Consider the following 115,343-nt stretch of genomic DNA (forward strand, 5'->3'; position numbering starts at 1 on the left):
GTGTCGCCTGAATCACTGGCGGCGGAAACTTCGATCCCTCCACCAGCTCGATTGGCAATGTTATTTTCAATCGTTGTGCCTTGCAGCAACACGTCCCCGCCCGCGGTCAGCAACCCGCCACCGGTACTATTGATGCCGCTAGCGTTGTTATTAGAAATCGCCCCGCCAATCACTGTCAGCATGGTGTTCTGGTTGTAAATGCCGGCTCCACCTTGCCCAATCGACTTACCACTGGCACGATTGCCTGTCACGTTGACGGCGCGCAAAACCACTTGCCCGCCTCCATCTAACAACAAGCCGCCACCGATGTCCGAACTGCCGCCGGTGACAGTAAGTGTACGCATCGCGACGTTTTCTGCGCCCGCACCGATGTTGAACACCCGGCTGGCTTGATCCCCGTCGATAGTGACTGAATTCGCACCGCCGCGTGAAATGGTTACCGAATCGTTGATCGGCAACTCGCCATTGCTAAGTACGATCACAGCATCGCCGAGCGAAGATGAAAATCGAATCGAATCGGTTGCGACGGTTCCTGCTTGACCGGCCGGAGCATCACCGACGGCCGAGTTGGAATTGGCTGCCATAATCGCTTCACGCAAACTGATGAAACCATCGCTTGCAATATCATCTGCTACGGTGTCTACCAGGTACGTGGTAAGTAACCGACGTGCTTCCATGGGTTCGCAGCGAAGCGAACGCCGCCGCGAGCGTCTTTGAACCGGTTTGCGATTCTTCTTAACGGTATCTCGATTGTTCGATTTTCGATCATCGTTGGTCGAAAGGAGGTCACTGGCTGGATGGACATGTTGAGAACGCGTGAAGATCATGGAAGCTCGCTTGTGGTTGCACAGACTCGTTTGCGCCCGTCCCGTGCATTTGCGTCGGGTAAAGAAGGGAATCAGCACAAGTACGCCCCGTCGCGAGCGGGCAGATTCAAGAAACTTGCGAAAGCATCAAAAAAGGAATAATTGATCGCAACGGACGAATGCAACGAACCCTAGTATTCCAGCGCAGCCCAGTTTTCGAGTGAGCCACTTTGGCGCTAGTCGTTAACGATTTCGCCCCGAAGCTGATGAAATGGAAGAAGGCGAGTCCGATAGCGATGGACCTAATTCATCGCTCACGATCCCAGTCTTACGCACAGACTCGAATCGCAATCGTGCACTCCAAACCGCGATGGCGATCATAGGTTTTACATAAGCTCAACTGGTCCTCTTTGCCGCTTCATCGCAGAAGAACTTTGTCGATTGCCGTTCACTGGGACGCTATCGGCTTTCATCATGCATCATGATTCGTCTTGCTTTGTCATCCTGACCTGACGGTAATATCGATGGACGAGCAGCATGGCAGTCGACGCAATAAACTGAAGCGAGAGACTGAATAGAGGATTGTCACCGAGGTGGATGGAACGCCTCGCAAGGTCAAGCTAGCTCCATTTCAGCGCAAAGCTGACGAGCGAATCGACTACAAGAGCAAGCTTGCTGAAAGTGTCGGAAAGATCGCTGAATCGTCTCCGTCCTAGAGTTTCATATGGATGAAACACAAACCAACAAGCCGTCTAGCGACTCGGAAGGCTCAGAAGGCTCGGGCGCACGCCGTGGCCAAATGATCCCCATGCTGGTGTAATTCGGTAACTGTTTGCGATGCTGGTCGATGGTCGATCGGACTGTGCCAATTGTTTCAGTCGTAACGACTGTTGAGTGAAGACAACATCTACCCAGTGGCGGCATAGGTTGGGCATTTAACGATCAGGCAACCTTTCCTGACGTGGTTTTTGAAACTCTTCGCCTCCTGCGCATTTTCTATGTCGTAGGCTCAAAGCGTAGGGCAAATCAGTGCGTCTATTTCCGCCTCGCTGGTTTGTGTGCCCATTCCTTTTAGCAACGTATCCCTCCAATCCGCCACAACATCATGTCGATGAGCCAAACGAACACCAAACGCCGACGCGCCCTCGTTGATCCCGAAGTCCAGGGCGACGTCCTCCGTAAGATCGCGATCCACTGGGTTGTGTTCTTCGTTTGCAATGCCTGCGCCCTGATGATTTGGATTCGATTGTTCGAACAACCCGATGTGAATTGGGGACAAACGTTTGGCGATACAGCCAAGCGGTTCTTGCCGTTCTTCATCATCACCTTGGCTTTGATCCCAGCGTTTGTGTGGGACACGTTGAAGCTGACCAATCGCTTTGCTGGGCCGATCCTGCGACTTCGCAGCACGCTGTCCGATGCTAGTCGCGGACTCAAAGTGGCACCGTTGCACTTCCGTACCAATGACTACTGGCAAGAGATCGCTGAAAACTTCAACACGGTGATGGCTGGTTCGATCGACAAAAACGCGTCTGGCGATGCCGACGCCGACGTTGGCAAACCAACCGACGAAAACCAAGTTGACGGCTAATCCGCGATCGCTCTTTATCTCACTCTTGTCTTTCCAGATTGTCATGCTCATTCGATCCCGAAGAAAACAAACGAACCGACGCGGAGTTGCTACCGTCGAACTGGCCGTTTGCTTGCCCGTGTTGGTGTTGTTGGTGTTTGGTGCCATTGAAGCCTCAAGCTTCATCTTCCTCAAACAATCACTCAATGTCGCTGCATATGAAGGCGTCCGCGAAGCCGTGCGAGTTGGTTCGTCCAACGGAAACGGCCAAAACCGAGCTGAAAACATTCTCAACGCTCGCAGCGTGAATGATTTCAACGTCGCGTTCCTCAACGGCGACGTATCCGCGATCGATCGAGGCGAAGACGTCGTCATCGAAGTAAGCGCTCCCACGAATTCCAACAGTCCTCTGGTCGGTCAATTCATTCCCAATCGAACGTTGACCGCTCGCGTCGTGATGGTGAAGGAATAATCGTCGCGATGCACCGCCAATCTTTTCAAACCGTTACCTCGCCAGGTTTCAACCAAATGACTTGTCTTTCAAAGCTAGAATCGTCGGGGGACGAATCGAACGCATCGCTCAAACTCAAGCGTGATCAACGCAAGGGAAACCGTCGCAAGGGTGCGATGTTGTACTTGATCCTGATCATGATGATCGGGTTCATGATCGCCGTAGCGTTCTCGGTTGATATCGCACATATGCATTTGGCCCGAACCGAATTGCGTAGCGCCACCGATGCAGCGGCGAAAGCTGCGGCAATCGAATTGTCCATCACCCTTGATCCTGACTTGGCTGTCACTCGCGGGCAAGAAATTGCCGCCGCGAACACGGTCAATGGCGAACCGCTGCAGGTCCGGGCGGACGAGTTCGTTTTCGGTCGTAGTCGTGAACTTAACTCGGGCAAGTTCGACTTCACCGTCGGCGGAGTGCCGAGCAATAGCGTGCAAGTCGATGGCAAGCGTACTTCGGGTTCGCTTTCCGGACCGGTGCCTTTGTTCTTTGGAAACATCTTTGGCGTGAACGCGTTTGAGCCTGAAACGACCGCAACGGCAACCTACATCGAACGCGATATCGTGTTGGTGGTCGACCGCAGTGGTTCGATGCAGGGCCAAAAATTCGCAGACCTGGTGACCGCGATCGACGTGTTCGTTGCCACCCTCGATGGAACTCCGGTGGAAGAACAAGTTGGTTTGGCCTCCTACAACGACTTTGCTACCGAAGACGTTGAACTAACCGGCGACCTGACGGAAATAACGGATGGCATGCGAGCGTTACCCGTGGGAGGATTCACCAGCATTTCTCGCGGGATGGCCGCCGGTGCCGCCATCATGGATCGCAGTCGCAATCCTGACTTCGTGGAACGAACCCTCATTGTCATGACGGATGGAAACCACAACCGAGGGCCGGAACCGTCAACGGTGGCCACAACTTTGGCGGCCGATGGGGTCGTGATTCATACGATCACGTTTGGACGCGATGCTGACAAACGTCGAATGAGAGACGTGGCCACGATCGGCGGGGGACGAACGTTCCATGCCGATGACGGAGCTGACCTGATCGAGATTTATCGCGAAATTGCGTTAACCCTTAGCACGATGATGACGCAGTAGATCTATAGCGAAACATGCGTCGCAAGCGAATCTTGACGGAAACCCTTGCGAGCGTGGCCGCTAAAAACGAACACTGAATTTGACCACTCAAACGGTCGCGAGTTCGCGATCGCGAGACACTGACCTCCTGCAACTTAACACTGACGACACCATCGATCATGCGTAAGCCTCATTCAACAACCGCCATCAAACGTGTCACCCGCCGCAATCGCCGCGGTGCGGCCGCGGTTGAATTTGCGCTAGTGGTCCCCGTCGTGTTCTTGTTGTTCTTTGCCGCATTGGAATTCACGCGAGTCGCTATGATTCGCCATACTGCCGACAACGCTGTCTATGAAGGTTGCCGAGTTGGAATCATTCCCGGTGCGACGAGCGATGAAGTACGGCAAACGGCGACGGATATCATGGCAACGCTCGGCGTCACGAACGTCACGGTCGACGTGCAACCTGGCAACATTGATCGAGACACGGACGAGGTGACCGTGTCGATCGACATTCCGCTGGACGCCAATGCCTATGTGCCCAATCAATTCGTCGCCGGCAAGACCGTCACTCGCAGGCTAACACTACGCCGCGAAGGCATACGCTAACCCGACCCAACAACGTCGCGGCCATTCGCGGCAAGGACTGCCTACCAAGTCTGAGTTGGGCAAGTAGCCGCCAAGCCGAACAACAACTAGGCCGGTCCGGTCAAAAATCCAGGGTCCCTTGCGAGCAAGCACGCAAACAGGAAGTTGTATCCGAGAGGCTCGAACCTCTGGCACTTGTGTCGAGCTTCTTTCTTCTTCGGACAAGAGTTCGGTCGGTGGCCGTTGCTAAACGCTGATAAAACGAGTGCACGCAACGGAGTCGGGCTTGCGAGTTCCTAGGAGCGGAACATCCATGGTCCCAACCCGATGATGGCGACAGTTATGCGACTTAGATATTCGATAAGGACGACGGACGCCTACTTGCCGTCTAGCCCGCCTTCGGTGGGAACGTGAGGTTCGATTGCAATGCAGATTTTGCTGCCCTTCCGCAAAATGTCTTCCTTCTCGTAGATTGCCGAAACCATTCTCTCCGCCTTTTCAACAGTCAGTCCGGCAACTGCAAGTCGGTTGATCAAAGGCGATCTCAATTCCCCGTCTGCGTTGACCTGAACGGAGTACGCGGGGACCTGCTCTCGACTTTCTAACTCAATCGACACCTGAAGCGTTTTCTCAGCCGCCTCGCCAGGCAAGACATTCTGAATGTGAATCGCTAACCTATCACCGTTGTTGATGACCGAACTTGCGTCTCGTCGTACAGCACTCTCATTCGCAACAACTGTCTGGTTCTGGGTGACTGCGAAAGACACGAGAAGGGATGCAGCGACCATCATGCGTGACAAAATCATTTCTCGACTCCTGTGGTACAATTGCGAACCACGGAAGTCATGGCTCTTCCCAACGCCAGTGATAGCCGAGTCAAGTCGTTACTGTCAAGTTTCTAACCGCCTGCATGAATTGCTTGCGTAAGTTGCAGCGGTGACACCGAGTTGCACCGGAGTGGAGCTGCGGCAGTTTCTCCGTTTGTGAGTCTCTTTTCTCGCCTGGTGAACCCGGACGATATTTGGCTGAAAAAGCTGATGCCGAAATTGAAGCTGCCCACCGTCGCGCTCGTCGCAATCGGGATTCTCTCCCTACCCTGCCTCTACGTCTTTTTCACGCTTCGAAGCTTGTCCTCCTTTCCTTATGCTTATGCATCGGATTGGACCGTCGTTTTCATAACTGACCATGTGCGGACATCAGGTAAATGGCCCACGGGTTGGGGCGATCTGGAGGATGAATACCACCGGATGGCTCCTGCGAGCCACTACGCTTTGACCTTTGATGAACTGAAAAAGCGTGTCTGGCTGGATTGGAATGTAGACCTTGATACCGTACGTGATGCGGACCCTCCGAAAAGGATCTTCCGTTTGACCAGTGGACGACGCGTTAGTTTCAATGGGGACCCAAATGAACTCATTCGAGATTTCCTCCGGACAGGCGAAGCTCCTTGGATGGAGAGTCTTCCGATTGGGGGAACCCGTGCAGGTAACCAACGTGTGCACCAGAGAATGCGGAGTGAGTGATCGGGCGCAAGAAACTTTGTCTCGCGTTCCTGGTGATGCACTATCATTACCCGATCGGAATTACAGTACCGTAACTGGCCCGCCACCGTTTTGTATCCCATGATCCGGAAGTAAAATGAACCGCAATCGAACTCTCTTGGCCGCATCGTTGAGCCTTGTGCTTTTGACCGTCGTATTTTCAGCTCGAGGCGAATCCGCTCCGCAGAACGCTGCTCCGATTCACCAAGAGCTTTTTGATGGGAAGATCGTAACCGTCTACATGAACGACCCTGTGAAAGGGTCGGGGCAAGTGATGCAGGAGGTGCGTCTGGAGAAAATAGGTGATCGTTGGATGTTGCTGGGAACTGCTGTCTCAACAGGACAAGAGGGTGAGTGGGACGACGGTTTAATTACCGGGTTTTCTTGGGAGGCAGTCACTGCTTTCTATGTTTTTACGCAGGAACAGTTCGATGAGAAAATGGAGGCCGCGCGTTCCTGAGAAATGTCGTGGAGAACCAGCGGGTGCAACGCAGTGGCGGCTGTTCCCGATTTGTCGGTTTGCAAGTCTATCGCGCATTGGCGTGCTGTCGCAGTTATCCGACTGGAATTGCACGCCCGGCAAATGACTTATCGAAACGACATCACGCTTCTTTTCTTTGGTCGCCCGTGCAGAGATCAGAAACAAGGCACCTTTCCGCTACCTAGATTGCTATAAGCCCAACCCAATAGTCCCAACCCAACAAGCCCAACCCAATAAACCCACTCGCAAAGAACATGAGCGAACGTTTTCCAGTACTCTTTTTCACCGGCAATCTCTGGCTGCTCGCGACTTTGTTGTTGCTGATTGGCAAACATCAGGAACGCGCTGACCCGTACCGATATTCATTTTTTGGTTTCGCCGGTTGGCACTCACCGGCTTCATACAACGCCTATGTTTTGGTCGCTGGTGTTGCGGGCGTCGTGTTGATCGCTTCTGCTCTGGCAACACTTCGCAAAAATGCGGGCGGGTGACCATGCCATACAGCGGAGCGATGGCGAAGCAACGCGGTCTCGCGAACTAGTGCTAGTTGGTGCGAGCTGGCGGGACAGCTTTTGGCGGATCCCCACCGATCGGCTCAGTTTTCGTTCGCACGGTCAGCACCGGATTCCCGCCAGGTTCGCGAACGTCAGCGCTTGACGAATCGGCAGAGATACCATCGCCTTCGTCGCGCTGGCAATGATCAGCCGGCAGGATGATTCAAACCCCTGGCAGTTTTATTGGCTGGCAACAATCGAGCACTTGCGCCGGAGGGACTCAAACCCCCGATGCGCAGATCATGATTCCAATTTTGCGGAATCGCAGACCCCAAAATACCCCGCAAATCACGTCTCGGTGGATTGCTGTTGTAAGAGCTGTAAGCGGGGCAAAGTTTGTAATTAAGAGATGCCTCTATTTTGCCTGTAACGGAGTCGGGAAAAAGTCACCCCAAGGCCGGCCAGACCATTTTCCGGAGCCCCGTTGACCCTGGCACCCCCCGCTGGTGACAATTGCGCTCATACGATGAGAATAAGTCTATTCTCTTGTTCACGCCCTCACCTACAGGTGAATCACAAGTTATCGCTCCTGAGTATCGACCTGCGAACGTTTCGCCAAAGGCGATGGCTCATCTGTTTGATGGTTGCTTTCACTTACGGGGCCGAAGGCTGTTTTGACTCAACCCTTTGATCATTCCTCTTGAACGTCGGTCGGGTATGGACGCTCGTTTGGTTGCACTTCGCCTTAGCAGTCTCCTCAATCACTCGGCCAATTCGGCTTCACCTCACAAACTTGACCTCGGTCCTGACGTTAGACTGTGTCGTAGTGCTACCTTTGCGAATGGCTCTGAAAAAAGCGATAACCATGGGTTGCACTCGGAGCGGGCGTGTGTCGATCGTTCGCTTTGCCAAACCTCTACCCGCCCGGTGAACCCGGGCGTTATCCGATCACGTTTCTTGAAATCTCCGTGACTGGACCACCATCATGAAATTCCAATGCAATACCGTGACTACATAAAATCCGGTGCCTGGAAGGCACGCAAGAACCGAAAGCTGCGCAATGCCACATGGGTCCGTCGCCGAATTGTCTGTCGCGGTTGTCATTGCCTCGTCTTGTTCTCCGTTGGCGACATTCACGTTCACCACCTGACCTACGAGCGGCTTGGTAACGAACTCGACTCGGATCTCGCGGTCCTCTGTTCTGGGTGCCACGCTTTTGTTCACGGCGAACGACCTCCGTTTTGGTGGTCCGAGGCTCGACGTCAAGGCATGCTTGGAGCCTACAGCCGCAAGGAGGCAAAGGCCCTGCTCGCCGAATTCATTGCTAACGGCATGGCCGCTAAGGAAGCGGCCGTGATGGTTGCAGGCGTACTGTGCCCACGAATTGGCCCGACAGAGCAAGAGTCCTACGAGTACCATAAGAAGCGGCGTCAGGGTGGACGCGGTGACGCTCTTGCGCTGACTCGGCCTTGGGACTAATCACCGCGTGCAAAAAAGGATAACCATGCCGTGCACCGGAGGACGGCGTCGGGCGTTTACAAATGGAAAATCCAATCGCCGTCCCCGGTGACGGCTGCCGTTCCCCGACCAAGATCATTTTGATGCGTTACCCTTGGCTCGTTCTGATCCCACTGATATTGACGCTTGGATGCGGGATGCAGCGCGGCGACTATGCTGTGAATTCAACGTCAACTGTCGCAGTATTGAATTCCGATGGTTACTTTACTGTGTTTTCCGGACATCCGATTGACAACTACAGTGAGCCATCTGCGCCACTTCTCTACTTAGTTGAATTGGTCGATCGCGTCGACACGTCTACTGTTACAACGAGTAGCAGCCATGGAACCTATCATTCGACGCTTGATCACACATGGACGACGGCCCACGGTGACATGCAAATCTCTCTGGACTGGAATCGTTCATCCGACGTCGTAACCATCGGGTCCGATTCATACGACCGATCCGTAGGAATGCTCTTTCTTGCCCGTGCAAATGCTGATGGTACAATCGCAACTCACCAAATCCGAACAGAGAAACCGTCACCAACGCAGGATGAAGTCCTCGCCACCATACGCCAACGGTTTACCGACGATGACGTACTCTCGAACTTGACGATTTGCGACAAACACTAGGTCTGCGGCGAACCATGCGATGCAACGGAGCCGGGCTTGCACGGTTTCACGATTGGAAAATCAACTCTCCCGGCCCGCTGATCGCGGCCGTTCCGCTCTACTCTCTCCTATGGATACGCACTGACGAATGGACGGTTTAACTTGGGGCGGTATTGTCAGCTCACTGGTCGCTGCAGCAATTATTGCGTTGGTCGGGTGGCTTGCACCCAAATTGTGGCTGCACTTTAGTACGCGTGTGCGCCCGTGGATCTGGGGCCTTGGGTTCGGTTTTGTGCGCCGATTCTACGCAAACTCGTTCGTCGATGGTGTAAAACGAAAATCTGAGATCCGATCCAGAATCCGCAGCTCAAAGGCAGGCATTTTTGTTGTCGTATCTTTGGTACTGCTTTTCGTCATGCTGTTTGTCTTGATCATCAATGCGGCCGTTTATTACGAAACTATTCTTGATGTTGCAATGTTGCTCGACTCATTGGCAATAAGCGATAAGGAGTTTGTTACGGAGGTGGATCGAATTTTTGAAAACGCCGAGGAACTGGAGCCTTTCATTGATTTAATAGACAGCCAATATACGTTTTACGGGATTTTGGGTGCCTTCTGTACTATGATTACCTTCGGGGCAATTTCGCATATTAGACAGGAATTTAATGCATCGTTAGAAGTGGAATTGAAACGCTTAAACGAATACATGAAAATTTTGGCCTCCAAACAGGAACTCAAAGATTTGGCGATTCTTGAATGCAACGTCCATGACTCGCCTACCGCTGGTGCCTATATTGCAAAGGTCAACAAAATCGCAAGACGCCATGGGATGGAGAGTTTTGACAACCTCTTTCCCATTGTTAGCTTTTTGCGACGATTGGACGACACTTCTGTTGGCAATAGTTCTAACCACACCGGTAACTCTACCGCGGAATAACAAACGGATGCACGCGAAGCCCGGCTTGCGAGCGTGTTTTGAAAAATTGATTATCGTCCGGGCTCGGTGATCCTAACCGTTATCGCACCTTAGTTTTGACCCCCGAAAGTTTCGCCAGCGGCGATGGCTCATCGTTTTGATCATTGCGATGATCACCTCGCGATCAATCGCATGCGTGCCGAAATTGAACGCCTCGAAGCTGAGAAGTCTCGCTTGATCAATGTGGGTGACTATCGATCGGCAGCGAGCGTGTACGACGCAGAATTTGCTGTTCGCGTTGAACTTGATACACTACTACTTCGCGGACGTGAGGACGACGAACCAGGCGATGCATGGGAGTCGCCGAGTTGAGTTTATTGAAGTGGTTACTCGTTCGCGGCAACCACGTGATCGTTACCGTTCGCCAACGATTGAGCATTGAATTGAATCGCAAACAATAGGAGAAGAACAACATGATTTGCGCTTCCAAACCTCTGATGCTGATTTTCGCATTTACCCTTGCGGCCGTCTCAAGAGCTGATTGTTGTGCGGCGATCGTCTCGTTTGACTTGCAAAACGCAAACCCATGATACCCCGCAAATCACATCGTTTACGTCTCGGTGGATTGTCGCTGTAAGGTCAGAGGTCAGGCATTATCATGGCGGATACCGTTGTCGTAAGTCGGAGCGATCGATAATATCGAAGACCGGAGCGGTAAGTATTCAATACGCGAATCGAGAGTCTATGTCGGCCGACTGCTTCACGCGCGTCGTCGGCACAATTGCGTAGTAGTAAACAACCATGAAAAAGCTGACTCTGATTCTTTCTGCTGTTTTATTCGTATTCGGCGCTCTGCTGGCCAGCGCGTTCGTAATGAACAATTTTGCTCCGAGCCCAGTGACGGCTGCAAAGGATCACTCTGTTGATCAAGGATGGGCTGAAAATGAACTTTCGCTTTTGAGTTTCGAAACATCATCCAAAATCGCTGGAAGCCAGGGCACGGTTCGCTTGAAAGGCAGCAAGCCGAACCGTCAGGAGACCATTCGCGTTGAGCTACGGAAATCGCTATTTGGACCAAAGTGGCAGGTCGTGGAATACAGTGCGTCGCTTGTTGAAGAAGATAGTCCCGAAGACGCGAGACCTTAAGCCTCCCGAATAAGATTCCGAGCGTCAATTGGAAGATCCGACGAACCATCGGATGCACGCGAGCGGCGGTGGCCACTGAAAGCCGGAAATCAACCTGAACTCCCGTCGCCTTGTGATGCGGCGTGTTCGCTGCTCAGATCAGTGTTCGATGATACATCTCACGTAATCGCCATGGATTTCCCAGGCAAAAAAAGACTGCACTCATGAAATATTCTCTTTGCATCATAGCATTCTATGCAATCTGGCTGCCGTCGGTTGGCAACGCGCAGGTCAGCCAACACGTTCTCGACTCCATTTCAACTCCGAACGAAGTTGATACCTCAATCGGCACGCTGAAGTTTCTCGACGGTGCGCCGCTCCATGAGACTGCGGAAAAGGTCTACGACTTCCTCGATACGTCTAGGGCAATGGATGCCTTCCTGAAGGGCCAGCCCGCCTGTTCGGTCAAAGGGCTCATAGACGGGGCTCGTTCCATCGGGGCCGTCGAGGCACACGAGGTCATGATTTTCGACAAGCTGATGAACTCGAAGTCGCTCTTTCTGACCGGAAACACATCCACTCTGTATGCTATCCCCGATCTCGACTTAAAGCGGGACGGCCCGACTGTGGTGGAAGTACCGGACAATCTCCTTGGCGCGGCAAACGATGCCTACTTCCGGTACATCAACGATCTTATGAAAGCGGGTAAGTACCTTTATCTTCCACCGGGCTATGAGGGTGAGATCCCCGAGGGCTACACAGTGGTTAGGCCTAGAAGCTACCGAGTTTGGGTTTTCTTGCGCGCCTCGATCGCGGACGGGCTCGGCACGGCCGGCGACTATGTGAAACAAAACCTCAAGGTCTATCCGCTCTCCAAGGCCAGCAACCCGCCTGAGATGAAATTTATCAGCGGCTCGGACAAGTCCTTCAATACCATTCATCCCAACAACGACGAGTTCTACCATCACCTCGATGACATTATCCAGTATGAGCCGTTGGGATGGCTCGACCCAGAGACTCGCGGACTTTTCGCGGCCATTGGCATCGAGAAAGGCAAGGCGTTCGCACCCGACGAGCGGATGAAGAAGATCCTCGCCGACGGAGTGGCGATCGGGAACGCCGCCTCGCGGTCAATCGTCTGGTACCCCCGTTACGACATGAACATGAAGGGCATTCGCATCTATCCCGACACGAACAGTTCGTGGATTATGGGCTTCCTGAACCGGAACGTCTTCTTCGACGGCCCGGACGGGAGAACTATGAATAGCGACGCTCGAGTGATGTTCTACTATTCCTACACCGCCGTGACTCCCGCCATGGCCAAGCCTCGGGAAGGCACCGGATCGGACTATGGCATATCTTACGTCGATGCCGACAAGCAACCCTTTGACGGCAGCAAAACCTACAAGTTGCGAATTCCCGCCGACCCGCCGGTAAACAATTTCTGGGCTGTCACGATCTACGATCCCCAGACCCGCTCGATGCTGCAAACCAGCCAGCCTTTCCCAACCGTCGGCAGCCAGACTAAGGGAATCAAGAAAAATGACGATGGATCGACCGACATCTACTTCGCTCCAACAGCCCCAGAAGGCTATGAGAACAACTGGCTTGAAACCATTCCCGGCAAGAGCTGGTTCGTCATTCTTCGTATGTATGGCCCCCTAAAACCGTGGCTTGATCAGACCTGGCGACCAAGCGAAGTTGAGTTGGTGAAATAGTCCCCACAACCAAAGGGTAAGCACGACGTTTCGGTGACGTATGAACCAGCGGATGCACCTGAGTATTGGTGCCTTGATTACGAAAGATCGCCGCACAGCGCCACGTTACAGTTTGTTGCTGTTCGTTTTGGCATGCACTCTCGTTTCAATGCTTGTCGCGTGGGTCGGAATTACCGGGAGCCCGACAAGAACCCCAGGGTTTCCATTATTCGAAGAACGGCCAATTGCATTCGTTGTACCAGGCCAACTCGTTCATGAGGTCACGCGTGACTTGTATCATGAGCCAACAGGTGTGGCAGCCACTGTGACTTTGCGAATCGAGTTGAGTCACGATCGCGTTCTTTCCTACTCAATCGAGCACTGTCTTGATGACACTGGATCGTATGGCTACCACCTTGCTGATGCCGTGCACCACAAAAATTCGGCATTGTTGTCAGACTACATTCGTTGGAAGATCGACTCCGTAAACGGTTCGGGTGTGACGAGAGACGTGTCCGTCACCCAAGTGGTACCGATCTATCCGTAGCTCCCGTGCCGAACGTTCGTCATTCACGACAATTCTAGCATCGACAAAGATGGAGCACGCAATTATGTCGCCAACACCCTGCCAAGTCGTAGTAGCGAGCGTGTTTCTCTGCTCCATTGCAAGCGGTAATGCGATGGTCGACGATGACAGTTTGATACTTCACTGATCTGGGATTATCTTGCCGTCGTCCCTAGCACGTTGGCTGCAGTGGCGTCGCCGGTCGGTCGCCGCCTTCAAACGGTCGGTCGGATCGGTCGACCCGCCAAAGATGCCACGCACCGCAATCGCAAAGGATGACGTCAGCGTTTCACTCGAACCGCCGCTGTCGTCGCTTGCATCGTTCCCCTTGGAAACCTAGTCATTCGCCAAAGCAAGCAGATTTTTGACGCTTGCCAGTGCACCGGAGATTGACTCGACAGCGTTGCTTTGTGCTGCCTCTTGAACCGCTTCCTGCCTTACGCTTCGTCGTAATGCGTTTTGGCTACGTTGGCTACGGCCATTCTCAGGGTTCCTCAAGCGATGAGGATGATCGGCCACTGGGGTGAATCAGACCCTGGCGGCCTCTTCGATTGGCATAAGTTGTGCACTTCGGTGTGCATTTTTCTGCCAAGCGTGCTATACCACCGCCGGCGCATAAAAAAACCCTGCGAATTGCAGGGTTTCTGAAGTAGCGGCAGAGGGACTCGAACCCCCGACACGCGGATTATGATTCCGCTGCTCTAACCAGCTGAGCTATGCCGCCTTTTGCGAGTCGCAGAGTTTAGCAACTCGGTTTGGACGCTCCAAGCCCACCGGCAGCCGGATTTACGTTCTGCCGAAGAACGATCGTTGGGTCGTGACGATCTTACGGGCGATTGGCGGCTCGATAGGTGTTGGCCTGGATGTCGAGCATGAGCTTGATGCCCTCGGAGGCCGCCAGCATGGTCACGCCCATGGTGGCTCCCATTCCAAATGTCCAGATCCCCGTAAAGATCGCTAACCAGATTGATTCGCCTTGCGAAAGAATGGCTCCCATCATGGCGATTCCCATTAGCAATGATGCCAACATCACCAAAATGGCCAGGCCCTTGTAGATGCGACGGATCAAGTTGAGCATGGGATACGAGTTGCCTTGGCCGCCGTCGTAAGCTTGGCCACCACTCGCGGAAACGGGATTGGCCGTGGCGGCGTAAGGATTATCCGCATCGACGGCACTCTCGGGTGCAGCCTCGGCCGTGCTCTCGCGTGCAGAGCTAGCGATTGAGGGGTTTGCGATTAAGGGGTTTGCACTCGCGGAGGTTGCGATTGGCTGAGGCATCGAAGGTTTCGGATTGGCGATCGTGAAGTCAACGACCTCATCGAGCTTTTCGGAGTCTGCGCCAGCAGCCTGGGATGGCTGGGGTGATTGGACAACTGGTTGCGAAACTGCGGCCGCCTGATTGGCAGCGATGGGATGGGATTGATCGACTGCAGCTTTGACCGCCGGTTGAACAGGCGCCTGGGGTGTTTTGGTCTTGGCCTTGGCTTTGCTTTTGGCCGTGGTTTTGGCCGTGGTTTTAGACTGGGACTTGGCCACTGGTTTCTTATCCGCCACGACAATCGGAGCGATCGACGTTGCCGCAGAGGCCGAGTCGACTGGTTTCAAGAATGCGAACGGGTCGCCCGGTGCGGAGCCGGTTTCGGCGGGATCGTCGGATGGTTTGACGCTCGATTGCGATTCGGGTCGATTGGTTGTCGATTGAGGTTGGGCGACCAGCACCGATTCTTTGCACTCGGGGCAGCGAACTTTCTTGCCCAACGCAGTCGACTTGACCTTCAACGTCTTACCGCACGCGCAGGAAAGCGAAATTACATCAGAAGCCATCAGGGGTCACCGGTTCGAAAGCCTAAAGAATTGCATGTGTCGGATCAGTTTAGATGCAATCACGCGGCGATGGGCAACTGCGTCCGCAAAATACGGCCCTCGCACGGGTCGACCTCGATCGTCTGGCGTTACGACCTCGATCGTCACTTCATCGACGGGCTACTCGCGACGACCAAAACGTGGCAAACTGCGGCCCTCGCGTCAGTTCTTTATCTTTAGCCCAAGCGACACCATGCCTCAAATTCTGCAAGCCCAGCCCCTGGGATTTCCTGACACCGACGACTTGCGTTTCTTGCCCGAAGGCCCCATTCCGCTGGGCGACGGACGGTTTTCATGGGTCGGAATTCAGCATGGATCAGAAGCGAAGACGGGCAGCTTGAACGTCTTTGATTTGGCGACGAAGAAGAACCAACGATACGATTTGCCAGGGCGTCCCGGGTTTGCATTTCCCATCGCTGGAACCACGAAGTTCATCGTCGGTTTAGAACGGTCGCTCGGTTACTTCAACACGGCCGATCAAAGTTGGGAAGTGATTGTCGACGGTATCGATCAAGACGTCACCAACACGATCATCAACGATGGAGTGATGATTGGCGACAACGTGGTGTTTGGTTGCAAGGACTTGGAGTTTGCGACCAAGAAGGCAGGCCTGTATTTTTTCCGCGGCCGTGATAAAGAACTAATCACGCTTCGCAACGATCAAATTTGCAGCAATGGCAAAGCTGTGATTCAGCGCGACGATGAACTCGTGCTCTTCGACATCGATTCACCCACTCGAACCATCGTGCAGTACACGTTGGACATTGACGCGGGAACGCTGAGTGAGCCGACGGTCGTACTTGACCTGACTGATGATCCAGCGGTTCCCGATGGCATGGTTCTGACGCCCGATCAGTCCGGTTTTATCGTTGCCATGTTCCATCCCGGCGACGTTCAGGACGGCGAAACGCGTTGGTACGATCGAGCCAGCGGTGAACTTCGTTGCGTTTGGCAAACCGCTAAGTCTCGGCAAAATACTTGTCCAGCGTTAGTGCCCGTCGGGGATCGGCTCAAACTGGTGATCACGACGGCCGTGGAAAACATGAGCGGCGCAGACGTCGAGAAATGCCCGAACGCCGGGCAGATCTTTGTTGGCGAAACCCAGTGGTAGCGTTTGAAAAGCGTGGGCTTGGTGATGGCGACGCGAGATGGTTTTTTAAACACAAATCGCTCGCCATGGGATGTTCGGCCAGCCCCACACTGCATCGACGATAAGAGATCGAAGCGTGCTGGCGAACGCCCGGTCTTTGCCGACTGTCCCTGTTGGCTATCCCTGTTGGCTACCCTTGCCGGCTACCCTTGCGATCGACGACGTCGTCGACCGCTCGGAGCAAACTTCTTTTTCAGACTCACGATCGCGTCGATTAAACGATCGGCTTCGTCGAGCGTGTTGTAAAAGTAAAAGCTCGCTCGCGTCGTTGAATTTAGGTTCAAGAAATGGTGCAGCGGCATTGTGCAGTGGTGACCGGCTCGCACCGCGATGCCATCGCGATCGAGTGTCTGCGAAACATCGTGAGCATGAATTCCGGGCAAGTGAAAGCTCACGATGCCACCCTTCTTATCCGGAGTCGGCCCAACGATTTGCACGCCATCGAGTGCCCGAAGCGCCGAGTCAGCTCGCTCGCACAATAGATGTTCATGCGCGGCAATGTTGTCCAAGCCAATCGCACGGACGTACTCGATCGCCGCTTCCAAACCGATGGCTTGCGCGATCGGCGGCGTGCCCGCTTCGAATTTGTCCGGCAATGCGGCGCACGTGAAGCCTGATGTGGTGACTTCATTGATCATCGCACCGCCACCGAGAAACGGTGGCATCGCCTCGAGCAATTTTTCCTTACCGTACAAGACACCGATGCCGGTCGGGCCACAGATTTTATGACCACTGAAGGCGACAAAATCAGCGTCCCAGTCCTGGACATCGAGCCGGCGATGCGGAGCACTTTGAGCAGCGTCGACCAGTACGTTTGCGCCACTTTCATGGGCGAGCTGTGTCCATTGGCGGACCGGAAACTCAGTGCCGAGTGTGTTGCTGGCGGCGACAAAGGCAAACAGTTTGGGTTGGTGTTTCGCCAATGCTGCTGCGACAACGTCGGTTTCGATGTTGTAGTTTTCGTCGACGGAAATGAACTCCACACGGCATCCGGTACGCTCGGCAAGTTGATGCCAAGGAACGATGTTGGCGTGATGTTCGGCGATCGTAAGCAGGATGACATCGCCCGACTTAAGGTTTGCGTCGCCCCAAGTTCGCGCGACTGTGTTGATCGACGCGGTAGTGCCAGCGGTGAAGATCACTTCATGCGTGTGAGCGGCATTCACAAACGTGGCGACGGTTTCGCGCGCCCTTTCGTAGCGCGAGGTTGATTCTTCGCTGAGCGTATGAATTCCACGATGCACGTTGGCGTAGTAACGCTCGTAGCAATCGCTGATCGCATCGATCACTTGCCGAGGTCGCTGAGTGCTGGCGGCGTTGTCGAGAAAGGCAAGTGGGGCGCCGCTTGCGACGGTTCGATCTAAAACGGGAAAGTCAGCGCGCAGGCGATCGACGTCTAACGGAGATTCAACGGCTGGCGATGGGATGGTCATGAAGCATTTTGGTTGATGTGATGTGGTGAGAAAGCAGGCATCTGCAACTGGTCACCCGAAGCTATGACTCATCGCCCAGCGTAGGGCCACCGAAGTGAGGTGCGCCGTCGTTGTCATCGTCGTCGTCATCACCCACCGGCGAGTGCACTGCCGATTGCAGGACACGCCATGAAAGCAGACAGCATTTCTGGCGATTGGGCGTTAACTTGGGGCCGAACAAATCGAGCATCTCTTGAGCCGTGAACGCTTGCGCTTCCTCAAGCGTCTTGCCTTCGATCTTCTCGATCAACATCGAAGCCGATGCTTGGCTTATCACGCAACCTTCACCATCAAACCAAGCTTCTTCGATCTTGCCGTCGTCGCTGAGTTTGAGGTCAACGTGGATCACGTCACCGCAAAGAGGGTTCTTGGCCTCATGAGCATGCGTGGCCGTCGCGAGGGCACCGCGATGGTAAGGATCCTCGTAGTGATCGAGGACGTGTTCTTCGTAAATGTCTTGTTCGCTACCGGACATGCTGGGAGGGGTAAAAGAAGGACGAGACGGAATGCTTAGGCATTTAAGTCTACGTAAGGTGTCAAAAATCGACGAGCCCCTGTTGGTGGCATTCCCGAGTTGGTGGCGCCGGTGCGATCTATGTGGAATCGGTGCGATCGCTGGGAAGGAGATCGCTGGTTGTTGGAGTTGAAGTTGGTGGAAGGTCGAGGTGACGTTGGGATCGCCCGAAAGATTGAAACGAAGAAGTTGAAACGGTTTAGGCGAAGCGGAATGTTGCGAAAGCTCCCGTGCCTGAAGGCTGTGGGATGAAGGCTGACGGACCAGCGGGAAACGGCTCAGTCACGCGTCGACGACGTGGGTGATCGGGCTAGTTGCATCTACCCACCATCATTAGGGGGCCAGCATTGGATCGTAAGTCCGTTTTGAGGTCCGGAAAAGTGCGTTCGCTTCAACGGTCTCGAACTGGTGGTGAGCCATGTCGCCGGAGGTGCGAGAATGTGACTGAGCCAGCCCATCGAGCCGTGATTGGCCGATCCAGAATTTTTTCCTTTCCAACAACTTTTCCACCGCCTCACGAAGTTTGCTAGCAAAATTTACTAACTCTTCACGTAGACTGGGTTTAGGTCGGATAGGTAGCGAATTGTGTCAACCTGTTCACTGTTGGCCTGTTCGGCGCAAGTCTCGTTGTGGTTAGTACTTAGGTGTGGTTTTGAAAATGAATTTGACGCACGTTTGGAAATCGCTACGATTCCCACATCACCCACATGTAGTGGCTTTCGATGTCGGAAAGCACTACCGGTAGTGCTTGCAATTCGTTTTGGGGAATCCTTAACGGTTTGACTTGTCACTGCGAGATGGGTTGCGTCGAAGGATTGATGCCTGCGACCAGCCTCCCCATTTCGCAGCCTCAAGGCGCTAGCTAGGATGGGTGACACCTGTTCACGTTCGCACTTATTTTTGGCTGGTTGCCGCCGTTTCGCACGGATTCTTTGCACTGGGGTTTGCACGTGAGCGGTCACGGCTTCGAGGTGCGCGGATTTGCGAGGTTTGGCGTCGGTTCCCGGTCCCACGGATGACACTTTTAGGAGTCTCAAAGTCATGGCCACCGCTTTCTCAACCGCTGACGTTTCCGCCACATCGGGCGACCCAGCCATTCAAAAGGTCAATTCAGAGCACGGCGTCGATTACGCTCGCGAGCGATTCGGCACTCGCCAGCGCCGCGGCAACGCTGGTTTGAAGATTGGCACCAAGTTCTGTCCCGACACTGATCAAACGCCGTTTGAGACGGTTCAGTGGGACCTTCGCAGCGCAGCGATCAAAGACGAGTCGGGCAAAGTTCTGTTCGAACAAACCAACTGCGAAGTTCCATCGTCTTGGAGCCAATTGGCAACCAACGTCGTGGTTTCGAAGTATTTCTACGGCGACCCGGGCAACAGCACCGAGCGCGAGCGTAGCGTTCGTCAATTGATCCACCGTGTCACTCGCACGATCACCGACTGGGGTTTGGCCGATGGATACTTCGACACGCCGGAAGATGGCGATCGTTTCTATCGCGACCTGACGTGGTTGTGCCTGCATCAACACGGTGCGTTCAACAGTCCCGTTTGGTTCAACGTGGGGCTCTTTGCTCAGTACGGTGTGACCGGCGACAAGTGCAATTGGCACTGGGACATGGAAACGCAAACGACCGCGCAACCGGACAACCCGTACGAGTTCCCGCAAGGCTCGGCATGTTTCATCCAGAGCGTGTCGGACAACATGGAAGACATCATGCGTCTGGCTTGCAGCGAGGCGATGTTGTTCAAGTTCGGCAGCGGCACTGGTACGGACTTGTCGACGATCCGCAGCCAACGTGAAAAACTGTCCGGTGGCGGCACCCCTTCGGGCCCACTTTCGTTCATGCGAGTTTACGACTCGATCGCTGGTGTGGTGAAGAGTGGTGGAAAGACTCGTCGCGCCGCCAAGATGCAATCGTTGAAGGTTTGGCACGCTGACATTCTTGAGTTCATCGAGTGCAAGTGGAACGAAGAGAAGAAGGCTCACGCGTTGATCCGCGAAGGCTACGAATCGAACTTCAACGGCGAAGCCTATAGCAGCGTATGTTTCCAAAACGCAAACCTTTCCGTTCGTTTGACTGACGATTACATGGAAGCCGTTCGTGATGGCAAGCAATGGCAAACCCGCTGGGTAACGGATAAGCCGACCGAAGATGCGCCAAGCTACGATGCTCGCGAATTGCTCAACAAAATGGCCGAATGTGCATGGCACTGTGGCGACCCCGGCGTTCAGTACGACACGACGATCAACAAGTGGCACACTTGCCCCAACAGCGGCGCGATCAACGCATCGAACCCTTGCAGCGAGTACATGTTCCTTGACGATACCGCATGCAACTTGGCTTCGATCAACTTGATGAAGTTCGTCGGTAACGATGGCAAGTTTGATTCCGAGCGTTTTTGTGCCGCATCACGTTTGTTCTTCATCGCTCAAGAAATTCTGGTTGATCACGCCAGCTATCCGACCGAGCCGATTGCTCGTAACAGTCATCGTTATCGTCCGCTTGGACTTGGCTATTCAAACTTGGGTAGCGTCTTGATGACAGCCGGAATGCCGTACGACTCGGACGCCGGTCGTGGTGTTTGCGGTTCGCTCACGGCGTTGCTGCATGGTGAAGCCAATCGCACCAGTGCGGAACTTGCCAGTGTTGTCGGTACGTTTGACGGATACTCCGACAACGAAAAACCAATGCTCAACGTCATGCGAATGCACCGTGAAGCATGCGACCAGATCAACGACGATGGTCCAGCCGAATTGAAGGAAGCTGCAACGAAGCTTTGGGACACGGTGTTAGAAGTCGGCGAGAAGTACGGTTTCCGCAACGCCCAGGCAACTGTTTTGGCTCCGACCGGAACGATCAGCTTCATGATGGATTGCGACACCACGGGCATCGAGCCTGACATCGCATTGGTGAAGTACAAGCAGCTTGCCGGTGGCGGGATGCTTAAGATCGTCAACCAAACCGTTCGCCGCGGTTTGCAAACGCTCGGTTACAACCAAGGTCAGATTGAAAACATCTTGGCCTACATCGACGCCAACGACACCATCGAAGGCGCGCCCGAGCTCGATGACGCTCACTTGCCAGTGTTTGATTGTGCATTCCAAGCAGCCAACGGTGTTCGTAGTATCAATTGGCGTGCTCACGTGACCATGATGGCCGCGGCTCAGCCGTTCCTTTCGGGAGCGATCAGCAAGACGGTCAACATGCCTAACGACGTGACGGCCGAAGACATCGCCAATGCTTACGCTTGGGGTTGGGAACTTGGGTTGAAAGCGATCGCGATCTACCGCGACGGCAGCAAGCAATCGCAACCGTTGAACACCAAGAGCGAAGAAGGCAAAGCGGAAGACGCAGCAGCGGCAGCGGCAGCCAAGGTGGTCGAGAAAGTGGTTTACAAGCCGCGTCGCGAACGATTGCCTGACACTCGCCAAAGCGTGACTCACAAGTTCACGATCGCTGGTCACGAGGGTTACCTTTGCGTGGGCCTTTATCCCGACGGACGTCCTGGTGAAATCTTCATCACGATGGCGAAAGAAGGGTCAACGATCGGCGGCATCATGGATAGCTTCGGTACCGCGCTTTCGATCGCACTGCAGTACGGTGTGCCACTGGAAGTATTGGTCAACAAGTTCAGCCACACTCGGTTCGAGCCGATGGGGCACACTTCCAACAAGGACATCCGAATCGCCAAGAGTGTTGTCGATTACATCGCACGTTGGTTGGGCCTAACCTTCATGAGCGGTCATGAGCACGGAGTTCCCACCGGTGACAAGACCAGCAATGGCAACGGTCCCGAGGGCAACGTCGTCGCAATCAACACGAGTTCGGTAATGGAAGGCTTGCGAGAAGATGCCGGTGCCGCAGTGGCGCTTGCCGAGCGAGCCACCTTCATGGCCGGCTTAACCGAGAAGGTGTCCAACAATGGTAATGGCAACGGTCATGCCAACGGTTCCAACGGCCACGCCGAAGCTGATTCCAGTGGCGGACAAGGCGATCAATTTGCTCGATTCCAAATTGATGCTCCAAGCTGTGATAACTGCGGCAGCATCACGGTTCGAAACGGGAACTGCTACCTTTGTCACAATTGTGGCAACAGCATGGGTTGCAGCTAGAGACTTCTTGGCGAACCCAAACGTGTGAACAGGGCCCCGGCGATCATGAAGATCGCCGGGGTTTTTTTATGGATTTGCGTTCCTGCAAATTTCGCCTGCCTAAGGTCGCAAGTTTTTGGGGTTCGCTCTTCGACGTGCCGGCTTGTCGACGTGTTATCCATAGTGATCGAACGTACCGTAGTGTTCTTTCGATTCACTTGGGAATCATCCAACGTGCGTTACCTCGATCGGGTAGCATCAATGATGGCGCTGAGCCGATTTACTGGCATGTTGAACATGAGGTGATTCCATGGCACGAGTTTTATTAGTTGAAGATAGTCCCACCCAAGCCATCGAGATGCGGATGCTTCTCGAAGCGGGATCGCACACGGTGCATCACGTGGGTAACGGCAAGGTGGCCTTGGAATACCTGGAATCCCATCCCATTGAATTGGTCGTCACGGATTTGGATATGCCCGAAATGAACGGGCTCGATCTGGTTCGAAACATGCAATTGAACTTCGAACACATTCCGGCGGTATTGGTCACGGCCAAAGGATCCGAGGAATTAGCGTCACGAGCGCTGCAGCAGGGCGCGGCGGGTTACGTTCCCAAGAATCACCTCAGCACGCTCTTGAATGACACGATCGTGGACGTTCTGGGAGTCTTCCGAACCGATACCAGCTTTTCGAAGCTAATATCAACGTTGACCGAGAACACGTTCAAGTTCGATATGCCCAACGATGCCTCGCTAATTTCACCCCTGATCGGATTGCTGATGCAGGTAGCTTCGGGAATGGAGGTCGCCAGCGGAACGGAGCTAGTGCGTTTAGGAACGGCCGTTGAGCACGCGATCGTGAATGCGATGTTCCGAGGTAACTTGGAACTTGGTCCATCGGTCACGCCGAGCCATCGGGCGATTGTGTACGACGACGCCACCAGCGACCTGATCGAACGACGTAAAGTGTCCGAGCCTTACGCGGGGCGGCGGGTGTATGTGGAAGCCACCGCTACAAAGACGCACATCCGCTTCCTGGTTCGCGACGACGGAAACGGCTTTGACATCGCAAAGGTTCCTCGCCGCGACGAATGCCAGAAGTTGGACACCGAAAGCGGGCGCGGTCTTGTTTTGATGCAATGCTTCACTGATGAACTCAACTTCAACATCACGGGTAACGAAGTCGAAATGATCAAGCGATTCGGTGCAGTGAAACCTCAAAACGGCAAGAGTTGAAGGCTTCAATGATTTTAAATCCAGCTCGTTGAAGCGTTTCACTGAATATCTGCGGCTTGCTGATCTGACGTCCGCTGCACTCAACGAGAAAGTTGCACGCACTGAGAAACTAGTTCGTACAGCTTGGTTGGATCGCTGACGAATTGCATGTCGATCTGCAGCGATGAAAGCGGTTTGCCGCCGATGCGATCGCACTTCAGCTTGACGAGGTCTTTGTGAGTGCAAAGAAATTGATCGAAGGTTGAACCTTGCGAGCGAGCGAAGTCTTGGATCTTTTGCACCGTTTCGCGGGCATAGTCGTGATGGTCGGGGAATCGCAACTGATCGGTCACCGTTGCACCGCATGCCCGAAGCGTGTCTTCGAAGGCCTTGGGATTTCCGATTGCGGAAAGGGCTACTACTCGCTTGTTGGCGATGGTTTCCAACGCGGTGATTTGATCAGGATAGGTCAACAAATGCGATGCGGCATGCTGGGTGCGAAGTACTGGAACCGATGCATTGGCATACGTCGCGATCGTCGATTCAATTCGTTGAAGGCTCGCTTCGTCCGCATGATCGGTGCGAGTGATGATGACCGCTGACGCTCGCGCCAGTCCGCTAATCGGTTCTCGCAACAATCCCCTTGGCAACAGCGATCCGTATCCAAACGGGCACATGGCGTCGATCACCACGATGTCCAAGTCGCGATGCAGGCGGCGATGTTGGAAGCCATCGTCCATAAGGATCACTTCGGTTTCCAATTCCTCGACTGCGATGCGAGCTGCTTCGACTCGGTCAACATTCTGCACATGCGGCACATCGGGTAGACGGTCAGCCAGTTCCATGGCTTCGTCGTTGGTTCCCGATTCATTGCTGCGGTAGCCTCGGCTAACAATCGAAACGCGAATATTTTTTTCACGAAGCCACTTGGCCAAGTGACAAACGATTGGCGTCTTTCCGGTTCCGCCGGTTGTTAGATTGCCGATGCAGATCACCGGTACACCGGCTTGAGCGACATCGCGGCTACCACGGTCATAGGAACGGTTGCGATGGCGGATAGCCAACCCGTAAGGCCACGACGCAATCGTTAGTCCGGCGCGAGCGATCGTCGCCGGCACGCCGCGGTCGGTTCCCGACTGAATGTCTTGGATCGTCATGAAGGATTGAACAGGTGGGCTCGGTGGTGTCCGCCGAAAGGATTATAGCGATGAACGCCGTGTGACTATCTTTGGTTCACTCACTTCGGATTTTGCTATCGAGATGTTACGATGTCCGCGTCCTCTATGTCACCTCAAGGGAACCGCATGTCCGCTCAAACGCCAAAGATTTTTTACACTCAAACTGACGAAGCCCCCGCCTTGGCAACTCAATCGTTGTTGCCGATTGTTCGCGCGTTTACTTCGGCGGCCGGGATCGAGATTGAACTCAAAGACATCTCACTCGCCGGACGAATCCTATCGGCATTCCCTGAGCGATTGTCGGAAACCCAGAAGGTCGAAGACGCCCTGGCCGAATTGGGGATGCTCGCGAAAACACCCGAAGCGAACATCATCAAGTTGCCAAACATCAGTGCATCGATTCCTCAGCTCGTGGCCGCGATTGAAGAATTGCAGTCGCACGGCTACGACGTTCCCGATTTTCCTGAGGAACCCGAAAGTGACGACGAAAAGTCGATCCGGGCGAAGTACTCGAAAATTCTCGGCAGTGCTGTGAACCCGGTCCTGCGCGAGGGTAACTCAGATCGCCGAGTTGCTGCACCCGTTAAAGAGTACGCCAAGAAGAATCCGCACTCGATGGGAGCTTGGTCTTCCGATTCTCGCACCCGAGTGGCTCACATGAGCCATGGCGACTTTTTCGGTAGCGAACTATCGCACGTCATGGAAACCGCAGGCAACGTCGACATTGAATTGATCACCGCGAGTGGCGAAACCGAAACGTTGAAAAAAGGGCTGCCGTTGCAGGCTGGCGAGATCATCGATGCATCGGTGATGAGCAAGAAAGCGTTACGCGAGTTCTTGGCAAAGACGATCGATGAGATCAAGGCCGACGATGTGTTAATGTCGTTGCACATGAAAGCGACGATGATGAAAGTTTCCGATCCCGTGATCTTCGGGCACTGCGTCAGCGTTTACTACGCTGATGTGTTCGCCAAGCACGCGGAGACCTTTGAAAAGCTGGGCGTCGAAACCAGCAACGGCATCGGTGACGTTTACGCGAAGATTCAAACACTGCCTCAAACCGAGCAAGACGAGATCAAGACTGACCTCGACGCCGTGTACGCCCAGCGACCTCGACTCGCGATGGTCGATTCCGATCGCGGCATCACAAACCTGCATGTGCCATCGGACATCATCATCGATGCATCAATGCCAGCGATGATTCGTGACTCGGGCAAGATGTGGGGCCCGGATGGCAAGCGATGCGACACCGTGGCGATCATTCCCGACCGTTGCTATGCGGGGATCTATCAGGCAACGATTGACTTCTGCAAGAAAAACGGTGCGTTCGATGTCACGACCATGGGCAACGTCGCCAATGTGGGTTTGATGGCTCAGAAGGCTGAAGAATACGGTTCGCACGACAAAACATTTGTGATCTCGCAGGACGGAAAGGTTCGCGTCGTTGATGACACGGGCGAGACGCTGATGGAACACGATGTCGAAGCGGGTGATATCTGGCGGATGTGTCAAACCAAGGACGCGCCGATTCGTGACTGGGTGCGTTTGGCCGTTAGTCGAGCTCGCGCAACCAGATCGCCCGCCATTTTCTGGCTCGATAAGGATCGGGCTCACGATGCCAATTTAATTGCGAAGGTGAACGAGTACCTGCCTGATCATGACACCAGCGGACTGACGATCGAGATCATGTCCCCGGTCGATGCGGCGACTCATGCGTGCCAGCGTTGCAAAGACGGCAAGGATACGATCTCGGTGACCGGAAACGTGCTGCGAGATTACTTGACTGACTTGTTTCCCATTTTGGAATTAGGCACTAGCGCCAAGATGCTTTCGATCGTGCCACTGCTCGCCGGCGGCGGTTTGTTCGAAACGGGGGCCGGTGGATCAGCACCCAAGCACGTTCAGCAATTCACCGAAGAAAATCACTTGCGATGGGATTCGCTAGGCGAATTCTTGGCGATCGCTGTTTCACTGGAAGACTTGGGAACCAAGTTGGACAACCAGGACATCCTGGTGCTAGCTGAAACACTCGATCAGGCGACGGGTAGGTTCTTGGACGAAAACAAATCACCGTCGCGAAAGACCGGCGAATTAGATAACCGAGGAAGCCATTTCTACTTAGCGATGTATTGGGCCAATGCTCTGGTTGCGCAAAACAAGAGTGCGAAACTGCAATCGCACTTCACAGCCATTGCAAACGCGCTTCAAGAGAACGAAACCAAGATCGTCAGTGAGTTGGCTGAAGTTCAAGGTTCTGCCGTTGATGTCGGTGGCTACTTTCAGCCGGACCCGACCAAGGTTGCCGCTGCGATGCGTCCGAGTGAGACATTCAACTCTGCTTTGGCATCGCATCTGAGTTAACAAACCACTTGGCACCTTCGACCAATTGAGATGGATACTCGTTAGGTAGGCGTGTGTCGGACCAGACCTTCGCCAAAGCATCTCGTTTATTTTCACCCGCGATTAGAAACCACTTTTCGCGGCCCGAATTAATCGCGGGGGCGGTCAGTGTGTAGCGGTACGCATCAAACTTCTTCACGAAGTTTTCCACGAACCAGCGATCGGTTTCTTCGATCGCCTGAGTTCCGGGGAAGAGCGATGCGGTGTGGGCATCGTCACCCATGCCCAGCAAAACCAAATCCCATTGCGGGGCCGCTTGACCGGCAAAATGTTCACGCAGCAAAGCTTCGTACTCTCGAGCCGCTGCCGCCGGATCGTCCACCTTGACGGGAACGGTGTGGATGTTGGTCTCGGGAACATCCGCGGGGGTCAGCAACGCACCGCGGACCATCTTGGCGTTGGATTCGTCGTGATCATGCGGCACGTTGCGTTCGTCGCCCCAGTAAAAATGGATTTGATCCCAGGGCAAATCGCGGTCAGCGAGGATCTCGTAAATGCGTTTGGGCGTAGAACCGCCCGACAACGAAACACGAAACGCGTCTTGTGAAGAAAGGGTCGCGTCGACAAGTTCGCAAAACGAATCTGCGACAGCGAGTTGCAATTGGGGCAATTCGGTAAAGGTTTCGATGTTCATCTAAGGCTGGGGTCTGACGTTATTTGATAAAGGTGAGTTGGTGTTGAACAGAGTTAAGCAGATTTCAGCAGCGTCGCGACTAATTAAATAGCGTCGCGACTACTTTAAACAGCTTCGCGACTAAAAGGACTCGTCTTCACTTGGGAAGCTGCCGTCGCTAATGGCGTCAGCATACGCTTTCGCCGCGTCCGCGATCGCGGTCCGCACATCGCCCAATTTGCGAACGAATTTGGGTGAGTAGCCGGAATGGAATCCGATCATGTCATTGGTCACAAGCACTTGGCCGGTCAAATGCGGGCCAGCGCCGATTCCAATGGTGGGGACGGAAACGGCGTCATTGATCTGTTTACCGATTTCAACGGGCACACATTCGACAAGCACCGCGAACGCACCTGCTTTCTCAGCCGCTTGAGCATCATTCACCAGTGATTGAGCATCGCGTTGCACCCGATAACCGCCATCGACATGGACGTTTTGAGGTCGCAGGCCCACATGAGCCATCACGGGAATACCAGCGGTGACGATGGCGGCAATCCGATCGGCCTGTTCAGCGCCTCCTTCGAGTTTGACGGCGTGAGCGTTGGTTTCTTGCAAAACGCGAGCGCTCGATTCGATGCTGCGAATGATCTCAAGTTGTCCTTCGGGAAAGGGCAAGTCGACCACGACCATCGCGCGTTTAGCGGCGCGAGCGACCATTTCGGCGTGATAGATCATTTGGTCCATCGTCACTTGCAGCGTGGTGTCACGACCTTGGACGACCATGCCCAGCGAATCGCCCACCAGCAGAACGTCGATCCCCGCTTCGTCGAGCACTTCGGCGGTCGGGAAATCGTACGCGGTCAGCATCGAAATCCGCTTCCCATCGTCTCGCATTTTTTGCAAGCGCCTCGTGGTAACACGGCTAGGCTTTGAAGATCCCGCGGATCGAGATTGAGACGACATGGAATGAACACAATGAAAGGAGAGCGGACCGGAATGGCATACAGTTTGATTATACGTGCCGGCTTGCCTACCCCGGCTTGCCAACGTCTTCTCGCCTGCATGGCTCACTTCCCTGCCTGACACGGCTCACCTTCTCACCTGCATGGCTCACCTTCTAGTTGGGCACGGCTCACTGGGCTCGCGATCTTCAATCTATCGATGCCATGCGGCAGTAAGGTAGTCAGACGGTGACAATCCTTGCGGGACCAACCAATCGGTCAATGAACAGCCATCCATTGAACGAAACCGATGCCAGTATGAGTTGTCGGCGGATGGGGGCAGGATGATCGTTTGCCGATCACGTTGCCAAGTCCGGGTTTTCACCGCGTTCAGGCCGTTTACCTTGGCAAAACGTCAACACCAGGGCGACAACGGAGGGCTGAAGATTTACAATGTCTGGGCTTGGCTCCCCAATCGGTAGAAAATCTTGGTGCCCCAACCCTTGGAAATCACTGTGAACCCAACCTGCACTGCTCGTCGTTGGTTCGTCCTCATCGCGATGGCGTTCATGTCGTTGATCGTGTGCCCCTCGATCGCATCGGCTCAGAAGCCTGATGCCCCGGGTGTCGGCAGCAACATGATCACCAACTTCAAAGGGAAGCTAGTTTCGTTCAAGCGGGGCATCCTGGTCGTCACCACTGACGAAGGAACTCAAATGAACGTCGCTCTTCCCGACGACATTGCCTCCTTTGTCTTTGTTGCCGAAGCGAAGCCCGCGTTTCTACAGCGAGGAATGTTTGTTCGCTTTAGCGGCAGCTTCAACCAAGCGGGAATGGCCCAGTCGCCAATCAGAAAAGTCGAGATCTTTCAGCCGGTCGCTGGAAAGCTTAACGGTCATCAGCGAGAAGCGTTCGTGCCAGGAATCTATCCGGTCAATCGCCCCAAAGCTGGCGAGCCTCCGCCGCAAGTCGCGGATGTCAAAGTGGTCGGCAACATCATGGGGATGGATGCTTCGGGGGTGATGGGGGTAATGATCGGCAAACAACCGTTGCAAGTGCCGTTGGCTCCGGACGTGCGACTTGAACTCCGGTTCAACAACATGTCGCTCGCCGAGGAAGGGGATTCGGTCAGTGTCGCGGGGTTCTACCAAGCGGGCGATGAAACCAACGTCAAAGCTAGCCGGATCACAATCACGACCAGCCGAGTCTATGGTGAGGCCACCGAAGGCAACAGTAAGTCGACTCGAAAACGAACCAGAAGCTCCCGTAAGAAGACGGACGATGCCGATACCGGCAACGGGGAAAACCCAGACACGGCACCTTAGGCAGCACGGATGCAAATCATTATCAAACGCGGTCGCGTCATCGATCCGTCAAGGAACTTTGACGCTGTCAGCGATCTTTTTGTAAGCGACGGCAAGATCGTTGAGTCGCTGACCAATCCGGCATCGGCGCACGTCGTCGATGCATCGGGCTGCGTCATCATGGCGGGCGGAATTGACCTGCACACGCACATTGGCGGTGGGAAGGTGTCGTTGGCTCGGATGTTGTTGTCGGATCAACTGCAATCACCCATCTCGACGCCCGGCCAGTTTGACCAAGGCGATTCATTTTTGCCGACGGCATCGCAGACCGCGTCTCGGTACCTCGACATGGGATACACGACCTGCTTTGAACCAGCGGTGATCCCCTGCAACGCTCGTTCGGCTCATGCGGAAATGGCAGATGTCGCTGGCATTGATACAGGCGGCTATTGTTTGCTCGGTAACGACGATGTGCTGTTGGCGTTGATTGCCGACAAGCAACCACAGGCTCTGATCAACGATTACGTTGCTTGGATGGTGCGAGCGACGCAGTGCATCGCGGTGAAGGTTGTAAATCCAGGCGGGATCAGTGCGTTCAAGTTCGGCGATCGGCATTTCGACGTCGATTCTGTCCATCCGAAGTACGGTGTCACACCGGCACAAGTGATCGAAACGCTTTGCCGAGCCGTTCACGAGATCGGACTTGCGCACCCGTTGCACGTTCATTGCAGCAACCTCGGTGTGCCCGGGAATATTGAATCCACGCTTGCGACCATACGAGCGGCGAACGGCTTACCAATCCACCTAACGCACGCTCAATTTCACAGTTACGGCAAAGACAAAGACGATCACGAATCGTCGATGGTTTCCGCTGCCGCCCAGTTGGTGGACGCGATGGCTAAGCATCCCAACGTCACGATCGATGTCGGTCAAATCATGTTTGGGCAAACAGTCACCATTAGTGCCGATGCGATGCACCAACACGACAACTTTCGGTTCGCCGATCCGCGCAAGTCCATCCTGGTCGATGTTGAATGCGAAGCCGGGTGCGGGGTTGTTCCGTTTCGGTACCGCCGCAAGCAGTTTGTGCATTCATTGCAGTGGGCGATCGGTCTGGAATTGTTTCTTATGATCGATGATCCATCGCGAGTATTTTTGACGACTGATCATCCCAATGGCGCCCCGTTCACGACCTACCCTCACCTGATTCGATTGTTGGCTGATAAGTCTTTTCGCGAAACGGCGCTTTCAGAGATTCATGCCGACGCCAAGAGCACCAGTGATTTAGCCGGTATCGATCGCGAATACACCCTCAGTGACATTGCCACCATGACTCGGTCCGCACCGGCGAAAATATTAGGCTTGTCGGATCGGGGGCACTTGTCCGTCGGCGCGGTGGCCGACGTCGTTGTCTATCGCGAAAATGATGACTTGGAAGTCATGTTCGCTTCGCCGGAAACTGTCATCCGGCGAGGCGTCATCGTTCGCGGTAAGAATGCGACTTCGGTGAGTGACCTTGCTTCGTGGACCCTTACCGCGGAAGTAAGCGTGGATTCGTCCTCGGTCGCAAAACTTGCCGATCGCTACGAGCAAAATTCCACATTCGCGATGCAACGTTTGCAAATCGACGACGAAGAAATGAGCGCCGTCATTGGCAGCCACCCCGTCGTCGCCAGCAAGGGGAAGGCCAAGTGAGCGAGTCAAAACGCAATCCGACGCTTCAAATCGCGGGCGTCGAAATCGAAGATGAGTTCGCAGAAGCCTTTGACATGAAGGCCACTCGAGTGATCATCACAGCCCATGACGAACGATGGGCTGCCGAGGCTGCTGCGGCGATGACTGGCTTTGGGACCAGCGTGATTGCCTGCGGAATCGAAACTGCCGTCGAAAAGACGCTCTCTCCGGACGAAACTCCCGATGGTCGCCCGGGCGTGTCCATTTTGGCGTTCGCAGTATCCGGATCAGAGTTGGAAAAGCAAATTCCTCGTCGGGTTGGGCAGTGCGTTTTGACCTGTCCAACGACTGCGATTTACGCGGGAATCGACGTACCCGATGGTGTCGCTGCCAAACGAGTGCCTATTGGAAAAATGGTCCGCTTCTTCGGTGACGGAAATCAAATCAGCAAGGTTGTAGGCACCGAGAAAGGCCCGCGACGGTTTTGGCGAGTTCCCGTGATGGATGGCGAATTCGTGTGCGAACACGATGTGGCGCGAGTGGATGGAATCGGTGGCGGAAACTTTTTGCTGCTTGGTCGCTCGCTTGACGCGATCACCATCGCATGTCGTGCCGCTTGCGATGCAATGAAAGGCGTCGACGGTGTGATCACTCCGTTCCCAGGTGGCGCTGCACGCAGCGGTTCGAAAGTGGGATCAAAGTACAGCAAGTTGTTCGCATCAACCAATGACGCATTTTGTCCAACGCTTCGCAAGGTCGGCCCCACGCTGTTGCGAGATGAAGAAGACGCTGCGTTAGAAATTGTGATTGACGGAATGTCGTTTGAAGCCATCGCAGAGTCGATGAAGGTGGGGATCACGGCGGCGTGTCGCGCGGGCGCCGATGCGGGCCTGCTACGAGTCACCGCTGGTAACTACGGCGGCAAGTTGGGCAAACATCACTTTCGATTGCATGAGGTGATGTCGTGAAAACAATCTTGCTGCGTCAAAAACAGATTCCAAACTTCCGCATCGATGCATCTTCACTGTCGCTTGCTAAGCTTTCGGCATTCAGCGACAAAGAGATCGCTTCGTTGCCAATGGGGCAAGATGGTCAGTGCATCGATGATTGGTTTGAAGTCCAATGCACTGATTCGGATCAATCGGTACTGCGAATGGAAGGTGACTTTGCAAACTTTGATCGCATCGGAGCCAGCCATGAACGCGGTTTGATCGTCGTGGTCGGCAGCGTCGGCAACGCCTTGGGTTGTAGCATGAGCGGCGGTGAAATTATCGTCGAAGGGAGTGCTGGAAACGCGGTCGCGGGAGCGGTCGATGGTCAACGCAAAGGAATGACCGGCGGACGAATTGAAATTGCTGGCGATGCGGGAAACCAAGTTGGCTATCGAATGCGGCGAGGTGAGGTATTCGTCGCTGGAAACGCGGGGCATTTCTTAGCCAGTCACATGCTCGCGGGGACGATTGTCGCAGTGGGGCAATTTGGCACAAACGTTGGCTATGGCATGCGACGCGGAACGGTGATTTTGTCCAAATCTCCCAATTTATCGTCGCCTCGTTTTTCTGAGCCGATCAAGTCGGAATTGACTTGGTTGTCGCTTGTGAAGAACCCTTCGCATCAAATGACACGCGAATTGATGCAAGATATTGCCGCGAATCGCGGGCAAGACGTAGTGTCTCGGCGAGGTGATGGTGCGGTAGGCGGTCAAGGCGAAATTATTTCGCGGTCGCTTTAGCTGCTAATATGCAGGCGGACGTTGCCCTCTTTCACGCATTTGTCCTTAGTCAACGATGCCGCTTGGTATTATCTTTGCTCGCCGAGTGGAATAGAATTCGGTCCTCACCTTTTCCCAGTCTCCCTGCCTTAAATTCGTCCAAGATCATGAAAAAACGATTGTCTCTCGCTGCTTTGATTGCCGCCGCTCTTTGTGTGGGAGGATTGCGGTCGTCTCAGGCAACAGCCGCTGGACCAACTTTGACGATTGGGTCTGAAGCGCCGGAGCTTGACATCGAAAATTGGATGCAGGATGGAAACGGTTTTTTCAAACCGGTGACGGAGTTCAAAAAAGACAATGTCTACGTCGTCGAGTTTTGGGCGACTTGGTGTGGCCCTTGCATTGGCAGCATGCCGCACTTGGCTGAGTTGCAAAACCAGTATCGCGGCCAAGGCGTTCAGATCATCAGCGTTACGAATGAGGACACCGAAACCGTCAACGGGCTGCTGAAGAAAGAGCATCCGCAGGAAGGTAAGACGTTCGAAGAGATCACATCGGCGTGGTGCCTGACTTCGGATCCTGATGAATCGGTTTCCGAAGACTACATGACCGCATCAGGTGCCAATGGAATTCCGACCGCGTTCGTAGTTGGCAAAACAGGGTTGATCGAGTGGATTGGTCATCCGGGATCGATGGACTTGCCGCTCGAAGCAATCGTTAATGACGCTTGGGACCGAGCTAAATTCAAGGTCCAGTACGAATACGAAAACAGGATGGAAGAAGCGATGCAGCGTCTCAATACGCTGGTCGGCACCGAGAAGGTTGATGAGGCGATGGACTTCGTCGCCGAGATGATCAAGGAAGCGCCTTCGCAAGAATACAAAGATCACTGGACCAACATGTTTCACAATGTGAAGTTGGTCACCGGACAACTCGACAAGGAAACGACGGAGTTCTATCAAGGGTTGTTGGCCCAGATGGAAGAGAACAAAGATCCGCAAGCCGCACTTGGTTTTGCCAACATGTTGTTTGGTGTTTCTCAACAGGGTGCTGATTTAGGGACACTTCCTACGGATACCTTGGCGACGGTCACGGCTCTTGAACCAACCATTCCGGAATCCTATAAGGTCTTGTATTACAACACGATCGCTTTGATGAACGAGCTCAACGAAGACTTCGTTAAGGCGGCCGAAGCTCAGGAGAAGGCTGTTGGTTTGGCCACTGCTCGCCAGGCGAAGCGAATGCAGCCTTACCTTGATGAACTTCGCAAGAAGGCCGGAATCGAAGAGGATGCAGACGAAGAAGACGCTGGCGAAGATAACGACAAAGATGCTGGCGAAAAGGCAGCGGACGACCAAGAGTAGTTTCGCTACTAGGCCTTTGGCCTAGCCAGTGTAGAGCCGGCGCTACCGATTGAGAGCGGTCTGAAACACGGCCGCGAGCGATGTGGCGTTCTGAGCATCCGGAGCGTTTAGGGCATCCGGAGCGTTCTGGGCATCCCGAGCGTTTAGGGCGTCCCGATCATCCCGAGCAAGGACGCTGCGTTGGTGGCCACATCCTAGGCTGCACGGTCGTTTCAACATGTGCGACGCACTTGCATCGTTTGAACGGCAAGTCGCGTAGGGGTACCTGAGTTACCATCCAATCAGGGTCGTTGGGATGATAAAGTCCGTTTGGCGTCGCTTAGCGTCGTTCGAGCACGCTGCGAATTCGGGCGACGATTTTGGGGTCGGACGAATGGCGAACCATCAACGTTCGCAGGAAGCCGGCTGATTCTTGATCGGGCATCGTACCGAGCACCGAGATTACTTCCGCGAGCACTTCGCGACTTTCGTCCTCGGTCATCAGCTTTAACCAGGGGCGTGGGTCAACGTCGGGGTGACGGATCACGCGATGAACGAAGTCCAGGCGAACGCTTACATCAGGATTGACGGCGCTCTTGGCCATTTCGATTTGTGATTCGCTGAGTCCGCGAGCGAGCAGTTCAAGGTGAGCTTGAGATCGCAATTGCTCATGTTCGGAAAGGAGCCACGTCATCACCGAGTGCGTGCTGGCCGATTCCATGGGGGTGTCGACAAGGTGAGTGACCGATTGCACGTCGTTGGAATCGTAAGCGTCATCAATCGACTTCAACACGATGGACTCTTCCGCTGGGACGGCGCGCAGGCTCGAACTGCTGGATCCCGAGCGGTAGATCGATGGTTCAGACGTAGCTTGTTCTGCTGCAATCGCTTCTGCGGCTGATCGTTCGTTGGATGCGATCTGCTGATCCATCGTCGCTTTGAGCATCGCTTCGGGTTCAGGCGGCCAGGTCGACCAAGTGCCCGTCTCTTCGAACTGTTCCACGGGGAGCGGTGTTGCACGCACGATTAAACGGCGGGGTTGGCCATCGTTGATGGGGCCTTCGTTCAGAATGCTCGGGCCGCTGCGGTTGGAAAGTGCAAGTTTTTTAAGGACGTCGTTGGCGCTGGCGTAAAGTGATCGCTTTTCATCGTCGGCTTGATCGACGGATTCCATCACCGATTGTTGAATCAGCGCGGTGCCCCATCCGGTTCGATCGTCCGGCATGTGTACGGCGACTCGATCGATTGCCTTGACCATGATCGCATGACGCTGCAGGGCCGAGCTTTGTCCCAAGGTGGGCCATCGAGTTTGGCTAGATTTGAGTAATTCGAAAGCAACACGAGCCGTTTCGTAATCCTTCGCGGCCAACGCATCGACTAAGTGTGGGATTCCAGTTTTGCCAAACGCTTGGATCTGGACCAACCGAGCCTGTTGCACGTGAGGCGGCTGGGTTTGGAAATCGTCGGTCAGTCGGCTCAGTAAGTAGTGGCCGCTGAGGTGGCGAACGGCCAACAACGCAGCGAAGCACATCGCCACGAGCACCAAATACTTCACCGCGTTTCGAAGCGCCGAGCGCGCAGGTTGCCGGCGACCCAGAATCTGGGACTCAGTTGCCGTGAAAGCAAAGGGGTTAGGAATATCTGAAAAGTCGGATGATAGCATCTGGTCCGCCTGCGGGGAGTTTCCCGGATTTTGCCGAGAATTTCCCGCTCAAAGCAAGGTCATTTTGGTCCGTATTCGGTTGAGCTTTCCCCTCACACCGGTACATTGCACGGCATGAGCGAAGCAACGACCATCTCGGGTGGACCGCGGACAATCCGCCAATTGCCCCCCAATCTTGTGAACCAAATTGCCGCTGGCGAAGTCATTGAACGGCCGGCGTCGGTGGTAAAAGAATTAGTGGAAAACAGTATCGATGCGGGATCGCACCGCATCGAAGTCGCGATCATGGGTGGCGGCACCGAATCAATTCGAATCAGCGATGATGGTTGCGGCATGACCGCCGAGCAGTTGCCGTTAGCGGTAGCCTCGCATGCGACCAGCAAACTGCCCGACGACGAGTCACTGTTTCACGTCAGCACACTCGGGTTCCGCGGCGAAGCGCTGGCGTCCATCGGAAGCGTTTCTCAGCTAACGATCCGTAGTCGAGCCGAAGGCGAAACGGTGGGAGCGGAAATTGTCGTTCGAGGCGGAGTGGTCGAACCGCCCGCACCCTGCGGATGCCCAACCGGCACCGTGATTGAAATAAAGAACTTGTTTTTTAACACACCGGTTCGACATCGCTTTTTAAAAACGAGTCAGACCGAACGCGGGCATATCGTCGAGGCGTTCACGCGACTGGCGCTTGCCAATCCGCAAATCCATTTCGTCCTGACCAATAACAACAAAGAAATCTACGATCTTCCCGTCACTCAGCAATGGAGCGAACGAATTCGCGCGTTCTTCGGCGGCGAGATTGGCGATTCGTTGATCAAGGTTGCCGATGGAAGTGATGACATTCGCATTAGCGGTTACGTCGCCGATCCCTCGGTCAGTCGTGGCAACAATCGGATGCAGTACTTGTTTCTGAACGGCCGCCACATTCGTGATCGGTCCTTACAGCATGCTTTGGGCGAAGCGTATCGAGGCTTGTTGATGGTGGGGCGTTTCCCGGTCTGTTTTTTGCGATTGGACATGCCAGCGGACTTGATCGACGTGAACGTTCACCCGACGAAGTTGGAAGTCCGGTTCACCGACGGCGGGCGAGTCTATGGTCGACTTTTGCAAACTCTTCGCCACCAATTTCTTAAGACCGATATGACCCAGCGAGTTGGACCGGCGCAGTCCGTCTCGCAAGAAGATCCGCACGTTCATCGCGAGGGTGTCGAAGCGTTGTCGACGCATCAGGTCCCCGTGCGTCAAAACGTTGCTGTGCCTGTTCGTCAAAACGACATCGAAGCCCAGCAACGCCAGTCGGTGATCGAGTGGGCGCGGACTGGCGAAACGACATCGTCGTTACCGCCGGTGGGCACGGCCGATTTCAAGCCGTTTCCCGATAGTGGTTCGATCTCGCCGCCGACCCCAAGAAATGTTGGCGACGTTGCGCCTTGGGATTCAGAGACCGCCGGGGTGGACGATCAACCATTCGGCGATCCAACCAAAGCTAGTCCGAGCGTTTGTTATCTTGGTTTCCAGGTTCACAATCGTTACCTCGTCACTCAGGACGAGAAGGGCATGGTCGTGATCGATCAACACGCGTTGCATGAGCGAGTGTTGTATGAGCGAGTGTGCGAAAAGGTGCTGGGAGAAAACTCGTCGTTGGAGTCGCAGCGTTTATTGGTTCCCGAGCCCGTGTCGCTCACTCCTGAAGAGCGCACCGCAGCGCTTGATGCCAAGGACATGATGGCCAAAATTGGCCTAGAGGTCGACGATTTCGGTGGCGATAGTGTGGTCATACAGGCGTACCCCGCGATGTTGCCGCACACTGCACCGGCGGACATGTTACGAACGGTACTCGAATCGTTGTTGTCGGCTGGGAAGAATCCGGACGCCAAGGACTTGCTCAACCACTTGCTCTCGACGATCGCGTGCAAGGCGGCGGTGAAAGCCGGTGATCCACTATCGCCCGAAGAGATTACAAGTCTGCTGGAGCAAAAGGATCTGTACCATGACACCCATCACTGTCCTCATGGTCGACCCACCGCACTGTTCTTCAGTCGCGACGAACTCGACCGGATGTTCGGCCGCCTAGGTCCCCGCGGCCGAGTTTAGGTAGTACCCGGAACATTGCTTTCGGTTCAATCGTGTCTTCTCTCCTCTCAGGTGGATCCAGTGGGCTGGAAGCGCTTTGGCAGCTTGGCGATAATTTTCATCTTGGTTCAAAACTGCGGGTGAGGATTCGGCTAAACTGGTTCGATAGGGCAGCTAGAGCCTTCTTTTGTTGCCGCTTTGCGCCGTCGATGCGGGTAACGTCCTGTTTTTCCTTTACTCGGTATGATTGAAATCCAAGCATGAGCACCACCGTCGAATCGATGCAGGCCGAAGCACAGCAGTTCGGTGATCGCTACAACGCTGTGCGCGAAATGATCGGCCGCGTCATTGTGGGGCACGATGATATTGTCCATGGCGTTTTGACGGCGGTCCTGTGCGGTGGTCACGTTCTGTTGGAAGGTGTGCCGGGTTTGGGAAAGACCATGTTGGTCAGGACGCTATCGGAAGTGCTGGACTTGGATTTCAACCGCGTTCAGTTCACGCCGGATTTGATGCCCGCGGATATTCTGGGCACGAACATGATTGTTGAGGACGATCAGGGTCATCGGCGGTTCGAATTCCAACGCGGTCCCGTGTTCACTCAGATTTTGTTGGCCGACGAAATCAACCGCGCCACGCCCAAAACGCAATCAGCGATGCTCGAAACGATGCAGGAAGGCACGGTCACTGCGGGGGGACATCGCTATGTGCTTGACAAGCCTTTCTTTGTTTTGGCGACTCAGAACCCCATTGAACAGGAAGGCACCTACCCGCTCCCTGAAGCTCAACTTGACCGTTTCCTGTTCAAGTTGGTTGTCGGTTACAGCAGTCGCGAAGACTTGAACTTGATTGTTGAACGCACCACGCGAGGCGAAAAGGTGACGTTGGAAAAGGTGATGGATGGATCGGAGTTAATGAAGTGGCAAGCGATGGTTCGCAACGTCATTTTGGCTCCGCACGTTCAGGATTACTTGGTGAGGTTGAACCTGGCCACGCACCCCGACGGTCCGCACAGCGTTGATGCGACGAATCAGTACGTCCGATGGGGTGCCAGTCCTCGAGGAGCTCAAACGCTGGCGCTGGCATCCAAAGTTCGGGCTCTGTTGGAGGGTCGCTTCAACGTGAGCTTCGAAGACGTTCGTCGAGTCTTTTTGCCGGCAATGAGGCACCGCGTCTTGCTGAACTTTGAAGCCCAGGCTGAAGGGATTCAACCAGACGAGGTGTTGCTCGATATCCTTCAAAAGGTGCCTGAGAAAGCGGATTGAGGTCACTTTCGGCCCGGTTCGCGGCACAGTGATTGGTCGGTTCCAGCGGGGACAGCGAGGTACAGCGAGAGACAACGAGGGAAACAAAAAGGTGCGTTTTATTGAGGTGCTTAAATTTCGGCACCCCAACGAATACTATAGTGGCACATCCCCGCCCTTTACCCACCTTGGATCAGGATTCGGAAACGACCTATGCGACGACCCTCCCGCCCCAAACTGACCCACCTTTCCCTGCTAAGCCGTACCCCAATACACGGCACTTCAAAACGCGGCACCCCAATGCAACGCACGCAAAACCGACTCACGGTGAACCGCATCGTGTTGTGCTGTTTGTTGGCGGTCGTATCGTCAAGCTGGGTCGCGGCGGAGGCTGCCGAATCGACCACCGGTACTGCGGCCACTGGTAGTGCGGCCGCTGATCACGCGATCGTTCAAGCGATGTTGAGGATCCCTGGTGCTAAGCTCGACCACTACCCCCAACGCAAAGAGGCCGTGCTACGCCACGTGCAACGCCTATCGGAATCTGACCCGGCGTCCTACCTTCGCATCGCCGGGCAACTAGGCGTGCCGACGGATGCAACTGCGTTAACTCGAATTATCAAAGATCCCAATGCCGGCCAAGCTTCGATTGAAGCTGCCAAGATGCTGGCTCAATCCGGTGGGATGGAACCCATCGCTGACCTGATTTCTAACAACGAAGGTGAAGCTAGGATTTCGTTGATCGAAACCATTGGTCACGTTGGAAACAAAGAGGTGGCTGAAGTCTTGATGCCCTACATGATGGATCAGTCGCAACCCACGTCTGTTCGTAGCGCTGCGGCTTCGGCGATTGGCAAGCACTGGCATGGGCAACAATTGTTGTTGGGACTGGCACGAGAAAACAAAGTACCTGAAGGCGTCAAGTTCGAAGTCAGCAACGCGTTGCTTGGTTCATGGACACCAGAAGTCGTCGATGCAGCCAAGAAGATTGAAAGTCTAAAGCCAGCGGTCACCAGCGCGGACCAAGTGATTCCGTCGATTCGCGAGTTATCGCAAATCAATGGCGACCCGGACTCGGGCAAAGCGGTTTTCAACAAAGAAGGCACCTGCATCAAGTGTCACAAGGTGGCCGGCGAAGGCAAGGAAGTTGGCCCAGACCTTTCCGAGATCGGCAGCAAGTTGTCCAAGGAAGACATGTTCGTCTCGATTCTAAATCCTAGTGCCGGGATCAGCCACAATTACGAAACTTACGCTTGCCTAACGGTAGATGGCAAGTTGATCACGGGCTTGTTGGTGGGCGAGACCGAGGAAGAGATCACGATCAAGACGGCGGACGCTGTGTTGACTAAAATCCCGGCCGATGATGTGGAGGACTTGCGCAAGCAAGAAGTTTCGCTGATGCCCGCCGATCTGCAGAAGGCGATGTCGGTCCAGCAATTGGTCGATTTGGTGGACTACCTGCGGTTGCTGAAGAAACCAGAAGAAGCCGCCTTCAACGCCGTTGTTTCAGCCGGTGGCCCGCCCAGTCGTGAAGCCAATGATGCGATCGCTGGCTTCGAGATTGCAGAGGGGTTGAAGGTGCAATTGGCGGCTGCCGAGCCCATGATGCTGAGTCCCACAAGCATCGATGTGGACCATCTTGGCCGAGTCTGGGTGTGCGAAGTGGTCAATTACCGTCACTTCCGTAATCCCAACAACGAAGTCCGCGAAAGTGGTGATCGAATTTTGGTGATGGAGGACACCGATCAGGATGGAGCCATGGACAAGACGACGGTCTTCTACCAAGGCACCGACGTTGATTCGCCACACGGAATTTGCGTCCTGGGCGATCGTGTGATCCTATCCGCCGGTGAAAACGTCATGGTGTTTCGCGACACCAACGGCGATTTGAAGGCGGACGAGAAAACGCTGATGTTCACCGGGATATCCGGCGAGCAACATGACCACGGTATTCACTCTTTCATGCCTGGGCCCGACGGAAAGCTTTACTTTAACTTTGGCAACGAGGGCAAGCAGCTCAAGGACGCGTTTGGGAAACCGATCGTGGACAAGGCTGGCAACGTCGTCAACGACACGCGTCAACCTTACCAACATGGGATGGTGTTCCGTTGTGACTTGGATGGGTCAAACGTCGAAACCCTGGGGTGGAACTTCCGCAACAACTGGGAAGTCGCCGTGGATTCGTTTGGCGCGATGTGGCAATCTGATAACGACGACGATGGCAACCGCGGCACACGAATCAACTTCGTGATGGAATTTGGAAACTATGGTTACCGCAACGAGAAGAGCGGTAATTATTGGCAGGCCGAGCGAATTGGAATGCGAGAAGACATTGGCGAACGCCATTGGCATCTCAACGACCCAGGTGTGGTTCCAAACTTATTGCAAACTGGCGCTGGTTCGCCGACCGGGATCATCGTTTACGAAGGCAACCTACTGCCCGAGAAATATCAGAATCAAATCATCCATACCGACCCAGGACCCAACGTGGTGCGTGCTTATCCCGTCCAGGACTCGGGTGCCGGCTACACCGCGACAATTGAAAACATGGTCAGGGGTGTTCAGGATCCTTGGTTCCGTCCGGTCGATGTTTGCACCGCTCCTGATGGATCGGTGATCGTTGCGGACTGGTACGATCCGGGCGTCGGTGGTCACCGAATGGGCGATACGAAGCAAGGTCGCTTGTTCCGCATCACGGTGCCGGGCCATGAGTCCTATGTGACATCGAAACCAGACTTCACGAGCCTAGAAGGTGCGTCCAAAGCATTGGCTTCACCCAACAATGAGACCCGATTCCTGGCGGGCCAGGCAATCAAGACGATGTGGTCGAAAAATGCTCCCAACATCGACGACTACCTCGATGCGGACAAAGTTACCGATGCTCGCCTGCGGGCTCGTTGGATGTGGTTGTTGGCGAAGACCGCATCCACCGAGAAGGCGGCAATCATGAAGGCACTGACGGATTCCGAAACCAACATTCGTTTGGCAGCGATTCGAGCCGCACGCCAATCCGCCCAAGTCGACGACTTGGCGGTTGCCGAAATGATGATGGATGATTCGTCACCTCAGGTGCATCGGGAATTGGCAGTCTTGTTGCGAGGTCACAATTCCGAGAAGGCGGTGGAGCTCTGGACGGCGTTGGCGTTGAAATACGATGGCAAAGACCGCTGGTACCTCGAGGCGTTGGGCTTGTCGGCGGAAGGCAAGTGGGATGCCTGCCTTGATCATTGGCTTGAAGCGGTGGGCGACGATTGGAACTCACCAGCCAGACGTGACATTGTTTGGCGAGCCCGTTCGAACAAAGCTGCCGAATTGATGGGGCAATTGATCCTGCAGTCAGAGACATCAAAGGACCAGGAACGCTACTTCCGAGCACTCGAGTTCTTTGACGACGATGTTCGCAAGAATGCGATGTCGCAAATCCTCGCTGGCGCCTGAAATTGCACTTGGGATGCCAAATTGCGAGTTTTGTGTTGATGGATTCGGGTCTGCCAATATCATTCGGTCGAGAAACATTCGGTCGAGGAACGTTCGGACGAATGGGCAGTGCCCCTGAATTTGCCACTCAATTGGTAGCGATCTGATCTATCGAGGTCTGATAGCGACCCTGTGAACATCGTTGGGTCGCTACTGGCTACTGGTTGTTGGCTATTGGTTGTTGGCTATTGGTTGTTGGCTATTGGTTGTTGGCTATTGGTTGTTGGCTATTGGCGAATTGCCCTTCGCTGCTGGTTCCTCGCCCGGTCGCGGTTAGCGATTTTGAAGGCGGGAGGGGCATGCGGTTCGAGGGCCTTTGCTTTGCTATCGAAATTCGATCGGGTCTGGTTGGATATTTCGCGAGAAAGGCGTGGCTGAAACTGCGTCAAACCCCGTGATTTGCTAACTTCCCTTTCGCCCCCCTTTCTCTATCCTTCCCGCGCCTCTAGCGTGTTAGGGAACGCTAAACGCGACGCAGCTCGTAAATTGACACGCTATTCGACAGGATTCGACAGCCTCTATGACGACGACGGAAATCACGGTCAAAGGAGCTCGCGAGCACAACCTTCAAAATGTCTCGATCACCTTGCCGCGAGGGCAGTTGATCTGCTTCTCGGGGGTTTCCGGTTCCGGCAAGTCGTCGCTCGCTTTTGACACGCTGTACGCCGAAGGTCAACGGCGATATGTCGAGAGCTTGTCGAACTACGCCCGTCAATTCATGGGGCAAATGCCCAAGCCCGACGTCGATCTCGTTTCGGGTCTGTCGCCGTCGATTTCGATCTCCCAGAAGTCCTCGGGCAATAATCCTCGCTCGACCGTCGGCACGATCACCGAGATCTATGATTTCTTGCGAGTCCTTTACGCGCGAGTGGGGACCGGTCATTGCCCGAACTGCAAGTGTGAGATCACGGCCCAGTCCAGCGACGCGATCACGACGCGAATGATGGACTTGCCAACCGAAGCTACGGTTTGGGTGCTCGCCCCTGTGGTTCGAGGGCAAAAGGGTGAGTTTCGAGATCTCTTTGAAGACCTCCGCAAGCAGGGATATTCGCGAGCTCGCGTTGACGGCGAAACGTATGTGTTGAGCGATCCGCCCACACTCGATCGATCAAAGCGGCACGATGTCGAAGTTGTCGTGGATCGCATCGAACCCGACTCGCGAGATCGCGGCAGGATCAACGAAGCGATCGACGTGGCGCTAAAGATCGGCGAGTCCACGATCATGGTATCGCTGTCCGAAGCCAACGACGCTCAGGCCGGTGCACCGAAGCAGGACATTCTCTATTCGTCCAAGTACGCGTGCGGCTCGTGCGGTCAAAGTTTCAAGCCGCCATCGCCACAATTGTTTTCGTTCAATTCGCCTCAGGGCATGTGCGAATCATGTGACGGACTCGGCCATCTCTACACGTTCGTTCCTGAACTACTGATTCCCGATGACGAGCTATCGATCCGCAAAGGCGCGATCGTGTTGCTCGGGCAATGGGGTGAAATGGGTCGCTACCGTCGGCACATCTACAAGGGTGTGGCCGAAGCGATGGACGAGCACTTTGAGCTTGAAAAAGGCACGATGCTCGAAGCAAAGTGGTGTGACCTGAGCGAAGAGCAGCGGCACATCTGGTTGTGGGGAACCGATGAGTCGATGGAGTTCACTTGGCAAGGTGGCAAGCGAGCAAAGAAGTACTCCGGATCGTTCGAGGGTTTCATTCCGGAATTGCTTGAGCGCTACAAAACGACTCGCAACAAGATGCAACTGCGGCAATTCGAGAAGTTCATGGCAACGATCGGTTGCCCGGATTGCAAGGGAAAGCGTCTGAATGCCCAAGCCAGCGCAGTGCTCATCACCAGCGGTGCAGATTTTGGAGACGAAGCGTCGGAAACCCATTCGCTAAGCTTGCCTGAGCTTTGCGAACTTTCGATTGATAACCTCGATAAGTTTTTTTCGGACATCCGGCTCGGCACGACCAGTCAACGCATCGCCGGAGAAGCGCTGAAGGAAATCAGTGCTCGGATTGGTTTCTTGCTCGGTGTCGGTCTCGAATACTTGACCCTCGGGCGAACCGCTCCCACGCTTTCGGGCGGCGAGTCGCAACGGATTCGGTTGGCGGGTCAAATCGGCAGCGGTCTTGTTGGAGTGCTTTACATCCTTGATGAGCCATCGATTGGATTGCACCCTCGTGACAACGATCGCTTGATCGAAACACTCGAGCGCCTTCGTGATGCGGGCAATACGTTGATTGTCGTTGAACACGACGAAGACACGATGCGGGCTAGCGACTTGATCGTCGATTTTGGTCCCGGCCCCGGCGTCAAAGGCGGTCACATTGTCGCCGCCGGCAGTGTTGATGCGGTCAAGAAATCCGCCAAGAGCGTGACGGGGCAATTCCTTTCGGGAACCCGTTCGATCGAGCCAGCCGAAACGCTGCGTCCGATTGACGAGAACACGCAAATCTCGATCAAAGGCGCACGTTTTCACAATCTGAAGAACATCGACGTATCGATTCCGCTCGGTGTGGTTTGCTGCGTGACGGGTGTGTCGGGTAGTGGCAAGAGTTCGCTGATCGGCGGAATCCTCGAACCGGCTTTGCGAAACGTTCTTAATGGCGCCGAGCAGGAAATTGGTGATCACGATTCGCTGACCGGGTTGGAACATCTCGACAAAACCATCGCGATCGATCAATCACCGATCGGACGAACGCCTCGCAGTAATCCGGCGACGTATGTGAAGGTTTTCGATGAGATTCGGAATCTGTACGCCAAGATGTCTGAAGCCAAAACGCGTGGCTACACATCGTCGCGATTTAGTTTCAATGTCGATGGTGGGCGTTGCGCTGCTTGCGATGGAAACGGTGCTACCAAGCTCGAAATGGACTTCCTGGCGGATATTTGGGTCACATGCCCGGTTTGCCAAGGCCGTCGTTACAACCGCGAAACGTTGTCGGTTCAGTTCAAAGGTCACTCCATCGCCGATGTCCTGGAAATGGACATCTCGCAAGCGCTCGAAGTTTTTGAAAACATTCCTAAGGTGGCCGACAAACTGCAAACGCTTGTGGATGTGGGGCTTGAATACCTCAAGCTTGGCCAACCTTCGCCGACGCTTTCCGGTGGTGAGGCCCAACGGATCAAGCTTTCACGCGAACTTTCCAAAACCGAAACCGGCAAGACGCTGTACGTGCTCGATGAGCCGACGACGGGTTTGCACTTTGCCGACATTCAGCTCTTGCTTGGCGTGATTCATCGCTTGGCTGATCGCGGTAACACGATTGTGATCGTCGAACACAACACCGACGTGATCAAGACTGCGGACTGGGTCATCGATCTGGGGCCCGAAGGCGGTGCCGGTGGAGGCACAATTGTTGCCCAAGGCCGACCCTCTGACGTTGCAAAGGTAGCGAATTCTTACACCGGAGCAGCCTTAGCCAAATCGCTCGGCATCGAACGATCTAAATCAATCCAGGTCTTGCCCCATCGACCGATGATTGCGGCATCCGAGAAATCACGCACTCATGTGGTCGTTGAACACGCGAGTGAACACAACTTGAAATCGGTCAGTGTCGACGTTCCTCGCGATGCGATGACGGTCTTCTGTGGTCCGTCGGGAAGTGGCAAAAGCTCGCTGGCAATGGACACGATCTATGCGGAAGGCCAACGTCGCTATGTCGAATCGCTTTCGTCTTATGCTCGCCAATTCATCGGCCAAGTCCAAAAGCCACACGTCGAAAAGATTGAAGGCCTGTCGCCCGCGGTTGCCTTGGAACAGAAAAACTTGGGACATTCGCCACGCAGTACTGTCGGGACGGTGACCGAGGTATTCGATTACCTGAGGATCTTGATGGCGCGGTTGGGTACGATGCATTGTCCGGATTGCCAGATTCCCGTCGGCACCCAAACGCCTGATCAAATCGTGGACAAGGTAATGCAGCATGACGAAGGCACCCGAGCCTTGTTGCTGGCACCAATCGAAGTCCAAGCGGGTGAAGCATCCAAAGACACTTGGGCTTCACTTCGCAGTACTGGTTATCAACGTGTTCGCATTGATGGGGTTACGGTAGGCCTTGACGAAGCTCCGCCTTTGGACCCGCGTAAGAAGCAAACGGTCCAGGTCGTCGTGGACCGAATTGCGATTCAAGAATCTGATCGCTCTCGAATCAGCGACTCGGTGGAACAGGCGTTGTCGCTGGGAATCGGCGTCTTGGAAATTGCGTTCGCGGACCCTGATCGCGAAGAACCCACCTGGAAAACCGAGACTCATTCGCAGCATCTCGTTTGCGGTTGTTGTGGGCGATCGTTCCCTGAACTCACACCGCATCACTTTTCGTTCAACTCGGCGATTGGTTGGTGTCCTTCATGCGAAGGCTTAGGCTCGCAAACCGGAACAAATCCGGCGGCGTTGATAGAGTCCGCCACCATGACGCTTGCCGAAGGTGCCTCGTTGCTTTGGCCGAGTGTCGAGCACTCCGTATCGCTTTGGATGCTGAAAGCTCTGTCACGTCATACCGGAATTCGCACCGATGTTCCGTTTGATGAATTGACCGTTTCGGAAAAACGAACTCTTTTTCGGGGAACCGGTCCAGCTTGGATCGAGGTCCAGGAACGTGATACGAAGGACAAGTCCGAAAGCAAACAAAGCGTGTTTCGGTTCCAGTTCAAAGGCTTTTACCCTGCACTCGAAGAAGCGTCGCGGTTGACGCCGGGACTGCGGGGCAAGCTTGAGCAGTTCACCGACGAGATCGACTGTGCCACCTGCGATGGTTCACGATTGCGAGAAGAGTCATCCGCGGTTCGTTTCCGAGGCAAAACGATTGCCGATTTGGTGTTGATGCCATTGGATCGTTTGGCCGGTGAAGTCAACGCATGGAAACTCGACAAGCGTGAAAAGAAGATTGCTGGTGAGTTGATTCGCGAGGTGACCTCGCGAGTTAGTTTCCTACTCGATGTGGGGCTGGATTACTTGACGTTGCATCGAGGAGCCGCGACGCTTTCGGGCGGTGAGGCGCAGCGAATTCGACTGGCGGGACAACTGGGATCGGGATTGTGCGGCGTCCTGTACGTGCTCGATGAACCCACGATTGGATTGCACCCACGCGACAACCGACGTTTGCTCGGCGCGTTGCACCGCCTGCGCGATCAAGGCAACACGCTGCTGGTGGTCGAACACGATCGAGATGTGATCGCGGGTAGTGATTACCTTTGTGACTTTGGCCCTCGCGCCGGGCGTCATGGCGGACGCATTGTTGCCCGCGGTGGTCCCGAAGCAATAGAGCCTGCGGAAACTTCGGTCACGCGAGGCTACATCGATGGCACCAAGTCCATTCCCGTGCCGAAGTCGCGGCGTCCTGTCATGAGCGAGTCCGGGAAGCCGTTGGTTAATTTCCTAAAGGTACTCGGCGCGAAAGAAAACAATCTGCAGGACGTTGACCTGGAATTGCCCCTGGGTGTGATGACGGCGATTACCGGGCCCAGCGGCAGCGGTAAGAGTTCGCTCATTGATGGAATCCTCTATCCGGTCCTCGCTCGTCGTTTGCACCGCGCCAAAGTTCGTCCCGGACGGCATGACAAACTCGAAGGTGTTCGCCACATCGATAAGGTCATTCGCGTTGACCAATCACCGCTTGGTAACACACCTAGCAGTAACCCGGCGACCTATACCGGCGCGTTCGATCATATTCGCAACTTGTTTGCCGAGATTCCCGAAGCCGCCGAGCGTAAGTTCACCGCTCGGACCTTTAGCTTTAACGTAGCCGGTGGTCGATGCGAAACGTGCGAAGGCAGTGGGCAGTTGCGAATCGAGATGCACTTCTTGCCCGATGTGTATGTGCCCTGCGACGAATGTGATTCGAAGCGTTACAAAGAGGAAGTGTTGCAGGTCAAGCTGCACGGAAAGTCGATCGCCGATGTGTTGGAGATGCCAATTGGCGAGGCCGTTGAATTGTTTTCGGCCTATCCCAAGATTCAAGGCATCTTGCAAACCATTTGCGACGTCGGTCTCGAATACGTCACGCTTGGTCAATCAGCACCGACACTTTCGGGCGGTGAAGCCCAGCGAGTGAAGTTGGCTGCCGAGTTGTCGCGTCCGGTTACGGGCAACACGCTGTACCTCCTCGATGAACCGACAACCGGTTTGCACTTTGATGATATCGACAAGCTGTTGGGCGTGACTCAGCGGTTAGTCGATTTGGGCAATACCGTTGTGATGATCGAGCACAATCTCGACGTGATCAAGTGCGCCGATTGGGTGATTGATTTGGGGCCTGGGGCCGGTGTGCATGGCGGTGAGATCGTGTTCACGGGAACGCCGGAAGATCTTGCGGCCACCGCTACGAAACGAAGGTCCAAAGCTAAGCGACATGAACCGAGTCCCGGTGTTAGTGTCACGGCATCGTACCTGCAGGAAGCCATCGAAGATTCCGCACTCGACGGATCTAAGACGTTCGATGCACCCAAGCGAAAGGCAAAGCCTAAACCTGCAACCGTCGAAGCGGCGGAGCCTATCCCACAATCGGCGTCAGAGTCCGCATCAAAGCCAAGCTCAAAACCCGTTTTGGAATCCAATGATTCTAAGGAGTCCGAATCCAACGGTTCGCTCGACCCTTGGAAAGTATTGGGCCGTCGCTGGCATTCGCTCGGGAAAGGGTTTCCAGATGGAACAAAACCTCAATGGCCACTCGAAATGGCGGACGCGGCGCTGGCATTGATCGAATCGGTAGCGGGGGATGATTCGCTAGCCTTTGACTCACCCGGCATCGTCACCGTCAAACCTAACGGATCGAAAAAGGCTTGGGCCGAGATTGAAACTAAGACGCCCGAATCCCTAAAGGTCACGCTTGCCGGACCGCCCGAAGCGATCGACGAAGACGGACTGCCCAGCTTGCGAATAGATCGCCCTACGTCTCGCGGCAATCAAACCAAGATTACGCTCAACTTGACCGATCCAAAGCACATCCGTAGTCGAAAGCTAAAGACGTTCTTGAAGACGCACTTTGCCGCGACTGTGAAGTAGTTGGCTGCGCCGTCGTTGCGCGTGAATCAATTGCCTGTTAAGTAGTCGACCGTGAAGTAATAGTCGGTGAAGTAATTGACGGTGAAGTAATTACCCGGCGTGTGAACGCATAGCAACGTTTACTCGTCCGAGTCGCTCGCTGCGTACGGGTTGGTCTGAGTTCGACCCACGCGCACAGGGCCCGTCGATTTGATCCAGCTTTGCAACTTGGAGTGCGATAGATAGCCAACGGTTTGATCGACAACTTGGTCACCGCTGATCAAGAACATGTGGGGGATCGACTGCACGCCAAACTTGGCCGAAAGTTCCGGAGCGTCATCGACGTCAATCTTGATCACGTGAACCTGTTGACCGTCGCTCTTTTCTAACTTGTCAAGTTCCGCGTCAACTTGGCGGCAAGGACCACACCAGGGAGCACCGAATTTTGCCAGAACTAAGCGGTCTTCACTAATCCCACCGGTCAGTTCTGAGATGTCCTCTGCGGTGACGGACGAACTGCCCGATCCCAAACGCGACGAAAACGAGCAACCGGTCGCGAGGCAAAGGGCTAAGCTGCCCATCAAGCACCAGGACAAAAATTCCACTCGGCTGGTTCGGTCTCGTTGGATGGTCACAGGATTCTCGTAGGATGCTTGCGGAAATTAGGATGCTTGAGGGGATTGAGTCGTTCAGCAACCCATGCACTGACCCGACTCTGATGTGCTATTTAGTAGTTTACCCTGGTAAGATCAAGTTCGGATACGTTTTGTCGGTTCGTTTGATTCGGTCGCTGCTTTTGCTGCTACGCGAAATTTCGGCGTGGGCTTCTGCGACGCTAGTTTCTCGCCAGCCAGCGGCATCTATAGTGTGACGAGAATCGACCAGCCATATCTCATAGACCACGCCCAATGCGCTTGATACTTGTTCACAGCACGAAACTGGTCGGTGCTGCAGTGCCTCAGGCCGATCGTTATGATGGGGCATGAACCGAGTCGAACGTCCCGATCCACGAAGAGCGCCCGCAGCATCGATCGAGAGCGAGTTGCCGAAGTGGCTGTGGCGTCAGGCTCGCTATCGGTTTAGGAATCTTTGGAACGCGATCCAGGGCCCGCCTTACAAACTGCTGGCACAATTCTGCCACGATTTTGGAATGTGTGTGCGGTCGGCGTCCGATATCACGCGAGCCTTGGAGTTGTGCCTCAAGCCGTTACGGCAATCCAAGTTGGGCAGACTTTGGATTGACGCCGCCGCGAAGGTTGCTCGCGGTTCGTCGATTGCGGATGCACTTGCCAGCGGCCAATCGAGGCTGCCACCGTTCTTCTTACCGGTCGTGCGAGCAGGAGAGCTCTCCGGGCGACTCGATGAAGCGTTTTCTTTCTTAGAAAGTCATTGCAAGTTGCTCGCGGGTACTGCCAGTGCTCTTCGCAAACTGTGGCTAATGCCGATCGCCATTATGCTTTTCGGATCCGTGATTAAGGTGTTGATGCATCTGGGAATGGGGTCGATCACGGGTGCCCTATCGTTGCTGTTGATGGAATTGCTCTCGTGGGGACAATTAGCGGCAATCGTGATCATCGTGATGATGACGCCCGTCCGGTCCTTCTTCGATCAAGCTCGATTGGCGATTCCTTTTTTGGGGGCGTTGGAACGGGAGATTGCTCTGCATCGTTTCTTTCGAGTGATGTCGCTGCTCTATGGCGTGGGCGGTCATCGTGTGGAAATGATGATTCGGATTGCTGCGGACACGGTCAGCAACGAAGCGGCTCGAAATGATTTGTCAGAAGCCGCAACGGCCATTGAAAGTGGAGCGACCATGGCGGAAGCCTTCCGACGAGTCAGCCTGCTTAGCGACGACGAGAAGGCCACGATTGAAGTCGGCGAAATGTCCGGGTCACTGGAACACGCCTTTGAACAGATTTCAGATCAAACCGGCAACAGCATGCTCGCCAAAATCAACTTCATCGAACCCATTCTTGTTCGAATCGTCACTGCGATCGTAACTCTCTCGATCATCAGCACAGCACTAGGGATCATAGTGAGCTAGGTACATGCGAGACTGCTCGAAGTCTCAGTATCATCGCCAGCATTTTCGCCGTGGCCGCGAATGACGGTTTGGGTGATTGTGGCAATCAAGTCATCCGAATTGTGGATCAACGCTGATTCCGCTCACTCTCACATAGCATCAAGTGCTGAATATCAGCGTGAATTTGACAGTTTTTGAGCCTGATCGGGAATAAATTGCCGCCTAGGACGTAGTACTGGTAATTGCCGTCCTTGTTAATTGAGTCCAAATGCCCATGAATACGATTGCATCGCTGAACGCCGATCAATTCGCAGCATTGGGCAATCGTGGATACTCGCTGGCGTTTCAAATATTGAAGCATCGCGACGACGCGGCTGATGCGGTTCAGGATGCCCTCAGGCAATTCATTGAGCATCAAAATCAATTTCAAAGCGCGAACGGAAGCATGCAAGCGTACTTCCTAAAAATCGTTCGCAACCGTTGTCTCGATCTGAAACGCAAACGCAGGCCATCCTGCGTGGGCGACCACTTCGACCCCGGCGGAAGCATGGGCGATGACCCGAGTTTCCAGGCTGCCGAGAACGAGCAGCAGCGACTCGTTCGTGATTGCTTAGACTCATTGGCCGACGATTCTCGCGAGATCATTTACTTGCGAGATTTTCATGGGCTCTCGTACGACGAGATCAGTGAGGTTCTCGGAATTGCCAAGGGAACCGTGATGAGTCGTTTGCATCGAGCACGTTTGCAACTTCGCGAGCGTTTTCTTTCTCCCTTGACCAAGAGTGAGTCATGTTGACTTGTGAAAGTATCGGTGAGGCATTGTCGGGATATCTCGACGACGAGCTCACACAACAAGAAAGCCAACGCGTGGAACTGCATTTGCGAGAGTGTGAGAAATGTCGATCTTTGCTCAACCAAATGCAAACTCTGCAACAAGCCGTTGGTAAAACACCAGCGATGTCGTTGGATCAGCAGCACTGGGATCGTGTGCACCAAGACCCAATCGCAACGGCAACGGAGACTGCGGGGTGGGTCTTGCTAGCCGTTTGTTTGTTGCCACCGCTGATCGTAGGAAGCGTCATGTTTCTTGCGGATACCGGCGTTAGTGTTCTCGCCAAACTAATCGCCATTGGCAGCGTTTCGGGTTTGGCTTTGTTGTTCTACACCGTTCTGCGTCAACGCATGCTCGTTTCCATAACAGATAAATATCGAAAGGTCAAAATTTGATGTTAGTGATCACCAATGAAGAAGTCGCGGGCCATACCATTACTCACACGCTCGGTTTGGTGCGGGGCAACACGATTCGAGCTCGTCATGTCGGAAACGACATCATGGCGGGATTGCGGACTCTCGTGGGTGGAGAAATCCACGAGTACGCAAAGCTTCTGGGCGAGGCTCGTGAACAGGCTATCGATCGAATGGTCGACGAAGCGAAACTGTTAGGCGCTGATGCTGTGGTTGGCGTTCGTTTTTCGACCTCCGTCATCATCAACAACGCCGCCGAAATGTTGGCCTATGGCACAGCGGTCAAGTTGTCCGCAAACGAAAGTGCGTAACTAAGTCGCCAGGTGTGGGAAAAGCTTGGCGCTGCAAGACGCGGTCTTGGTCTTGGTCTTGGTCTTGGTCTTGGTCTTGGTCTTGGTCTTGGTCTTGGTCTTGGTCTTGGTCTTGGTCTTGGCGAAATCAGCAGACGTGCTCGAGACGAAATGCAATTCAACGAGACTTCAGAACAAGGATCCAACGCTGCGTGGGTAAAGATTTATCCTCTTGTTGTTCCACGAAAGCAACCGTGTTGGTGACATCGGTTTCGACGGTCAACACAAGATCCGATGCTAGGCTGGTGATCTTCAATTGACGACCCTCTTCAGCGAATTTCCATTTTTGATTCTTGCTGTTGCCGTTACCACGCCAGTAGATGATCCGAGTGCCGGGTTCACGGGTACCACGTGGCACGTCCAGCACTCGCTTTCTCGCAAGATTTCGGATCGCAACCGAATCGTCGAACAAAAGAAATCGAAACCGCTGACTCTTACTCGCCGGGTTTTCGGCTGCGAGGATCAGTTCTGAATTCTTGGTGGCGTCCATGGCTAGCCCCGTGGCTACGTTGCGAATGGCAAAATCGCCTTGCTGAAGAACTGCTGCCGAGGGCAGTGCGATACCATGGCCGCGAGCACTGATAAGCATCGCCCCCAGTTTGGTTTCCAAATCGTTGGCGATGCCATAGTCTTTTCTGCGATGGTGTTTCGCAATTTCCCGTTCCCAGACTCGTTGAAGTAGCGAGCAGTTTTTTGACATTCGTTCGGCATACGTCGAACGAAACTCAGCGTCGAGCCAAGGAGACAGAATGCGGCGTTTTGTGAACTCTTCTCGCTCGGCTTGGATAAGAGCGAGCTGATTTGAGTCGCCTGCTTGGTACGCTACGTTCTCAAGTTTCGAAAACTGAGCCGACATCATCTGATGCAGCTCGTTGGTCTCCAATGCAAACTTCTCAGCCTGTTCGGCAAGTTTTTGCGAAACCACATCCTGAGCGAAACCTTGGCTGTGTACAAATGCAACCAGCACGCAGAACAGTCCCACCTTTAATGCACGTTGGTAGCTTTTAGTACCGTGGAAAACAGTCGCAGTAAACATCAGATCAGCTAATTTGGGATAATGAACCGTGCGTATGTTCCGTCGACGAGGATCGTCCGTGAATATAGAACACGTAAAGTTTCGTTAAGCCATGTACACCGATTGTAGAACATTTTCGACGGTGACTGGCCTTGTGGCACTTCCCGAAGTTGGCACGTACTGGCCTCTGTGTCGGAAATTGTGAATTCCTATTTCCGTGAACTAGGATAACCTCTTGCCTTTGCCATTCTCGCCCTAAGCCTTTTTAGGCATCCGTTGATGGGAACCCGTTCGTGAAGCCACGTAAATCCCTCTTTACTCATCCACGTCGATTCGGAAGCTTTGAACGACTCGCACCACGTGAGATGTTAGCGGTGGATGGTCCATGGAATGAGGCTCGAATTGAAGCGATGGCCTTGTGCATCAGGGAAACGGGTTTGAGTCGAGCCAGTTGGTTCTTGCAACGACAAGTTCTTCGCTGAGCACTGTTTTGCTTCAGTACAGCGACCTGCATTCGCAAAGTCGTCTCCGGTTTTCTTCCGCGCTGACGGGGCAACACTTTCAAACCCTTCCCATTGTTTCCGCCAAAGCGACCCAGGTTCCGTCTTGGTATGAACAGAATCGAGTTCAGTTGCATTCTCGCAATGGTGCGGTTCATCCCAATCCCGATATTCAGATTTTTATGGCACCGTTGAATGGGCGTTTGCAGCTGAAGGAGCGCGATCGCTTGGCGCAAACGTACTAGGGCGGCATCAGATTGCTCGCGATGAAGACCCATGGTGGCCAAGCTACACGCCTGACGTCGGGCCGACTTCATCGTATGCCGATGCTAGAACCAACGCCGGTATCGAGATTGAGGCCGGTCGTAATCTCGCGCAAGAGTATCTTGACGAGGCATATCGCAACGATGTTCATCTGATCAACTACTACTGGATATCTTCCGAAGCCGAATTAGCGGAGAGTCATCCGGAATGGGTGTGCCGTCTGCAATCGGGCGATCCCATCGTGCATTTCCGCCGTGGAACGTATCTGGATCTTGCATCGGAGTATGCTGAAATAGTCGAGTCGCGATTGTTGGAACTAGCGGCGATGAGATCCGAAGCGTTCTTTTTCGATTCCTACCATATGCCCGAGATCGGTTGTTGGGGAGGCGCATTTGAGCAGGGGTTCGTCTCCGAAACAGGCCTTGCGGTGCCCGAGGATGCTTCAAGCGAAAGCTATGAGGCATGGATACGCTACAAAGCCGATTTCTTAACTGCCTATTTCGAAGAGCTGTCAGAGACGATTCACGAACAGTTCCCGCATGTGGCCATGGTCATTAGTAACGTGCCGTTGGCAGGGCTATTTTCTCAGCAGACCACTACGCAATTGGCTGCCGACGATATAGGCAAATCAGAGTTCACTTTTGCGACGCGTTTCGATGAGGACTTCTTTGAAAGCCATCCGGACGTCTACGAACCCGATGCAGATTTTCGCGCAGCCTTAGGTTGGACGGTTCTTCGCGATGCTTCCGATGGAGCCCCACCACATATTTGGATGGCGAGTTTTCCCAATGAAGCACACATTCGCGCGTTCACCGCTTCGAGCATTACCTACGGTGGTGTCGCCAATATCGACGTCCCTGAAGCAAACCTGTTGGTCGCCAATGATCCGGAGGGCACGTCGACTCGAGCAACCGTGGCGGCAGGGATGGCCTTGGGGAACCAGCTCTCAGGAGCTGTTGCAGGTAAGGCTACAGCTACGGAAGTAGCAATCTTGTTTAGCGAAAGTCAGCGTGACGCGTTGCCATCGCTCGCGTCTAGGTGCACGGAAGCGATTGGTCCCGTGATTGGGGCTTACGAAGCGTTTCGCACTGAACACCGGTCGGTCAATGTGATCGCTGATTGGCGACAAGCAGACCCCGATTATGACCTTCAGCGGTTCGAGTTTGTCTTTGTAACTCAGCGTTCAACGCTATCGGTAGATCAGGAATCCGCACTCAGTCAGTTCGAAGCCTCTGGGGGTGTCGTGATCGAAAATAATCCATCCTGGCAATGGTCGACGCCGAATGGGTTCACAGAATCCAAGGAGGCGTTGCTTCAAGTTTTGAATTCGGTACTTCCCGCGCGCTTGCAAAGTACTGGAGGCAGTGCGCACGTGCACATTCAAATGCACGTCAATCCAGATGATGCGACGGATAGAACGATTTTGATCGCCAACGATTTTCGGTTCGTTCAATCGTTGCGAGGCCTTGGGGCTGATGGAGTCATCAATGATCCGCCGCCGCCGATCGACGATCTGCAATTGTTGTTGAGTTATGATGCTGGATTCGACGAACTGACTGCTCCGGATCTGATTGCCACGGATGTTTTAGGAGGCGTCGTATGGGCAACTCAGAAGACTGCCGAAGGATGGCTAATTTCCGTCCCCGAGTTCACGGAGGCTGCCGCCATTCATCTTCAGCTCGACGTTTCGTCCCCGGCAACGATGAGACAGTCAGAGCAGCAACCGCTTCAGCAGGCAGTCGCGTCGGAAATGATTTGGTCAGACGATGAGAATTGGCTCGAGTCGAACCTTGAGTTTGATGCCGCTGACGTCAATCGGGATGGCCGAGTCAGCGCGCTCGATGCATTGGTCTTAATCAATCACCTCAGCCGGACTGCGATGAGCGGTATCGGCGGCTTCTCAGCGAAAGTTGGGCAATCCGGTGAATCGCTATCCACGCTTGACGTAAACCAGGACGGCGATGTTTCGGCGATTGACGCCTTGCACATCATCAAACGTTGTCGTTCACTCGGCGATGAACGGGTCGCGTTGTTTTCGGCTCCGCTAGAGGACGACGATCATGATGACCATCACAATTTCGGCATCAACTGATCGCAATCAGAACATCGCGTCTGAGGATGTCAGGCTAGGTATTATCCGTAAAGGAACACGATACCGATGGAAAGCGTAGCGATCAGGATCACAGCGACGTTGAAAATGCGTTCGATATTGAATTCGCGGTTCATCGGACTGCCTTTCGTAAGAGTGTGTTTGGCTTTCCGCCATGCAGTGGCGGGCGTCTCTTTGACCAAGCGGGCATTCCCACGAAGTGTTACTAGGAAATTCTGGAATTTGTTGACGAGCAAGCCAATTGTCAGAGGAACATCGGGCAATCGCTTGGGAAGGCAGTGTTGACGACTGGGGCGAGGAACAGTTTTTGGATTTGTTGTAACATCCGGCAATCTACTTCGCTGAGGACCTCAGACCCATCCGTTTTCGTCACATTTGCCTGAGGTGACCTGATGTCAATTCTTAAAAAGTGGACTCGCGTTTATCAGTATTCCTTTCACTGTTTGATGTCACGACTGTGCCCCTAATAGTTAGATGGGGTTCTTCAAGAGTGGATCTACCAGGGTGGATCTACCAGGGCGTGGACCTGCACTTATGAGAACGCTGCGAACTGAAGCGCCCAGATATTCTTCTTTTCACATTCAATGCGGCCGCTTCGTTTTACAGCGAACACATCACGCACGAGTTGGCTCTAAACGGCTAGACTTTTTGAGAGGGTAAGTCGGGCGTTGCCGATTGCCGATGGCTGAGGAATGGAAAGCATGAAAGCGCGTGAACTCAACAACTTGGGGATTCCCAAAGGAATCGCGATGCAGGCTGCGATGGAAGCCGTTAAGGCTGCCGCGGGGAAGGGATTTAAGCGAGCGGAGTTGCGCGAACGAATTGCAGCAATCGTGGAGAGTCCGGAATTTTTCGCCAACGATGAACTTTGGGGGACGCTGGCAGCTTCGCTAACTGAAGTATTCCAGCACCAAGCCCGCTTCGTAGGTCGCGATGCACCAGCGCCATGGCGGCAATGGGGCGATGGATTGGAAGGTAGTGCGGTTGATCAAATGGCCAACGCTTGCAAGTTGCCCGTTACAGTCGCCGGTGCCTTGATGCCCGACGCTCATCAAGGTTACGGACTGCCCATTGGCGGCGTCCTGGCTACAAAGGATTGCGTTATTCCCTATGCCGTTGGGGTCGACATTGCTTGCCGAATGAAGTTGACAGTACTCGACATGCCGGTTTCGGCGTTGGAAAAGAAAACCGATACGCTGCGCGGGGCGATTGAGCGTGAGACTCAGTTTGGAATCGGTGCGAGTTTTCGAAAACCACGTGATCATGAAGTCATGGATGCTGATTGGTCGGTTTCGCCCATCACGCGAACCAATCGTGATCGGGCATGGAAGCAACTCGGAACCAGCGGAAGTGGAAATCACTTCGTCGAGTTTGGGACGCTCACGCTAGACGAAGATGACCTTGGGCTAGCTGCAGGTGTCTATCTTGCACTGCTTAGCCACAGTGGTTCACGAGGGACGGGTGCGGCGGTTTGCGATCACTACAGCCGAATTGCCAAGAGTCTTCATCCGGAACTTCCTCGCGAGTTGGTCAATTTGGCATGGCTCGATCTCGATAGTGACGCGGGCGCCGAATATTGGGCAGCGATGAACCTGATGGGCGACTACGCCGAAGCAAACCATGCGTGCATTCACCGCGAGATCGCCGGCCACCTTGGTGTCGACGTGTTGTTGGACATCGAGAACCACCATAACTTTGCGTGGAAGGAAACTCACGGTGGCGAAGAATTGATCGTTCATCGCAAGGGAGCGACCCCAGCGGGAAAAGGTGTGCTGGGGATTATCCCTGGTTCAATGGGAACGCCGGGGTATGTCGTTCGCGGTCGCGGTGTTGCGGAGTCGTTGCTAAGTGCTTCACACGGTGCGGGACGTAAAATGAGTCGTACGGCGGCCAAAGCGAAATTCAATTGGAAAGACGTCAAAGCATTTCTCGATGAGCGAGGCGTGACGTTGATGTCGGCTGGATTGGACGAAGTTCCCATGGCGTACAAAGACATCGAGCAAGTGATGGCGTCGCAGCGTGACCTCGTCGATAGCGTCGCACGTTTCGACCCCAAACTGGTCAAGATGGCCAACGCGGGCGAGCGACCAGAAGACTAAACGTCCTCTACGATGGAATAGTCTTGCACGCTAAAGGCCTATTCATTCGAGGCAAATGAGTTCTTGGATCGTGTGAGCGTAGAGTCGACCGCGGTGATAGCTCAGGCTGCCGCGGTTGAACGACTTTCCCAGTGGGCCCAGGTCATTGATGCCAATGATCGATGTTTCGTCGAGCGTTTCGTTGTTCCAGCGGATCACGTAGACCGTGCCCGACATGGTGGGCACGTACATGTGTTGGCCAACAACCGTTGGCACAGCGGACGCATGATGACCCCAGCCATTGCCGCGTGAACGAGAGTCGCCCATCACGAGAGCTCCCGATGCGTTCCGCATCTCGTTGGGTTCGAATGCCCAGTGTTGGATGGGAAGCGACTTCGTTGGCTTACGCATCATTTGGTGTTGTACTTCGATCTCGTGATCGCTCATTTCCGATTCGTTCCAAAGCCATCGGTCGACATCTTTGTCGTTGGCGCGGTTAAGTTGCACGGGTATTTGCAAGTATTCCGCTACGCCAGTGATGACGTTGACGCGGCCCAGCCACGGTTGAGTGTAGCTGCGGAAATAGTGGTAGTGTCCCGCGAGCACGTTGGACTGTTGAATGATCGCTCGCGAGCTAGTTCCGAGGTCGATCGATACGGTTTCGGATTCCCACAAAGGACGTCCGGCGTTCGAAGACGTGTTGCGTCGTAGGTCCACATTTGCAGTAAAGGACTCTCGGCGAGCAACCTTTCCCGTAAACACGTCAATCCACAAATGGTCTCCACCGTCGAAAACGAGGGCACGGTCGCCAAAGACATTCAACGACATTGTGCTCATGAAATTCTCGATTGGCAGTGTCCAGATCGTGCTTCCGTCAATGGCGCTGACCAACGATATTCCATCAGGTTTTTCAGGAGGTGAATGCCCTCCACCACGACCCACCAAAATCACTCGACGCCCGTCCGAAAGGCTTGTTGGAAGCGGGACGCAGCCCATATTGACTCCACACTTAGTACGCCAAATTGGTGAGCCGGTGGCGATGTCGAGAGCTTGCAATTGAGTCCAATGATCTGACGCTGCGTCTTTATGGTCGTGCGTGAAGTGACCTTCCGAATTAGGCATGTACGATTGATGAATGAACACGACCTGACCATTTGACAGAAACGGCTGAGTGCGACTGACGGGCATCATGTCATTTTGCCAAAGCAACTTCCCTTCGTAGTCGAAGCACGCGATTCGTCCCGAAGCGTTGAAAAAGCAGACGCGTTGTCCGTCGGTGAGTGGTGGTGGCGAAGTGCTATCGCCGAAACAACCTGACAACCGCAGCGGATGGTCCGCTCGCAAATCACGTGTCCACATGGTTTCGCCAGTGTCCGCGTTGCAACACCACGCCACCATGTCGCTGCCGGTCTCGCTGTCCTGCTGAACGGGCTTCATGGTGGTAAAGAAAAGACGGTCACCCCAAGTCACCACAGTGCTTTGACCAGTCTCAGGTAGCACTTTTCGCCAACGCACGTTCTCGTTCTTGACCACACTCCATTTCGTTGGAGCGATTGCCTGCGACACGTTAAAGTTCCCCTGAGGTCCGATCCCTTGCGGCCAATTTCCCATCAGGTGCGATTGAAAGAACCGCAAGATCAGGGAACGGCTACGTTCGCTTTGAAACTCTTTGCCTCCGTGTCCTGATCCCGGAATGATTTCAAGTTGGGATTCAACACCATGACGGACAAGTTTCGAATGCAGTTTTTGGCTTTGTTCGATCGGTACGCTATTGTCTTGGTCACCATGCATGATCAGGAATGCAGCGTCATCCTCGGATACTTGGTCGAGTGCGCTGGCATCCTTGGCTCGCTGCGGAACTTCAAGCACCGTCGCACCAAGCAACCTTGCTCCGTTGGACTTCGCGATGTCCGCTTGCGTGCGACCGTTGCCCAAGGTGTTCGCGGGCATCGAAAGCAGATCAGTGGGGCCAAACCAATCGCAAACGGCATTGACGCGGCTTGATGTCGTTTCGGGATCAGGGCACGGTCGTGTTCCCATCAACGCGGCCAAATGACCGCCTGATGAGGAACCCCAAGCTCCGACACGATCGGGATCTAGGTGGTAGTCGCTTGCATGATCACGTACCCAGCGGACTGCTGCGTAGCAATCGTCGATCTGCGCCGGCCACTGAGCCACCTTGGTCGAGCGCTGGCCGATCGACGCGACTGCGAAGCCATGCTCAGTTAACCAACCGGCGATTCTCGTCCCGATCGTTTTGTCACCGTTGCCCCAACCACCGCCGTGAACAAACACGACACAGGGTGACGCGATAGACGACGGATGTTTGGGAAGCAACAAGTCTAGTTTGAGCGAGATTCCATCGACGTTTCGATACTCGAGGTCCAGTGTGCTAGTCCGGATCGCACTGGCGTCTTCACCATCGGTGTTTGCACATGCGAGAACCAAAACAGAGACGAAAACCATCAGCCGATGCGTGTGCATGGTCGAACCAAATGCCGAGAAAGAAACAGGCGTTCGCGATCGACGCTCGCCCTACCGGCAACAGTGTACCCGTTAGGCACCACCGAGATGGCAAGTCGCGAGCGCTTTGGTATCGATCGCCTGCAAAGGTGGTCGCGCGGTTATGTCTCGACTCTCATCGGACTTGCTGATTCAAGTCACACCATGTTCGGTCCGTGGGTTACCACGACCAACGAACGCCAGCGAGTCCCGTTTGAAAGGCAGATCGCGTGTTAACGTTGCCCTGGTACGCGAGAGTGAACTGCCCGCCAAGCAGAAATCCCCAATCAAGTTGACCGCCAAGCGAAAGCCAATCTCGGTCCGTCGATGTACTCTCGACCGCGAGTAGCCCCGGCGTGGTGGCGCCGAGAACTATGGTTTCCGCTTGTCGATTGTCATCGAGGAACTCGTGCAGCCAGCCCACGCGAACTTGGGTGGTAGCAGGACCCAGCGAGGTGCCGCCGGTTTTGGCATAGGAAAATCCAACCATGCTGCGGACGGACTCGTCTTCTATTCCATTAACGTTCAGGTTGAAATTGGAAGCTCCTGTTTCGCTCGTGGAATCCAGGTCCACACGAATCCCCTGCAGTGACACAAAGTTCAGCCAAAGTGAATCTCCAAAAACATTGGCCAGGCCTGCTTCGAGATACCCAAATTGGTCAGTCCCATCGAAGTCACTCGACGCAATGCTTCCGCTGGCGAAAGAGTCCATGGAACGTTCGACCGCGTGATCCTGGTATCCCGCACCGCCAGTTCCCAAGACGTAGACCACGTCGCCAGCGTACTGCACGGTGCCACCAATTCGGTAGGAATTCGAATCAGCGGTTTGATTGACACCGCGGATCGATGTGTCACTGTTTGCAAACTGAGCGAACCCGTGAACGCCGACTCCATTTCCCCACAGCCATCCTGTTCCCAGTTCCACGCCACCGACGGATTGACGGTAGCCAAGTGTTGAGCAGCGGTCGGGATCAGCTTCCATGGACATTCCAAAGCCTCGGACCCAAGGTGTCTGGAAACCAGGTTCGATCATATCGCTGTGTTGCAACAGCACGCGGTCACGAATGGAGTGCAGGTTGTTTTGGATTTGATTGATCTCACCATCGGCAATCGACGGATAGATCGTGCCGGACAATTGATTCACTGCACCGCTGACCACACTCGTCGATCCGCTGCGCAGTGCCGTAATCGCCGTTACCTGGTCTCCACTGCCGTCACCAAGAAGGCGATCGAGTTCCTGTGCTGCCGCAGTTTGATTGCAGCCATCGACAAGCGAAGCAAAGGTAAGTCCGTTGTCTCGAACCTCTAGCTGAACATTCAGCGGATTCGTTCGGATGAACGCTTCGAGGAACGGATTGTTTGGCAAGGCAAAGGCATCAGTACTGTTAGCAAAGGCGCCGCTTACGGATGCATCCGAGGTAATGACCGTGAAGACGTCGCTGACCGCGTAGTCCGATCCCATGAAGTTCGGACGCAAAGTGGAGTTCGCAATCGTTACATTGTCTGTTGCTTGGATCAAATCATGCGAAGCTGGAGCCCCACCCTGGATGTCCAATTCAATTGTCGAGTCGGTTGCGTCGAATGAGCCTGCGATGTCAAGAGTTCCGATGCTGCCTGCGTCACTTGAAGTTCCCGGAGCGATGGTACCGGAAGCTTCCAAATCGGTACTCAATAGATCACCGTCACCGATTAGCGTCGTCGACGAGGACAGCACGACAGCGGGTGTGGCTCCAATGACTTGCAATTCGCCCAAGTCGACGGTTCCGCCCGTGATCGAAATCGCTGAGGCGCCTGCGACGTTGATTACTACGGCAACAACATTCGCATTGGTGAAAGAAATATCGTCGGTGATGGTGGGTAAATCGCTGGTAAGCGCGATGGTTCCCCCGCCTGGAATGTTGAACACGATTCGATCGCCGGCAGCGGCGTTCGTGATTGCTTCCCGCAGTGATCCCGCCCCCGAGTCGGCCGTGGTGGTAACCTCGATGTCGGCCGCCAGGCATGGTTGAAGCGTCAGGGAACTCAAACAGACAGCGGCGACGATTGGCTTGAGGAAATGTTTCATGCTGAGCCTCAGAAAGGGCGTTGAGTGTCCAATATTAATTAGGTTTCGGGACATGCAGTTTGCTACTGGGGTAGGGGTTACTCCAATCATCGGCCCCACCCGTGTGGCGCAAGAGCGGCGATTGACGGTCAAGCTCGGTATTTAGCCATTCCATGCAATCCAGATCTCACATCCGGCAGGGGCTTTCCAGGTGTGCCATTTCGCCTAATCGTCATCCGTGCCCCCAGCGTCACGGCGGCTTTCAGCGTGTAGCTTGCGGCGAGAAACTCGCGTCAGCCGCCAATCGCAGGCCCCGTCCGAGTGTTCCGAAACCATGCTCGCGTGGTAGGATTGCATGAGTGAGCCGAAACTTTTGCGAATTGATGCGGTTCCTTCTAACGTGACATGAATATCTAGCGAGAAAACGGTTTGACGGTCTCTGAATCCACCGCCATGAGGTATCAGCAGTCCGACCCGGACGTGCGATTGATGCTGCGCGTGCGAGACGACGATGCGGGAGCATTTGCTGAATTGGTGGCGCGTTACGAAATGCGATTGATTCGTTTGATGCAAACCATTGGTCCGCGTCGAGATTTGGCCGAGGACCTTGCGCAAGAGACTTTCCTGAGAGTGTTTCGAGCTCGCAAAAGCTACGAAGCGGGAGCGAAGTTTTCGACTTGGCTGTTCACGATCGCGGGTAACGTAGCCCGCAACTCGGCGAGGTCGCTGGGCAGACGAAAAGAAGTTAGCGAGGTCGATGCCAGTGGCAACACGAGCAGTCCGCAATTGCTAGCCGCGACAGCTTTAGATGCGAGCGGATTGATGCCCGGTCGGTTGGTGGAAGGTGACGAACGAGCTGAGATCGTTCGTGCGGCGGTCGAAACCCTTAGCGAACGGCAACGAATGGCGTTGATGTTGTCACGTTTTGAAAACATGAGCTACCAAGAAATCGCTGACTCTATGGAATTGACGACGAAAGCGGTGAAGTCGTTGCTCAGCCGTGCTCGGGTGAACTTGAAAGAGAAGCTTGAGCCGTACATCGAGTCTGGTTTATTGCAACCGGCTGAAGATGATGAACTGAAACACACGGGGGATGTGTGATGAGCCAAGATACATTGACTGACGAATCGCCGACGCATCCCGACGACGAACTGCTAGTCGCATACTTAGACGGCGAACTTGATCGCGAATCGCGTACTGAGGTGGAAGACCGATTGGTTGCCGATGCCGACCTGCGAAAACGGTTAAGTCGGCTGCAAGCGGGATGGGAAATGTTGGATGCCATTGCGGTTCCCGATACTTCGGCGAGCCTCGTCGAAACCACTCTCGAACTCGCCATCGCCGACTTGTCACAGCAAACCAGCGTCGGAACTCAGAAGTCCCGAAGTTGGTGGGTGCCCATTTGCCTTGTCGCGGTCATCGGTGCTGCGGCAGCGATCGGATACGCGTATTCGGCTTACGAACGGCAAGTTGCTTTGAAAAACGAGCTGCGGGATTTAGCGATCGCGGAAGACTTGGATGCATATTCGCATGGGGGCAATTTGGAATTGATGCGTTTGTTGTCGGCTAATTCGGACTGGCTGCAACTCGTCTCAACAGCTCGAGAGCTTTCATCGACGGACCAAAGCACCGTGCCGCTTTACCAAGTCGCCATCGAACAGCGGCCTGATGCGATTGAAGATATGCCAATCGAACGTCGTGTTCAGTTGCAGTCGCGGTCAGAGCGTTGGGGGCGATTCGACGAGGCGACTCAGGCGACGATTCGACAAAATGCCGAAGCGACTTGGAGCCAAAGCGATCACGAATCCCTGATCAAGACGATGCGTGCGTACGCGATCTGGCGAGATCAAATTTCAAGTGAACTTCGTGACCAAATCGAGTCTTCCGACGATAAGGTTCGGCGTCAAGCGATTGCCAAGGCAGTCGAGGAGTCCAAGAGCGAATTGGTGAAGACTTCAGGCTCGCTTCTAGATGATGAAACGATTGAGCGAATTTACTTTGTGCTGACCCAGTTGCTTGACGAGCGATTTCGCCGCGACCCATCTCGTATGCAGCGGTTTAGAGAATTTCGTCAAGGAGTCTCCACCGCGTTCGCAAAATGGGGAGCCATCCGTTTCACATTCGCCTCGCATGATCCGTTTCGAGATCGATCACGAATGTCCAATTCGAATTCTCGCCGCGATCCATCGGGCATGAGCGAGAAGGAGCTTTCGGCGATTCGCCTGATTTTGTCTGACGAAGCGCTCGATACGTTAGCGTTGCTTTCCAATGGCGATGGGATGTTGGAACAAATGGCTCTTCAGATTTGGGTCGATGAAGCGATTCGCCGAAAATCACCGTTCGCTAACGACAAGACCCTGACGCAGCGTTACCAGGAACTCGATTCCTCGGAACGCGAAGTCCTGGACCTGCTGCCACCTGACAGGATGCTCAAGAGCCTATCGGGTGAACGATAGGCTCCCCAGTTCTTCCGCGTCCTTACTCTCGCTTCACACAAAGGTACGGATTTGTGCGGTGGTTCTACTTGCGAACCACGGCCACCCAATCTTCTTCCGTATCGTTTGGTGGGGTGCCAAGGCTAACCGTGCTGCCACCTTGCACGCTAGAAACTGAACCGTCGAGCAGCGATCCACCTTCACGAGGATTGAACCACTGAACCCGCAGTTCTCCTTTGGCATCCTCGAGGTCAATTTTGGCTTCGCCGCCCTCGGACAGATACGCGACATAAACCTGTCCCGGTTTGGCGAAGCAGAACCTCGATACGTCGTGATTTGGGTTTCCAACAAGCTCATCCGCATTGGTCATCTCCCAAAACGGAATTTCATTGTCGTGAAAAAATCCGATGGCGATTCGGCAATAGTCCCAGCTTTGATCGCGACTGCGCCAATCTTCGCAAACAATGTCGTTCTGATCGAATTGATAGCCGAAGTAGTACTCGCAACCTGCGCCACCGCCCATCAGAGTCCCCCAAAGGGTCTGTTTACGGACTTTGTGTTGGGTGTAGGCCATCTTGCCGTTCCGGTCGTGCCCATCAAAACCGTTGTAGCCGAGATCGGGGCACTGAGCGTGCGCGGCGGAACCTGATTCGTCGAAGGCCACGACCCACGGTTTGCCCGCCTTCGCGGACTCGCTAACCCATTTCACCGTTTGAGCGTGTGTGGTTTCGAGGCTGCTGTTTTGAAGAGACGCTCCGGTGAGCTGCGAAGCGTTGCCCAGTAGCGGTCGATACACCTTGTCTTGTTGGTCGGGGAACGTGTGGATCACGATCGGGTGATGGTAAGCATCGAGTTCAGCGATGTAGTTGATCATGTCCTGTTGTTGGAGATGCGATTGGGTGTTCTCTTCGCCAAGGTTCCAATTCAACGCCAAGTTATGACCAAAGCGAGCGATCAGTTCGCGGCAATACAACTTTCGCTGGGTGCCAAGATCGCCACCGTCAAGGCTCGCGTCGACACGGCCGCTTCCTTTGCCTTTCTTGTGATCATCGTTTTCGGTCTCTTGCATCTTAAAGTGCAAGTACATTCCACGTTGAGTGCCATGATCGAACACGACGCCCCATTGATCCAGTTTGCTGCAGTCGTAGTGCAGTTTGTCCTCGCGCTGAATAAAAGGCCAAACGTTGTCACCGTCGCCAGCGGCGTTGTAAGTCAAGAAAGAAAACGCGTTGCAGCCCTTGCCAGAAAGATAATTCACCGCCCCGATCAAACCTTTGCCGCGATCGCCCTTCCAGGTAGGGTCGCCGGCGTTCCAGTCTTGCGCGTGTGCTGACCAAGTTTTAAGCGGAGCGCGCTTCGGATTGTTAGCAACGGTGTTGTCAAAGTCCTCGTAAGCGAGCAGCGTTTCGGGTGCATCGGCGCCCACTTTCAAAAAGTACTTTCCGGATTGAGCGAACTGCAAATAGTGTTTGCCGACATAACGCAAACGTCCTTGCCCGCGAAGGTCGCGGCCCTGCTTGTCGCTCGCTGCGACATCGAACGTCCCGGTTTTCTGATCGAAGTTGGCAAGCGGTTTCGCCGCTGCGTTATCGTTCAACGCTACGCCTTCACCCGCGTGAAATGAAATTTGGTACGACCATTGGCCTGTCTTGTCGGGGGCAAAGTGAGCTCGCCAAGTGGTGCCGGATTCCGCTGATGAATTAGCCGCGTCGCCATCGGCGGCAAAGTATCCCGGCACCACGTATTGGGTGCCGTCGGCATGAGTGAACGCAACGTTCATGCGGTAATCGGTAAACGGGTTGGGCTCGTTATCTTTTTCGTGGGCGTAGGGGCCATCAAGATTTAACGTCACCTTGTGCCATGCTTTTTGTTCACCCGTGATTTGCACCGATCCGTCGCCATCTGCCAAACGAGGAAGTTGTCTGGGGTCATGGCTGGAGGGCTTGGTCGGGCTTCCTCGACCGATATTGCGAGCGGACGTTGCGTTTCGCTTGGCGGCTTGCGAACTCTGTTCCGCTAGCGCATTGGCGGCGGCGACGCGAGTCGCCGAGTCCGCCGGTTGGAAGTGAACTCCGCTCCATCGCGCTCGACTGTATTCGACGCCATCGGCGGATCCGATCGTTGAGGTGACCTTGATGATGCTGCCTTCGGTGATTGTGACGTTCGGCCACGACTGGTGAAACTTGCTTCCTTCCTCGTACGTCTGATTGCTTTTGGGGTTGGTGTACCCACCAATCGACTCACCATCGACGCTCACTTCGTACTTGGATTGACCGTCATTCTCGCCCACCGTTTTCAGAATCACGTTGTAGACACCGGTCGGGAAAGGAAACGTGTGCTGAGCAAAACCAGTCTTGTTGTCTTCGGGATTGATGGCGAGCCATTGGTTGTGAACGTAATAGCCCGATGTCGTTCCATCGGCAAACATGGTCGCGGGCATTTCGAGTGCTCCGGATTGCCCAACCATCGTTTTGCTATCCGCAGGCATCGACGCAAAAGGCGCGGGGAGCGTGCCTTTGTGCAAAAGGCTCGGTGGTCCGGTGTCCTCTGGTCGCGCAAAGTCGCGATCGGTGGTCAAGATAAATTTGTCGAACTCGAAGCCATCTTCACGCATGGAAAAGGCGATTTCATGTTCGCCAGCTTCGGTAACCTCAAGAAAGATCTTGTAGGGTTCGCCGCAGTGTTGCTTTTCGGTGCGTTGCTTGCTTTCCCAACGCCATTGTTGCTTGCCTTCACACCATTGCATTCGCTGACCCGAGTCGGGCCATTGTCCGTCGATACCGACATGCAATCCGTTGTCTTCGGAACCCGTCGAGTAAGCGCGAACCCAAACGTAATACTTGCCGGGAGTCGAGAAATGCACCTTGTACCGGAGCACTGCCAACTTGCCGGGGTCACCGGAAAAATTGATTCCGTTGGTGAGTTTGTCGGCATGGGTACGCCGCGTGTCGGGCAAAATTTCCAGGTAGGCACCGCCGCTGGCGTCGGCAGCATGGTTCGGGTCGCCATCCGGGGCGATGTCAAGATTGGTACCTGCGTTAGTCAAATAGAACGCTCGTACATCAGTTAACGATTGTTCAAAGAAATGTTCCGCCTCAATGGCGACCATCCCGTCTTGTTCTGCAAATACGACGGAATCGGAAACGATCGGTTCGCCCGCACTAAGCTGGGGCAAGGCTGCGGCAAATGCCAACACAAAGGAAAAAATCCAGTGAAGCAAAAGCGATTTCATAGAAAGATCTCGTGGTTAAACTGCCTGCAAAAGGCGGGGGGAAACTTACCGGCAATCATCTTAGCAGGGTTTTGATCCCCGCATCGTTGTGCACGTCTCCCATTCGGGTTCACCAAGATCCCGTTTAAGTCTCCTCAGCGTTAAGTGATCTCTGCCAAAGCGTAGAGCAGATCAATATTTCCGCAGGGCGACCCAACTCGTCGAAGCATGTTGATAACTTGGGCACGGTGATGGGTTGCGTGCATCGTGAGTTGAATCGCGGACTCACCCATCTTAAAACGAATGGGGGGACCACCGAAGTTAACCTCAATTTCGCGTTGCGACTTGGCTTGGTCAACGTCGGCCAAAAAAGCGTTCCTCGATTGTGCGTTGGATCTCCACCGTTCGGCCAAGTTCGTAACGGAAGTTGATGGGTCGGTCGGGGAAAGCGGTTTCGCAGCATCGACCCAGTACATGGCTGCCCAGCGTCGTTCGGCGTCGAGCATGTGGATTAGGTTTTTGCGAATGGAACCAAATCCCATTTCGAAGGGACGATCCAATGCATCGCTATCAAGCTGAGAGGTAGCTTCGAAGATTTTGTTCATCGCCCAACCGCTGTATTCAAACAACCGGTCGATCAATGGCGGTTCCCAAGCTACATCGTCACCGATGCTGACGTTGACGGCCAATCCGTACTGAGTCATTTCCTCGACAGTTTTGGGGGACTGTTGAGTTGGCCCCATCGCCAACCGGTAGAACAGATAGTCAATGCCACCAGGAACCTTGCGTCCCATGGTCCGCAGGTAGTTGAGCGCTTGGGCACGGTGATGTACCCCGTGTTGAAAGACGTGCAGCAACAGATCAAGCAATCGATGTTCAAATGCGGTTTTCGTGCTGTCCTCGTACGCGATTCGTTGTGACCAACCGTCGCTGCTGTGTTCTGCGATCAACGCGTCGCGTTTTGCGGATACTGTTTCCAAAGCATTGGCGATCTCTGGAACCGAAATTCCCTGAGGGTCTTTGGGGAACGGACGCCATGGGATTCCTTGCCAACGCTCCAGCCAAATTTCGTCAGCGGTTAGAATATGGAACAACGTGGCCCTGAGTGAACCAAAGCCCATCGCGCGAGGCTCGTCGAGCTGTTGATCGCTGATACCATCGCAGAGTGAAATGATCTTGGCGTTGGCCCAGTCGTTGTAGCGGAACAGCGAATCAATAAGCGATTGCATGGGGTGAATCAGTCCGTCGGGAGTAAAGCAATTGGTTAGTCGTCAAGTGAGTCAATCCGAGATCGCCGAGCACGCGATGGAGGCCGCTGGGATTTCGATTTGCTCTGATGCTTCTGGCGATACGAGTTCGTTCACGGAGTCGTCCTGGCATGCTGCTATCTCTTGATCCTTGCGTTCGGCAAGCTTCGCGGCTCTCGCCATCGTGACCGCCACGCATACAAGTCCCGCAGCATCAAGCGCTACTCCAACCATCGATGCGCCCGTGAGCGGTTCGCTCAACAGAAAAACAGCGGCAACGGCGGTGATCCCAGGAACGGTTGAAGTGGCGAGCGTTGTCACAACACTTCCGAGGGACCGAACAGCATAAGTGAACAGCGTCAACGAGCCGACCACCACAATCCAGCCATGAAAGATTCCCTGGTACAAGACGGCGAACGGTCCCGCTTCGACGAGTCGTTGGGAATCTCCAAACAGAAAATAAACTGGCAAAAACTGCAGGCAACCAAAAACGGCAACAATCGCCGTCGCGCGGATCGCATCCACCTTCAATGCTTGAACTCGGACGGTGTAGATCGACCACATCATGGGGCCACCAAGCAATAACAGGTCGCCAATCCACGCCTCGCTTCGTGATGGGTCACGACCGTCTAAGAAGAATGCGAAAACTGCCAAAAGCATCAAGCACAAACCGACCAGACGAATCGGAGTTACTTTCGCGACGCCCATCCACACTCCCAACGCGATCGTGAACAAAGGCAACATCCCGGCTGTCAACGCTGAACCATGTGCCGCTGGTGCATACAGAAGCCCCGTATACGTGAACGCCGTATAACCAGGACCCGCGGTCAAGCCGAGCAAGCAGCAGGTCTTCCACGATAGCCCACCTAGTCCAATACGAAGCAGCACAGGAATCATTACGGCGGCCGCAAACACAAACCGCAACAACATCAGCTCCATTGGCCCAAGCGGCGATTGAAGCAGCCCCCAACGTGATGCGATCACCCATCCAGACCAAACGCAGACCACTCCCAACAGTGCCGCAAACCCCAGGATGTGAACAGCCAAATTGTTTCGGTTCAAAGTTTGATCACTTGCAAGTATTCAGGGACGCGAAATGGAAGTTGCGCGGACTTGATATCACCGCGATCTAGATCAACCGGCGAAGTTTATCGCAACCAAAGCAAGCCAGACAGGTTTGCCACTCTGAAGGTTCACAGACGCCAGATTCAGTGCAAATAGCCTTTGGCTGTCTGCATCCGCACGTGTCGTGCGGCTTTGCCGTCACCATTGCCGGTAGCGTATCGGATCTCACGATGCAGTGGTGCTCTAAAGTTCAGCCAGAGCCACGCCGCCGGTCTTTTTGGCCAAATTGATCAGGTCTTCATTTTGCTCTTCGACGACAAACACATGCAAGATGATACCCTTGAGTTCCTTTTCGGTCACGTTGATACCATGGTCGCCATCGGTCACGATGATCAACTCTGGCCGGTCCGCTTCTATTTCCGCAACCACTTTCCGGATTCGCTTGATTCCTTCTCGCAGCGCAAGATTAATGTCGGTGTCATCACCGATAAAGAACTCGTAGTGGAGTTTGCGGATCTCTTCCTTTGCGTCCGCCACATCATTGACCATGATCTCTTCGTGTACAACGGAATCAAAAAAGCTGTAGCCTAGAATTGCCTCTCGGCGTCCGACCGCACGCAAACGATTCATTAAGATCGCCATCAGCTTGTAAATTCGCTCGCCCTTTTGCATCGACTTGCTACGGTCGAGCATCGCGTAGAAAAATTGCTTCTTGTCACTGCGTTTGATTTTCTCTCGCACCATGAAACTCTTCGTTGCCAGCCGGTAGCGAAAGTATTTCGGTGCCGCGACTTTCAACGCCCAAGCAGCAGGAGCGAGGCGAGGCAGTTCAGAGAACGATTCCATCATCCGCATCCGAGTCTGATCTCCGTCCGCGGCTGGAATCATCTTCTTTTCGTAGCGAGGTTGAAAAGCAACGTACTCGTTCGCAATTCGCGAAATACGAAGAAGTGCTTCCATGCTCGGTTCAGCCAGGAACCTTGACGCGACATCAAGCCGTCGGATCGACAATGGTTGCAGTTCTTTCTGGGATGTTTCGCGTTTCTTACCACCAAAACAATCCGTGAACAGCGACGCAATTCGGCCTCGTGTTTCAATGTTTTCTACCAATCGAATCGATGAAATACCTCGGTCATCAGCCATTTGGTCATGGTCAATTTGGTCGGTGGGTTTCAAGTGTTGTTCATCAGGCAAGCATTCAAGCAATTCGATTTCGTCAGCTTCAAGATTGCCGACCTCGCGCAAAGCCCAGTTGATTTGTTTTGTGATGACATCGGATGGAATGCCAACCGCCAGGGATCGTTTCGCAGTTGCGATCACGGCAATGTTGGCGATCGCGCGGTCGATATCAGTACGTCCTTTGATCAGGTCAAATTCGACCTCTCGTAGACAATTAGCTAAGTCCTGGTAAAGAGGAGCATCGCGGATCGACATAAACAGCATGTCGTCGAGGAACTGCGTCAACTTCCACATTCGCGAACGATACGTCGCAGCCACACGGCGCTCAATTTCATTCTTGCCAGCTACTTTGCCTTCATCGACCAGGTGAACGCCATCCCAGATGATTGGCACATCGATGTGCCCCATCCCAATCGAATCGAGCTTCTTGATCACTTCTAGCGTATTGATTTGTTGACGTCTCTCGCTTGTTTCGGGGTACGTCACATGAGTGTGGTATCGGATAAAGCGGCGGAATTTTCGCTCGATGAATACTCGATCCATGGCTACGAGCCCGCTTCGATTTCAGCGGAAAGTTCGTCCACGCGTTTCTCGACAATTTCCTTCCAGGCCAACAGCTTCGGATCGGATATTTGAATGTACATCAATTCGCGTTTCAGCTTGTCCATGCCGCTCATCAGATCCAACATTGCGTTGATCGCTTCGTCATTGACGTCGCCGCGCGCCTCTTGGTCGAGGTCTTGACCCGATTCAAAAATCGCATTGATCTCTTCCATGCGTCCTTTGAGCTGCTCGGCTCGTTCGTCGATATCGCTTAATAGGACTTCGACGCCGCCTTCGAGCAGTGCACTTCGAATGAGGGCCTCGACGTCTTTCTTGTAAGATTCCATGCCCTGCACATTTCGAATCGTCAGAATGTCTTCCACGATCAACTTCTTTCGACCGTGCCGACCAACACTATTGGCGGCAAGTCGCAGTCCACCTAGCGCGATCCGAGGTGAAACCTGGAATCCGTTTTCGCGGTCGTCGTTTAGGTTCGCGATCACGTGAGCGTAGATGCGATGCAGTTTGCGGCGGTCTTCCTTGGCGTCCGGATTGGCTTTTTCAAACAACGCTTCGTAGTCTCGCTGTTCGTAGGACGGCCATCGCACCTCAAGTTGCAGCGGAAACCGTTCCAGCAAAGCCTTCACCGCGTCGCTGTCTTTCGCGAATTGTCGAGGGTCTTTGTTCGTACACGCGATGATCAATTTCGATTGCATCGGTACAGCTTGGTCGGCGTTCATGAACACACGACGCGTCAGAACATCTTTGAGCGGCAATAACGCTTGGGAAGACGCATCAAGGATCTCTTCAAGCACGACCACTTCGTACGGCAGAAACGAACGATCGGTGTCGTATTCCAGATATTCATCGAGCTTCGCGATATTAGGGCCTCCCCACAAACGATCCTCGCTCATTCCTTCGCCGAACGACTGTAGGAAAATTTCCTGGTCGTCATAGCCAAGTGCTTTAAGCACCTTCATCACCATGTCGGATTTGCCATGCCCACCTGGTCCCCACAGCAGTACGTTGCAAGGTTGCAAGCAGGCATGAGTGAGAACCTGCACGATTTCACGGCAGTGGATAAACCGTTTGTTGAGAGTCGTAGCGACCAATCTTGGGATCTCTTTGCGAGCGGTTCTTAGGCCGTTACTGTGATCGTCAAAATCGCGATCTTCCAGTTGAATCTGAAAATCGGATTCCTTAGGCAGTTGTTTCTCGATTTTGCGTTCGAGGTCCGCCGTGTAAGACTGCATGCCCTGAACGAATCGAATGCTTTGAAACGAGTCGGCGGTGATTTTCTTGTCGGGTCGAATGCGTGCGGTGTTGGTGACCACCTTAAGAGACTGAATCGCCATGCGAGGCGACATCACAAACGACTTGGTTTCGTTGAGGCCCGCGATCACAGCGGAAAGTTGAGTTTGCATTTCCTTGCCGCCCATGCTGGAATTCTTGCAAACTTTAGCGAACAGTTCTCGGTAATGCTTCTTTTCGTAAGCTGGCCAACGGACTTCCTTTTGCAAAAGAAAGCGTTCCATCAATGCTTGAACCGCATCGTTTCCTTCGGCGAAGTCTCTGGGGTCTTTATTAGTGCAAGCGATCACGACTTTGGCGTTCATCTTGACGGCATCGGGGCCGTTCATGAATACGCGCCGCGTCAGCACGTCCTTAAGAGGAAGTAGAGCTTGCGCGGGAGCGTCGAAGAGTTCTTCGAAGACGACAACTTTATACTGCGGCGCCAGGAATGACCGCTTGGTGTCGTACTTCAGGCACGTGTCGAGTGAAGCCATGTCGGGACCTCCCCAAAGTCGATCCTCGCTCATGCCTTCGCCAAACGATTGCACGAACACTTCGCTCTCGTCGACGTCGAGTCCCCGCAGGGCCGCCATCACCATGTCGGACTTGCCGTGACCACCAGGACCCCACAACAGCAAGTTGCACGGTTCGTAAAAGGCCGCTGAAATCACGTCAGCGATCTCATCGCAAAACACAAATCGTTCTCGCAATGCCGACGTCACTCGAGGCAGAAGTTCAGGACGCGGCACGGGCGGCCAAGACGATTCTTTTGCGGCCAAGGCAGGTCGCTCACAAGATAAGAGGCGTGGGAAAAGGCATCTTCGCCAAGACGCCTGTATCATATCCTATCCAGGGTGTCTCGGTTTTACGCAAAGCACGATGGATCGTGCCGTTAATGCCATGACTACTGCAATGGATTGGTAGTAAGGAAACTTGCCGGGTATTGCTTCATTGGAAGGTCAACCGTGGTAGACTGGGTTGCTCCCACCCCGCTCGCCTTTCGCTATCGATCGGTCTCGCAGTTCGATGAAAAATTCTTCTATTCAACGTCGCCATTTGTTACGTGCGGCAGGTGCTTCGATAAGCTTGCCCTACTTCGCGTCGCTGCCATCGACGCAAGCTTCAAGTCGCACAACCGAACCCAAGCACCGCATGGTTTGCATTGGCAACATGCTTGGGTTTTATCCCGAGGCGTTCTGGCCGCCGACGATGCTGCCGAAGTCGCCTGCGGGCTTCGCTGAAACCAAAGCGTTTCAGTTTGGTCGAACCACGGGTCCGCTTGATCGAGTGCGCGAACACGTGACGGTTCTTTCAGGTTTGGACCACGGAATCAAAGGCGGCCATTTTTCGATTCATGCCCTGCTTTCAGGCGTGAAGCAGAACGACGCCAAAACCATGCCGATGGCGAACGTGACGGTCGACCAGTATGCAGCCGAATTCGTTAGCGGACAAACTCGATTTCCTACGCTAACGATCGGGAGTGAATCGGGCATTCACGGCGGTTGCCAGTTGTCATGGACTCGCAGCGGTACCCGTGTGCCGCCCATCCCAGGACCGCAACAACTATTCACAGAGTTGTTTGTGGGAACGAAACCGCAAGACAAGGCTGCTCAAAAGCAGCGGTTTGAACTGCAGGGATCGATCCTTGATTTCGTGCGAGGTGGTGCGGCCGATTTAAAGCGTAAGCTCAATCGATCCGACCAGGCGAAGCTTGACGAATACATGACCTCGGTACGTGAGGTCGAACAGCGGTTGGGGCGACGTCGCGAATGGGTCGATATCCCAAAACCGGAATCGCCTTTCGAACCGCCCAAGAACCAAAACATGGTCGATGACTTGCCGGTGCTCTACGACTTGATTGCGTTGGCGCTGCAAACCGATTCGACCCGGATTGCCACTTTGGAAATTGGTGGCGACTTTAACCCTCAGGATTTAGGCGTTCGGGGTGGCTACCACGCGTTTTCGCATCACGGTCAACAGCCTGATGCGATTGAGGCATTGGTAACATTGGAAACGTATCAGGTGGAACATTTCGCGAGGTTCATCGAGAAGCTCTCGTCGACCGAAGATGAGCATGGCACTTTGCTAGATCAAACTCAGGTTCTTTTTGGTAGTGGAATGGGCAATGCAAATTCGCACACCAATTCGAACCTGCCTTTGGTACTTGCCGGTGGTGGATTGGAAGGAAAGGGGCACCGCCATGGTCGCCTGCTCGCTTTCGACGAAACGTCGTCTCATCGTCCACCGCTCACCAACCTTTTCGTTTCCATGTTGCAGCAGTTCGGCGTCGAGACCGATGAATTTGCGACCAGCACGGGTACGTTGCGAGGTTTGGTATGAGACGGGTGCAAGGGTTGCTTGCCTTCGCCGCAGCGATCACGGTGATGGTTGGCACCGATAGTTTGGTGGTGCAAGCAGTTGAAAATTCGCAAGCTAAGCTTTACGAATTCGTTGAAAGCTACTGCATCGAATGTCATCTCGAAGATGATCCGTCCGGCGAACGGGAGTTCGAGTCTTTGGATCTTGCATCGTTAGATTCCGACACCCAGTTCGCAGTTCAAGAGATGATTGACCAGTTGACTCTCGGTAGCATGCCACCGGTCGATGCATCGCAGCCGAGTGTCGAGGAAAGGCTTGATGCGATCGAGGTGATGACTGCTGAATTAGCGGTCATGAGGTCGAAGTCTAACAGTACTGGCGGACGCACCATTTTGCGTCGGCTTTCTCGTCGAGAGTACCGCAACACAGTCCGTGACCTGCTGGGGATCGACATGACAATGTTTGATCCCACGTTGGAGTTTCCTGCTGACAATTTGGCTGGCAACTTTGACAACGTCGGCGATGCGCTCGTGACGTCGGGACATTTGCTCGAGCGATATCTTGGTGCGGCCGATCAGTGCATTGAAAAAGCGTTGGAGGCGACTTCCCCACCACAGGTTCAATCTTGGCACTTCAAAGACAAGTTCGTTCAACAAGCAGAGTTGAATGCGGCTCATCGGAGGGCGTTTCGAAACCGTTTCATCTGCCTTTATGATCACCCGCTGTCGGATATGCCCGAAGGCGCGTACGGGCATGTCGCCGAATTCAAAGATGGCGTGCATGCCGATGGCGTTTACGAGATTCGCGTCTTGGCCAAGGCAATGCATCGTGATTCGCCGTATGAACTCAAAGCACTTCGCATCGACTTAGCGGAACCGTTCCGACTAGGAATCCGTCCAGGCGATACTGCCATCAACGACATGGTGCACGTGCAACCGATTCAACCTTTGCTGGCCGAACAGAACGTCGAGCCGGGCGATTTTCAATGGTACACCTTTAACGTTCGGCTGGATCGTGGTTTCGCGCCTCGGTTTACGTTCGAGAACGGCATCCACGACTTTCGAGGATCGATCGGTCGCATCTATCGCATGAACAGAAACTTGCTTCCACCATCCATTCAGGGCGAGCAAGGAATCTTTACCCAGCGAATTGCATTGATAGATCAAGGGCAGGTTCCCCACATCCGCATCGACGAAGTGAAAATACGAGGACCCGTCGACTACCCTTGGCCTTCGCCGAGCCACCAAGCCGTGTTGGGAACGAAGTCGTTTGATGGCGAGCACGCACCCGAGTTGATTGAACGATTTGCCTCTCGAGCGTTTCGCCGACAACCGACGGACGAAGAAGTTCGCGATCTAAGCGGCTTTTACGAACAGCAAATTGAAGCGGGGCGTGAACCGATTGACGCGTACAAGGACACATTGAAGGCGATCTTGTGTTCGCCGTTGTTTCTGTACTTTCAAACGGTTGAGCAAGACGCGGCGCCTAGCGTTAAGCAAAGTGTCCTGGCCGAACGTTTGGCCTACATGTTGACCTCGACAACCCCTGACGAGCGTTTACGTAGACTCGCCGACTCGGGAAGGCTTTCGGATCGCGATGTCTTGATTGGCGAAGTTCGTCGATTGCTTAGCAGTCGTGCTTCCGAAGCGTTCGCTGCCGATTTCCTTGACAGTTGGCTCAACTTGCGGGCACTGGGATCGATGCCGCCTGATCCGAATCAGTTTGCACAGTACTATTCTGGCGATCTTCAGCTCGATATGAAAACCGAGACTCGCCTGTTTCTTCAAGACTTGATCCGTCGGAACGCGCCGTTGACCGAGTGGTTGTCGGCGAAGCACTCGTTCATCAACCGTGACTTAGCAAAGCTCTATCAGGTTGAAGACGAGTTTCCGTCCGATGATCCAACGTCGTTTCGCCGTTTTGAGTTTTTGGACAACGACCGCGGTGGTTTGCTTGGACAAGCGAGTGTGCTGACGGTATCGGCCAATGGCATCGAAACTTCACCCGTCGTGCGCGGCGTTTGGCTACTAGAAAACGTGTTGGGTACGCCACCGCCACCTCCTCCCGATGATGTCCCAGAGATCGATCCAGACACTCGAGGTACAAAGACGATTCGTGACCAGCTCACCAAGCATCGCGAAAGTGAGACATGCTACCAGTGTCATCGCAAGATTGATCCACCGGGCTTTGCGCTAGAGTGTTTTGATGCGATCGGCCAAACCCGTCGCTTCTATGACAAACGCAGAAGACTTCAGGTCGATACTTCAGGTGAACTGCCTGGCGGGCTTGCCTTTGATGGTCCGTCGGAGTTCAAACAACATCTTCTTTCGCGAAAAGAGTTCTTTGTTCGCACGTTCACCGAACGATTGATCACCCACGCTCTCGGCCGACCGGTCGAGGCCACCGACCGAGCCGAAGTCGATGCAATCATTCAAGAAGTTGCATCGCGAGGCTATCCCACGCGCGAGTTAATCGAATCGGTCGTGCTAAGCGAAATGTTTGGTAGGTAAGATCGTATCAAGCGGTTGCCTACCAGCGGACTTCGGTTCCTACGGTCAAGCCTAGAAACCCCAGGCCATCGTCGATGGGGGTTCCGCTGGCCAATCCGCTGTCAGCCCCAGTGAATACGCCCGAAGGATTGGGGCCGCCGACATTAGCAAAGTGTTGGCCTTCAATCGCGACGCTGATGTTGAAGTACTCGCAAGGTTCGTAGCGAATGCCAAGTTGAATTTCGGCATTCCCGGCCAAGGTGTCAGCACTGTCGCTGCCACTGCGAAGATCAATTTCCCCGACGGATTGGACGACGTTGTTGACGTTGTCGCCGACCGCATAGGATTTGCTACCGAATAGCATCGACCCGCGAACGTTTGTGAACAGAGCCAAGCGTTCGTACGGCAAAACGTGATTCAATCGCAAAGCGACGGTGGGGCCGAGCCCGCGAAATTCCGAGCGTGCGGTTGCGTTGCCCTGGTCCGTGATAGCCGAGTAACTCTGACCGACTTTGGCATATCGGATGCCTGCGTAAAGGTCCAAGGGGCGCGCGATATTTCGCTGCATTTCAAAGTCAATCACATCGGTGCGAATCGTGCTCAGAAAGGTGCCTTCTTGGATGAACGCGATTCCGGTAGTGATGTCGCCATCTTCGCTGACATAGCCAACCGTGCCTTCGTATCCCGTGGGTAGCAATCCATTGGTGTCGTTGGCGTCAAAGTCTTCGCCATGACGAAATTCCCAAAAGCGAACACGCCAACCTAGCGAGTCGGCTTCGGCCTCTCGACCGAACTGCACTCGCGGGCTGTGTTCAAGTTCCCAGGGGAATCCTACATGCGAATAGCCTTCGTCAGTTTCGACGATAACGCCCGTTGAATTGTCCTGCATCGGCGCGACCAGCACGCTTTCGTAGCTCGCAAACCACTGTGCCGAACTCCGGGCAGGTTGTCGCATCGACGAAGCGCCGAGTTGGTGCCTGAGCGATTCGATTTGGTTGGCCTGCGATTGCATCTGAATTTGCAAGTCGGCGACTTCGGTCAGCAAGTCGACTCCGCCGGGTGTGTAACTGGCTTGGCTGACGGTGTCGGATTGCGGTTGACCATAAAGATGATCCGCTGTCGTGACGCCCGATTCGGTGGTGTACTCGGTTGATGAGTCGAATGAGTAACCCGACGAGGAGGAATCTTGGCCAGATGAGTTGCCCGTAGGTAGTAACAAAGCAAACAAAGTTAAGACGCAGGCATTGAAGCATCCTGAAAGTGTGATTCGTGAACCGCAAGCGGTGCTCGTCAATGACACCACATCTTGAGGATGGTCAGGGTGCGGGCAAATGGGGCGAGTCGACATTTCGGTGTTCTCTTGAATCTAGGTTGAAGCGTAGCGACCGACAAAGCGACGAACAGCAAAGCGAATCTAGGTGGGTTTCCGTCTAAGTATTCCCGTTAAACCTGCTTGAAAGCAGGTGATCATTGTGTCTCGGAGAGGGAAATCAGCGGTTTTGAATGCGTCGATGCCGCAAAAATGATTGGCTAGCAAGTGCATCCACCGGTGGCCTGTAACAAATGAGGCGCTGCAGCGAAAGATCAACTTGATGTCGTCAAGTTGGGTGTTTCCCGCGAACCAATCTAGCAGCGTTCGGCCGCAATCCGTAGTTTCACGGAAATTGTTTTTCGGTTTGCAGATTGAATGGGCCTCACACCAGTCAATTGAGCAACCGCCGAGCGTTTGCCGATTGGGCAAAGCTCACGATTAGCCCCGAATGGATTTGGGACCGACTGAGATGAAGACTGATTCACTGCTTGAGCAACTACGCCGCAAATATCATCTGCCTTCCATCCGAAAAACTTCAAGGACACGGCAAGCCCGAAAACGAACCCGAGTCGCGCGAAGACGGTCCACGTTTGAGTCGCTCGAGCTACGACGAGTGCTAGCGGCGGAGGTAACGCTTGTCGGCGACACTCTAGAGGTCCGCGATCTCCCGGGCAGTAACGATGACCTTTCGGTGGAACTTGTCGGTGCAGATTATGTGATCTCCAGCAATAATCCGGTTGCTGTCGTGGGGGTTGCTGATTCCGACTCCAACGCGAACTCCGCCACCGTTGCGAAAGGTTCGATCAATGCGATTAACGTTATTGGATCTGATGGGACGGACTCGTTCACAATCAAGGACGTCGGTCTTGCTTCTCTTTCGATCACGGGTGGTTCCGGCGACAACACACTCATCGGCCCCGAAGCCAGTGGAACCTGGACCATCGCCGGCACCAATGCCGGCAATGTCAACGGTGTAACATTCTCGGGAATCCAAACGCTAGTCGGAAACGATTCGGGAAATCAGTTCACGGTAACCGCCGGATCAACACAATTAAGCATCGTTGGCGGAACCGGTAATGACGCACTTACGATTCAAGCAAGTGGAAACGAAGTTTCTAGCTCGGCTGGGACAGTATCGGTAAGCGGACTTCAGTCGATCAACTTTGACTCGGCCATTGAAACCGTGGTCGTGAAGGACTGGGGAATTCGCTCAACAGATCAAAGCGACTTGCTCGAAGGATTGACAGCGTTGGCGACCTTCGGTGATGAGCTGAACAAATTACGAGGGTTCAACTCAGCCTTGCCGCTCGCTGGGAATGGTGGAACCGATGCAGACACTCCGATGATGTTTACGGATTTGGAAAATCCAGGGCAAGTGTTTCAAAATTTGAAGGACGGTGTGCAGACAGCGTTCAGCTCGGCGGCAACCTCCACTCAATTGGAAAGCTATTTTCTTTCGGATATCGCCGCCAGTGTCGGTGACGCAAGATTGGCGATCGCATCGGATGGTTCCCAGAGTGTGACGGTTGACCTCAGTTTTAATTCAGCAGGCTCGCTGCCAATCCATTTGGCGGGTCAGGAAAACTTGGAACAACAGGGGCTGTACTTCGCTGATGACGCTACGTACCGACTAAAGTCCAGCACCGATTACGAACTTCAATTCGGAATCGATTCGACATCGTTCTATGTTGAGTTTTTGAATGATCAGTTCACCGTCGATGTAGACCAAGACAATGTTTCGATCGATAGCACGGACCTAAGGGTTGGAGTGCTAGGAACGACGATTGATAGTGGGGCTACGTTAATCAACAATGCGACGCTGACCGTTTCAATTTCGGATCATGAAAGCAACGGAAAGAAGCTAAGTCTTAGCGAGCTGCAAAGCCTTAGTGATTCCAATAGTGGCACGTCGATCCGGGATCTTGCGTCAGTCGGTACGCAAGGCAACGTGAACGTAAATCTCACGGTGACACCAACGGCTCAGCCTGGTTTTAATTCGGGGGTGGCCAGTAGCAGTATCCAAATCGGTGGGGCTTCGCTCGATAGTTTTCGAGACATGCCCAATGGCACGCCTATCTTCGCAAGCGATGAAATGCTCGCGTTTGCACGAATGTCGAGTCAAGACTTGATTGATCCGCTTACGCCTTTCTCAGGCTGGTTGAGCGATGTAGCTAAGAGTGGTCACTTCGACGCAAGCCTACCTTTAGTTGATGCCAAGATTGGTGATTTGCTCGACTTCAGCGGGGCACTCGATCGAAGTCTGATCGATCAACTGGGTGAGCAGAGTCGAATCACGGCACTGAGAACGCCACAGATTTCGTCGGGTGTCTCTGCGTTCGACTTGAGCGGCGACGCAACCTTCACGCTTACTTATGAAGGGAAGGACTACGTCGTTCATGTTTTGGACAACAACCAAGACTCGTTAGCGGGGCTTATCGGAGACATCAACACTGCCATTGCCGCAGTCAGCACACCTGATAACGAACTTGCCCAACATGTACGAGCGCAAGCGGTCACATCGTCTGGTCTTGGGACCGCGTCGACGACCGGCGTCATCAGTTTTGGCGCGTTCGTCGATACAGCCATCCCGTCGGACCAGTGGGGTCTCGATACCACGAAAGCCATCGACATCAAGCTCGGTCTGGAAGATCAAGCCGCCGAGTTAGGGTTTGGCGCCGGACGTCGTGCCGATGACGTTCGCCTAAAGTTCGATAGCGTTCAAACGTTTCTAAAGATCATTGCTGACCTGAACAACGGCGTGTCCCTTACATCGTCCTTCGACGCGGCGAGTTCCAAACTCACTTTTGACGTAGAGCTTTCGGAAGAATTGCTTTCCGTTTCCAAACCTTTGATCGCTGACTTGAATCTAGGTGCATTATCGGAAATCAACACCGCCAGCGACGTCGAACTTACACCCTACGTAGATCTTAAATTCCGCTACGGTTCGGATCTGAATCCGATCAGTCAGTCGCGACTGTCGCCGATCGGTGAGATCTCGCAGGGAGGCCAACTCGAAAGCGATGCTTTATTTGAACTGAACATCGATGGGACACCGTACGTCATTACCGTGGCCAAGGATGAAAGCAACGATAGCCTTAGTGACTTGATTGACGACGTCAACACGGCGATTAATAGCACACTGAGCGTAGCCTTGGCTTCGGATATTTCGGCGAGCCTACTCACCCAAACGCTGACCACGGATCCGTCAAGCACGCAAGGGGAATTTCGTCCGCAACTTAAACTCACTTCGTTGGGTGGCAAGTCGCTGGCGATCGATTCGGTTAACGACGTCGCTCGCAAGCAGTTGGGGTTGGACACAGGAAACTATGACGTAGCTGGGGTGAAGTTTTTAAACACCTCGGCCAAGGCTGAGATCGCCACCGGCTTGCATTTTGATGTGCAGATCGGCACTGTGCGGACGAACGGAATAACCGTGGCGGCGGGTCACTACGGAACGCTGTCGGCACTAGCGGACGCAATCAACGTCGCGTTCGGAAACAATGGAATCGACAGTCAGATAAGAGCCGAAATCGCCGACTACCAACTTAACTTCGTACTGCAAGGCTCAAGCAGCGATGAATACGTCGCGGTGTTTGCCCAAAGCGGAAGTGATTTGCTTGAAGTCTACGGCTTCGTCAACGGCCAGTCTGATCGTGCCGACGATCTAGCACCGTCATTCTTCGATGCGAGCGCGTCAAACGGTGTGCAATTGAGCGGAAGTGTGGCCGTAACGTGGACAGCGTCGGGTGCTGATACGGCTCAATACAACTTCGTTGAACTCGATATTTCCGACGCTGCCGCGCAGGGATTCTTCACTCAGAAGAGTTCACTCAGTGACATCGATGCATCCGTCGACGATCTTGTTTCGGTGACGGATCTGGTCGTCACTCGTGGAACGCTTACCGCAGACAACCCGTTGGCTGGTTCCGCCGCTTCGGGAAAACTGACCACCGATGCGACTTTTGAAGTCTCCATCGACGGATCGGATGCTATCCCAGTGTTGGTTAGTTCAATTGCGACGACGACTGCAGCGAATCGGCCTAGCGGATTGGGCGCGAAGGTCTATGAACTCAATGGCGATGCGAACTTTCAAATTGCGATCTCTGACTCGGGCGGTACCAGCAACCATGCAGTTACAGTAACCGACACCGGTGGCAACAAGAACATTGGTGATCTCGTTGAGGACGTTCGATCGGCGATCGAATCTGCTGGCTTGGACAGTACGTTGAGCGTCCAGAGCGACGGTGGGAGACTGCAATTTTCAGCAAAAGAGCCTAGCGATGGGATCACCAACATTGCGATATCCTTTGCCGATACAAACGCCGCAAAGCAGCTTGGTTTTGTCAGTGGCCAACAGCAAGACACCACGGAATTGCTGAATGCGGTTAGCAATGCTTTAGCCACCGCCGGAATTGGCGAATCGCTGGCAGCAAGTTTAGACGCGAACAATCACCTCGTCCTGAGTGCCGCCTTTGGTAAATCGTTAACAATCTCGGTGGAATCGGGCAACACAGCCGCGACCGAGCTCGGTTTCAACGCTTCAGTCAACCAGGTTTTAACACCACCCTTGACGGCGCCGCAGCTAAGCGACGCTTTGAATATCGTCGATACTGCTGATCACGCTTATGTGTCTGACGCCGACTTGAGAACCCTCGTTGATGACTTCGCGACAGCGCATGGCGGCGAGTCGTTGCAGTTCGTGCTAAACATTCCTGCGTTTGTAAGAGGTGAAGTCTCGCCTGGACCCGACGATCGGATTGCGTTTACCGCTACGATGACCGACATCACCGCAGTCGTCGACGCGGCTGAATCGGAACTGGGTCTATCGAACAATCAAACAAGCGAGTACCGACTTGTTGCGTCCAATGAGCTAACACTCGACACCCAGCACCCAGGAACGATCACTGCCGATGCAACTTTCGACGTAACGATTGGCGGTACCAGTCCGACAACGAAAACGATCGAGTTGCGTCGGGGTTTAACAGCGGACAACAAGAACGAATTGGGTTTGGTCACTGACCTCAACGCTGCCCTAGTCGACGTTGGGCTCACCCAAGTTCACGCGGAACTGAGTGAGGGCAGAATCAACCTGCTGCACAAGGACGGCAACAAGTTAACGATTAGCTCCGCTAACGCAGTCGCAACCAACGAATTGGGACTCAGCAATGGCGATAGTTCAAGGCAAGTGCTGCAAACCTTACCCGTGACAACCACGGGTGGAACCGACGGATACGGACGACTTGGTTCCACAGCGATCTTTATGATCGCCATCGGATCGGGCGCCGCGCACACGATTACTGTTTCCCGAGAATCCACACTCAGCAACACTTCCAACAGCGACTTGTTAGATGATGTACGCGATGCCTTGAGTGCAGCAAGTGTCTCGGCTTCGGTGCAAGCAGAGTTGTCTGGTTCTGACCTGAGGTTTGTGAGCGTATCACCAGATCAATTGCTGACCGTTCAGGTTCCGCAGCGAGCCGACGTTGCCATCGAGTCGGTGTCGAAGAACATTTTTGACAAGTTGACGGGAAGCGATGTCATAGAGACGCTTCAGTATGCCAGTGATGTACTCTCGGCATCGGTTTCGGCTGACGACGATCCCTTGGATAACTTTGTAAACTATCTAAAAGCTTCATTGCCGTTCCTGGGGATCAAAGGCAACGAGCTAAATGACTACGACGATATCTTTGCGTCGTTGATCGTAGGTGCAGATAGTGCTCAAGCGACCAGCCTTCAATCGCTCACTCGTGCTATCAACGATCTATTGGCAGTCACGTCGGCTCCCGATGATCCGGATCCCAGCCATCCTGGCATCGCGTTTACGTTCAACGAAGACGTGTTGGAGTTCGAGTTGGTCATCGTTCACGATGCCGCTCGCAAGGCAAAGTTTGGTGTCGACGCGTACGCGCTAGCTGAGCTGGCCGATGGCGGCATGCCGAGCGCGCTTGACGACAAGCGGGTATTCATTTCTGATGCTCTGAACATGCTCGATATGACGGTGGAATCAACCGCCGTGGTGGATCTCAGTTTCGAGATCGAATACGCGGCAGTGGAACCGGTCGTTTCCATGGTGGATCCGTCTTCTGTTGAGATAGAGTTCAGTACGAACTTCACTGATCTCGATTTTCAAGCCGGTGTGGGACCCGTCAACTTGTACGTTAAGGATGGAGCGATCCGTTTTTCGGGATCGCCTGACGGTACCGGAGACGCCAAGTACATCGTTGACTTCGCTGGTCCCCTCACCCTAGACGGTCAAGAATCGCTAGATCCAATATCTGAATTCAGCGTGGATCTTCAAGGTGCAGCTCGCATCGAGCTTCCGCTCTACGGTACGTCATCGGTTGACTCGGGATTGGGGGCCGGAGCGCCGACTCCGCTCGTGTTTGAAGTCGGCCAATTGTCAAACTTGATGGACGAGTCGGGCAATCCTGTTCACATTCCCAATCCCGATGATCTTCCCGATCTAGCGGAAAGTGTTGACAGTCCGCTGAATGAGTTGCTGTCGAATCCTGAATTTCTAATCAACGGTCTAGACCGCGTACTGGGCACCCTGCAGACGTCAATTGAGACGCCGTTTGCTGCGCTCGAGAACCTGCCGCTTGTTGGTGACCAAATCATGGACGCGGTTCAGCCGGTTCTTGATGAGTTCAACGACATGCGCGTCGAGGTGCGTAATTTCCTTGAATCGAAATACGCAGCGGCGGTAGGCGAAGGAAGGCACGGAGGAAACGTCAAGCTGATTCTGCAAGAGGCCCTGTTCGACCTGTTTGCGGGAAGCGAAGACGGTGGCAATGCAAACGGCACGGTTATCGACGGTAACGACGACGGGAAGGGCCCGCGACTCGGTCTGTTGAAGGACCTGATCACCGATGGAAACGGCGTCAAAGATTTCGGCGACATTCTTCTTATTGATGGAGGCACCGATTTTGCTGAATTCGATTTTCACATCGGTCAAAGCTACACCATCGCGTTGCCTTTTGAGCTCGGGTTTGGAGTCGCAAACCTAGGCCTCGACCAAATTCTTCCCAACTTTGGCTTCAATGTCGATGGCGGTGAAGGCGTGACCTTCGAACTGTCTTGGGATTTTCGTTTTGGGTTTGGAGTCAGCAACGAAGAGTTGTTCTATGTGAAGACAAACCAGACCGAGAATATTGCCGATCCAACTTCCGACGAAGTAGCCGAACTTGTTCTCGCCGCAGATGTGACGATTCCAGGTTTCAATTCGGACATCAACCTGGGATTGGCGGGCGCATCAGTTAGCGACGGTGTCGCGAGTTCGACTCGCATCACCAGTGCCGGACAAATCAGCCTCGCGGATACTATCTTTGGTAACGGTGAAACCGGGTTAGAGGGATCGTTTGAAATCGAGTGGGAAAAAGCCAATGGAGATAAAGGTACGTCCACGTTCAGCAACATTGGCAGCGGGTTAGCAGGCGGCGGAACGTTAGCGGCTCTGGCATCACCGGTCAAAGTATTGCGTCTGATCGAACAACTCAACTTACAACTTCTTGACCTCACTTCCGGCGGATTCGTCGCCACGCCGGACTTGAGCGTGATTGACACCGAGAACCCGGGCTTTGGGATCCGCATTACTTCGCGAGATCCAGAGATCGTACACATGACAATCAACCCGACCTCGGGTAATGATTTCGGATTCTTGCCTGGTCAAGCTGAGGACCAGCGTTCGATCGGACTTGGGTTTTCGGAAGAGCAACTCGCAACCGCCGGGGTCATCACGGCAGAAAGGGTTGCACCGGTCGATGGTGTTCTTGCTCAGGATTCGATCATCACGCTAACGGTCGCAAACACGGAAGTACCGGTTGTGCTTCGTCAGTCGACGTTGCTCGATGAGGTAAGCGATCCAGATGGCACGAGGACTTTCGACGGTGTAAGCGACGTCGAACTTGACAACGATGTGATCAAGATCGACGCCGGCAACTTAGAAACCGGCGATGAGGTCTATTACGGAAACACTGCTGCCTCGGGGAACGAAGTGGTTCCGCTGGTCAAAGGCACGCGATATTTCGTTATCAAGGTATCCGATAGCCGTATCAAGTTGGCTGAATCCAAGGCCGACGCTGAAAGTGGTACCGCGATTGACTTAACCGAACATGGCAAGGATTCGCCGACGGTTCATACACTGACAACGACTCTCACCGGTCAGGACGCTCTTATCTTTCAGCTTAACGAGCAGATCAATCTTGCGATGGGGGAAGCTGGATTTGTATCGGCCGACGGCGAAGTGAAAGCTACCTTGGAAGGATCCAAGATCAAGCTGACCGGCACGGAATCGACGGCGACGCTGGAAAAGGTCGAATGGAGTCGGTTAGACATTTCTCGCCTTGGCGTTGCGTTTTCGATCGATCTAAAGGACCCCAGCGGCGATGGGCGTTTGTCATTGCCGGAGATTTTCTCTGATCCAACGGAGTCACTTTCGGTAGTGTTGTCTACCGAAGCGCAAGCCAGGTTTAATGTTCAGACAAACTCGAACCTAATCACTGACTACGTGGAAGGACTCATCGGTTTCGGTGGTCTGGGACTGCCCCAAGTCGAGTTTGACTTTAAGGCGGACTTCGAGGGAAGCGTTGATGCAATAGGCGACTTCGATCCGGAGTACACGATCGACGGTTTCCAGTTCGCCAACATCCAAGTGGATGCCGGGGAATTACTGAGTACGCTTTTGGCACCTGTGTTGACCGGCATTCAAGAAATTCTTGGTCCAGCGCTCGATATCCTCGGACCTTCCGTCGATGCGACCGAAGGATTCCTCAATAAGCCGGTTCCAGTGCTTAGCGAGATTTCCAGCCTGCTTGGGATCTCAAACAATTTCTCGCTGTTGGATTTTACCGGGAACAAAGACTCCATCAACTTGTTCCTTGACTCGATCGGCAATCTGATCGAGTTGATTGATGCGTTCAACGACATCGACTTTAGCGATGGCCCGATCATGGTGAACTTGGGCAGTTGGGAATTGGTGTTCGACAAGAAAAGCCCGTTCTACTTCCCGAAAACGAAGTTGCCGGTTCCTGTTGAAGTGGTTGACATCTATGCCGAGTCCGGCAGCCAAGACGATGCCGTCAAAGCTCTGTTGCAGTTACTTGGAATCCGCGCCGACGGTACTTCGTCGAATGAGCAGACCGAGGGCGGATTCAAAGTTGATATTCTCGATCCATCGAACATCTTCAAGCTCATTGTCGGCGATACGTTTGACATTTTCAGCTTCAATCTTCCGAAGCTTCATCTTGAACTTGGTCTCGACGTTGGTTTCGACTACGACATTCTTGAATTTGCCGTAGATGGTGGTTTGACCGCCGATGTCGACCTCAGTTTTGTTTATGATTCGACCGGTCTTGACCGTATCATGGACGCACGAAGTCAGGGATTAAAGCCTGACTACTCTGACTTGCTCGACGGATTCTATGTCCGAACGATCAAGGGGCCCGAGCTATCGCTCAACGCGAACTTCACCGGTGGTGGTGCGGTTGATGTTCACATCCCGCCTTTCTGTATCGATCTGGGGATCTTCGGTGATGCCTGTTTCCCGCGATTCGATATTTTCGTCGTCAACGCGAATGCGCATGCGAACTTTGAATTGGGTTTGGACCTGCGAGATCCCAATGAGGATGGAGCATTAAGGCTCGACGAAATCTTTGCGTTGACCAACGACTTTCAAAATCCCGAGAACTTGTTCTATCTGTTCGATATCCTCGCCAGTGCCGATTTCGGTTTTGGTATACGCGGTCGAATTCTCAATGTCGGGCTGAGTACCGACGACCTTCCCATCGACGTGACGAGCATTAGCGGCACGTTCTCTGCGCAAGATTTCTTTGGAAAGGCTCTTGGGCTACCCAACCCGTTTGCGCCGATTCTTGGTGAAGTAATTGGGGCCAAGGGACCTGGAAGCGTTGTCGATGGCGGCAGTGGAACCATCACGACTGTGTCACCAAAGTCGACTCGTGTTCTCCGAATCAATGCCGGCGAGTTTGACTATGCACGCATTCACGATGATACCGATGACAGCGACGGAGTGACGGGATGGTCGGTCTCGTATAGCGGTACGTCGTTGATCATCAGTGATGGGAAAGGCAACACAACTGAAATCGACACCAGTGTGACTCCGGTTGATTCAATCGTTTTCCGTGGCAGCGACGCGGACGATTCTATCGACTTCAGTGGTGTGCCGGCGTCAATTTCCGTTGATGCTCGTGGTGGCTTAGGGAAAGACCACATTACAGGCGGGGCTGGCGCTGACATCATTCTTGGTGGGGATGGAAACGATACGATCATCGGAGGTCCAGGCGCCGATGCACTGTATGGCGACCATGGCAATGACCTTTTGCAAGGGCAAGCCGGAGAGGATTTTCTTATCGGCGGACAAGGCGCGGACACCCTTGAAGGCGGATCCGGTGGTGATCAGTATCTTTACGGAACGACAAGTGGTGACCGTCGGAACTTTGGTGCCGATACGATTACCGAAGACACCGACACGACGTTCAGAGAAGGAACCATCCTGAACATCAATGATGTGCGTGACGAATACGCCTATGTTGTCGGAACTGGCACTTTTGTGCGTGAGCACTCAAGCGATGCCATGGACATCGAAGATCTTAGTTACGATACCGGCGTGATTCGGGTAACCGCTGCAGATCACGGATTGCAAACCGGCGATAAGGTCACGATTGCGGGCGTGGAAGGTCCGCCAAATGTAAATCTTCTCTATACCATCACAAGAATCAACGACAGTACGTTTGATTTGCAAGGTTCGACGGTTCCTGACGTTGGACCAATCGTGATCACCGTCCCTGATCACGGACTTGCCATCAACAGTGTGGTGCATAACGTGACGGTGACGGGTGTCGGTGGCGTGTCGAACGCCAATGGTACTCATTCCATCGAGGTCGTCGACGCCAATACGCTACGGATCCAGCAAACCGGTTCGTCGCCAATGTTTATCGGTGGCTATGAGCGAAACAATGGTGCCGGATTCATTCTGGTGCCGTCCGATCGAGCTCAAACCGATATCGACAATGATAAATCGGCTGCCCTAAAGCGAATTTCTGATACCGTCGATTTCACCAGCCTTGCTGGACGCGATTCGATGACGTTTGCGCTTACCAACAGTGGTGCAACGATAACCGTTGGCAATGGTGCCACTTCGGTCAACATGGTCACGGTTACTAACCAACAGGTCGAAACCTACTTGGGTGGTCGAGGCGATGACACCTTTAATGTCACCGGCACAAACAACCATTACGTCCATCTCGATGGCGGCGAGGGATCTGAAGAATACTTCGTGCAAGTCAGCGACGATCTGCACGGCGACATCTTTGTTCACGACTCGGGGTACGTCACCCGTGCTTCGGACCGGTTGCTCGTTTTCGGACGAGACAGCGCGACGGCCGACGAAATCGGGCTTACCCGCCAAAAGATTACCTATGCCGCGGGTAAGGCAATCCAGTACTCGCCCGAAGACAACGTCACGAATGCCGATACACCTAGCGGTCTGGAAAAGCTCCAAATGGACCTGAAGGCTGGCGATGACGTATTGAACGTGCAGGGCACTTCGGACGAAATGGAAGTTATGCTCCATGGCGATGCGGGAACGGACACCTTCTATGTCGGTGTGATGGTGGGAGATGGCAACGTAAATCCCCCGGCCGGCAATCTGAACGACATCAATGGAATCGCTAAGAATGATGATGGTCCAGGCCCCTTGGTCATCAACGGATTCAACGACGACCCTGATGCGATTCCCGGTGCTGACGATGCCGACGTGCTGTACGTCATTGATGCATCGGATTCAATCGACAACGTCGCGGACACCGCTGGCAAATTAACAGCCAGCACGATCACGGGACTGGGCATGGACGTCGGAATCGAGTACTCGGCGTTTTGGCATTTGGAAGTCCGACTCGGACAAGCGACGGACGAATTTGAAGTCGAAAGCACACATCGTGGTACCACGGCCGTATTCGGTGGATCGGGAGCCGATGCAATCGATGTTACTGGTACGGGCCATCTAGCGAGCACGCTTGAAACCGTTGTTCCATCTGACATCTCGATTGTTCAGACGGTCGTTGGCGTCGGGGCTACTTCATCCGTTCAAACCATCACGGTCGACGAAGTGGGCGGCGGCTTCTTCCAACTTGAATACAACGGTCAGACTTCGGATCTGATCTACCATGACATTGAAGCAGACAACCTGAAGGAAACATTAAAACAGATCGGCACCGGCGATGTCGCGGTAGAAAAGTCACAGGTCAATGACAAGCTAACCTACATAGTGAGTTGGACTACCAGCGGGCCGAAGTATTCGCTTACATCTGCCGCTGTAACCATTGATGATCTCGCCAGCAAGCGAATCCACATCACCAACACCGACGGAGTTAAAAACAGCGTCGAAGAGACGGTGACGTTGTCGTTTGCCGCAACCGCGGGCTATTACACGCTTCAGTTCGTCGATACCGATGGCACCGAGACAGTCCTCGGTGCCGAAGATTCGGCGGTGCTTCCGTTCTTCGACCTTGATCGTCGATCACGAGAGTTGCATGATCTTGGTGACCCTAAGTTCGCAACCTTGGCGGAAGCCGAGGTCGAAGCGGTGACAGAAGCGAGCAAAGCGATCCGAACCGCGATCGAAGGATTGCGTTTAGTCGGTTCAGGCTTTGTCGATAGCGTTACGCACTCGGGGAACAGCTTTACCGTCACGTTCAAGAAAGACCTAGGCGACTTGCCTCGTCTGATTGCCGTTGAAACATCGCTATTAATTGACGGTGACGACAACGCCGACACCATCAATATTCAATCCATTGACGCCGCTACGTTCGTGCATGGTGGTGATGGTGCCGACTCGATAAACGTCAATATCGACATCAACGCGGCGGACGTGGTGATTGACGATATCGTTGGCCCGCGTCCAGATCGAGCAACCATCAATGGCGTCAACGATTTGTTGTCTATCGATGGCCAAGGGGGCGGTGATGACTACTTTGTGTACATGTTTGGCGGCGAAACAAATTCGTTGCTCAATTTGTTTGATTCAGGTCGACCATCTGATGGTACCGACGTTGGACGGATTGTCGGGACGAGCCAAGAAGACCTCTTTCTGTTACGTGCAGCGGTCGCCGATGGAGGACTAGCATCGGTTTCGATGATCAAGCCAACGGTAGCCGCCGACGCAATGCGCCCGAGCGATGAACCTTTGGATGTCGAGCGAGTTAATTATAACTCTGGACTAGACTCGCTCGAAATCTTCGGCCGTGATGGTGATGACCGCGTGGCTGTGGACGACACTCGCGCCGACATCAAAATCTATGGTGGCGAAGGCAATGACTTTTTCCAGGTGGGACAGCTCTATAAGTCCCAACGAACCAACGCGGCTGGCATTCCTAACGCGGATGTCTTTGCGACGATCGAAACCACGCGAGGTTACCTTTCTAATGGCAACAGCAGTCCACTAACCATCCTTGGTGGTATCGGGGACGATGAATTCCTTGTCTATCACAACCTAGCGCCGTTGCAATTGTTTGGGAATGCTGACAACGACACTTTTCTAATTCGAGCGTTCGCACTTGTGGGATCCCAAGAAGACCTTCGCGATCGCACTGATGTCAGTGGTGGTGCTGGCGCTGACTTGATTCAGTACGCGATCAATGCACCGGTCAACATCGATGGCGGCGACGGTTTCGATACGATCATTGTGGTGGGAACTGAATTTGGCGATGACTTTGTCGTCACTGAAAATGGCATCTTCGGGGCCGGCCTCAATATCACGTTCGTGCGTGTTGAGTCAGTTGAAGTCGATGGTGCGGAAGGGGACGATCGATTCTTCATTCTTGGTACCGGGGCCAATCTGATCACTCATGTGACTGGCGGACTCGGAAGCGATACCTTCAACGTCAACGGGCCAACTCCTGATATCATCAGCAACGACTTGCTCGGACACAGCGGTTTGGTTTCGCATTTGGTCGAAAGTACCGATAGCGACTATGCCGGCGTCAAAGTGGAAGGCATCTCTGCCAACGTTGCCGACGACGATGAGCCAGCGATTCGAATTATCGTTTCCGATGGATCGTCGGTGGTGTCCCAAGGCCAGAACGACACCGACAACTACTTCATCGCGCTAACTCGCAAACCAGAAAATGGTGCGTTCGTAATCGTGAAAGCCATCGCTCCTCGAGGGTTGCGATTCAAGCGTGTTAACGGACAGGACGCCGTTGATCCCGATGGCGCTACGTTGACGTTCACCGAAAACGATTGGCACATTCCTCAAGAAATTGTGTTTGAAGCCGACGAACGGGGAACCGCTGCGGTGTCAACGATTACTGAGGGTGAGCCAGGAATTGACGAAGTCCAGGTACTTACTGTCGATGCCACTCAAGGAACGTTCCGGCTTAAGTTCGACGATGGAACGCCCGGCGGGCAAACAACTGCCGACATTCACTACGACGCCGATTCGCGAGCGATTGTAGCGGCGCGAATCCAAGAAGAGCTCAATCGCCTAACGGGAATCACGGTTAATGTGGGCCCGGAAGTCAATGGAACCGTTTCAGCGGGCAGCACGGCAACCGAACTGGTTGACAGCACAGCCGACTTTATCGTCGACGGCATTGAAGCAGGCGATATTATCTTCAACGTTTCCGATGGATCGTCAACGAAGGTGATATCGGTGGCCGGCGGTCAGTTGACCACCGGACCGCTCAGTGGTGGAACGGACAATGTTTGGGCGTCTGGTGATATTTATGCGATCGAAAATCGTGAGCTTGATGGAACGTCGAGCTTTACGATTACGTTTAGTGATCCCGCAGCCACTAACGTCCCCGAGCTGAGTGTTGAGTTTGAATCCTCAAGCCTTGTTGCTAACGATATCACCGGAGTGGCCCCCGGATTCATCACCCATGATGTATCCGTAGAGAACGGATCACAGGGAATGGGTGACACTATTTCGGGGCTTTTCGTTGAAGACGATGTCGAAGAAGGGTCACGATTCCTAAATGTATTTGGTGGCCTGCCGACGTTTATCACCGACCAAGGCAACAATGCTCTTCGGGGGGCGACGATCAAAATCATCGCTGGTACCGGCATTGGGCAGAGCCAGTTGATCATCGGGAACAGCTCAACTGAAATCGAGGTCGCGAATCCTTGGGGCACTGCGTTGGATAATTCCAGCCGGATCGAGATCCTGCGTTACTCCGGCGTGGTCTTGCCAGTTGTCCTGGTGCAGATCATTGGCGATGACGGGCCTGCACTCGATGTGCGCGAAAGCGATGGAGGAACCTTCGCCGTGGAAGCTGCGGAAATCCATGGCTTCTCGGGGGACGGCGACACGACCTTGGGCCTGATCGACGCGGTAACCGTTTCTCTGGCTCAAGATCCGGGAACCGATGTGACAGTCGACTTGAACAGTGCAATTGCCTCGGTGCGTACTGAAGTCGAAGGTGACTTGGCGACTCAAGAGGTTCAAATCATCGGACTTGAAGCCATGGACGGCACATTCACGGTGAACGGCAGCAGTCCTATCAACTACGACTTGTTTGATCTGGATGCGGTAGCGGCATCAATCCAGACCGCATTGGTCGGGACCACGGTGACTCGCGCGGGGTCGGTATTCACGGTCACCTACAACGCCCCGGGTAACCAGCCTGAGGTGGTGCTCGATCCGACCAGCTTGAACGGTCAGCTCGAGTTTGCAGTGGAAGACGGAGCGGGCGGATACGTCAAGGCAACGAACCTAACGTTTGCCAACGGAACCTGGAACGATGTTCAAACCGTCTACGTGATCGGACGCCAAGACAACTACGTCGAAGGACCTCAGAAATCAACCTTCACGCTAACCGCAGGGGCAAACTATGCCAACGCTACGTCTTCAGTGATCGTTGATGTTGCGGATGACGAAGTAGCAGGTGTGCTGGTCTTGCCTTCAGGTGGCACGACCAATGTGATTGAATCGGGAAGCGGTGGCGGCGGAGTTACCGTCGCATCACTTGGAACCTCGGGCTATGTCGAAGGAAGAATCGACAACACTTCATCCGTCGATCGCGATCGCTATACCGTATCCTTGGTGGCCGGCCAAACATACCAGTTCTCGATGCGAGGAACTTCGACTGGTGAAGGAACGCTGCAAGACACCCAGTTGCGGCTCTACGACGAAACAGGTGCCGGTGTTGCCGACGACGATGATGGTGGGCTCGATTTTAACTCGCTGCTTCAGTTCACTCCGAGTGCCACGGGCGTCTACATTTTGGAAGCCGCGGCGTACGCCGACGCCGGCAACGGAACCTACACCTTGACGTCTTCGGTCGGGCAAGTCCGTGATGAGATCGTAACCGAAGGCGAACAGCAGCAAATCAAATTGCGATTAGAAGCCGGCCTTGAGTACACGTTTGATTTGAAGGGTGACGATACCGACGACGGTACGATGCGTGACCCTCTGCTTCGCTTGCTAGGTAGCGATGGTGAACTGATCGCTACAGACGACGATCAGGGTGACGATCTCAACGCTCAGATTATATTCACGCCAACATCGTCGGGTATCTATGTACTCGAATCAGGCGCCGCGGACTCGGGGATCGGTAGCTACACGCTGAGCTGGACGAATGGACCATCGAGCCTGGAAGAGTACAATGTTCAGGAACTCACCTTTAACGCGAGTGGAGTGTTCACTGTATCTTGGGACGGTGACGTCAGCAGCGACATCACGTTTGACCCCAACGATCTTAGCCAGTTGTCCGATGACATCGTAGACGCGGTCAACTCCCTACCAAGTGTCGTGGCTGCCGGTATTACCGCAGTGCCGTTTGGGAGTCCGCAACCGGGCGAAACGCCTTCGATCACTATCCGATTCACCGGGGCAACCGATCCGGTCGAACTGTTGCACATCAACGAGTCGCGACTCATACAGTCCCCTCCCGAAAGCTTCACTCAAGACGACTATCAAATCGTTCTCACCAAAGCGCCAGCATCGGGTGAAACGGTCACCGTGAACTTGGTTGCCGACCCTACACGGACACAACGTGGTGCGGGTGTTTTCGGTATTCGCAGCTTCACGGAACAAGTCGAACTATCGGGCGATGGCGGGCCGTTTGGTGTGACCAGCAGCTTGACCTTCACGTCGGGTGATTGGTTTTCACCACAAACAGTCGAAGTTCGAGCCAAGTACGACGACTTTGTTGATGGAGGAGATTCCAAGTCATTCGCTACGCAGTTCAATCAAGCCAATTCGATCGAAGGTCCACTCGTAATTACGGGCGGGCTCAGTTCCGACCGAAGCGACGATCTAGAACGCGAGCCTGTCATGTTAGCATCGGAAACCAACAACAAACCAGCAATCGGCCAAGTCGTCGGGGCGGACTCATTCACGATCAACATCAATGTCGGTGAACAAGTCGATGGAATCGCAGAGATCGCAACCGCCACCGATGGAGGAGACGAAGGTGTCGGCAATGTCGCGACCAACACGGTTGGTGGTCCCGGCGAACAAGCGGGCTCGCTCATCAACGAAGTCCAGGTATTGGTGATCGATGCCGTCAGTGGTCGATTCCAGCTCAGCACCAGCGAAGGCGGGGTTACTCAAACGACTTCCGATATCGTTTTTGACGTTGACGCACTTAGTACGACGACTGCTGATCAAATCGAGGCTCAGTTGAATCTACTGACGGGCATCGAAGTTGAAGTCGAAGGTAGCGGAGCGACGTACTTCATCACCTATATCAGTCCCGCAGGCAAGGATGTCGAAGAACTTGAATTCATCAATGTCGATCTCACTCGCACCGGAGGAACGGTATCAGGAACTGGTACCGGTCGCCGATTAACGCTCTACGGAAATGCGGGAACGTTTGACCTTAGTGTCAACGGTGCGGCGATCACATCCATTGCTTACGATCCCGCCGACACCAGCATAGCGATCCATATCAAGGACGCGATCAATGCTGTCGTGCCGGGAAGCGTCGTCGAAGTCACCGGCTCGGCCGGAACATACGACATTGAATTTGCAAGCACACCGAGCTCATTGTCCGTTGACGCAACGAACTTGCAGTTGAACGAAATGCAAACGTTGCTTTTGGACGCAAGCAGTGGTTTCTTCCATCTTTCCATCGACGGCGTTTCATCATCGGCACCGATACCCCATGACGTTTCGACCGCCGATTTGGCGACCGCGATCGAAGCAATTCAAGGTGGTGCAACAACGGTTGACGTGTCAGAAAGCAGTACTGGCAACGTTCGTGTATTTACGATCAACTACACCTCGCCGGTAAATCAAGACATCCCACAGCTCAGGATCATCCAAGATTCGACGCCGCTGAAGCGGACTGTTCTGGAAGCTTTGGAAAGCAAGTTCGACAAGACAATCTCGTCGCCGTCGGACTTGAGCACGCTAACGATCGAGATCACATCGGGCGATGCGAAGAACAAACTGAGAGTCATTACTGGGGGTACTGATCTTGGTGGTGGACTCTATCAACTGACCGTGGGACGACCGTGGCAGGGCGGGCTGACTGGCGATATTCCGACCAGTGCAAGCACCTACACGATCGAACCAACGAACGAAAATTTGCTGGTCGACGAGAACGAAGAAACGGACATCCTTTACGTCAACGATACCGACAGCGTGGTATCGACTCCGTTGCCGGCCGGGGACTTCCGCGTCACGTCCGATCAATTGACCGGGCTAGGCATGGCGGGCGATCAAGTGATCGGCGGTGAAACTCAGTCCGGCGGAATTCGCTACGGTTCACTTGAAGAGTTGATCGTCAACCTCGGCACTGGCGACAATCTAGTTACGATTGAAAACACTCACCGCGGTGCAACCACGATTAACGCAGGGCGTGGCGAAGACACCTTTGAAATTCGAGGTGTCTCGGGGCATACGTACATCAATGCAGGGCCCGATGCGGACTCAATCGAGGTGACCAATGCCGGTTTGCTCAATGGCATCGGAGGTTTGCTCACGATCACGGGCGACATGCCTGAGGTGCAGGTGGTGACTCTAGGGAAAGGTTCCAAAGCGGACGCGGCCGCCTATGTCGATTCGGTTGACGAGCAACAGCAGTTTACCGTCAACGCTACCGGTGGAACTTACACGCTAACCTACGTTAGCCAAACCGCGCTGATCGACACGCTCACCGAAGGCGGTCGTGGTGCGAATGAAGTTCAAGAGCTCATCGTAAATGCTCGCGGCGGCGATTTTTCCTTGACTTATGACGACGGTGGAATTGTCCGGACGAGTTCCGCGATCTCGTACACGCTGGGGGACGATGTTAATATTGCTGCGGCGATACAAAGCGAACTGACAACGTTACTTGAGGGAACTCACCTAGGCGCCAGCGTCACGGTTGGAGCCGGGCCGTTTGGATCGACCTTCCTGATCACATTCACTGGCTCGGCAAACTCGGGGGCGGGGGATCTGCGAGTGGATGGTTCCAACTTACACAACCTCGGTAAGATCACTACGACGACCCCGATCGCCTACGACGCCAGCGCTGCGGATGTCGCAACGGAACTTGGTTTACTCGATGACATCGGTAGCGCCGTAAACGTTGAAGTCACCAAAGCCGGCCCGAACTATCGAGTGCGATTCGTTAATGATCGCGGTGCCCAGGATGTTCAGCTTCTTGCCGCCAACTCGGTCAACTTGACGTCGGAAGGTCCCATCGACCGGTTGGTCATTGATAACACGGCGGACACAGCCGACCGAAACGCGTTGTTAACAAGCACATCGCTAACGGGCGTCGGGATGTTCAGCGTCAACGAGATACAAACGTTGCGAATTGACGCCACGAGCGGAACGTTCCGTTTGTCGCATCAAGGAGGCACGGCGACCTCGGATTTGAACTACAACGTAGATGCTCAAACGCTGCAGGGTGCTCTCGAAGGACTCGACAGCATTGGTGCGGGCAACGTTCGTGTCGATCGCGCTGACGATGTGTACGTCATACGTTTCCGTGGAACCTTGACCAATACTAACGTTGATGCACTGGTCGTTGACGACAACAGCCTTGTTCGAGAAGAAGACGTGCCCGGTGGAACGAGTGAGGCGATCCTGGGCAGCATTGAAGTTGCAACTCGCAATGAGGGTGTGACTGCCGAAGCAACCAATGAGACTCAGCGACTTGTCATTTCCGCAGCGACCTCGGGTACCTACACGCTTGCGTTTGGCGTTGCGGCCAACGTGACTAGCGATCTTCCTTTCGACGCCGACGCTGGTGACATTCAGCTTGCATTGGAAACCCTCGACGGGATTGCTGCTGGCGACATGGTGGTTACCGAGACAAACGTTGGTGAGTTCACGATTGAATTCGCTGGGGAATTATCGTCAACCGATTGGAATGCGTTGATGGTAGCAAACTCGACGGACGGTACTGTCGACGTGTCTACGGATGTCAATGGATCGGATTCCGCTCGCGACGACCTGCAAGTTCTAACCGTCAATGCCGACAGCGGTACATTCACGCTGACGTTGCAGGTTCCAAGTTTGACTCGCCCGTTCACTACCGAACCCATTGCGTTCGACGCGACGGCTGAGGTGGTGCGTCAAGCTCTTCAAAGCGCGTTGGCTTTTGAGTTGACGGGAGCGGTCGACCTGAGCAAGGTTGCGGAAAACTTCAAAACTGATTTCACTGTTTTGAAGATCGATCGTACTTACTTGATCGGCTTCCAAGGAAAGACGCGGCAGATCAATGCTGGATCAGGCGTCTCCTACGTCGTCGTCGATGAAACCGGATTAGGGCTCGATGGTGGCGCCGGCCAAGCCCGTGTCGTCACTCGGATGGAAGGTATCAATTACTACGGGATTGAGAACATCGACCTTCAACTCGGCAGTGGTAGTGACATCGTGAGCGTCCAAGGGGTCAGTCGTGGCAGTTACAAGCTAGACCTTACCGCGCGGACGACCACCAACATCTCCCTAGGCGACAACAGCACGACCGGTCAGCTCACCGAGCACGTTTTCGTTTCTTCCGATGCGGACTTAGACAATCAAACGATCTTTCAAACTGAAGGTCTGGCAGACGCCTTTGATTTCCTCACCGGTAACGTTGACGATATCAACGGCGACCTGAACTTCGACTTCGGAACCGGAAGTCACGGTTTAATGATTAGCGATGAAGCAGCCGTGGTCGGGGATACGGATGTTGTCATCACCGACGTCGAGCCATCGGCTTTAGGGAACATGACCAGTGCCGCCGATGGAGCTGAGATTTGGGTAACGGGATTGAACTTTGGCGGAATCAGCTACGCCGTCGATCCAACGGGTGATCTCTATCAAGGTGTTTCATATTGGACGGGGTCGGGTGGCGACAACGTTACTGTCGATGGCACTCATGCACGTTTCCTCGGCAATGGGCTCGACCAAACGACAACTCTGCTGAACACAGGATTAGGCGACGACGAGATTGTCGTTGACTTGCAAAGTGGTGAAGATGATGTTTTGGTTTTGCACGTTGCCGGCGGATCAAGAACTCCGACACCGGTCAGCGACCTAGCCGTCGGTGAAACCGACGATGACATGATTGACGCGACTACATCCACCTTGCCCTTGGTGATTTTCGGTGGACTTGGCAGCGACACTATTGATGCGGGGATCAGCGGCGATATCGTCGTGGGCGATCATGGACGAATCCAGTATCGAGACAGCAGTTCGCAGCCCAACAACCCTGTGATCGTGTCATCACTCGGCTTTGGCGGACGTGGGGATATCATCAGTCACATCCGAGGCACACTTGACTTGATTACCACGACGGACCCGAATCGCGGTGACGTGGACACAATCTTCGGCAATGACGGCGAAGACATCATCTTTGGTGGCACCGCGGGCGATATCCTTCACGGAGGAAACGATCGGGACGTGATTCTTGGTGACCACGGCAAGTTCGATTCACGATTACCGACGCAACAGCCTTTCGTTCCTCTTCATATTGGTGTGGGCGATGGCGGTGGCGATGACTTCATTTACGGTGATGCTGGTGACGACGTTGCGTTTGGCGGTCAGGGAAATGACGAGATCCACGGCGGCGATGACGACGATGAAATTGTGGGAGGCACCGGCAGCGACACGATTTTTGGAGACGCTGGTGATGATATGATCTTGGCCGATGTTGGACAAATCTTGCGAGATGTTAACTCTGACGATACGCCTCAGTTGAACTCAAACGGCAAGTGGCATCGCGATCTTGTGACCGAGGATATTGGACGAGTGATCGACATCATTCCAATGGATCCCACCGGATTGGCCAATCCGCCGGCTGATCTTGCCGCTCGATTGTTAGCGGCCGATCGAATCATCCTGTCGAGCATTCAACTGCCTTCGGGGCAAAAGGCCATCGACGATGCGAGCGGTCAATGGCAAACGGTTGCGTTGTTGATCGATCTCGTCGACCCCGATGACGACATCGTCGATGGTGGCGAAGGAAACGATATTGTTCTTGGCCAACGCGGCGATGATTCGATTCACGGTGGCAACGGTGACGACACGCTGATTGGTGATCACGGAATCAATAGTGCACCGATGGAAACCGACTTTCCTCAGATGCTCAATGCAATCCGTATCGTTGGTGTCGACTCTGGTGCCAGCGCTATGTCAGGTATCGAGCTGAGCATACCCCAGGAAGGTCATGTCATCGTGCCCGAGTTTGTAGCGGAGCCGGGTGACCTCGTTGCCGAGCGACCTCGTTGGGATCGAGTGACCACCGTTAACTCGGTGCTATCGAGTATCGCCAATCAAGATGCGATCGAGACTGGCGACGACCTGCGGATTTCGCCCGCCATTTCAATGACTCCTCACTTTATCGGGCATGCGGGCGATCTTGATGGCAATGATCAAATTTACGGCGATGCGGGAGCTGATCTACTGTTTGGTGACAAGATGCTTGTCAGCAGCAAACTTGCGACTGGGCTCACGCCGATCGACGAAGCGACTGAAGCGGCCGCCGCAGCCGTCGCTGGAGTCATGCATGCACTCGAGGGCTTGGCCCTTGACCAAAGTGTCGTCCACTACGAGATCGATGGCCTGACTAATGGGGAAGTCACCATCAATGTCGGCAACGACACCCTTGAAGGTGGCGATGACGACGACATGTTGGTTGGCGACAATGCAATCTATCAATTGCCTGACGCTCGAACGACACCCGGTGCTGGAACGACCACTGAAAACGCCGTCTACCTGCAGCAGTTCCTTGCCGATCTAAGAACGCTGGCTGACGATGGGTCTCATTTGGTCACAACCGCGTACCTGGGCGTCATCGATCGATTGTTGGCTGATGCTCAGGCAACTCGCCCCACACTTCCGGCCATCAGTGGTAACGCTGTCGAATACGTGCAGCACCACACGTTGATCGTTGGGAACGATGTGCTGCGAGACGGATTGGGGCAAGACACACTTGTGGGTGGCGATGCCGTGATCGTGGCGCCATTGGTAACCGGGACCGTCACTGATCTGCCGCAGACCAAAGTGGTAGCTGAGCTGACTGCCGAAGAGGTGGATGCGTTGGAATCTCAGTTGCGTGCAGCAGCGTCGGCGGACGCGACCGAACTTGCCGATCGACGTGAAGCCCGTTTCTTGAAAATTGGCGAAGAGCTTGCCTCGCGAACTCCTCTGGATCGTATCGCTTTCGTTCCGTCGCTCAATCGCGAAATTGACAACGACGATATTGCCGGAGGCGACAATGATGATGTCGTGGTTGGTGATTTCGCTGTGATCGCGACTCCGTTAGTACAGAACGCGCCGACGACGGACCAAGAGCTGCGAGATTTGGACATCCATGTGGAGGCTCTGGTTGATCAGATTTCCGAGGCCGCTCGAAGTCGCGTTCCCGTGTCGTTCGATAGCCATCTAGGAAGAAGAACGCATGCTGCGTCGACTACTGATTCGCTTTCACCGGAAGCACGTCACGACTCGATCGCAGGCAGATGGCAAATCGGCGAAGATCAGATTGCGGGTGAAGATGGCAATGACACGTTGTTCGGTGACAACGTGGCAATCGTCACACCCATCATGATCAACGATCCGGCCCAGCAGGTGACCTTGCGGCGCACGTCTTACCAAGTCGGCTATCTGGAAGACGCGATGCGAGAATTCATTGATAACCCCTCGCTTTCTCGTGTCGATCTGAACCTCGACAACGACGTGATCGACGGCGGAGAGGGGAATGACCTGTTGCAAGGGGCAATGGGCAATGACGAGCTCGACGGACGCAATGGAGATGATACGCTTTTGGGTGGCAATGGCGACGACATTTTGCAGGGCGGAGCCGGCAACAATAGCGTGCGTGCCGACGGTGGAAACTACCCGCGACTAGACGTCAGTGACGCGTTAGGTGTTTACGAGTTCACAACGATCAATCCCACCACCAAGCAACTTCTGCTTGATGCCGCGGTGGGCGCAGAATCGCCACTGGGTTGGGACGTCGTGCCGGGATCATCCGGAGACGATGACGATTCGACTCCGTTGACTCCGCCGGAAGAGCGATCGGTTTCGATTTCTGCTTCCACCACTGCTTCGACCGTGTTGTCGGGTTCTATCCAAGCGGTTACCGGGCAACCTATCACGTTGACGGCCGCGATTGACACATTGCCGACTGGCGCGACCGAACGCATGCAGTGGGAGATTCGAAATGGTGCTGGTACGTTGATCGCGTTGGGAAATGGTTCGGCATTTACGTTCACGCCGAGCCAATCGGGTACGTTCACCGCAACCGCGATCGGAAGTGATGACGCGAACGGCCAAGGAACTGCCAGCTTAACGATCGAAGTCTTGGACAACAGAACGCTCGAGGATCCAGCCGACCCCGGGAAGTTTATCCTGGTTGTCGGAGGCACGTCGTTGAAAGACGACATTCGCCTGAACGATGTTCGCTTCAAGCCGGATTCAGTCGAAGTTCGCCAGCAGTCCGGTGACGGTGAATGGGTGCACGTGGTGTACGACAACATCAGTCAAATTCAGGTGTTCGGTGGTGAGGGAGACGACGACCTGACGTCGGATCGTCAACTTGCAATTCCAGTAAGACTTTATGGCGGTGCTGGAAATGACAAGCTTCGTGGCGGTACCGGAAACGACTACCTCGATGGCGGTGCTGGTGACGACCGTGTGTTTGGCGAAAGCGGCGAGGACATTCTCGTTGGTGGGCTAGGTGCCGATCGGTTGGACGGTGGACGTGGTGAAGACCTTTTGATTACCGACCGTTTCGACTGGGACGATGCCGATTCACTGCTGAGTCGCTGGGCCGACACGGGAACCACCGTAGCAGATCGAATGACCGACCTAATTTCAGACCTATCATCTTCGATTACCTCCGACGGAGCCGATGACGATTCCGATGGTGACAAGGGGATAGATTGGTTCTTCAGCGAGTTCAGCGACAAGGTGCGGGCCAACGCGCGAGACCTCGATGTAACGACGCGGTTCTGATTCGTGACGACCGTTGGATGCAACGACAATGAGTTCATCATCAGAACCAGTCGCTCGCGATTTGCCGAACAGAACGTTTAGCGTGCAGTCGACTACGAGGGGCTGGCGCTACGGTTAGCGATGCCGGTTGAGATCGCGTTCAAGCTGGCGATGAATTGACGAGCTACCTCAGGTGCGATTGCGGCGTTCTGGGAAGACATCGCAAACTTGGTAGACTGAAAGTTCGATCAACGAAATAGACATAGCGAAGGTTGGACTAGTGAAGCCAAGTGAATTCAGGAAACACGTTGTCGCTGGTTCGTTTCCAGAGTTTGCACGCTTGTCCGATGCATTAAAGGCGATGCAGTTTGTCCAAGCTGACCCCATTCGATCGCCCGCGAGAGCGCAAGACTTAGTTTTGCGGCAGAGAGTTCGGGGATATCAAGCGGGCGATCTTGAACGAACGTTTCCGAAGCTAAGAGCCGAAGAAGGATACCTGTTTGCCTACGGGTTTATGACTCCTGGAATATGGCAGATATTGCACCCGCGGCCTCATGCAAAGTTGAACAAGCTCGAACGTGATCTACTGAAAAGCGTTGCTGATGTTGGCGAGGTTCATCCACGCGGGTTGGATCAAAGATTCGGTCGAAGGTCCGTCAAGAATTACTGGGGCGGTCAATCGCAAGAGACCAAGCGAATACTAGAGAAGCTTCATCACCATGGCTACCTGCGGGTGAGTCGACGCGAAAATGGGATTCGCGTCTATCAGGTGTCCAAGGAATCACCGGCCGAGACCATCGATAGCACAGAACGTTATCGACGTCTCGTGATGACAACCGCTCGCGTGTTTGGGCCGACCACAAAGCGTTTCTTGGTGGCAGAGTTGCGCACTCATGATCATTTGGTACCCGTACGGTCGGCTCGTTTAGCGGTCGTCGACTCGCTGGTGCAATCAGGTGAATTGTCAGAGGTCGAAGTCGCCGGAGCTAGCTACCTTTATCGCGAAAGAGATTGGTTGCCGAATGATGTTCCGAACCGCGTTCGAATTTTGGCGCCATTCGATCCGTTGGTTCGAGATCGAGACAGGTTTTCAAAGCTTTGGGATTGGACCTATCGCTTTGAAGCTTACGTGCCCGCGGCAAAGCGAGAGCGGGGTTATTACGCAATGCCCGTTCTTTGGCGGGATGTCGTGTTGGGGTGGGCAAATGCCAGCCTCGCGAACGATCGATTGAGCGTCGAGTTTGGTTACGTGGGGAAGAAACCACGCGCTAAAGAGTTTCGTCTATTGGCTGAAGCCGAAGTTGAAGCGTTGGCTACGTTCTTAGGTTTACCGAGCGGTTGCTGGGAGCTTGATCTTTGACGCGGAAGAACTTAAGTCATGCCGGTGAAGCTCGATCTAAACTAGCCGAACCAGAACGCCAGCACGAAAGGCTCTAAGCATGCAGAGGCTCTAAGCATGCAGAGGCCCTGAGCAACTAGAGGAAGCAGTAACCAGACGACAATCGACTGTCTGCGGAAGAACGGAGCAAGGCAGACAATGGCGAATCTAGAAATGACGACGACTCTAATGGCGAAACTGAGTGACTACAAAAAAAGCCCTCGCTATTTGTTAGCGAGGGCTTCGGTTCAATAGCATGCTACAAGTTGAAGCGTGATTATCAGCTCACGTTTTTTAACGGCGGCGACGTCGACGAACCGCAATGATGCCGACCGCACCGAGACCTAAAACGGCCAAGCTAGATGGTTCCGGAACAGCAACCGCGTCGAATTGCAGGTCGTAGCTGCGAGCAACGATCGTCCCACCATTGTTATTGACCGAATTGTCAAATTGCACCGTCGCGGTGGGCGCAAACGTAGTTGTCGCTGTGACGAAGCGGAAACCTCCGTTGTCTGGTGAGGCCAAAGTTACTGCAGTGCCATTAATTTCAACGCTGCTGCTAATATCGATGCCAGCACCAACGCCAGCGCCTGCGGTGGCTCCCGTAAACCCGTTGAACGTGATCAAGTTGCCCGCGTCAGTGGTCGTTCCCGTTACATTGACCACACTCAATTCGACATCATTCAAGTTGCCAAACCCAGTATCGATCCCTTGGTTGAAAATCCTGAGGCTGCCGCCGTCTCCGCCAAACTTTGTGGCTCTGAGCGTGAATGTAACTGCGTCATTGGCAGTCGAGTCACCATCAAGGTCCAGCATAGAGTAAGTCATCTGGATATCGATAGGGTCGGCCGTAACAGTAGGCCCCAATGTGGCCTCTCCGTTGATCGTGACATCGGAAGCATTGGGATGGCCAAACACGCCACCGCTTCGAACATCCAACGCCGAGATCGTGACGATAGCCGCGTCAGCCGAACTGCAAATCGTTCCGACAGACATCAGACCCATAAAGACTCTCATTAACAATTTCTTGCGCATGCGTGTTTCCAAGTTGGTTGGGCAAGTACCCAAATGTGAAGAACGACTGTCCGTTTCGGTAACAACTTTCGCATTTGCAAACGGCGATTGCGAATTGTTAACAGGATGAAGTCAGTAGTATTGCAAGGATATAGGGGCTGGGCAAGCTATCATGCCCCGAGGAACCTGTTTTTTTGTCAATCAGTTGCCCGTTAAAGATGTCCTGTGTCCGGCTGCCCGCCCGCATTGAATCACACCCTCTTAGCGAGTGGTCGCCGGCACCGCCTGACAGTGAAATGAATCTGCCACCAGCGGGGTGTACCTAGCGGGTGGTCGAGGGTTCCTGCGGCAAATGCTGTGAAAATCCATGCAATTTTGACTAGCGAGACCTGTAGTTAAGGTGCGTCAAACGGGAGAGACGGACTGCACCAACTCGTTTGGAGTGTCATCCATGTGATTTTTCGCAGCCGTTGATTGGTCCCCATCACACCGATCACTTGGCCCGGTATCCCCGGTAGGTGAGAGGGGATGCATTGCCAACTGCGGATATCGGAAACCCTTAGGTCGCGAAAAACATCCGCAAGGAACGCACGACAGACGACGTTTCGAGATCTCTAGGTCGTGTTGCCGTCCACCAACTCAAGGTCGCTTGACGACGGGAAGGACGATGTGCGACGGGTATTGAGCCGATAAGTGAATCGTATTGGTCGCAACCGGGGACAGGTCGAACGAGTCGACTGGCTTGAACGTGTTTGGGTGGACTTCGTACTTGGGACTGTTGCTGCTTGAGATATGAACGCCAATACGGTGACCCCGGTTTAACACAATCGCAGTGCTCCACATATCCATCTTGAGGTGATAGATGTGGTCTGTCTGCATAGGGACTTGGCGGTCGAAACCTTCGTTGAATCGTCCCATGATGATCGAGTCGCGGATGATTGCTTCGTACCCGTCGGGGTAAATGTCAATCAGTTTGGCGGTGAACGTGGTGTCCGGCACGTCACTGCTGACGTAGAGATCGGCAAGGATCTTTCCTGTGACCTCCAAAGGTTCTGAGAGTGTCGCGGAGATGAACCGGAGCACATCCTTACGATCTTTCAAGACTCGTTGATCGAGTGGGCCTACGCCGTGATGGATGAAGACATCGCCGCCCGCGGAGGGAACTGGGTCGCGGGGGTCATATTGAAATGAACGTGACGCGTGACGCGTTGTTGGCTTGGAAGTGTCCAAGCGGCCATCCGCAGTCATGTAATAGGGCGTCGCTGTATTGGGAACCGGCCACGAGTGTGTGATACGGTACTCATTACCGGGAGCCGTCGAATCGGCAGTATCACCCATTAAGTAGTAAACGAGAAACGACTGTTTTGCTTTGACCGTTCGAGGATCATCGAGGGCTCGAACTAAGCTCGGTAGCGTCCACTCATCAGCGACGATGCGATGAGGAAACGGTTTGCCAGCCATTTGACCGTGGCCAGATGGGTCGATTCGAACAAAGACGTTGCCATGCTGAGCAAAGTTTTGGAAGTAGTCGATCGCGGATTGCGAAAAGATGTCGTACCAGCCCGTCCGAGCAATGAAGGCGGTGTGGTTTCCATCGGCGGCTTGGTCAATGGTTTGTTGATAAGCCTCGCGATCAAACTCTTCGACACCCGGTTTGGGCCACAGCGAGATGGGCACATTACGTTGAGCGAGCCAGCGATAGTACATCTCACGTTTGACTCCGTTGTGAAAGGTCCAGTACAAGTGTGCGTTTCCGCCACTGATGTTTGTATCGCAAGCAACGAGGCCAGGATGCTTAGCTAAGTAGGCCATGTAGGCGGCGAAACCGTGACCGCTTTGGCCGGTCATGCCCACTTTTCCGTTGGACCAGGATTGTTGAGTGATCCAATCGATGGTGTCGTATCCATCGTTAATTTCATTGTCAAAGCTGTAAAGATTGGCGGTGTTCTTTCCTTCGGATTGCCCATCGCCTCGCAAATCCTGGCATACGAAAACCAGGTTCTGGTTCGCGAATTTCTTTGCATCAAACAATGCAGCCGCCCAGATTCCGTACGCCGTTCGGCAAAGGACGGTACTGTGCTTGCTATCGTTGGCACTTGCCGTTGAAGGCACGAAGACTCCGGTCGCCAAACTCACGCTATCGCGCATGGGTACCATTACTTGGTGGTACGTGTAGTTTCCACCAAGTGCCTCAATTGCAATCGGCGCTGCGTACGCACGATTCTCTTCGCTTGTGAGAACGCCATCTTGGTTGGCGTCCGCGTCGGGGTAGCTTTTCAAAAAGCGTTGGGCGCCTGGAATATTGACGGGATCTGACGCTACGGATGGACAGGCCGCCATGCAAACGAGTAGCAACCCAATCAATGGTGAATCCAAACCGTATCGCATCGAATAGTCCTTACACGACTGGGGGGCAAATTGATGACGCCAAGCTCATAGCGCTCGGATCGGATTGACAAAATCAAACCAACAAAGCCTTGAAGGATAGCCGCTGGCGTATAACGGCTGGGCGTACCGACCGAGGACACTTGGCAGATCAGATATGGCTGGACTGGCCGCCGGTGGTCGGTAACGATCCGTTCCCCGATCTAGACGCTCACTATTTGACGGTTCGCGGTTCACGATAGGAGGGAGTGTTGGGTCGAAGGATTCCCGCTTGGGCTGATTGTACTGTAGCGAGGTGGACTGCTGCAGTTACCGACCGTGGTGTGGGAACTCAAACGTGTGTTGTTGGTAGCGCGGCACCGAACCAAGGTCGTGGGGTGCGATGCCAATCAATGAGACGGAAAAATTGACGGCAAAGTAAATTGTTTTGACAACAGTTGTTGAAACAAGTAATATCAGCCGCCATGCCATCTGACACTCCCCGACCCCCGTTCGATTCGCCTGCCCAGGAAGCGTATCTACACCTTTGGCGTAGCTACGATCGCCTGCGTGCCATCGAAGACGAGCTGTTCAACCGATACGACCTGTCCGCTCAGCAGTACAACGCTCTTCGATTGTTGAGCGTGGTCTATCCCGCGGGAATGCAAACCATGGAGATTGGACGCCAATTGATATCGCGTATGCCCGACATGACGCGGCTTTTAGATCGTTTGAACAAACGCGGATTGATCACTCGAAAACGACTCCCCGAAAACCGCCGCGTTGTCGAGGTGTTCATCACGAAGGCGGGGCGAAAGTTGTTGAGCGACATGAGTGACGAGGTCTTGGAAATGCACGAGCAACAGTTAGGTCACCTAAGTCCGAACCAGCAAAAACAATTGGTCAAACTACTCAGGCTAGCTCGCAAGCCTCACGAGGATGCTAGTTGTGATTGGATGGACGCGGTCGGGGCCCAGTCCAATGCTTAGTGGAACGCAATCCAAGCAAGATCATGACCACCGGGTGACGACATCGAAGACAACGCCGGTTGCGCTGCGCGGAATGTGGCCGTTCGGATTGTGGCTTGCGATCTTTTACGTCGGATGGTTGCTGATCGTGGTGGTGGGTGACCATTGGGGGACGGTACAGTCGCATTGGCCGATTGCGTTGGCGATGTCGTTTGGGTCTTACATCGCGGGCTCGACTCCGATGGGTGGCGGATCCATCGGATTTCCGGTGCTCGTCTTGTTCTTTGAATTACCAGGATCTTTGGGCCGAAATTTTGGGTTGGCGGTGCAATCGATCGGAATGGTGTCGGCATCAATCTACATCTTCTCGGCTCGCCGCCCGCTCGACTATGGTTTGCTTCGCCCTGCCTTGCTCGGTGCGTTGGTGGGGACGCCGTTGGGCGCGGCTTTTGTCGCGCCGTTTGTTCCCGATCTTTGGGTGAAGCTAACGTTCGCGGTGGTCTGGTGCAGTTTTGGAATCATGCACCTGGTGAAGTTGAACGAACTGGTCAATGCCAAAGGTGAGAGTGAACGCTGGCGATCGTGGGATCGCCCGATCGGCCTCGCAATCGGCATCACGGGAGGCGTAGTGTCGTCAGTGACCGGGGTGGGCATCGACATGATCGTGTACGCGACTCTGGTTTTGCTCTATCGAGCTGACTTGAAGATTTCCATACCAACATCGGTGGTCCTGATGGCTTTCGCGTCAGTCGTTGGAATCGCTTCGAATGTCTTCCTGTCGCGAATCAACCCTTCGTTGTATTCGATTGATCCCGAAGTCTTTGCGAACTGGCTTGCCGCCGCGCCGGTGGTGGCTCTGGGAGCACCTTTCGGCGCGATCGTGGTCAACCTTATTTCTCGCAAGCCGACGCTCATTTTGGTTTCTAGCCTGTGCATCGCGCAGTTCGTATGGACGATCGTGCACGAGCGAGTGTCAGGGATGGCATTGGTGGGTGCCATCGTGGCGGTACTCGCAGTGAACGCTGTGTTTCACTTTCTCTATCGCATGGGACGCTACGAAATTCCAAGCGAAACGCCGCTTGCTGAACTTGCGGTTGAGTCAGATTCCGAGCATGGTCTTTAAGCGATAACGTCTCGACACCGACTTCTCTAGTGAAGATGCGCAACGCGGGCGTTCCGGTGAACTTGCCTTTGCGCCGGAGAGTTGCTGAACCCTATCCGCGCTCTCGACCGTGACAATTTTGCAGTGACTCGTACTTCCTAAATAGGTAACAACCAAGATCACCAATTGATAGGAATGATCCGATGAAACGCAAAGCGTCCAAACGTCGTCGACTCGGGCTTGAAGGTTTGGAAACGCGGCGAGTTCTTGCCGCTGCGATATCGGTGGTCGAAGGCTCGCTTTTGATCGAAGGCGACGCAGAGGGTGAAATTTCAATCGTTGATAAGGGCGACGGCACCCTCGAGGTCACCGAAGCGGGAGCCGGTGAGAATGGCGAGGACTTAGTCGAAATCGTTAGAGGGGTTACCGACGATATCGTGATAACGCTGGATTCCGACGGTATCGACGCCGATGACGTAGTTTCCATCGATCTTTCGGCTAACTCGGTCGTCGTAGATACCATCTTTGCTGCTTTGGGTGGTGGGGACAATTCGCTAAGTGTGGAAGGAGGAACGATCAGCGGAAGCTTGGTCGTCCGAGCGGGAAGCGGTAGCGACAGCGTTGCGATTGTCGAAGCTACGACGATCCAGGAGAACGTTGAACTATCTCTTGGCGATGGGAACAACTCGATAAGCATCGATGGATCCGTCGGCAACAATCTGGCAATTCGGAACGGCGATGGCGACGACACGGTATCGTTGGGCGAAACTTCTCAAATCGATGGCGGAGCCATAATCGGTCTCGGTAACGGGGAGAACTCGGCTGAAATATCGGGACAAATCGCCGCTGATCTAAACCTGTTTTCCGGCGTCGATGACGACACGATCAATCTGCTTGCCACAGCAATCGTTGAAGGCAACGTATCGCTCTCGCTCGGTGAGGGTGAAAATTCTTTAATCAACAACGCAACGATCTATGGCGATTTGATGGAGGGTGATTTGATGGAGGGTGATTTGATGGAGGGTGATTTGAGTGATTCGCCATGGGATCATCTTCGTCCCTCGGCCGTCGATGAAGCGAACTTGGACGACCTGCATTCGGGATCATGTTTAACCGATCAAGCTGGCGCCACGGCGATTGAAGAAACAGTTGGCCTGGCCAGCATGACAGAGTTTCTGAGCGGTGACGTAAGCGATGAAAGTGACAGCTCGCTGAGCGAAAGAATGCTGTCTGATTCAACGGAGGACTTCGATCAGCGTGCAAGAATGCAATTCGCGGCTGCACTGGACGACGGTCAGCGGTCATCTGGCACAAACCGATCCAATCGCAGCCAAGCACGAACGGTCCAAACTTAAGATCGGTTTGAAGTCAATACAAAACGCGAGTCAATCAAGTTCAGCCTCATCACGGGGATCTGCTCATTGCGAGAGATGAACGGAACACTCTGGTATCGATGCGGCATTGGCTGAATCTCGACCTGAATACTGTTCAATCGATACTGGTTGTTTGCCAAAGTGATGAACTGCGAAAACGCTG

General features: G+C 54.0%; 63 protein-coding genes and 1 tRNA gene (2 of these 64 running past the window's edge). 41 read left to right on the top strand and 23 right to left on the bottom strand.

What is annotated here, in order from left to right; genetic code table 11:
• Nucleotides 1-827: the 5' portion of a choice-of-anchor Q domain-containing protein gene (locus tag Pla22_RS13435; protein ID WP_146515066.1), read on the bottom strand. It extends 5,887 nt beyond the left edge of the window; only the first 827 of its 6,714 coding nucleotides appear in the window; the start codon lies at nucleotides 825-827; its stop codon lies beyond the left edge, outside the window.
• A gap of 1,090 nt (nucleotides 828-1,917) precedes the next feature.
• On the opposite strand from Pla22_RS13435, the gene Pla22_RS13440 reads away from it, so the two are divergent.
• The 4 genes from Pla22_RS13440 (at nucleotide 1,918) to Pla22_RS13455 (ending at nucleotide 4,574) form a co-directional block, all read left to right on the top strand.
• The gene (locus tag Pla22_RS13440) at nucleotides 1,918-2,397 is read left to right on the top strand and encodes a hypothetical protein (RefSeq protein WP_146515429.1); all 480 of its coding nucleotides are present in this window, start codon (nucleotides 1,918-1,920) and stop codon (nucleotides 2,395-2,397) included.
• Nucleotides 2,398-2,440: 43 nt separating this feature from the next.
• Nucleotides 2,441-2,848, top strand: a complete 408-nt coding sequence (locus Pla22_RS13445; RefSeq protein ID WP_146515067.1) for a TadE/TadG family type IV pilus assembly protein — start codon at nucleotides 2,441-2,443, stop codon at nucleotides 2,846-2,848.
• Between the two features lie 56 nt (nucleotides 2,849-2,904).
• Complete coding sequence (locus Pla22_RS13450) at nucleotides 2,905-3,987, top strand: VWA domain-containing protein (protein WP_242631985.1); 1,083 nt, start codon at nucleotides 2,905-2,907, stop codon at nucleotides 3,985-3,987.
• A gap of 158 nt (nucleotides 3,988-4,145) precedes the next feature.
• Nucleotides 4,146-4,574: a TadE/TadG family type IV pilus assembly protein gene (locus Pla22_RS13455; protein WP_146515068.1), complete on the top strand. Its 429-nt coding sequence runs from the start codon at nucleotides 4,146-4,148 to the stop codon at nucleotides 4,572-4,574.
• Nucleotides 4,575-4,930: 356 nt separating this feature from the next.
• Here the strand turns inward: Pla22_RS13455 and Pla22_RS13460 are convergent, their stop codons facing one another.
• Nucleotides 4,931-5,359, bottom strand: coding sequence for a polysaccharide biosynthesis/export family protein (locus Pla22_RS13460; protein WP_146515069.1), 429 nt, complete (start codon nucleotides 5,357-5,359; stop codon nucleotides 4,931-4,933).
• An 832-nt stretch (nucleotides 5,360-6,191) separates the two neighbouring features.
• On the opposite strand from Pla22_RS13460, the gene Pla22_RS13465 reads away from it, so the two are divergent.
• The 9 genes from Pla22_RS13465 (at nucleotide 6,192) to Pla22_RS13505 (ending at nucleotide 13,465) form a co-directional block, all read left to right on the top strand.
• Nucleotides 6,192-6,554 (top strand): hypothetical protein, encoded by a 363-nt coding sequence (locus Pla22_RS13465; protein WP_146515070.1) that lies wholly within the window; start codon nucleotides 6,192-6,194, stop codon nucleotides 6,552-6,554.
• A 275-nt stretch (nucleotides 6,555-6,829) separates the two neighbouring features.
• The gene (locus Pla22_RS13470) at nucleotides 6,830-7,066 is read left to right on the top strand and encodes a hypothetical protein (protein ID WP_146515071.1); all 237 of its coding nucleotides are present in this window, start codon (nucleotides 6,830-6,832) and stop codon (nucleotides 7,064-7,066) included.
• A 999-nt stretch (nucleotides 7,067-8,065) separates the two neighbouring features.
• Nucleotides 8,066-8,548 carry a hypothetical protein gene (locus tag Pla22_RS13475; protein WP_146515072.1) on the top strand — a complete coding sequence of 161 codons (483 nt, stop codon included), beginning with the start codon at nucleotides 8,066-8,068 and terminating at the stop codon, nucleotides 8,546-8,548.
• A gap of 62 nt (nucleotides 8,549-8,610) precedes the next feature.
• Complete coding sequence (locus Pla22_RS13480; protein WP_146515073.1) at nucleotides 8,611-9,201, top strand: hypothetical protein; 591 nt, start codon at nucleotides 8,611-8,613, stop codon at nucleotides 9,199-9,201.
• A gap of 127 nt (nucleotides 9,202-9,328) precedes the next feature.
• Nucleotides 9,329-10,117: a hypothetical protein gene (locus Pla22_RS13485; protein ID WP_146515074.1), complete on the top strand. Its 789-nt coding sequence runs from the start codon at nucleotides 9,329-9,331 to the stop codon at nucleotides 10,115-10,117.
• Between the two features lie 123 nt (nucleotides 10,118-10,240).
• On the top strand, nucleotides 10,241-10,468 hold the full coding sequence (locus Pla22_RS13490) for a hypothetical protein (RefSeq protein WP_165440642.1): 228 nt from the start codon (nucleotides 10,241-10,243) through the stop codon (nucleotides 10,466-10,468).
• Between the two features lie 429 nt (nucleotides 10,469-10,897).
• Complete coding sequence (locus tag Pla22_RS13495; protein ID WP_146515076.1) at nucleotides 10,898-11,242, top strand: hypothetical protein; 345 nt, start codon at nucleotides 10,898-10,900, stop codon at nucleotides 11,240-11,242.
• 203 nt (nucleotides 11,243-11,445) lie between these two features.
• Nucleotides 11,446-12,939 carry a DUF1254 domain-containing protein gene (locus Pla22_RS13500; protein WP_146515077.1) on the top strand — a complete coding sequence of 498 codons (1,494 nt, stop codon included), beginning with the start codon at nucleotides 11,446-11,448 and terminating at the stop codon, nucleotides 12,937-12,939.
• 304 nt (nucleotides 12,940-13,243) lie between these two features.
• Nucleotides 13,244-13,465: a hypothetical protein gene (locus Pla22_RS13505; RefSeq protein ID WP_146515078.1), complete on the top strand. Its 222-nt coding sequence runs from the start codon at nucleotides 13,244-13,246 to the stop codon at nucleotides 13,463-13,465.
• 668 nt (nucleotides 13,466-14,133) lie between these two features.
• Here Pla22_RS13505 and Pla22_RS13510 read toward each other — a convergent pair.
• Both Pla22_RS13510 and Pla22_RS13515 read right to left on the bottom strand, forming a co-directional pair.
• A tRNA-Met gene (locus tag Pla22_RS13510) sits at nucleotides 14,134-14,207 on the bottom strand.
• Nucleotides 14,208-14,309: 102 nt separating this feature from the next.
• Nucleotides 14,310-15,308: a hypothetical protein gene (locus Pla22_RS13515; RefSeq protein WP_146515079.1), complete on the bottom strand. Its 999-nt coding sequence runs from the start codon at nucleotides 15,306-15,308 to the stop codon at nucleotides 14,310-14,312.
• 232 nt (nucleotides 15,309-15,540) lie between these two features.
• On the opposite strand from Pla22_RS13515, the gene Pla22_RS13520 reads away from it, so the two are divergent.
• Nucleotides 15,541-16,458: an SMP-30/gluconolactonase/LRE family protein gene (locus Pla22_RS13520; RefSeq protein WP_146515080.1), complete on the top strand. Its 918-nt coding sequence runs from the start codon at nucleotides 15,541-15,543 to the stop codon at nucleotides 16,456-16,458.
• Nucleotides 16,459-16,640: 182 nt separating this feature from the next.
• Here Pla22_RS13520 and Pla22_RS13525 read toward each other — a convergent pair whose 3' ends face one another.
• Both Pla22_RS13525 and sufU read right to left on the bottom strand, forming a co-directional pair.
• Entirely contained in the window at nucleotides 16,641-17,930 is a 1,290-nt protein-coding gene (locus Pla22_RS13525; RefSeq protein WP_146515081.1) for an aminotransferase class V-fold PLP-dependent enzyme, read from the bottom strand.
• 61 nt (nucleotides 17,931-17,991) lie between these two features.
• Nucleotides 17,992-18,444: a Fe-S cluster assembly sulfur transfer protein SufU gene (sufU, locus tag Pla22_RS13530; RefSeq protein WP_146515082.1), complete on the bottom strand. Its 453-nt coding sequence runs from the start codon at nucleotides 18,442-18,444 to the stop codon at nucleotides 17,992-17,994.
• Between the two features lie 1,080 nt (nucleotides 18,445-19,524).
• Here sufU and Pla22_RS13535 point away from each other — a divergent pair.
• Both Pla22_RS13535 and Pla22_RS13540 read left to right on the top strand, forming a co-directional pair.
• Nucleotides 19,525-22,596, top strand: coding sequence for a vitamin B12-dependent ribonucleotide reductase (locus Pla22_RS13535; RefSeq protein WP_146515083.1), 3,072 nt, complete (start codon nucleotides 19,525-19,527; stop codon nucleotides 22,594-22,596).
• A 289-nt stretch (nucleotides 22,597-22,885) separates the two neighbouring features.
• A complete protein-coding gene (locus tag Pla22_RS13540; protein ID WP_146515084.1) occupies nucleotides 22,886-23,809 on the top strand; it encodes a response regulator in 924 nt (307 codons plus the stop codon).
• Between the two features lie 80 nt (nucleotides 23,810-23,889).
• Here Pla22_RS13540 and lpxK read toward each other — a convergent pair whose 3' ends face one another.
• Nucleotides 23,890-24,945 carry a tetraacyldisaccharide 4'-kinase gene (lpxK, locus tag Pla22_RS13545; RefSeq protein ID WP_146515085.1) on the bottom strand — a complete coding sequence of 352 codons (1,056 nt, stop codon included), beginning with the start codon at nucleotides 24,943-24,945 and terminating at the stop codon, nucleotides 23,890-23,892.
• A 111-nt stretch (nucleotides 24,946-25,056) separates the two neighbouring features.
• Here lpxK and Pla22_RS13550 point away from each other — a divergent pair, with 111 nt between their 5' ends.
• Nucleotides 25,057-27,327, top strand: a complete 2,271-nt coding sequence (locus Pla22_RS13550) for an NADP-dependent isocitrate dehydrogenase (protein WP_242631986.1) — start codon at nucleotides 25,057-25,059, stop codon at nucleotides 27,325-27,327.
• Here the strand turns inward: Pla22_RS13550 and pgl are convergent.
• Nucleotides 27,296-28,000, bottom strand: a complete 705-nt coding sequence (gene pgl / locus Pla22_RS13555; RefSeq protein WP_242631987.1) for a 6-phosphogluconolactonase — start codon at nucleotides 27,998-28,000, stop codon at nucleotides 27,296-27,298. The genes Pla22_RS13550 and pgl overlap by 32 nt on opposite strands.
• Nucleotides 28,001-28,120: 120 nt before the next feature.
• On the bottom strand, nucleotides 28,121-28,942 hold the full coding sequence (gene panB / locus Pla22_RS13560; RefSeq protein WP_146515087.1) for a 3-methyl-2-oxobutanoate hydroxymethyltransferase: 822 nt from the start codon (nucleotides 28,940-28,942) through the stop codon (nucleotides 28,121-28,123).
• Between the two features lie 469 nt (nucleotides 28,943-29,411).
• Between panB and Pla22_RS13565 the strand changes: the two genes are divergently transcribed.
• From Pla22_RS13565 to Pla22_RS13585, 5 genes are all read left to right on the top strand, one after another.
• On the top strand, nucleotides 29,412-30,245 hold the full coding sequence (locus Pla22_RS13565) for a hypothetical protein (RefSeq protein WP_165440643.1): 834 nt from the start codon (nucleotides 29,412-29,414) through the stop codon (nucleotides 30,243-30,245).
• Between the two features lie 9 nt (nucleotides 30,246-30,254).
• Complete coding sequence (locus Pla22_RS13570) at nucleotides 30,255-31,919, top strand: formylmethanofuran dehydrogenase subunit A (RefSeq protein WP_146515089.1); 1,665 nt, start codon at nucleotides 30,255-30,257, stop codon at nucleotides 31,917-31,919.
• Nucleotides 31,916-32,866, top strand: coding sequence for a formylmethanofuran--tetrahydromethanopterin N-formyltransferase (fhcD, locus tag Pla22_RS13575; RefSeq protein ID WP_146515090.1), 951 nt, complete (start codon nucleotides 31,916-31,918; stop codon nucleotides 32,864-32,866). Before Pla22_RS13570 ends, fhcD begins: the two co-directional genes overlap by 4 nt.
• A complete protein-coding gene (locus tag Pla22_RS13580; RefSeq protein WP_146515091.1) occupies nucleotides 32,863-33,630 on the top strand; it encodes a formylmethanofuran dehydrogenase subunit C in 768 nt (255 codons plus the stop codon). The genes fhcD and Pla22_RS13580 overlap by 4 nt, the downstream gene beginning before the upstream one ends.
• Before the next feature lie 146 nt (nucleotides 33,631-33,776).
• Entirely contained in the window at nucleotides 33,777-34,973 is a 1,197-nt protein-coding gene (locus Pla22_RS13585; protein WP_165440644.1) for a peroxiredoxin family protein, read from the top strand.
• Nucleotides 34,974-35,292: 319 nt separating this feature from the next.
• Here Pla22_RS13585 and Pla22_RS13590 read toward each other — a convergent pair whose 3' ends face one another.
• Nucleotides 35,293-36,507, bottom strand: a complete 1,215-nt coding sequence (locus Pla22_RS13590) for a hypothetical protein (protein WP_165440645.1) — start codon at nucleotides 36,505-36,507, stop codon at nucleotides 35,293-35,295.
• A gap of 222 nt (nucleotides 36,508-36,729) precedes the next feature.
• On the opposite strand from Pla22_RS13590, the gene mutL reads away from it, so the two are divergent.
• The 4 genes from mutL (at nucleotide 36,730) to uvrA (ending at nucleotide 50,400) form a co-directional block, all read left to right on the top strand.
• A complete protein-coding gene (mutL, locus tag Pla22_RS13595; RefSeq protein WP_146515094.1) occupies nucleotides 36,730-38,703 on the top strand; it encodes a DNA mismatch repair endonuclease MutL in 1,974 nt (657 codons plus the stop codon).
• A gap of 239 nt (nucleotides 38,704-38,942) precedes the next feature.
• Nucleotides 38,943-39,947: an AAA family ATPase gene (locus Pla22_RS13600; protein ID WP_146515095.1), complete on the top strand. Its 1,005-nt coding sequence runs from the start codon at nucleotides 38,943-38,945 to the stop codon at nucleotides 39,945-39,947.
• Between the two features lie 279 nt (nucleotides 39,948-40,226).
• Entirely contained in the window at nucleotides 40,227-43,364 is a 3,138-nt protein-coding gene (locus tag Pla22_RS13605; RefSeq protein ID WP_165440646.1) for a PVC-type heme-binding CxxCH protein, read from the top strand.
• A gap of 559 nt (nucleotides 43,365-43,923) precedes the next feature.
• Nucleotides 43,924-50,400: an excinuclease ABC subunit UvrA gene (gene uvrA, locus Pla22_RS13615; RefSeq protein ID WP_146515098.1), complete on the top strand. Its 6,477-nt coding sequence runs from the start codon at nucleotides 43,924-43,926 to the stop codon at nucleotides 50,398-50,400.
• Between the two features lie 119 nt (nucleotides 50,401-50,519).
• Here the strand turns inward: uvrA and Pla22_RS13620 are convergent, their stop codons facing one another.
• Complete coding sequence (locus Pla22_RS13620) at nucleotides 50,520-51,014, bottom strand: thioredoxin family protein (RefSeq protein WP_242631989.1); 495 nt, start codon at nucleotides 51,012-51,014, stop codon at nucleotides 50,520-50,522.
• A gap of 347 nt (nucleotides 51,015-51,361) precedes the next feature.
• Here Pla22_RS13620 and Pla22_RS13625 point away from each other — a divergent pair, with 347 nt between their 5' ends.
• From Pla22_RS13625 to Pla22_RS13640, 4 genes are all read left to right on the top strand, one after another.
• The gene (locus Pla22_RS13625; RefSeq protein ID WP_146515099.1) at nucleotides 51,362-52,423 is read left to right on the top strand and encodes a type II secretion system F family protein; all 1,062 of its coding nucleotides are present in this window, start codon (nucleotides 51,362-51,364) and stop codon (nucleotides 52,421-52,423) included.
• 253 nt (nucleotides 52,424-52,676) lie between these two features.
• Entirely contained in the window at nucleotides 52,677-53,198 is a 522-nt protein-coding gene (locus Pla22_RS13630; protein WP_165440647.1) for an RNA polymerase sigma factor, read from the top strand.
• Entirely contained in the window at nucleotides 53,192-53,629 is a 438-nt protein-coding gene (locus Pla22_RS13635) for an anti-sigma factor family protein (protein ID WP_146515101.1), read from the top strand. Before Pla22_RS13630 ends, Pla22_RS13635 begins: the two co-directional genes overlap by 7 nt.
• A complete protein-coding gene (locus Pla22_RS13640; RefSeq protein WP_146515102.1) occupies nucleotides 53,629-53,958 on the top strand; it encodes a YbjQ family protein in 330 nt (109 codons plus the stop codon). Before Pla22_RS13635 ends, Pla22_RS13640 begins: the two co-directional genes overlap by 1 nt.
• 157 nt (nucleotides 53,959-54,115) lie before the next feature.
• Here Pla22_RS13640 and Pla22_RS13650 read toward each other — a convergent pair whose 3' ends face one another.
• Nucleotides 54,116-55,033 carry an RICIN domain-containing protein gene (locus Pla22_RS13650; protein WP_146515104.1) on the bottom strand — a complete coding sequence of 306 codons (918 nt, stop codon included), beginning with the start codon at nucleotides 55,031-55,033 and terminating at the stop codon, nucleotides 54,116-54,118.
• 984 nt (nucleotides 55,034-56,017) lie between these two features.
• Here Pla22_RS13650 and Pla22_RS13655 point away from each other — a divergent pair.
• Together Pla22_RS13655 and Pla22_RS13660 are read left to right on the top strand one after the other, a co-directional pair.
• Complete coding sequence (locus Pla22_RS13655) at nucleotides 56,018-57,868, top strand: dockerin type I domain-containing protein (protein ID WP_146515105.1); 1,851 nt, start codon at nucleotides 56,018-56,020, stop codon at nucleotides 57,866-57,868.
• A gap of 719 nt (nucleotides 57,869-58,587) precedes the next feature.
• The gene (locus Pla22_RS13660) at nucleotides 58,588-59,985 is read left to right on the top strand and encodes an RtcB family protein (protein ID WP_146515106.1); all 1,398 of its coding nucleotides are present in this window, start codon (nucleotides 58,588-58,590) and stop codon (nucleotides 59,983-59,985) included.
• A 42-nt stretch (nucleotides 59,986-60,027) separates the two neighbouring features.
• Here Pla22_RS13660 and Pla22_RS13665 read toward each other — a convergent pair whose 3' ends face one another.
• Both Pla22_RS13665 and Pla22_RS13670 read right to left on the bottom strand, forming a co-directional pair.
• Nucleotides 60,028-62,430 (bottom strand): prolyl oligopeptidase family serine peptidase, encoded by a 2,403-nt coding sequence (locus Pla22_RS13665; protein ID WP_165440648.1) that lies wholly within the window; start codon nucleotides 62,428-62,430, stop codon nucleotides 60,028-60,030.
• Between the two features lie 217 nt (nucleotides 62,431-62,647).
• A complete protein-coding gene (locus tag Pla22_RS13670; protein WP_165440649.1) occupies nucleotides 62,648-64,531 on the bottom strand; it encodes an autotransporter family protein in 1,884 nt (627 codons plus the stop codon).
• A gap of 432 nt (nucleotides 64,532-64,963) precedes the next feature.
• Between Pla22_RS13670 and Pla22_RS13675 the strand changes: the two genes are divergently transcribed.
• Together Pla22_RS13675 and Pla22_RS13680 are read left to right on the top strand one after the other, a co-directional pair.
• On the top strand, nucleotides 64,964-65,611 hold the full coding sequence (locus Pla22_RS13675) for a sigma-70 family RNA polymerase sigma factor (RefSeq protein ID WP_146515434.1): 648 nt from the start codon (nucleotides 64,964-64,966) through the stop codon (nucleotides 65,609-65,611).
• A complete protein-coding gene (locus tag Pla22_RS13680; protein ID WP_146515108.1) occupies nucleotides 65,611-66,966 on the top strand; it encodes an anti-sigma factor family protein in 1,356 nt (451 codons plus the stop codon). Before Pla22_RS13675 ends, Pla22_RS13680 begins: the two co-directional genes overlap by 1 nt.
• A gap of 64 nt (nucleotides 66,967-67,030) precedes the next feature.
• On the opposite strand, the gene Pla22_RS13685 is transcribed toward Pla22_RS13680, so the two are convergent.
• From Pla22_RS13685 to Pla22_RS13705, 5 genes are all read right to left on the bottom strand, one after another.
• Nucleotides 67,031-70,177 (bottom strand): DUF5060 domain-containing protein, encoded by a 3,147-nt coding sequence (locus Pla22_RS13685; protein WP_165440650.1) that lies wholly within the window; start codon nucleotides 70,175-70,177, stop codon nucleotides 67,031-67,033.
• Between the two features lie 140 nt (nucleotides 70,178-70,317).
• Nucleotides 70,318-71,385, bottom strand: coding sequence for a DinB family protein (locus Pla22_RS13690; RefSeq protein ID WP_146515109.1), 1,068 nt, complete (start codon nucleotides 71,383-71,385; stop codon nucleotides 70,318-70,320).
• Between the two features lie 51 nt (nucleotides 71,386-71,436).
• A complete protein-coding gene (locus tag Pla22_RS13695; RefSeq protein ID WP_146515110.1) occupies nucleotides 71,437-72,465 on the bottom strand; it encodes a DMT family transporter in 1,029 nt (342 codons plus the stop codon).
• A 246-nt stretch (nucleotides 72,466-72,711) separates the two neighbouring features.
• Nucleotides 72,712-74,190 carry a VWA domain-containing protein gene (locus Pla22_RS13700; RefSeq protein WP_146515111.1) on the bottom strand — a complete coding sequence of 493 codons (1,479 nt, stop codon included), beginning with the start codon at nucleotides 74,188-74,190 and terminating at the stop codon, nucleotides 72,712-72,714.
• A 2-nt stretch (nucleotides 74,191-74,192) separates the two neighbouring features.
• Nucleotides 74,193-76,262 (bottom strand): AAA family ATPase, encoded by a 2,070-nt coding sequence (locus tag Pla22_RS13705; RefSeq protein ID WP_165440651.1) that lies wholly within the window; start codon nucleotides 76,260-76,262, stop codon nucleotides 74,193-74,195.
• Nucleotides 76,263-76,509: 247 nt separating this feature from the next.
• On the opposite strand from Pla22_RS13705, the gene Pla22_RS13710 reads away from it, so the two are divergent.
• Together Pla22_RS13710 and Pla22_RS13715 are read left to right on the top strand one after the other, a co-directional pair.
• On the top strand, nucleotides 76,510-77,823 hold the full coding sequence (locus Pla22_RS13710) for a DUF1552 domain-containing protein (protein ID WP_146515113.1): 1,314 nt from the start codon (nucleotides 76,510-76,512) through the stop codon (nucleotides 77,821-77,823).
• Nucleotides 77,820-80,312, top strand: a complete 2,493-nt coding sequence (locus tag Pla22_RS13715) for a DUF1592 domain-containing protein (protein WP_242631991.1) — start codon at nucleotides 77,820-77,822, stop codon at nucleotides 80,310-80,312. The genes Pla22_RS13710 and Pla22_RS13715 overlap by 4 nt, the downstream gene beginning before the upstream one ends.
• 19 nt (nucleotides 80,313-80,331) lie before the next feature.
• Here the strand turns inward: Pla22_RS13715 and Pla22_RS13720 are convergent, their stop codons facing one another.
• Nucleotides 80,332-81,639 (bottom strand): Lpg1974 family pore-forming outer membrane protein, encoded by a 1,308-nt coding sequence (locus Pla22_RS13720; RefSeq protein ID WP_146515114.1) that lies wholly within the window; start codon nucleotides 81,637-81,639, stop codon nucleotides 80,332-80,334.
• Nucleotides 81,640-82,072: 433 nt separating this feature from the next.
• On the opposite strand from Pla22_RS13720, the gene Pla22_RS13725 reads away from it, so the two are divergent.
• Entirely contained in the window at nucleotides 82,073-107,002 is a 24,930-nt protein-coding gene (locus Pla22_RS13725) for a hypothetical protein (protein ID WP_146515115.1), read from the top strand.
• 319 nt (nucleotides 107,003-107,321) lie between these two features.
• Nucleotides 107,322-108,341 (top strand): DNA glycosylase AlkZ-like family protein, encoded by a 1,020-nt coding sequence (locus Pla22_RS13730; protein WP_146515116.1) that lies wholly within the window; start codon nucleotides 107,322-107,324, stop codon nucleotides 108,339-108,341.
• Between the two features lie 312 nt (nucleotides 108,342-108,653).
• On the opposite strand, the gene Pla22_RS13735 is transcribed toward Pla22_RS13730, so the two are convergent.
• Complete coding sequence (locus tag Pla22_RS13735; RefSeq protein ID WP_146515117.1) at nucleotides 108,654-109,394, bottom strand: PEP-CTERM sorting domain-containing protein; 741 nt, start codon at nucleotides 109,392-109,394, stop codon at nucleotides 108,654-108,656.
• A 618-nt stretch (nucleotides 109,395-110,012) separates the two neighbouring features.
• Nucleotides 110,013-111,761, bottom strand: coding sequence for a CocE/NonD family hydrolase (locus Pla22_RS13740; protein WP_146515118.1), 1,749 nt, complete (start codon nucleotides 111,759-111,761; stop codon nucleotides 110,013-110,015).
• A 461-nt stretch (nucleotides 111,762-112,222) separates the two neighbouring features.
• Between Pla22_RS13740 and Pla22_RS13745 the strand changes: the two genes are divergently transcribed.
• From Pla22_RS13745 to Pla22_RS13755, 3 genes are all read left to right on the top strand, one after another.
• A complete protein-coding gene (locus Pla22_RS13745; RefSeq protein WP_146515119.1) occupies nucleotides 112,223-112,726 on the top strand; it encodes a MarR family winged helix-turn-helix transcriptional regulator in 504 nt (167 codons plus the stop codon).
• Nucleotides 112,677-113,828 carry a sulfite exporter TauE/SafE family protein gene (locus tag Pla22_RS13750; protein WP_242631992.1) on the top strand — a complete coding sequence of 384 codons (1,152 nt, stop codon included), beginning with the start codon at nucleotides 112,677-112,679 and terminating at the stop codon, nucleotides 113,826-113,828. The genes Pla22_RS13745 and Pla22_RS13750 overlap by 50 nt, the downstream gene beginning before the upstream one ends.
• A 182-nt stretch (nucleotides 113,829-114,010) precedes the next feature.
• The gene (locus Pla22_RS13755) at nucleotides 114,011-115,162 is read left to right on the top strand and encodes a hypothetical protein (protein WP_146515120.1); all 1,152 of its coding nucleotides are present in this window, start codon (nucleotides 114,011-114,013) and stop codon (nucleotides 115,160-115,162) included.
• On the opposite strand, the gene Pla22_RS25230 is transcribed toward Pla22_RS13755, so the two are convergent.
• A protein-coding gene (locus Pla22_RS25230) for a hypothetical protein (protein ID WP_165440652.1) crosses the window boundary here: on the bottom strand, nucleotides 115,159-115,343 show its 3' portion. It continues 16 nt past the right edge of the window; 185 of the gene's 201 nt are visible here — the last part of the coding sequence; its start codon lies off the right edge, out of view; the stop codon is at nucleotides 115,159-115,161. The genes Pla22_RS13755 and Pla22_RS25230 overlap by 4 nt on opposite strands.

Origin of the sequence: Rubripirellula amarantea (assembly GCF_007859865.1) — a bacterium.
Lineage (GTDB): Bacteria > Planctomycetota > Planctomycetia > Pirellulales > Pirellulaceae > Rubripirellula > Rubripirellula amarantea.

What these genes read in the sequence shown, in the direction of transcription:
- Pla22_RS13750 (WP_242631992.1), top strand. Translation starts at nt 112,677, where the DNA reads ATGCTAGTTGTGATTGGATGGACGCGGTCGGGGCCCAGTCCAATGCTT.
- Pla22_RS13535 (WP_146515083.1), top strand. Translation starts at nt 19,525, where the DNA reads ATGGCCACCGCTTTCTCAACCGCTGACGTTTCCGCCACATCGGGCGAC.
- Pla22_RS13465 (WP_146515070.1), top strand. Translation starts at nt 6,192, where the DNA reads ATGAACCGCAATCGAACTCTCTTGGCCGCATCGTTGAGCCTTGTGCTT.
- Pla22_RS13520 (WP_146515080.1), top strand. Translation starts at nt 15,541, where the DNA reads ATGCCTCAAATTCTGCAAGCCCAGCCCCTGGGATTTCCTGACACCGAC.
- Pla22_RS13495 (WP_146515076.1), top strand. Translation starts at nt 10,898, where the DNA reads ATGAAAAAGCTGACTCTGATTCTTTCTGCTGTTTTATTCGTATTCGGC.
- uvrA (WP_146515098.1), top strand. Translation starts at nt 43,924, where the DNA reads ATGACGACGACGGAAATCACGGTCAAAGGAGCTCGCGAGCACAACCTT.
- Pla22_RS13480 (WP_146515073.1), top strand. Translation starts at nt 8,611, where the DNA reads ATGGAAAATCCAATCGCCGTCCCCGGTGACGGCTGCCGTTCCCCGACC.
- Pla22_RS13600 (WP_146515095.1), top strand. Translation starts at nt 38,943, where the DNA reads ATGAGCACCACCGTCGAATCGATGCAGGCCGAAGCACAGCAGTTCGGT.
- Pla22_RS13665 (WP_165440648.1), bottom strand. Translation starts at nt 62,430, where the DNA reads ATGGTTTTCGTCTCTGTTTTGGTTCTCGCATGTGCAAACACCGATGGT.
- Pla22_RS13440 (WP_146515429.1), top strand. Translation starts at nt 1,918, where the DNA reads ATGAGCCAAACGAACACCAAACGCCGACGCGCCCTCGTTGATCCCGAA.
- mutL (WP_146515094.1), top strand. Translation starts at nt 36,730, where the DNA reads ATGAGCGAAGCAACGACCATCTCGGGTGGACCGCGGACAATCCGCCAA.
- Pla22_RS13675 (WP_146515434.1), top strand. Translation starts at nt 64,964, where the DNA reads ATGAGGTATCAGCAGTCCGACCCGGACGTGCGATTGATGCTGCGCGTG.
- Pla22_RS13710 (WP_146515113.1), top strand. Translation starts at nt 76,510, where the DNA reads ATGAAAAATTCTTCTATTCAACGTCGCCATTTGTTACGTGCGGCAGGT.
- Pla22_RS13475 (WP_146515072.1), top strand. Translation starts at nt 8,066, where the DNA reads ATGCAATACCGTGACTACATAAAATCCGGTGCCTGGAAGGCACGCAAG.
- pgl (WP_242631987.1), bottom strand. Translation starts at nt 28,000, where the DNA reads ATGAACATCGAAACCTTTACCGAATTGCCCCAATTGCAACTCGCTGTC.
- Pla22_RS13660 (WP_146515106.1), top strand. Translation starts at nt 58,588, where the DNA reads ATGAAAGCGCGTGAACTCAACAACTTGGGGATTCCCAAAGGAATCGCG.
- Pla22_RS13585 (WP_165440644.1), top strand. Translation starts at nt 33,777, where the DNA reads ATGAAAAAACGATTGTCTCTCGCTGCTTTGATTGCCGCCGCTCTTTGT.
- Pla22_RS13445 (WP_146515067.1), top strand. Translation starts at nt 2,441, where the DNA reads ATGCTCATTCGATCCCGAAGAAAACAAACGAACCGACGCGGAGTTGCT.
- Pla22_RS13460 (WP_146515069.1), bottom strand. Translation starts at nt 5,359, where the DNA reads ATGATTTTGTCACGCATGATGGTCGCTGCATCCCTTCTCGTGTCTTTC.
- Pla22_RS13455 (WP_146515068.1), top strand. Translation starts at nt 4,146, where the DNA reads ATGCGTAAGCCTCATTCAACAACCGCCATCAAACGTGTCACCCGCCGC.
- Pla22_RS13625 (WP_146515099.1), top strand. Translation starts at nt 51,362, where the DNA reads ATGAACCGAGTCGAACGTCCCGATCCACGAAGAGCGCCCGCAGCATCG.
- Pla22_RS13650 (WP_146515104.1), bottom strand. Translation starts at nt 55,033, where the DNA reads ATGTTTACTGCGACTGTTTTCCACGGTACTAAAAGCTACCAACGTGCA.
- Pla22_RS13755 (WP_146515120.1), top strand. Translation starts at nt 114,011, where the DNA reads ATGAAACGCAAAGCGTCCAAACGTCGTCGACTCGGGCTTGAAGGTTTG.
- Pla22_RS13540 (WP_146515084.1), top strand. Translation starts at nt 22,886, where the DNA reads ATGGCACGAGTTTTATTAGTTGAAGATAGTCCCACCCAAGCCATCGAG.
- Pla22_RS13640 (WP_146515102.1), top strand. Translation starts at nt 53,629, where the DNA reads ATGTTAGTGATCACCAATGAAGAAGTCGCGGGCCATACCATTACTCAC.
- sufU (WP_146515082.1), bottom strand. Translation starts at nt 18,444, where the DNA reads ATGTCCGGTAGCGAACAAGACATTTACGAAGAACACGTCCTCGATCAC.
- Pla22_RS13740 (WP_146515118.1), bottom strand. Translation starts at nt 111,761, where the DNA reads ATGCGATACGGTTTGGATTCACCATTGATTGGGTTGCTACTCGTTTGC.
- lpxK (WP_146515085.1), bottom strand. Translation starts at nt 24,945, where the DNA reads ATGACGATCCAAGACATTCAGTCGGGAACCGACCGCGGCGTGCCGGCG.
- panB (WP_146515087.1), bottom strand. Translation starts at nt 28,942, where the DNA reads ATGTCGTCTCAATCTCGATCCGCGGGATCTTCAAAGCCTAGCCGTGTT.
- Pla22_RS13550 (WP_242631986.1), top strand. Translation starts at nt 25,057, where the DNA reads ATGTCCGCGTCCTCTATGTCACCTCAAGGGAACCGCATGTCCGCTCAA.
- Pla22_RS13720 (WP_146515114.1), bottom strand. Translation starts at nt 81,639, where the DNA reads ATGTCGACTCGCCCCATTTGCCCGCACCCTGACCATCCTCAAGATGTG.
- Pla22_RS13725 (WP_146515115.1), top strand. Translation starts at nt 82,073, where the DNA reads ATGAAGACTGATTCACTGCTTGAGCAACTACGCCGCAAATATCATCTG.
- Pla22_RS13745 (WP_146515119.1), top strand. Translation starts at nt 112,223, where the DNA reads ATGCCATCTGACACTCCCCGACCCCCGTTCGATTCGCCTGCCCAGGAA.
- Pla22_RS13605 (WP_165440646.1), top strand. Translation starts at nt 40,227, where the DNA reads ATGCAACGCACGCAAAACCGACTCACGGTGAACCGCATCGTGTTGTGC.
- Pla22_RS13670 (WP_165440649.1), bottom strand. Translation starts at nt 64,531, where the DNA reads ATGAAACATTTCCTCAAGCCAATCGTCGCCGCTGTCTGTTTGAGTTCC.
- Pla22_RS13735 (WP_146515117.1), bottom strand. Translation starts at nt 109,394, where the DNA reads ATGCGCAAGAAATTGTTAATGAGAGTCTTTATGGGTCTGATGTCTGTC.
- Pla22_RS13685 (WP_165440650.1), bottom strand. Translation starts at nt 70,177, where the DNA reads ATGAAATCGCTTTTGCTTCACTGGATTTTTTCCTTTGTGTTGGCATTT.
- Pla22_RS13715 (WP_242631991.1), top strand. Translation starts at nt 77,820, where the DNA reads ATGAGACGGGTGCAAGGGTTGCTTGCCTTCGCCGCAGCGATCACGGTG.
- Pla22_RS13490 (WP_165440642.1), top strand. Translation starts at nt 10,241, where the DNA reads ATGGCTCATCGTTTTGATCATTGCGATGATCACCTCGCGATCAATCGC.
- Pla22_RS13635 (WP_146515101.1), top strand. Translation starts at nt 53,192, where the DNA reads ATGTTGACTTGTGAAAGTATCGGTGAGGCATTGTCGGGATATCTCGAC.
- Pla22_RS13470 (WP_146515071.1), top strand. Translation starts at nt 6,830, where the DNA reads ATGAGCGAACGTTTTCCAGTACTCTTTTTCACCGGCAATCTCTGGCTG.
- Pla22_RS13485 (WP_146515074.1), top strand. Translation starts at nt 9,329, where the DNA reads ATGGACGGTTTAACTTGGGGCGGTATTGTCAGCTCACTGGTCGCTGCA.
- Pla22_RS13515 (WP_146515079.1), bottom strand. Translation starts at nt 15,308, where the DNA reads ATGGCTTCTGATGTAATTTCGCTTTCCTGCGCGTGCGGTAAGACGTTG.
- Pla22_RS13630 (WP_165440647.1), top strand. Translation starts at nt 52,677, where the DNA reads ATGAATACGATTGCATCGCTGAACGCCGATCAATTCGCAGCATTGGGC.
- Pla22_RS13690 (WP_146515109.1), bottom strand. Translation starts at nt 71,385, where the DNA reads ATGCAATCGCTTATTGATTCGCTGTTCCGCTACAACGACTGGGCCAAC.
- Pla22_RS13680 (WP_146515108.1), top strand. Translation starts at nt 65,611, where the DNA reads ATGAGCCAAGATACATTGACTGACGAATCGCCGACGCATCCCGACGAC.
- Pla22_RS13500 (WP_146515077.1), top strand. Translation starts at nt 11,446, where the DNA reads ATGAAATATTCTCTTTGCATCATAGCATTCTATGCAATCTGGCTGCCG.
- Pla22_RS13570 (WP_146515089.1), top strand. Translation starts at nt 30,255, where the DNA reads ATGCAAATCATTATCAAACGCGGTCGCGTCATCGATCCGTCAAGGAAC.
- Pla22_RS13525 (WP_146515081.1), bottom strand. Translation starts at nt 17,930, where the DNA reads ATGACCATCCCATCGCCAGCCGTTGAATCTCCGTTAGACGTCGATCGC.
- Pla22_RS13450 (WP_242631985.1), top strand. Translation starts at nt 2,905, where the DNA reads ATGACTTGTCTTTCAAAGCTAGAATCGTCGGGGGACGAATCGAACGCA.
- Pla22_RS13700 (WP_146515111.1), bottom strand. Translation starts at nt 74,190, where the DNA reads ATGGATCGAGTATTCATCGAGCGAAAATTCCGCCGCTTTATCCGATAC.